We start from the raw sequence: 81,261 nt of genomic DNA, 5'->3' as shown, positions 1-81,261 counted from the left end.
ACACCAGGGGGCAGCAACGGTGGGCGGTGACCCGACGGCCCAGATGCCACCCGGCCCCCGACGGGCCGGGCAACAACAAGGGTCCACCAATGAGCGACGGTCTGCGCCACCCACCCCGCTGCGACCGGAATTTGATCTTGATCGGAAATTGTCGGACCCGGCTGGTATCACTGTCGGCATGGACATCGACAGCCGCCCCGACCCCGACGTCATCGCCGCGCTGCGGGAGGCTCTGCATGCGGACGACCAGGGGGAATCCGCGCTGGGGTGGGCCGGCGTGCATGCCTTCGAGGCGGCGCACGGGGTGACCGTTCCGGAGCCCTATCGGACGTTCGTGGCGGAGGTGTCGGACGGCTCGTTCGCGGGGCCGCCCGACTACGGCCTGGTCGCGCTCGCCGACCTGCCGGACGACTGGGGTGCCGGGCGTCCGGAGCGTGACCTCGCGCGGCCGTTCCCGCTCACGGCGGAGTGGCTGTGGGAGGAGGAAGAGGACGCCGACGAGGATCGCGTCGAGCGGGTGTTCAACGACGGGTCGATCGTGCTCGGCACCGACGGCTGCGGGATGTACTGGCATCTCGTCGTGTCCGGACCGCATCGGGGGCACGTCTGGATGGTGTCCGGGGAGGGCGCCGTGCCGTTCGGGTCCGCGTTCGGCAGGGATACCGGGGAGCCCGGATTCGCGGGATGGGTGCGGCATTGGGCCACCGGCCGGGGGTGGTTCGACGCCTCCTGAGCGCCCTCTCGAAAGGGGACGTCATACGATCGGCGCGGAAACACCTTCGGACATGACGGAAACGGGTGACGATGGAGACGTTGGAGTTCCAAGCGGAGGCGCGCCAGCTGCTGCAGCTGATGGTCCACTCGATCTATTCGAACAAGGACATCTTCCTGCGTGAGCTGATCTCCAATGCGTCCGATGCGCTGGACAAGCTTCGCCTCGCCAAGCTGCAGGACGGCCTGGAAGCGGACACCTCCGACCTGCACATCGAGATCGAGGCGGACCCTGAGGCGCGGACGCTGACGGTTCGTGACAACGGCATCGGCATGACCCGCGAAGAGGTCGTCGATCTGATCGGCACGATCGCCAAGTCCGGCACGGCCGAGCTGCTGACCAAGCTCAAGGAGGCGAAGGAGAGCCCCGAGCTGATCGGCCAGTTCGGCGTCGGCTTCTACTCGACGTTCATGGTGGCCGACAAGGTCACGCTGGTGACGCGCAAGGCCGGGACCGAGGGGCACGGCACGCGCTGGGAGTCGGCGGGCGAGGGCACCTTCACGCTCGAGGACGCCGAGGACGCGCCGGTCGGGACCACGGTGACGCTGCACCTGCGGCCCAAGGACGAGGACGACGCCCTCTACGACTACGCGGACACGTGGAAGATCAAGGAGATCGTCAAGCGGTACTCGGACTTCATCGCGTTCCCGATCAAGTTCGGGGACGAGACGCTCAACTCGATGAAGGCGCTGTGGGCCCGGCCGCGCAGCGAGGTCACCGACGAGGAATACCACCAGTTCTACCGGCACATCAGCCACGACTGGACCGACCCGCTCGAGATCATCAACATGAAGGCGGAGGGCACCTTCGAGTACGAAGCCCTGCTCTTCATCCCGTCCCGGGCGCCGTTCGACCTGTTCCAGCGGGACGCCCGCCGGGGCCTGCAGCTCTATGTGAAGCGCGTCTTCATCATGGACGACAGCAAGGAGCTCATCCCCGACTACCTGCGCTTCGTCAAGGGCGTGGTGGACGCGGCCGACCTGTCGCTGAACATCTCCCGCGAGATCCTGCAGCAGGACCGGCACATCCAGATGATCCGGCGCCGGCTCACCAAGAAGGTGCTCTCCACCATCAAGGACATGATGCGGGAGAACCCGGAGAAGTACGCGACGTTCTGGCGTGAGTTCGGCCGGGCGATCAAGGAGGGCCTGCTCGGCGAGCCCGACAACCACAAGCCGATCCTGGAGATCGCGTCGTTCGCGACGACCGCCGGCGACGAGCCGACCACCCTCGCCGCCTACGTCGAGCGGATGAAGGAGGGCCAGGAGGAGATCTACTTCCTGACCGGGGAGAGCCGCTCGCAGGTGGTCAACTCGCCGCACATGGAGGCGTTCAGCGAGCAGGGCTACGAGGTGCTGATCCTCACCGACCCGGTCGACGAGATCTGGGTCGACGCGGTGACCGAGTTCGACGGCCGGAAACTGCGTTCGATCGCCCGCGGCTCGGTCGACCTGAAGAAGGACGAGCAGGAGAAGGAGCCGGAGGGCGACTTCGGCCCGCTGCTCGGATTCCTCAAGGAGAAGCTGGACGAGCAGGTCAAGGAGGTCCGGCTGTCGCACCGGCTGACCACCTCGGCGGCCTGCCTGGTCAGCGACGCCGACGACATCACGCCGGCGCTGGAGAAGATGTACCGCGCGATGGGCCAGGAGGGGCCGCGGGTCAAGCGGATCCTCGAGCTCAACCCGAACCACCCGCTGGTGGCGGGCCTGCGCGCGTCGCACGAGAGGGACGCTTCGGGTCTCGAGGAAACCGCCGAGCTTCTGTACGGGACGGCGCTGCTCGCCGAGGGTGGCGACCTCGACGACCCGGCCCGGTTCGCGAAGCTGCTGGCGGATCGGCTCGCCCGGACCGTCTAGAGATGTGACAGCCAGGCCCGGGGGCCGGGATGCGCCACGCGTGTCCCGGCCACCCGGATCGCGGAGCGGACCGCGGTCTCCAGGTCGTCGCGGCGGGCCAGGGCCGTGGCGAGGGCGCCGTGGAAGGCGTCGCCGGCTCCCGAGGTGTCCACGGCGTCGACCGGGGGGACCGGGATCTCGCCCCGACCGGAGGCGGTGAACCAGCGCACCGGGCCGGGGCCGTGGGTGATGATCACGGCCGGGGCGGGGATGGCGGCCGCCGTGACGGCGTCGCGCTCGCCGGCGGTCCGGTGCGGGCCGGGTCCGGTCGCGTTCGAAGGGCCGGGGTGGAAGTCGGCCGAGCAGGCCACGACCTCGGCGTACGGGAAGATGTCGGTGAAGACCGGGCGCCGGCTTCCGGCGTCGACCACGAGGCGGTTCGCGGCGCGGGCGGCGGCCACGGCCAGGACCGGGTGATGGCCGTCCACCAGGGTCAGGTCGGCGTCGGGGAGCCCCGCGGCGGGAACGGGGACGGCACGGGTTCCGGCGTTGCGGCTGACGATCGTGCGCTCGCCCGTACCCGCGAGGACCGTGACGGCGGAGACCGGGGGCGGCTCGGTGCTGTCCGGGGCCGCGTCGATCAGGGTGACGCCGTAGGCGGCGAGGTCGGCGCGGATCAGGGCGCCGAGCGGATGGCTGCCCACCGCGCTGAGCAGGACCACCTCGATGCCGGAGGAGGCACCCAGCACGGCGGCCGTGACGGCGGCGTTCGTGGCGGGCCCGCCGGCCGCCACCTCGACCGACTCCGACTGGATCTTCTCGTCGACGCCGGGCAGGCGGTCCACCCGCTGGATGAGGTCGACGGTGGCGAGGCCGACGCACAGGATCCGCACCGCAGCGCCCCGGACGCGTCAGCCGTTGGACAGCTCGACGAAGAACGTGCCGATGTTGCTGAAGATCTCGGCGATGCCGTCGCCGATGCTCCGGGCCACGTCGGCGGCCGGGCCGGGGTTCGTGCCGATCCAGAAGACCAGCAGGAAGAGAAGGATCCAGCCGAGGATCTTCTTCATCGCGCCCTCCGCCTCCAGACATCAGCCACGCAAGATCGTGACACAGGTTCGCAAGCCTGTCCCGTCGGCGCGCCGGGGTTCATCGCGCGAGGGCGTCGCGGGCGGCGGCCAGGATCCGGTCGGACAGGTCGGTGCCGGCCGTCGCGCGGGCCAGGATCAGCGCGCCGACCATGGTGCTGAGGGCGGCCAGGTCCGGTTCGCCCGGCCGGCCGAGGTGGGTGGCGAAGGCTTCGACACCCCTGGCGTACGCCCGGCGCGTCTCGTCGCCGCCGGACGCGTGCGCCACGTCGCCGCCGAAACCCGCGGACGGGCAGCCCGTGCCGGCGTCGTCGCGGTGGCCGGGGGAGAGGTAGGCGTCGAGCAGCCCGCCGCGATCGCCGGGGATCGCCGCCGCCTGATCGGTGAAGGCCCGCGTCACCGCCTCCGCGACCAGCGCGTCCTTCGAGGCGAAGTGCTTGTAGAACCCGCCGTGGGTCAGCCCCGCCTCGGCCATGACGTCGGCGACGCTCACCCCGGCTATGCCGCGCTCGCGGAAGAGCCGGGCCGCCGTCGCGACGATCCGCTCGCGGTTCTGCCTGGCCTGTGCCTGCGATACCCGTCCCATGCCGGCAACTATAGATGAGGTGTGTCATCTATTACCTTGCCGCTCTTAGATGACAGTCATAATCTAAATGGCATGGAACTCACCAGCGCCGTCGCCGTCGTCACCGGAGCCAACCGCGGATTCGGCCGTCACCTCGCCTCCCAGCTGCTCGGCCGCGGCGCCAAGGTCTACGCGGCCGCCCGCGATCCGCGCGGCGCCGGCCTGCCGGGCGCGATCCCGCTCCGGCTCGACGTCACCGACCCGGCGTCCGTGGCCCGGGCCGCCGAGCTCGCCGGCGACGCCACGCTGCTCGTCAACAACGCCGGCGTCTCGGCCGGTCAGCCGCTGATCGGCGGCGAGTTGGAGGGGATCCGGCTCGACATGGAGACCAACTACTTCGGCACGCTCGCGGTCACCCGGCAGTTCGCGCCGGTGATCGAGGCGAACGGCGGGGGAGCGATCCTCAACGTGCTGTCCATCCTGTCCTGGGTGCACCCGGGACCGCTCGGGTCGTACGCGGCGGCCAAGGCGGCGGCGTGGGCGCTCACCGGTGCCACCCGGGAGCTGCTCGAGCCGAAGGGGATCAGCGTGACCGCGCTGCACGTCGCGTACATGGACACCGACATGGCCTCGTCCGTCCCGCCGGAGCAGAAGACCGACCCGGCCGTGGTCGCGAAGCTCGCGCTGGACGCGCTCGAGCGGGGCGACCGCGAGATCCTGGGCGACGACCTGACCCGTCAGGTGAAGGCGGGGCTGTCGAAGTGAGGAGATTGAAAGGCGTCGGGGAGGGGTAACGCCGGTCCATGACGCCCCTTGCCGCCGAGGCCATCACCGATGCCGGTACCGGCCAGCTCATACTCGCGGCGGTGCTCGGCATCGCCGCCGTCGTCCTCCTCATCGCCTGGGCGAAGTGGCATCCGTTCCTGGCGCTGATCACCGGCTCCGGGGTTCTCGGGCTGGTGGCCGGCGCGGCCCCGGGCGCCACCATCGACTCGTTCACCACCGGGCTGGGCAACACGGTCGGCAGCGTGGGCGTGCTGATCGCGCTCGGCTCGATGATCGGGGCGCTGCTGGCCGAGTCCGGCGGCGCCGACGGCATCGTGAACCGGATCGTCAACGGCGTGTCCGGCGCGGCCCTGCCGTGGGCCATGGCCGGCGTCGCGTCGCTGATCGGCCTGCCGCTGTTCTTCGAGGTCGGCGTGGTGCTGCTGGTGCCGATCGTGGTGCTGGTGGTGCAGCGGACCGACATCGGGCTGCTCCGGCTCGGCATCCCGGCCCTGGCCGGCCTGTCCGTGCTGCACGGCCTGGTGCCGCCGCACCCCGGCCCGCTCGTCGCGATCTCCAGCCTGAACGCGGACCTCGGCCTCACCCTGCTCTTCGGCCTCATCTGCGCCATCCCGACGGTGATCGTCGCGGGTCCGATCTTCGGCAACTTCATCGCGAAGCGGATGCCGCTGCCGGCGCCGCCGATCCTGGCGACCGCGGCGGTGGGCGGTGGCGCAGGCCAGAGCGGCGCGGACAAGAGCGGCGCGCCCGACTTCGTCGACCGCACCGACCTCACCAACCCCAGCGACCCCGGCGAGCCCGTCGACGATCAGCTCGGCCGGCGGCGCAACCCCGGCTTCTGGGCCGCGGTCCTCACCGTCCTGCTGCCCGTCGTACTCATGCTCGCTCGTGGCATCGCCGAGATCGTCCTTCCCGAGGGGGATGCCGTCCGCAACGCCTTCGAGGTGATCGGCGAGCCGGTCGTGGCGCTGCTCGCGGGCGTGTTCGTGGCGATGTGGGCGCTCGGCTACCGAGCCGGGTTCGACCGCAAGGAGACCTCGGCGGTGCTGGGCGGCGCGCTGCCCCCGATCGCCGGCATCCTGCTGATCGTGGCGGCCGGCGGTGGCTTCAAGCAGGTCCTCGTGGACGCCGGGGTGGGCAACGTGATCGCCGACGCCGCCACGGACGCCAACATCAACGCGCTGCTGCTCGGCTGGCTCGTGGCGGTCGGCATCCGGGTGGCGACCGGTTCGGCGACCGTCGCGACGATCACCGCGGCCGGCATCGTGGCGCCGCTGGCGACCACCCTCGACTCGCCGACGGTGGCGCTGCTGGCCCTCGCGATCGGCTCCGGCTCGCTGTTCTTCTCGCACGTCAACGACGCCGGGTTCTGGCTGGTCAAGGAATACTTCGGGATGACCGTGGGGCAGACCATCAAGACCTGGTCGGTGATGGAGACGATCATCTCGGTGGTGGGCTTCGCCTGCGTGATGGTGCTGAGTCTGTTCGTGTGAGGGCCGGCTTCCTCGAAGCCGGCCCCCGGGCTCACTTGTTGACGTCGTTGCGCCAGGTCAACGCCTGGCGGAGTTCGGCGAGGTCGGGTTCCGGCCCGCCGACGCCGACGGTGAACAGCCGGGCGCCGAGCTCGTGCAGGCGCTCCCGGCTGTCCGCCTTGTAGGCGACCGACACCTCGATCTCGGACGGGTCGCGGCCCGCCGTCTCGCAGTGCCCGCGCAGCACGCCGAGCTTGTGCTCCAGGGTCTCGGCGTCGGCGAAGCTGTGCCAGATGTCGGCGTGCTTCGCGACCAGGCGCAGCGTCTTCTTCTCGCCGCCGCCGCCGATCAGCACCGGGATCTTCCGGGTGGGCGGCGGGTTGAGCCTGCCCCAGCGGGACTCGATGCGCGGCAGCGACTCGGCGAGGTCGTCGAGGCGGCCGCCGGCGGTGCCGAACTCGTAGCCGTACTCGGTGTAGTCGCGCTCGAACCAGCCCGAGCCGATGCCGAGGATCAGACGCCCGTCGCTGATGTGGTCGACCGTGCGCGCCATGTCGGCGAGCAGTTCGGGGTTGCGGTAGCTGTTGCAGGTGACGAGGGCGCCGATCTCGACGCGCGAGGTGGACTCGGCCCAGGCGGCGAGCATGGTCCAGCACTCGAAGTGCAATCCGTCCGGTTCGCCACTCAAAGGATAGAAATGGTCCCAGTTGAAGAGGACGTCCGCGCCGAGATCCTCGGCCTCCGACGCGACGCGGCGGATGGTGGCGTAGTCCATGTGCTGCGGCTGCAACTGCAGCCCGATCCGAACCGGCCTATCGATCATGCTCCGAGCCTACGTGCAGGTGCCGTCCAGTTCCCGTCCGATGGTCGGGAAGTCGGCGGCGAGGTAGGCCTTCGGATCGGCGGCCTCCGCGCCCCGCTCCAGCGAGGCGGCGATGGTCTCGACCTTGGCGCGCTGGGCGGTGTCGAGGCTCGTCGCGCCGGCCTCCTTCACGTCGGCGGCCATCGCGGCGAAGGTGTCCCGCATCCGGTCCTCGCCGCCGGTGGCCAGCTTCACGGCGCCGTCGGTGAGGATCTTGTAGACCGCCGTGCAGACGTAGGCGGGCCTGCCCGCCGAGGCCGAGGGCACCGGCGCGACGCTGAACGGCGCCGGGATCGAGGCCGGGGTGACGTCCACCTCGCAGGCGCCGAGAGTGATCAGAGCCGCGATCATCGCGGTGGGCACGGCGGTGCGGCGACGCTGCGGCACGACATTCCCCTTCTTCGATCGCTTGGGTACGGGCGGAGCATAGCGCCGCACGCCCGGTCCGCCACTTTCGAGGCGGTAGGCAGTTAGCCCCCAACGTGGCCTATAAGCTGAAAAAAGGTAAATCGGTGGTCCGGCGGGCCATGATCACTGTCGTCGCGACCGTCCTCGTCGCGGCCGGTGGCACCGCGTTCGCCGAGATCGTCTCCTCCGACCCGGTGACCTCACCGTCCTTCAACGGCTCGGTGTACGCGGTCGCCTACCGCGGCGACACCGTCTACGTCGGTGGCAACTTCACCAGCGCCGTGGTGGCCGGCCGGAGCACGCCCCGGACCCGGCTCGCCGCGTTCGACGCCCGTACCGGCGCCCTGCTCGACTGGAAGCCGGCGGCCGACGCCAACGTCCGCGCGCTCGCCGTGGACGGTGACACCGTCTACGCGGCCGGCGACTTCGACAACGTCAACGGCCAGCCGCGCGACGCGGTGGCCGGCATCGGCGCGGTCAGCGGCCTGCTCACCCCGCTCCGGCACACCGTCCTCGGCCAGCCCAACGCGCTCGCGGCCGGCAACGGGCGGCTCTACCTCGGCGGCCGGATCACCGCGGTGGACGGGGTGACCCGCGCCAACCTCGCCGCGTTCGACCTCGCCACCGGGGCCCTCGACGCGTGGGCGCCGACCACCGACGACATGGTCAACGCCCTCGCCGTCACGAGCGACCGGGTGTACGTCGGCGGCCGGTTCCACCGCACCAACAACGTGAGCACCACACTCCGGCTCACCGCCGTCGACCCGGTCAGCGGCGCGCTCGACCGGACGTTCCGGGCCAAGCCGGTGTCGCAGGTGTTCGCGCTGGCCGCGCACCCGGACGGGGTGTTCGCGGCACTCGGCGGGCAGGGCGGGCGGGCGGTCTCCTACACCCGGACCGGGGAGACCCGGTGGACCCGCGTCTTCGACGGCGACGCCCAGGCGATCACGTACCTCGGCGGTGTCGTCTATGTGGGCGGGCACTTCGACAAGGCGTGCACCACCACGAACAACGGCGCCAAGGGCATCTGCACCGACGGCGCCGTGGTGCGCGGCAAGCTCGCCGCCGCCGACCGGGAGGGCAACCTGCTCGCATGGGCGCCGCAGGCCAACGGCGTCGCCGGCACCCGCCAGCTGGCGGCGAGCGCGCCGCTCGGCGCGATCAGCGCGGTCGGCGACTTCACCATCGTCGGCGGCGCGACCCGCAAGCGGTACGCCGAGTTCACCGGCACGTCGGCCCGGGCCTTCGTCGAGTCCCCCACGTCCGCGGAGCCCGCCACGCCGGCGCAGGCGTCCGCGGGGCCCGCCACGCCGGCGCAGGCGTCCGCGGAGCCCGCCACGTCGGCGCGGGCGTTCGTCGAGTCGGCCACCGCGGCGGCCGTCGCGTCTTACAACTTCGACACCACCATCGCGGACGGCACCTTCGACGACGGCTCCGGGCACGGGCACCTGCTCCGGGTGGTCTCCCGGAACGGCGGCGCGCTGAAGCTGGTCCCGCACGGCGCCGGGCAGGCCATGAACTTCCCGGCCAAGTGCGGCGGCGACACCTGCCCGCGGCTGATCCTGCAGGCCGGCGACACCGGCGACCTCAACCCGGGAACCCGCCCGCTGCGCTACGGCGCCGGCGTCCTGCTCTCCCCGGCCGAGACCGGGCGCGGCGAGAACATCCTGCAGAAGGGCTACTCGACCGGCGGCGGCCAGTACAAGCTCCAGGTCGACGGGCTCTCCGGCAAGCCGAGCTGCGGCATCGGCGACAAGGTGGGCACCGTCGTCCACGTGGCCCGCAGCCGTACCTCGGTGGCCGACGGCAACTGGCACACCCTGGAGTGCCGGCGTACCGGCCCCACCCTCGCCATCCTGGTCGACGACCGCCTGGAAGCCAGCGTCGCGGTCCCGGCCGACCTCGCCGTCGAGACCGACCACCCGTTCACGGTCGGCGGCAAGGGCGTCGGCCCGAACAACGACCAGTTCCACGGAACCCTCGACGACCTCTGGGTGCAGATCGGCTAGCCTGCCGCGGATGAGGTACCGCTACGTCGGCCCGGAGCAGGTCAGGCTCGCCGCCGGCACCGGGCCGGGGTCGCCGCTCCCCGCGGGCGGCCCCGGCCCGTACACGTATGTGGTCGATCTCGAAGGCTCGCTGCTGCTGGCTCCCCGGCAGACCGAGCACGTCGCCTGCGCCTCCGGCCGGGACGTGCTCGCGGCGGGAGAGATCTCCTTCGCGCCGGACCCGCGCGGCGGCTGGATGGTGGACGAGGTCAGCAACCAGTCGACCGGGTACTGCCCGCAGCCGTCGTGCTGGCCGGCCGTGGCCGCGGCGCTCGACCGGGCCGGGGTGCGGCATCCGGGCGGGTTCACGGCGGAGTTCGAGTTCCGGCGGTGCCCGGGGTGCGGGACGCTGAACCTGGTCAAGGAGGGCGACCTCACCTGCGCGGTGTGCGAGGGCCCGCTGCCGGAGGAGTGGAACGTCGGTGGCACTTGTTGAGGCCGCCGGTGGTGTGATGCCCCGGCAGCCGGCGCGGACGGCGGCGGGCCGCCGGGGCGGAATGTGTGTGCCGGTCGGAGGTCCGGCACACACAGCTTCGCGCACCGCCGGCGGGCCGGCGGCCTGATTCCGCGGCCGTTGGGGAACGGGGGCACCGCGTGGCGGGATCGGACCGGCGAGGACGGTAGCCGGTCTCCTCGCGGTGACCCGACAGCTCGGAATCGAAGGTCATCGTTGCAGCCATGTTGCGGAAGTGCAACAGCCCCGACGCGTTCCGTTCATCGATGTTGCGCACCCCGGCTCACCCTCGCGCACGGCGGCCATGAGGCGGTCGGGCCGCCCCGTCCGGCCGCAGCGTGTTGCTGTGTCTGCGGCGTGTCAGGAGCGATGTGCTGCAGCCGGCCCGCGCTGGCGACCCCGCGCGGCTGGCCGCCGGGCCGCCGCCAGGCCGCCGGGCCGCTGCCGGGCCACTGGGCCGCCGCCGGGTCGCTGGGCCGCCGCCGGGTCGCTGGGCCGCCGCCGGGTCGCCGGGCCGCCGCCAGGCCGCCGGGCCGCCGCCGGGGCGCCGGGCCGCCGGGTCGCCGGGTCGCCGGGCCGCCGCCGGGCCGGCTGTACGCCAGGGCCCACCTCGCGCCCGAATTGTCGCTCTCCCGTGCAGCCACCGGGAGTGGCTGCACGGGAGGGCTGGGTCGGCGCCCGGAATGTCGCCCTGTGGTACAGCCGGTCAGGGGGTTCGGCGGGGGAGGCGGGTGGCCACCACGGCGCCGACGGCGATGATCGCTGCTCCGGTGAGGACGGCGGGTACCAGGCCGTCGACGAAGTCCTGGTGGCTGGTGAAACCGCCGTGGGTGCTGAAGACGGAGGAGAGGGCTGCCACGCCGGCCGCGACGCCGAACTCGCGGATCGTGTTGTTGGTGCCGGAGGCCACGCCGCGCTGCTGTTCGGAGACGCTGGCCAGGGTCATCGTGCTGATCGGGGCGAAGGTGAGGCCCATGCCGACGCCGGCCAGCGCGAACGCCACGACGAGCTTGCCGTAGGTGACGTCGGTCGTGGTGGCGAGGCCGATCCAGAGGATGCCGGCGGCGAGGAATACCTGGCCCGCGACGATCAGGTTGCGGACGCCGACGCGGGCGCCGAAGATGCCGGCCAGCGGCGCCACCACCATCGGGGCGGCCGTCCACGGCAGGGTGCGCAGACCCGACTCGAGCGGGCTGAGGCCCTGCACCACCTGGAAGAACTGGGCGAGCAGGAAGACCGCGCCGAACGCGCCGGCCGAGAACGTCAGGGTGACGACGTTGACGAGGCTGAACCCGCGCGAGCGGAACAGTGAGAGCGGGAGCATCGGCGTACGGTTGCGGCTCTGCCAGAAGAGGAACCCGGCGATCAGCGCGACGCCCGCACCCAGCATGACCGGCACCCGGCCGGTGGTCCACCCGCGCTCGGGACCGTCGACGACACCCCAGATCAGCAGCAGCATGCCGCTCGCCGAGAGTACGAGGCCGAGCGGGTCGAGGCGGCGCGCGCCGCCGCGGGACTCGTCGAGGACGGTGAGTGCCAGGACCACGGCGACGACGCCGATCGGCACGTTGACCCAGAAGATCCAGTTCCAGGTGAGGCCGTCGACGACGGCGCCGCCGATGACCGGGCCGAGGGCGACGCCCAGGCCGGTGATGCCGCCCCAGATGCCGACCGCCATGGTGCGGAGGCGATCGGGTACGGCCTGAGCGAGCAGCGTCAGGGACAGCGGGGCGATGGCCGCCCCGCCCAGCCCTTGGAGCGCGCGGGTGGCGGTGAGCTGCCACGGCTCGGCGGAGAGCGCCGCGCCGGCGGACGCCAGGGTGAAGATCGCGATGCCGACCAGGAACATCCGCCGCCGCCCGATCCGGTCGCCGAGCGCGGCCGCGGTGAGCAGGAACGCCGCGAACGGCAGCGTGTACGCGTTGACGAACCACTGCAGGTCGGTGATGGAGGCGTTCAGCTCGGTGCGGATGACCGGCAGCGCCGTGCTGACCACCAGGTTGTCGAGCGACACCATGAACGTCGGGATGCCGACGGCCGCCAGCACCAACCCCAAGGAGCGGGTTGCGGGCCGGGCGGGAGCGAGCGTGGACACGTGTTCCCCCTGAAGTTGTTATCCACTGATAACTAAGCACCGTATGCATTGACTGATAACATGTCAACGTGACCCGGACCCGTCTCACCGCTCAGGAACGCCACGTCCAGATCGTGGCGGCCGCCCTCCAGGCGTTCGCCGGGAGCGGATACGCCGGCACGACCACCGATCAGGTGGCGCGGATCGCGGGCGTCTCCCAGCCGTACGTGATCAGGCTCTTCGGCTCGAAGCAGGAGCTCTTCCTGGCGACGACGAGATATGCGGGAGATCGGATCGAACAGAAGTGGCGGGCCGCCGCCCGGGAGGACCCGACCCTGGCCGGGCTCGGCCATGCCTACAAGGATCTGCTGGCCGAGCGGGAGCTGCTGTTCGTGCTGCTGCACGGCTTCGGCGCCGCGGCCGACCCGGTGATCGGCGAGGCGGTGCGGGCCTGTTACGGCAACCTCTACACGGTGGTGCGCGAGCTGACCGGGGCGACCGCGGAGGAGACGCGCGACTTCTTCGCCATGGGGATGCTGATCACCGTGCTCGGCGCCATGCGGGTCCTCGGCCCGGACGCGGTCGATCAGCAGCCGTGGATGGCCGACCTCATGTCGGTCATGCCACCCCCGGATTAGGGCAGCACAGGACTAGTCCATGTTGTGGCGCAGGTAGGCGGGCTCCCGCCAGCCCAGCATCGCCTCGGTCATCCGGATCGCGTCGGCCGCCGCGCGCACGTCGTGCACCCGCATGATCCGGGCGCCGCGCAGGACGCAGAAGACGACGGTGGCGAGGGTTCCGGCGAGCCGCTCCTGCTGCGGGCGGTCCAGGGTCTCGCCGATGAAGTCCTTGTTGCTCAGCGCCGCGAGGGTGGGGTAGCCGATCGCGGTGATCTCCTCGAGCCGGCGGGTGATCTCCAGCGAGTGCAGGGTGTTCTTGTTGAGGTCGTGACCCGGGTCGATGATGATCTGGTCGGGGCGGACGCCGCGGGAGAGCGCGAGCTCCACCTTCGCCCGCAGGAACGCGGCCACCTCGGCGGTGACGTCGCCGTACTCGGGTCGCGGGTGGAGGGTGCGCGGCGCCGCCAGGCTGTGGCAGATCACCAGCTGGGCGTCGGTGCCGGCGACCGCGTCGGCCATCGCCGGGTCGCGCAGGCCGGACGTGTCGTTGACGACCCCGGCGCCCGCGGCGATCACCTCGCGGGCCACCTCGGGGCGGAAGGTGTCGACCGAGACCACGGCGAGGTCGCGGGCCGCCTCGACGACCGGCAGCACCCGGTCCAGCTCCTCGGCGACCGTCACCTCCGGGCCGGGGGCGAACGGCACGCCGCCGATGTCGATCCAGTCGGCGCCGTCGGCGGCCGCCGTCTTCACGGCCTCGGTCGCCTTCTCCAGCGCGAACGTGCGGCCCCGATCGTGGAACGAGTCGGGCGTGCGGTTCACGATCGCCATCACGACGACGCGGCGGGAGAAGTCGTAGGTCCGGCCGCCGATGACGCGCACGCCGCTGGTTTCGCTCACGGTCGCCGACCCTAACAGCCGCGGAGCAACCGGCCCTCGTACCCCTGATCTGGGGTTTTATGGGTATCCGGTTTTGCGCTATTCATCACTAAGGAAACTGAATCGACTGTTGTGGGCGGGGTAGGTAGTTGCGTGGAAGCAAGTGACCCTCTCAACCCCCCTCGGAGGAATGATGAGCGACGTTTCCCCCGGTGGCCGCGTCCCGCCGACGCCCGGTTACGCGGCGCCCGAATACGAGACCACCACCGCATACCCGGTCGTCGAGCCGCGACACGGAGAGCACGAGGAACAGTCGAAGCCGAAACAGGTCGCCCAGCAGGCCCGGGAGTCCGCCGGCAACGCCGCGGCCGACGTCACCGCGACCGCCAAGGAGCAGGCGCAGCGGGTCGGCCAGGAGGCCAAGGCCCAGGCGCGCAGCGTGGCCTCGGAGGTCCGGGGCAAGATCGACGAGCAGGCGCGCACCCAGAACAGCCGCCTCGTCGGCAGCATCCGGGAGACCGCCGACCACCTCGACGAGATGCGCGGCGCCCGGCAGGACTCGCCGGCCGCGGCCGTGGTCGCGCGAGTGGCCGAGGGCGGCCGGCAGTTCGCCGACTACCTGGACCGCAACGGCCCCGACGGCGTGCTGCGCGAGGTCGAGGACTTCGCCCGGCGCCGCCCCGGCGCGTTCCTGGCCACGGCTCTCGCGGCCGGATTCGTGGTGGGCCGGCTCGGCAAGAGCGTGGCGAAGGCGGACGGCACGGCGGGCACCGGGGTGAGTGAGTCGAAGCCCGCGACCGACACCTACAGCACGGCCTACGACGAGACCGTGCCGGTCGTGCCCGCGACGCCGGCCGCCGGATACGCGGACCCGGTCCCGGTCACGCCGGCCACCACCGAGTACCCCGCCACCGAGTACCCCGCCACCGAGTACACCGCGACCGGCACCGGCATCCCGGCCGTCGTCGACGAGACGTACCCGGAGCGGCGGTCATGACGACCCCCTACCGCGACCACGAGACCGACGAGGTCGCCGGCACGTCGATCGGCGAGATCATCGGCAACATCAGCAACGATCTGTCGCAGCTTTTCCGGCAGGAGGTCGAGCTCGCCAAGGCGGAGATCCGCCAGGAGGCGACCAAGGCCGGCAAGGCCGCCGGGATGCTCGGCGGCGCCGGGTTCGCCGGATACCTCGCGGTGCTGCTGCTCAGCTTCGCGATCGTCTTCGGACTCGGCAACGTCATCGACTACGGCTGGGCGTTCCTCATCGTGGGGCTCGTCTGGGCCGTCATCGGCGCCGTCCTCTTCGTGAACGGCCGCAAGAAGCTCAAGACCGTCGACCCGGTGCCGCGCCGCACCGCGGAAACGCTGAAGGAGGACGCCCAATGGCTGAAGAACCCGACCGGCTGAGGCAGGACATCGAGCGTACGCGGGCGTCCCTGACCCGTGACGTCGATCTGCTGGCCGAGAAGACGAGCCCGCGCCAGGTCGCGCGGCGGCGCTGGACCGCGGTTAAGGAGAAGGTCATGGGCACCACGGAGGACACCAGGGGCAAGGTGGGCGAAATGTCCGACAAGGCGAGTGAGCTCTCCGGGCGGGCCGGTGACAAGGCCTCCGAGCTGAGCAGCAAGGCGAGCGACAAGGCGCACGACGCCGCCGGCGCCGTGAAGGCCGCACCCCGCGCGGTCGCGAGCCAGACGCAGGGCAACCCGCTCGCGGCCGGCATCATCGCCTTCGGCGTCGGCCTGCTCAGCGCGTCGCTGATCCCGGTCACCGACGCCGAGAAGCGCGCCGGCCAGCAGCTCAAGGACCACAGCGGCGACCTGACCGACAAGGTCAAGGACGTGGCGAGCGACCTCAAGGACGAGCTGGGCGGCACCGTGCAGCAGGCCGCCGGCGAGATCAAGGAGACCGCTCGCGACGCGGCGCAGACCACCAAGGAGACCGCCGCGTCCGACGCGCGTGACGTCCGCGACGAGACGAAGAACGCGGCCACCGCGTAACGCAGGCACCCTGAAAGGGCGGGCTGGTGAGCACCAGCCCGCCCTTGGTGTTTGTGCAGCCAGATGAGGGGAATCGGCAACCACCATGAAGATCGGTTACAAGCTCGCGGCCGAGGCGTTCGGCCCCAGGGAACTCATCCGCCAGGCGATCCGGGCCGAGCAGGCCGGCTTCGACTTCGTCGAGATCAGCGACCACTACCACCCGTGGCTGGACGTGCAGGGCCACTCGCCGTTCGCCTGGAACGTGCTCAGCGCCATCGCGGTGCAGACCCGCACGCTCGGGCTCGCGACCGGCGTGACCTGCCCGTCGGTGCGGTACCACCCGGCGATCGTGGCGCAGGCCGCGGCCACCCTGCAGATCATCGCGGACGGCCGGTTCACGCTCGGTGTCGGCTCCGGCGAGCGGCTCAACGAGCACGTGGTCGGCCAGGGGTTCGGCAGCGTCCGGGAGCGGCACGAGCGGCTGACCGAGGCGCTCGACATCATCAATCTGCTCTGGCAGGGCGGATATCAATCGTACGAGGGGAAGCACCTGCGCCTCGAGGACGCGCGGGTGTTCGACCTCCCGGAGACCCTGCCGGCGATCGCCGTGGCGGCCGGTGGCAAGGTCGCGGCCGAGCTGGCCGCCACGCACGGCAGCGGGTTGTTCGCGACCGAGCCGCGCAAGGACCTGGTCGAGACGTTCACGGCGGCCGGCGGCACGGGCCCGCGCTACGCCGAGGCGTCGGTCGCGTGGGCGCCCACCGAGGACGAGGCGGTGAAGGAGGCGCACCGGACCACCCGCTGGGCGGTGACCGGCTGGAAGGTGATGTCGGAGCTGCCGAACCCGGTGAACTTCGAGGCGGCCTCGGCCACCGTCACCGAGGACGACGTGCGGCAGAACTTCGTGGTCGGCCCGGACCCGGCCGGCTACCTGGACCGGATCGGCGAGTACCGGGACGCCGGCTTCGACCACATCGTCCTGATGAACTGCGGCCCGGACCCGGACGGCTTCCTGAACTTCTTCGAGAAAGAGCTGCGTGGAAGCCTGTGACCAGCAATGACGTCACGGTGGTGGTGGCCACCCGCAACCGCCGTGACCGGCTCTTCGAGACGCTCCCCGAGCACCAGGCCCCGGTGATCCTCGTCGACAACGCCTCCGACGACGGCGGGCCCGACGAGATCGCCACGGCGTTCCCGGCCGTCGAGGTGGTGCGGCTCGGCGAGAACATCGGCGCGGCGGCCCGCAACGAGGGGGTCCGCCGCGCCGGCACGCCGTACGTGGCGTTCGCCGACGACGACTCGTACTGGTCTCCCGGCTCTCTGGAGCGCGCCGCCGCCCTGATGGACGCGCATCCGCGGCTCGGCCTGCTCTCGGCCCGCGTGCTGATCGGCCCGGAGGGCCGGCTCGACCCGGTCTCGGCGGCCATGGCCGCCGCGCCGATCGGCACGCCCGGGGGCGCGCCGGGGCCCGCGATCCTGGGCTTCCTCTCCTGCGCCGTCGTGGTCCGGCGGGAGGCGTTTCTCGCGGTGGGCGGCTTCGAGCCGCGCCTTTTCGTGTACGGGGAGGAGGCGCTCCTCGCCATGGACATGGCGGCCGCGGGCTGGCAGCTCTGCTACGCGCCGGAGCTGGTGGTGCGCCACTTCCCGCTGCCGGCCGGCCGGAACCGGGGCGCGCGGCGGCGCATCGAGGCCCGCAACCGGATGCTGACCGCCCTGCTCAGGAGGCCGGCCGGCGTCGCGGCGCGCACGATCGCCACCGCGGCGGGGCAGTCGCCGGCCGCTCTCGTGGACGTGGCACGGCACCTTCCGTGGGCGCTTCGTCACCGGCGGCCGCTGCCACCCGAGGTGGAGACGGACCTGGAGAAGCTCAGCGCCGCTTGTTACGCCGGTATTGAACGATCCCGGCGACGACCAGCAGCACGGGCAGGATGAGTCCCCACATCAGATAGCCGTTCATGCCGCCGAGCCTGCCCCGGCGGCACGAACCGCGCCTCACCCCGGACGGGTGAGATCGTCACCAGCCGGCCGGCGGCGCTTCGATGTGGACGGCCTTCATCACCGTCATCTCGTCGAGGAGCTCCGGCCCGTACCCGAAGCCCTGCCCGCTCCCGCGGCGTGGATGCGCGGCACCGCCCGGCGCCCCGCCGAAGACCGCGTTGACCTTCACGGTTCCCGCCGGGAGCTCCCGCCAGGCCTGCTGCGCGTGGCTCATCGAGGCGGTCAGCACGGTCGCGGCCAGCCCGTACGGCGACTCGGCGGCCCGGGCCAGCGCGGTGGCGAACGAGTCGACGACCACCACCGGCGCCACCGGGCCGAACGTCTCCTCGCGCACCACGGCCATGTCGTCGGTGCAGTCGGCGAGCACGGTCGGCGGGTAGAACGCGCCCGGTCCGTCCGGGACCGTGCCGCCGGCGAGCACCCGGGCGCCGTCCCGCACGGCGGCCCCCACCTGCTCGTCGACGCCCTCGCGCAGCCGGGTGTCCACCAGCGGGCCGATCCTCGTGGCCCAGGAAGCCGCCTCGTCGGTGAGCGCCGAGAGGAACGGCTGGGCCACGTCGCGGTGCACGTAGACGCGCTCGACCGCGACGCAGATCTGCCCGGAGTTCGCGAACGCGCCGAGCGCCGCCTGCTGCGCGGCCCACACCGGGTCGACGCCGGAGTCCACGATCAGCGGGTCGCTGCCGCCGTTCTCCAGCAGCGCCTTCGCGCCGGTCCGGGCGCAGGCCGTGGCGATCGCCCGCCCGGTCGCCGTGGACCCGACGTGCGCCACCACGTCGACGTCGCTCGCGGCCAGCGCGGCCCCGACCGGGCCGTCGCCGTTGACCAGACCGAGCACGCCGTCCGGGAAGTGCGGGGCGAGGATCCGGGCGAGCCGGTGACCGGTGGCCGGGGTGCGCTCGCTCGGCTTGTGCACCACGGCGTTGCCGGTGACCAGCGCCGCGCCGAGCAGGCCGCAGGAGACGGCGACCGGGTCGTTCCACGGGGTGATCACGGCGACCACGCCGCGGGGCGCGTACGCCATCAGGTCGATCGCCTCGTCGTTGCCGGCCAGGGCGCGGCCGCGGTGGGTCGGGCCGAGCTCGGCGTACTGCCGGAGGGTGCCGACACCGGCCATGATGGAGTCCCGGGCCTCGTCCACCGGCTTGCCCATCTCGGCCGACATGATCGTGGCGAGCTCGGCGGCGGCGGCCTCGACGGCGTCCGCGGCGGCGTGCAGGGCGGCGGCCCGGGCGGCCGGCGCGGTCCGGGCCCATCCGGCGGCGGCGTCGCGGGCCGCCTTCACGGCGTCGGCGACATCGGCCTCGGAGGAGACCGGCACCCGGGTCACCGGGCTGTCGTCGCGGGGGTCGAGAACGGTCAGGATGCGGTCTGCGGAGCCCGGCGTCCAGGTTCCGGCGATCAATTGCTCGACGTCGTACATGGGCGCGTGTCTTCCCCGTTGCATCGCATAAAAACTTGATGAGCGGCAAATAGTCGCACCTATCAGTGCAGGTGGTGCCGCTTTTCCTCAAAGGACTGATCTTTCGGGGAGAAGTTAGTGATCATGCGAGTAGACGTGTGAATCCCGGGTATCCGCCGCGCTATGCGAGTTCTTGGCGTCAACGCGATCTTCCACGATCCTTCGGCCGCGCTGGTCATCGACGGACGCGTGGTGGCCGCCGCGGAGGAGGAGCGCTTCAGCCGGCGCAAGCACGGCAAGCGGCCGGTCCCGTTCTCCGCCTGGGAGCTTCCGGAGCTCTCCGCGGCCTGGTGCCTCGAGGCGGCCGGCCTCACTCCCGGCGACCTGGACGCGGTCGCCTACTCGTTCGACCCGGCGCTCTGCGGCGACATGTCGGCCAGCGACCCGTGGGACCACATGCGCGTCGACTACGCCCGGCGGGCGCCGCAGTTCCTCGCCACCGCGCTGCCCGGGCTCGACCCGGAGCAGGTCCGGTTCGTGCCGCACCACGTCGCGCACGCGGCGTCGGCCGGCCTGAGCGTCCCCGAGCAGAACGCCGTCCTGGTCCTGGACGGGCGCGGCGAGTCCGCCAGCCACCTGGCCGGGGCGTACCGGGACGGGCAACTGGAGATCTTCAAGAGCCAGGAGCTGCCGCACTCGCTCGGCCTGCTCTACGAGGACCTCACCCGGCACCTCGGCTTCCTGCACTCCAGCGACGAGTACAAGGTGATGGCCCTCGCCTCGTACGGCCGGCCGAAGTTCCTCGGCCTGCTCCGCGAGCTGGTCCACGCCACCGAGGACGGCGGCTTCGTCGTCGAGCGGATCGACTGGGACGCCCTCGCGAAGGCGCGCTCCGCCGACGGCGAGATGACCGAGGCGCACGCCGACCTGGCCTCCAGCGTGCAGGTCCGGCTCGAGGAGGTGCTGCTCGACCTGGCCCGGTGGACGTACCAGGCCTCGGGCGGGCTCAGCACGCTCACGATGGCCGGCGGCACCGCGCTGAACTGCGTCGCGAACGCCCGGATCGCCGCCGAGGGCCCGTTCGAGCGGGTCTGGGTGCAGCCGGCCGCCGGCGACGCGGGCACCGCCCTCGGCGCGGCCCTCGCGATCGGCGCCGAGCACGTCCCGTTCGGCACCGCGGCGCTCGGCCGGGGCTGGAGCGACGACGAGCTGGAGGCCGAGCTGAAGCGCGCCGCCGTGCCGTACACCCGGCCGCAGTCGATCGCCCACGAGGCCGCCACGGTGCTGGCCCGCAACGGCATCGTCGCCTGGTACCAGGGCCGCAGCGAGTACGGCCCGCGCGCCCTCGGCCACCGCTCGCTGCTCGCCCACCCCGGCGACCAGCACACCCAGACCCGGATGAACGACGTGAAGGGCCGCGAGCAGTTCCGGCCGATCGCCCCGATGGTGCGCGCGGAACGGTTCCACGACCTCTTCGAGGGCGTCTTCCCGAGCCCGTACATGCTCTTCGTCCACAAGGTGAAGCCGGACTGGCGGGACCGGATCCCGGCCGTCACGCACGTCGACGGCACCGCCCGGGTGCAGACCGTGCACACCGACACCGAGCCGCTGGTCGCCGAGATGCTCGCCGAGTTCGAGCGGCAGACCGGCCTCCCGGTGGTCGTCAACACGTCCCTCAACACCGCGGGCCGCCCCATGGTGGACACCCCGCGGGAGGCCCTCGAGCTGTTCGGCTCGGCGCCGGTCGACCTGCTCGCGATCGGCCCGTTCGCCGTGCACCGCGCCTCCGTCTTCGGGGAGCGCGCCTGATGGCGGACGTCACCGTCGTCATCCCCACACTCGGCCGGCCGAGCCTGTTCGAGCTGGTGGACGCGCTCCCTCCGATCCCGACCCTGGTCGTCGACGACCGGCCGGATCGGGATGCCCCGCTGAAGCTGCCACCGCACGTGCGCGTCCTGCCCGGGCGGTCGGCCGGTCCGGCGGCCGCGCGCAACACCGGCTGGCGGGCCGCCACCACCGACTGGGTGGTGTTCCTCGACGACGACGTGATGCCCGGCAGTGACTGGGCCACTCGCCTCGACGAGGATCTGCGCGACGCCGGTCCCGACGTCGGGGGAGTGCAGGCCGTGCTCCGCGTGCCGCTGCCGCCGGACCGCCGCCCGACCGACTGGGAGCGCGTCACGGCGGGTCTCGCGGACGGCGAGTGGATCACCGCGGACATGGCCTACCGCCGCGCCGCGCTGCAGGCCACCGGGGGTTTCGACGAGCGTCTCCCGCGCGCTTTCCGCGAGGACGCCGAGCTGGCGCACCGGGTGCGGGGGGCGGGCTGGGTGCTCCGGCGCGGCCTTCGTTCGACAACCCATCCGGTACGGCCGGAGCACCGCTGGATCAGCCTCCGCACCCAGCGGGGCAACGCGGACGACGCCCTGCTGCGCCACCTCTACGGCCCGCGATGGCGCTCGGTCCTCCAGGTCCCACCCGGCCGCCGCCACCGCCACGCCGCGGTCACCGCCGCCGGCGCCACCGCCCTCACCGCCGCCGCTCTCCTCGCCGCCCGCCGCGCCTCCACAGCTCTCCCTGCCGGCCGTCGTGCCTCCACCGCTCTCCGCGCCTCCACCGCTCTCCGCGCCTCCGCCGGACGCCCCGCGGGCCGCGGGGCTCGTGGCCGCCGCACGCTCATGGCCGCCGCCGCGATCGGCGGGCTGGTCTGGGCCGCCGGGACCGCCGAGTTCGCCTGGGCCCGGATCGCTCCCGGCCCGCGCGACCGCCGCGAGGTCACCACGATGCTGCTGACCAGCGCGGCCATCCCGCCGGTGGCGGTGACCCAGTGGGTGCGCGGCTGGCTGCGCTGGCGCGGCGCCGAGCCGATGAGCCCCGTCGCGCGGCGCACCGAGCCGGAACGGGCGGAGGCGCTCCGGTGAGCGGTCCCCTCTCCGACGCGGTGCTCTTCGACGCCGTCCTCTTCGACCGGGACGGCACCCTGGTCGTGGACGTGCCGTACAACGGCGACCCGGAACTGGTCCAGCCGATGCCCGGCGCCCGGGCCGCGCTCGACCGGCTGCGCGCGGCCGGCCTGCGCGTCGGGGTGGTGACCAACCAGTCCGGGCTGGCCCGCGGGCACTTCGACGAGGACCAGATGGCGGCCGTGAACCGCCGGATCGAGGACCTGCTCGGCCCGTTCGACACCTGGCAGATCTGCCCGCACGACGACGTGGCCGGCTGCTGGTGCCGCAAGCCGGCGCCCGGCATGATCGAGGCGGCCGCGGAGGCGCTCGGCACCACGCCGGTGCGCTGCGCCATGGTCGGCGACATCGGCCGGGACATGGACGCGGCCCTCGCCGCCGGCGCGACCGGCTTCCTGGTGCCCACCGACGTCACGCTCCCGGCCGAGGTGGCCGCCGCGCCCCACCGCGCCGCCGACCTGGCCGCCGTCACCGACCTGATCCTCGAGCGCCAGGACCTCCTCACCCCCGCGCCGCGACCCTCCGCGGACGGGCCGGAAAGGACCGGCGCGCCGGGGTCCTCCGAGCGGGCCGGGACGGTTCTCGCGGTGCGGTCCGACTCGGCCGGGGACGTGCTGGTCACCGGGCCGGCCATCCGTGCTCTCGCGGCCGGCGCCGAGCGGGTCGTGCTGCTGTGCGGGCCGCGCGGCCGGGCCGCCGCCGAGCTGCTGCCGGGCGTCGACGAGATCGTCGAGTGGCGGCTGCCGTGGATCGACCCGGAGCCCGGGCCGGTCGACCCGGAGGACGTCCGCGCGCTCACCGAGCGACTGCGCGAGACCGGCGCCGGGGAGGCGGTGGTCTTCACGTCCTTCCACCAGTCGGCGCTGCCGCTCGCACTGCTGCTGCGGATGGCCGGGGTGGGCCGGATCACCGCGATCAGCGAGGACTATCCCGGCTCGCTGCTGGACGTTCGTCACCGCGTACCCGATGATCTGCCCGAACCGGAACGTGCCCGCAGCGTCGCGGCAGCGGCAGGGTTCTCGCTGCCCGGTGGCGACGACGGACGCCTGCACGTAAAAGTCACGAAAAAACCGGAAAAATCGGGTTACCTCGTCGTGCATCCCGGCGCCAGCGTCGAAGCCCGCGCCTGCCCGCCCGAGAACATGCGCCGGATCGTCGCCGCCCTGGTCGAAAGCGGTCACGAGGTCAGAGTCACCGGAGGACCGGGCGAGCGCGAGCTGGCCGCCTACGTCGCGGGGGAGCACGGCATCGACGCCGGACCGACCTCGATGGCCGGCCTCACCGACCTGATCGCCGGCGCGGCGTGCGTGATCGTCGGCAACACCGGCCCGGCGCACCTGGCGGCGGCCACCGGCACCCCGGTGATCAGCCTGTACGCGCCGACCGTCCCGTACGGGCGCTGGGGACCCTACCGGGTGCCCGCCGTGCGGCTCGGCGACCCCGCCGCGGCCTGCCGGGACACCCGGGCGACGCGCTGCCCGGTGCCGGGCCACCCCTGCCTCACGTCGATCGCGCCGGCGGACGTCCTCGACGCGCTGCGCCGGCTCGGCGTGCGGCCGGACTCCTCCGAGCACCCGCATACCGCGCCGGCCGGCCGGCATGCGGTCCTTCAGGGCCAGAAACCCATCAACGAGACCGGCGAGGTGGCCGCGTGAACATCCTGCTCTGGCACGTGCACGGCTCCTGGACGACGTCGTTCGTCCAGGGGAAGCATCGCTACCTGGTCCCGGTGAACGACGACCGGGACGCGTGGGGCCGTGGCCGTGCCCGCACCTTCGACTGGCCGGATTCGGTCGAGGAGCACCCGCTCGAGGACATCAGGGACATCGACGTGGCGATCGCCCAGCGTCCCGAGGAGCTCGACCTGATCCCGCCGCACGTGCCGGTGATCTACGTGGAGCACAACACCCCGAAGGACGGGGACGTCCCGCACAGCAGGCACCCGCTGGCCGACCGGGACGACCTCGTCATCGCGCACGTCACCGACTTCAACGACCTCTTCTGGGACACCGGCGGCACCCGGACCACGGTGATCGACCACGGCATCGTGGAGCCGAAGGCGCGCTGGACCGGTGACCTGGAGCGGCTCGCGATCGTCACGAACGAGCCGGTCCGCCGGGGCCGGGTGACCGGCACCGATCTCTTCGGACGGTTCACGACGGTGGCGCCGGTCGACGTGTTCGGGATGGGCGTGACCGGGCTGGAGGGGGTCACCGTCTTCGACGACCCGCCGCAGCACGAGATGCACGCCGAGGTCGCCCGCCGCCGCGCGTACCTGCACCTCTGCCGCTGGACCTCGCTCGGCCTGAGCCTGATCGAGGCGATGCAGATGGGCATGCCGGTCCTCGCGCTCGCCACCACCGAGGCGGTCGCCGCGGTGCCCCCGGACGCCGGCGTGATCGCCACCCGGGTGGACACCCTCGTCGAGGCCGCGCAGTGGCTGATCGACGAGCCGGACGCGGCGGCCCGGATGGGGGAACGGGCACGACAGGTGGCACTCGCCAAATACGGGCTGGACCGGTTCCTGGCCGACTGGGACCGGCTGCTGGAGGAGGAAACATGCGCATCGCGATGATCTCGGAACACGCGAGCCCGCTGGCGGCGCTCGGCGGGGTCGACGCCGGTGGGCAGAACTCGCACGTCGCCGAGCTCGCCGCCGCGCTCGCCGGTCACGGCCACGAGGTACGCGTCTACACCCGCCGGGACAACCCGGACCTGCCGGTCGTGGTGCCGATGGCGGACGGTGTCGACGTCGTGCACGTGCCGGCCGGGCCGGTCGAGGTGCTCCCGAAGGACGAGCTGCTGCCCTACATGGGGAGGTTCGCCGAGTGGATGGCGGACGACTGGCGGGACCGGTGGCGCCCGGACGTGGCGCACGCGCACTTCTGGATGAGCGGCCTCGCCACCCTCGACGCGGGCCGGGCCTGCGGGGTGCCGGTGCTGCAGACGTTCCACGCGCTCGGCTCGGTGAAGCGGCGCCACCAGGGCGAGGCGGACACCAGCCCGGAGGGGCGCATCTCCTACGAGCGGCACATCGGGCGTACCGCGGACCGGGTGATCGTGCAGTGCCGCGACGAGATCGGTGAGCTGCTGCGCCTCGGGGTGCCGCGCTCGAAGATGGAGCTGGTCCCGTCCGGGGTGAACACCGACCGGTTCTGCTCGCGGGGGCCGGCCGAGCCTCGTACGCCCGGCCTCGCCCGCATCCTCACGGTGGCCCGCCTGGTCGAGCGCAAGGGGATCGAGGACTCGATCCGGGCGCTCGCGGCGGTGCCGGGCGCCGAGCTCGTCGTGGTCGGCGGCCCGCCCGCGGACCGGCTGGACGCCGAGCCGTACGCCCGCCGCCTGCGCGCCCTGGCCGAGCGCTGCCGGGTCGCCGACCGGGTGCGCTTCGCCGGCGCGGTGCCCGCCCACGAGATGCCGCGCTGGTACCGCTCGGCCGACGTGGTCGCGGCGACCCCCTGGTACGAGCCGTTCGGCCTCACCCCGCTCGAGGCGATGGCGTGCGGCGTGCCGGTGGTCGCCACCGCGGTCGGCGGCCTCACCGACACCGTCGTCGACGGGGTGACCGGCGACCTGGTGCAGCCGCGCGATCCGCGAGGGCTGGCCGCCGCGCTGCGCCGCCTGGTCAACGAGGAGGTGCGCCGGTTCGCCTACGCGGCCGCCGCCGAGGACCGGGCCGCCGCCTCCTACTCCTGGCCCCGTATCGCCGAACGCCTGTCCGCCGTCTATTCGTCAGTCGCAGACCTGGAGGTCCTCGCGTGAACCCCCTGGAAGATCATCTGGCCGGCCTCGCGGCGGCGCTCGAGCCGTTCCGGGAGCGGGCCGGCCTTCTCGAGGAGTGGGGCGCCCGGCTCGCCCGCCACCTGGGCCGCGGTGGCCGCCTGCTGGTGGCCGGCAACGGCGGCAGCGCGGCCGAGGCCCAGCACCTCGCCGCCGAACTGGTCGGGCGCCTGCGGGACGAGCGGATGCCGCTCTCCGCGATCGCGCTGACCCCGGACTCCTCGGCGGTCACCGCGATCAGCAACGACTACGGCTTCGAGGAGGTCTTCGCCCGGCAGGTCCGGGCGCACGGCCGCCGCGACGACGTGCTCCTGCTGCTCTCGACGAGCGGCCGCAGCCCGAACCTGGTCGCCGCCGCCGAGGCGGCGCGGGAGATGGGCATGCACACCTGGGCCATGGTCGGCCAGCAGCCGAACCCGCTCGCCGACGCCTGCGACGAGGTCCTGCGCTGCCCCTCCCCGGACAGCCAGGTGGTGCAGGAGCTGCACCTCGTCTCGGTGCACGTGATGTGCGAGTACATCGATCGGCACCTGCTCCCTTTCGTGCGGGCGGGCCGGGAGAAGGAGATGGTCACGGTATGAGACTCGTGATCGTCGGCGACACGCTGCTCGACCGCGACGTCGACGGCAGCGTGCACCGGATCGCGCCCGACGCGCCGGCGCCCGTCCTCGACGAGGAGAGTTCCCGGGAGCGTCCCGGCGGTGCGGGCCTCGCGGCCCTTCTCGCGCTTGATCATGGGTACGAGGTGAGCCTCGTGACCGCCGTCGCGGCGGACGAGGCCGGCGCCCGGCTCACGAAGCTGCTCACCGACGCGGGCGTCGTCGTCTACCCGCTGCCGCTGGCCGGCGCCACCCCGGAGAAGATCCGGATGCGCGCGGCCGGCCAGGTGCTGCTCCGGCTCGACCGGGGAGGCCCGCCCGAGCCGCCCGGCGACGCGCCGATCGCCGTCCTCGACGTGCTGCGCGACGCCGACGCGATCCTGGTCAGCGACTACGGCCGGGGGATGGCCCGGCACCCGGCGCTGCGGGCCGCCCTCGAGGAGGCCAAGGCGCCGGTGGTCTGGGATCCGCACCCGAACGGCCCGCCGCCGGTCCCGAACGTGCGCCTCGTGACCCCGAACGAGGCCGAGGCCCTCCGGCTCTCCGGCGACGCGGGCAAGGGCTCCGGCCTGTCGTCCGCCCAGCGGGCCGGCCATCAGCTGCGGCAGCGCTGGCGGGCCGGCGCGGTCGTGGTGACCCGGGGCGCGCACGGGGCGGTGCTCTGCCACTCCGGGCCAACACCCCTCGTCGTCCCGCCCTCCCGGGTCGGCACCGGCGACACCTGCGGCGCGGGCGACAGCTTCGCGGCCGCCGCGGCGGTGGCACTGGCCGGCGGCGCCCTGGTCTCCGAGGCGGTCCAGCAGGCCGTCGAGGCGGCGAGCGACTACGTGGCTTCCGGCGCACTGGCCGCGCGCGTGCTGACCCCCGGCGCCCGCCCGGCCCTCGCTCGCAGTTCAAGCGGCGGCCGCAGCTCAAGCGACGGCCGCAGCCCAGGCGGCGGCCGCAGCTCAAGCGACGGCCGTAGCTCAAGCGCCGGCTTCACCTCGCCCGACAAAAGCGATAAATCGGGAATGTCGGGTGAGAGGGCGGCGGCGAGCGGGTTCTCGGGCGGCGCCGGGCGTGAGGGCACCTGGGGCACCGGCGACCGCGACTCCGCCGGCGTCGGCGACTCCGCCGGCGTCGGCGCGGGGGAGGCCGGGGAGCTCGTCGGGCGGGTGCGGGCGGCCGGCGGGACCGTGGTGGCCACCGGCGGGTGCTTCGATCTGCTGCACACCGGGCATCTCGCCACGCTGCGGGCCGCGCGCAGCCTCGGCGACTGCCTGATCGTCTGCCTGAACAGCGACGACTCGGTGAGCCGCCTCAAGGGGCCGGATCGCCCGCTGAACAGCCAGGCCGACCGGGCCCGGCTGCTCGCCGCCCTGGACTGCGTGGACGCCGTCGTGATCTTCGACGAGCCGACCCCGGAGCCGGTGCTGGCCTGGCTACGGCCGGACATCTGGGTGAAGGGCGGCGACTACGCCGACGGCGGCCCGGAGCTGCCCGAGGCGGAACTGATGAAGCGCTGGGGCGGCCAGACCGTGATCGTCCCCTATCTCAACGGCCGTTCCACCACGAAGACAATTGCAGCAGCCCGAGCAGGAGGACAGTGAAGTGGACGCAGTCATCGTCACCGGTGGTTCGAGCGGTCTCGGCGCGGCGGTCGTCGACGCCGTGATCAAGGCGGGCGGACGGCCCTTCGTGATCGACAGGCAGGCGCCGAAGGAGGGCGTCGAGTGGATCGAGTGCGACCTCGCCGACACCCGCGCGGCCGAACGTGCCACCCGGGAGCTGATCGAGCGGGCGGGCGGCACGATCGACGGCGTGGTGACCGCGGCCGGCATGGACGTGCCGGGCGCGCTCGCCGACGTGCCGGGGGAGACCTGGGACCGGATCGTCGCGATCGACCTGCTCGCCACGGCCGCGGTGATCCGGGCCGCGCTGCCCGAGCTCAAGCGGTCGCACGGCGGGGTCGTGACGATCTCGTCGACGCTGGGGGTCAAGGCGGTCGGTGACGCGACCGCGTACTGCGCCGCCAAGTTCGGCGTGGTCGGCTTCACCCGGGCGCTCGCCGCCGAGCTGGCCGGCGAGGTCAATGTCACGCTGCTCATCCCGGGCGGGATGCGGACGAAGTTCTTCGACGAGCGCGACGACCGCTACAAGCCCGGCCCGGACGCGATCCTCAACGACCCGGCCAACGTCGCCGCCGCGGTGATGTTCGCGCTCAGCCAGCCCGCCGGCTGCGCGGTCCGTGAGCTGGTCGTGGCGGCCGAGACGGAGACCTCGTACCCGTGATTTTGATCTTGCGCGCTCTCGGCGTGGGAGATCTCGCGACCGCGGCGCCCGCCCTGCGCGGGCTCCGCGGCGCCTTCCCCGGCGAGGATCTCAGCCTGGCCGCGCCCGCGTGGCTCGGGCCGCTGGTGGACGCGATCGGCGGCATCGACCATCTCGTCCCGGCGCGGGAGCTGGAGCCGCTGTCCGGGGCGCCGATGAACCCGCAGATCGCGGTGAATCTGCACGGCTCCGGACCGGAGTCGCACCGCCGGCTGCTGGACCTGGAACCCGGCAAGCTCTGGGCGTTCGCGAATCGTGCGGCCGGGCATCAGGACGGCCCCGGCTGGTTGGACGAGGAGCACGAGGTCCGGCGATGGTGCCGGTTGATGCGCTACTACGGCGTACCCTGCAATGAATTTGATCTTGATCTGAATCGGCCGGACGTGGACGTCGCCGAGGACGTGACGATCATCCACCCGGGAGCCAAATCGACGGCGCGCCGCTGGCCCGCAGAGCGCTACGCGGCCGTCGCCCGGCACTTGCGCTCGGCGGGCCACCGCGTGCTGATCACCGGTTCCGATTCCGAGCAAGAGCTTTGTGTACGGGTGAGCGAACTGGCCGGCCTGGGTCCGGAGGCGGTGCCCCGCACCGGGCTGGCCGAACTGCTGGGCCTCGTCGCGACCGCCCGCCTCGTGATCAGCGGGGACACCGGCATCGCCCACCTGGCGACCGGCTACCGAACGCCCTCGGTGACCCTTTTCGGTCCCGTCTCCCCGGCCCGCTGGGGACCGCCGGCGGATCGGCCATGGCACCGCGCGATCTGGCACGGCACCCGCAGCGAACGCGGCGACCTGCCCGGCCCGGTCCATCCCGCACTGCTGGAGATCTCGGTGGATGAGGTGCTCGCGGCGGGGAATCAAGTGCTGCATGCGGCTGCGTCGAAGTGAACTGAGCAAGCCCGGATTCGGCCGTCGCCGGTCCGGCAAGGGCTTCACCTATCTCGACCGGGACGGCGGCCGGCTCACCTCCGCCGAGGACGTCGAACGGATCAAGGCCCTGGTGATCCCGCCCGCCTGGCAGGACGTCTGGATCTCCCCGGACCCCCGCGGGCACATCCAGGCCACCGGCGTCGACGCGGCCGGGCGCAAGCAGTACCTCTACCACCCGCAGTGGCGGGAGCAGCAGGATCGGGTGAAGTTCGACCACGCGCTGGAGGTGGCGTCCCGGCTGCCCGAGGTCCGGGACCGCCTCCAGGACGACCTGACCGGCGGCGGCCTGTCCCGGGCCCGCGTCCTCGCCGCGATCGTCCGGCTGCTCGACATGGGCATGTTCCGGATCGGCGGCGCCGAGTCGGCGGCCCGCGAGGAGGACCCGTCCTACGGCCTCTCCACGCTGCGCCCCGACCACGTGCGGACGAAGGGCGGCTGCGTGCTGCTGGAGTTCACCGGCAAGTCCGGCGTCGAGCACGCCAAGACCGTCGGCGACGGCGAGGTCTGCGCCGTCCTCCGCGACCTGAAACGCCGCCGCCGCGGCGAGGAGCGCCTCTTCGCCTTCTGGGACCCGAGCCGCCGCACCTGGCGCGAGATCCGCGCCGACGCCATCAACGACTACCTGCGCGAGATCAGCGGCGAACAGATGACGGCGAAGGACTTCCGCACCTGGCACGGCACCGTCAAGGCCGCCGCCGAACTGGCCGCCGCCGGCCCCCAGCCCACCGTGACGAAGCGCCGCAAGGCCGTGGCGCAGGCGCTCCGCGAGGTCGCCGACATGCTCGGCAACACCCCTACGGTGGCCCGCCAGTCCTATGTCGATCCGCGGGTGATCGAGCACTACGAGAAGGGCGTGGTGGCGGATGTGGAGCCGGGGGAGCCGCGCGAGAAGGCGGAGGAGGAGGTGCTGGACCTCCTCGGCGATTCCCCCGACTGACCGGTCAGGGGGTGGGTGGGGTGGGGGCGGCGCCTCGATCGGCCCATCGCCCGCGCCGGCACCGACCGATCGGTTGTGGGTTCGAGTCCCGTCCGGCCCACGGTACTGGCCTGAGGACGGCCTCCAGACCCCCTGTCTGGTGGTCGCGCCCAGGTGGTCCGGTCACGGCCGTGCGGCAGCTCGCCCGCCGCGAATTTGACGGCCAGTCACCGTCGTCAGCCTGCCGAACGGTTCATCAAGGCCAACGCCCCGTCACTCCACAGACCTGACATTGAGCGCCTCGCGCAGTTCGGCAACGACCTGGCCCGGCTCGGCGAGACAGCGCCAGGCCGGCACGCGCCGCACTTCCGTGACTGCGGCGATGATGTCGAGTCGACCCAGGACCCGACGAAGAGCTCGCCCGTCCGGATCACCCTCGGGATCGTCGACGAGTACCGCCAGGGTCTTGTCGCCGAGGCTGAGCGTGAAGTCGACCGGATACCCCGGGAGTGGTGTGCCCCAGCACACGGTCAGCCCGGCGTCGCGCAGTCCGGGGATCAGCTTGTCGACCGGGCGCGGGTTGACGTCGGGGTTGTCGGCCGCTGGTGCTGACGGTGTGGCGAGCGCGGCGAGCAGGCCGCGTTGCGCGGACCACCACGATCTATTGCCCACGACGAACAGCTGGGACTTGGCCCGGGTGATCGCGACGTTCCACAGGTTGGTCTGGTTGACGAGCCAGCCCCGGGTTTGCTCACTGATGCCCTGCGCACCGACCGGCGAGATGACCATGATGTCCCTCTCGCTGCCCTGAAACTTGTGAATGGTCGCGCACAGCAAGTTGTCGCCGAGGCCAGCTTCCTTGAGGTCCCGGTCCAGGGCGCGCTGCTGCTCGGCAAGTGGCGTCACCACACCGATGGAGGCGTCCGGGTACTCCTTCCGTAGTTGCTGCACCTCGCCCACGACTGCCTGCACCTCGTCGAAGTTGCGACCGGACCCGGTGGCGCCGCGGCTGAAACGGCCCGGCACGTCCACCCAGCGGGTGGCCGGTTCGGCCGGTGCGGTCAGCCGGGCCGGGTCGGTGAGTACGACCAGCTGGTTCTGGTAGACGACCTGGTTCGGTGCGTCGATGATCTCCGGGTGGCAGCGGTAGTGCTCGTCGAGCAGGATCGTTTTCCCGGCCGCGGTGGCGAACGCCTCGTACGCCGAATGGCCGCGGTGGGTCAGCCGGCGATTCGTCAGCCACTCGTGCCCCAGCCCGTTGCGCGCCTGTTCGCCCTGGTCGTCAGCGTCGGAGAGTTCCACCACGGGGGCGAGTTGCCGTGGGTCGCCGATGATCAGGGCACGCTTGGCTCGGTAGAGCATGGGGAGGATGGCCGCGGGGGTGCATTGGGCGGCCTCGTCGATGACGACCAGGTCGAACAGTCCGGCATCGGGCCGCAGCCGGCGAGCCGACATCGCGGTGGTCGCCCAGCTGGGAAGCACGGCGAGGATCGCCGGCATGGAGGACCAGCTTTTCCCGTCCGGCTTCGCCATCTCGTCGGCCCGGTTCTGCAGCACGGTCGCGCCGGCGGTGACCCGGGCGGCGATCTGTGCGCGCAGCAGCTGATCGCTGTGCTCGGGTCGGGTGTCTCGTTGCAGAGTTCGTAGCCGCTTCCAGGATTGTCCGGCGGTGCGCGGCAGGGACGCGAGTTGTTGCCGTCGCTCGCGCCAGCACTGCTCTATGACTGCCTGCTCACCGAGGGTGGCGATCGACGCAGGGCCGGACACCCCTCGGGACCGCAGCCGCCAGCGGTACCACCACCCGAACCACCAGCTCCCCAGCGCCCGGTCGGTGAGGTCGACCAGCCGGGTCAAGGAGGCATCGTCAGCGTCGGCCAGCGTGAGGTCCCGCTCGAGGGCGAGGTCGGCGAGATCGCGTTCGAGGAGACGGTGTTTGTCGAGATCGTCGCGCAGTTGGCTGATCTGCTGCGCCGCGAGCCGCAACTCGTTCCATGGGCCGCGAACGTCCGGCATCGGCGGTGACCACGCCTGCAACACATCGGCGAGGTACTGCGGTTCCCGCTGCCGATAATCCTTGTTTCCGGTGCGTAGCACCAATCCGGGACCGATCATGCCGGTGACCCGCTCGACGACCTCGTTGACCGCGCGATTGTTGGTGGAGCCGATAAGCACGCTCTGCCCGGCCGCTGTCGCGGTAGCCAGCAACGCGGTGACCAGTTGGCTCTTGCCGGTGCCGGGCGGCCCCTGTGAAACGGTCAGCGGGCGGCTCATCGCCGCTCGGATGATCTCCTCCTGCGTTTCGTTGACCGGACTCAGCGCCACCGTCAGCGCGGCGCTGTCCGGCTTGTCCTCATCGTCCGCCCCGCTCGACAGGGCACCAAGGGCGGTCGATGCGATCTTTCCCGCGTTCTTGGTGATGTCCCGCAGGTCCTCGATCAGCTGCTGCTCCGGGGACTCCGTGCTGCCGGCGGCGAAGAGCATCCCGGCGTTCTGCGCCCGGTTGATCGGCCCTGCGTTGACCTTTCCAACCAGGTTCTCCGGGTCGAGGGCGGACACCGGCTTCACGCCGAACGTGTTCGCCACCAGGTCGACGGCCTTGGCGAGGGATCCGCGATCGCCGGGCTCGATCAGTTCGGCCACAGCCTGGCGCAGTTCGTCCGCCTCTACCGCCGCCAGCTGGAAGTGGTCGATCAGAGCGGGGCTCGGCTGCGGTGGTGCCGGGTGCGCCGCCCCGTCGTCTCCGACGGTCAAGTCGGCGACGAGCAGAGGCGCCAGACGTACTCGCTGCTTGCCCTTCTGCTGCAAGGCGACGACGGGGTAGCCGTACTGCAGGGAGCGTCCGCTGTCCTCGGCGAGTTTCGCAAGCTGCCGCCCACTCCCCTTCAGCGGGATTGCCCCGGTGGCAGAGAAGATGACTTCCTGGCCTGCGGGCGCGGCGAGGTAGGCATCCCTATCCCCTGGATTCACGAAGAACTGCAGAACGGCCGAACGTTGTAGGCAGCCGACGTAGTAGGTGAGTAACTGCCGCCACCGGTCGGTGTCGAACGGTGCGTCGTCCGGCTCCTCGGTCCGGACGCTCGGCGGCCGCTGCACGCGCTCGCCCGGCCCAGCCACCAGCGGGATGGGGTCGGTGACACCTTCGCTCGACTCGACCGGCTTATCCTGGCGGCGGCGTGCCATCTCGGTCATGGCGTATCGGGAAAGGTCGCTCGCGGTGATCCAGCCGTCCTCGGCGGTCGACTGAGCCGCCCCGCGCAGCCCGGCGAGCAGCACCTCGGTGAACACCGACGGCCGATCCGGGCCCTGAGCCTTGGACGCCTTCAGGTGGTCGCTCGACTGGAGCATGAACGTGCCGCGCTCGCGCTTGAGCCGACGGGGCTCTTGCCGTATGCCGTTGCCGAGCCGGTGACGCGCGGTGAACGAGCCCGAGAAGCAGCAGTCCAGAATGACTACCTTCTGACTGGCCTTGGTGTGGTTGAGCAGATGGCGCAGTCTTCCCTCGACATCGAACGCGGTGGTGTGCAGCAAGGCCGTGTCGGTGTCGATGGTCCCGAAGAACAGCGACTGCCGGTCGTCGTACAGGATGCCGTGGCCGGAGTAGTAGAAAACAGCAAGGTCGCCGGTGCGCCGGGCGCCGTAGAACTCCTCGACGACCTGCATCATGTGCGCGGCCGGCAGATCAAGATGGTGTTCGACGCTGTCGAAGTCACCCTCGGTGTCCAACACCGTTCTCAGCTCTTCGACATCGCGGCGGACGCCGGGCAACGCTGCGAGCTTTGGGTCCGCGGGATACGTTGCGGTGCCCAGCACCAACACGTGCCGACCCATCAGTACGCACGCTCGATCGCGTTCCGAATGATGTCGATCATCTCCGAAGCCTGAGCCTTGGTCGGCTGATCGATCGTGAGCTCGATGTCGCCGACCTTCAGATGCGCCTTGCGACCCCGATTACGGCCGAGGAAGCCCAAAACCAAGTCGACGAGAGCCTGCGCGTAACCGGGATCAGCGGTCGCAACGACCGTCAGCGTCCCCAGCACCACTTCACCGACGCCCTTGCTGCCGGGCTCAGCATCGAGGTCGAGCCGACGAACCTCGCCAAGGTCACTCAGGTCCTCGGCAAGCTCGTCGGTCATCAGGTCGAGGGCGAAATCATCGTCCCCTGGCAGAGACGTAAAGCTGACCTCGACGACGACCTCGGACACCCGTACCTCCCGCTGAGCCACATCACAGCCGCATCCGCAACGCTACGGATAGTAAGAACGGCGAGGATTGATGTGTCGCCTTTCTGGCTGGGCTTCGGATTCGTCCGGCCGATTGCTGCTACGGCTCCTCGGCGGACAGCCGTAGAAGTTCCGTGGCCGCGCGAGTGGTCCTGGCCGTCGGCGCATGCATCGGGCGAGGGCATACAAAGCCTTCCGCACAGAATTCTGTGGTCTGTGAGCGGAGGCATCAGGCGGCGCGGTGATCGAGAGCTCCCGGGGAGCGCCGAACTCCTCGATGAGGCCGGTCAGTGCCTCGCGGAGGTCATCCAACACTGCTTGCTCATGTCGCCCTCGCCGACGACGGGCGCAGTTACCGTGCGAGACTCGCCACGAACCCACCACGGCGCGAGCGGGCGATCGGTCGTGAGATGGCTCTCGGCTCGGCCAATGCGGCGTGATCTGGTGAAACGATCCGGCAGCGGGTCACCGGGAACGACAGCGCGGCGGTTCGCATGGTGCATCGTCCGGTCCACTCGAATCTGCCTGAGGGCGACCCCCAGACCCCACATTGCGGTGGGCGCTCTGGGTGGGCCGGTCCAGAGGGTGGGGCGTTCCTGGCGTGTCTACTTTGGACCCCGCGATGCGGGGTTGCCGCCTGGAAGGGCGGGTAGGCGCTCCTTTGAGACGCTCCGTGGATCCCGATCCGGGGCGTTGATGGTGCGCTGTGCTGGCGGCCGTGCACCGATCTCAGATCGTCGACGAGGGCGGCATGCTGGGTTGACCGCTGTTACTTGTCGATGTAGTGGCCGTGGCAGGCAGCGATTTCCAGATCGCCGCCGCGGACACGGTAGATGAGCCGGTGTTCGTCGTTGATGCGGCGGGACGACCACCCAGAGAGTGGTCCTTTGAGCAGTTCGGGCTTGCCGAGACCGGCTCCGTGTGGATCCCGTTGAACATCGAGGATTAGTTTGCTGATCCGGCGGGCCATCTTCACGTCCCGGCGTAACCATCCGTCGTAGTCATCCCAGGCATGGGGAGTGAAAACGATGCGTAAGCTCACGCCGCTTCCTTGCCAGGTGCCGGAGAGGCGATTTTCGTGTCGAGTGGGTGCTCCTCGAGTAGGCCGGCGTCGGCCTGGGCGATGCTCTCCAGAAGTCGGCGGGCGTTCGAGGCGGAACCGAGAACATGCAGCGTCTCGTTCATGGCGTTCCACTCGTCGAGCGAAACGATGACGACGGCCTTCCCGCCGCCGCGGGGGATGATGCACTCCTCGGCATCATCGATCACGGCGTCCACCACGGCGGCGAGGTTCTTGCGAACATCGCTGATTGTCAGCACCTTCATCGAGGCCCCCACGGGTATAGCGTACTTTTGGACGTACGTCTCATGGTACGTCAGGTTTGCGGATGCCCGTAGAATCTGCAGCTACCGGTTCGAGCGAACAGCTCTTGAACTGATCAAACGTCTCGGCAGTGGATCGCCGGCGACAATGATCGGGCGGTTCGCATGGTGCAACGTCCGGCCCACGTTGATCTTGCATGCGAACCACAGCCGGGTGGTTCGCTGTCGTCGGCTGCCGGCGAAGCGCCGGCGGCGGTTCTCCATCCTGCGCGGGTGTCTTCGCAGCGATACCGAGCGTCGGTGGTGGCGGAGCCGGAACGGCGAGGCGGTGACGCGCGAGGTCGAGCATGGCTGTTCCGACTGGCCGGCGCGCTCGCGAGTGAGGCCGCCGAGCGGGGAGATGGCTGTCTGCCGGCCGCGGGCAGATAGGTTCAGTCCTGGCCGGGACTCGCCGTGGGTAGCCCTGCTGCCTTGGCGCTGTCGAGTAGTCGCCGGTCGTAGGTGACGAAGGCCAGCAACTCCGACCCGGACTCGTTGGTCAGGACCTGTGCGGTGGCGAGATGGATGGCGTCGAGGCTGCGCAGTGTCGGTTCGGCAAAGGCGGCCGCTGTCGCGCGGATCGTGTTGTCGATCTCCAGCCGGAACAGCCGCCCGACTGCGGCCGGTACGCCGACAAGTGCCTGGGGGGCCGACCGGCGCAACGCCCTGGGCACTTCGACCTCCACGAGAGCCGATGAGACGAGGGGTGCATCGCTGTGGGCGTTGAGCCAGGCGACGAGTGCGGCGCTGTGTACCTCCTGGCGGACGAGTTTGACGACGGCGGCGGAGTCGAGATAGATCACCAGCGCTCCTCATCGCGCATCTCGGCGAGTGTTGCGGCGGCGTCGATGTCATCGTCGCCGAACTTCGGTGGCAGAGGAACCGGACCTCCGCCGACAGGGGGAAGTGCCCGTCCTGCGGCTACCAGTCTTGCGAGGGCGGATCGGTCCTCGCCCACCGGCACGAGCCGGGCGACTGGATGCCCTCGGTCCGTGATCTCGACGGTTTCACCGCCGCTGACTCGGGCCAGCACTTGACTGGTGTTCTGGTTCAACTCTCGGACACCGATGCGCTCCATGCGGCAATGGTAGAACGCTATGTTCTACGTCGCCATGGTTCCGACTGTCGGTGGCTCCGGATGGCTGCCACGTCCGGCCCTGTTCGTGCCTGGTCCAGCGGGTGGCTCGGTGCGCCGTGTCGGCGCTCCTGGCGAATGGCCGATGATGGACGGCACCCGGAGATCTTGTCGGAGAGTCAACCCGCGCCGCCATGGTTCGAGGCGCCTGTCTTCGAGCCGGTTCGGCCGTGGCGAGCGGTGGATGTCCGGGACAGCGAGCACGTTCGCGCCGGTCGATGACACGCTGCTGCGCGGTCGACCTTCGCGGGCGCCTGGCAGCGTCAGGCGGCGGTCAGCGTGGTCGCCGGCAAAGAGTGTGGCCGTCGGGGCAGAGGTAGTAATCCACACCTGGGTCCAGACGTGTGCGCGATGTGATGCGGTAGGCGAGGGTGGGGCCACCCGGTGCCAGCACGATGACGTACGGGGCATTGTGGTCCCAGCCGCCGTCGTAGCCGATGAAGACGTCAGTCGCCCGGCATCCGATTTCGCATGCTCTCATCATGGCCATCGAGGTCCGGGATGAGGGTCGCGCTAACCATTTTGTGTACTGGCCGCAGGATTGCGTCTTCCAACGCGCGACGTCGCGAGGCAGCCCGGCATCGGATGACCGGCTCCCACCGCACGGCGGTTCGCATGGTGCCACCTCCGGCCCACCTGCAGAAATACACGGGCTTGGTTCTTGCGAACGTCACTGAGCGTCAGCACCTTCATCGTGGCCCGCCGAAGACGTGGGCCTCGGCGGTGCCGTTGCGCGAGCCGATGCCGTCCGGTGGCCTAACGCTCTGGGCCTGCGCCGGACCGCGGCGAAGACCTGGGCCAGCTCGGCCGCGTCGTCGCCGGCGTGGTGGGTGTGCGGCAAGTCGGTCAGGCCGAGCTCGTGCTTGATCCGCCCTTTGCGGCTCGCCACCCACTCACACCCGGTCGCGCCCATCCAGTAGCTGCGCAGATCCACCCCGGACCCGGTCGAGCCGAAGGGGCTGTGTCCGACGAACCGCACGAAGTACCAGTGCACGAACATCCCGTCCCACACGGCCGGCGCCGCCAGGAACACCGGCCGCCCGATCTTCCGCAGCCCGTTGACCCAGGCGGCGGCCGCCTTCATGGCCTCAGCCGCATCCGGGGCTTCCCGCACCAGCCGCTCCCGGTCGAGCCCGGAGACGGCGAGCGCCTGCGGCACGAACTCCTCGGAGATCGGCCGCAGCTCGGTGTAGAACGTGAGATCCGGTCGTCCGGCGACGGCCATCCCGAGCGACAACATGCTGTACGGCCCGGGAATGGGCCCGTCGGCCTCGACATCGACGGCGACGTAGAGCTCGGGGAGGGCGGTCATCGCCCGAGGCTACAAAGACGCCCCGGTCAGCGAAACGGAGTTACCAGGTCGGTGACCCAGTCGACGGCGGTCGGGGCCTCCTCCGGCGTGCTCGCGTACAGCCCGTTCACGATCAGCCAGATCCGGTCGGCGAAGGAGGGCGGCACCGGGCCCAATTGCCCCACCAGCCGGTCCACCTCGGCGCGGGCCTCGGCCAGATAGGCGCGGGCCACCCTGGCCGGCTCGTCGTCGTCTCCGGGGAACTCGGTGAGGTAGTTGCGGAAGGCGCATCCGCGGTAGCCGGGCCTCCGCACCCAGTCGGCGATCTCGGCGACCAGGGCGATGAGCCGGTCGGGTGGGGTGGTGGCCCAGCGCAGCGCCTCGCCGGCCGACTGGGCGCGTTCGCGGCGCACCAGGTCGAGGTAGGCGGCGGCGAGCCCGGCCTTGCTGGGGAAGTGCCGGTACAGCAGGTTCTTGCCGCACCCGGCCACCTCGACGACCTGCGCCATGCCGACGGCCCGCACGCCGTGCTCGTAGAAGAGCCCGGCGGCGGCCGTCAGGATCGTGTCGCGGGTGCCCGGCGCGGGTGTTCGTGCCATGACGCCCAGTTTAGAAGGATCTAACGGACATAAAGGTCAGAGCTTGACGACCCGATCCACCAGATCCAGGCCTTCCGTACGGTGCGCGAACACCAGCACGGTCCGCCCGGACGCCGCGTCCAGCAGGTCGGCCATCAGGGCCCGCGCGCCCTCCTCGTCGATGCCCTCGGTCGGCTCGTCCAGGATCAGCACGTCCGGGTCGGCGAGCAGGGCCCGCGCGGTCGCGAGCCGGCGACGCTGCCCGCCGGAGACGGTGCTGCCGCCGGTGCCGAGCCAGGTGTCCAGCCCCTCCGGCAGCCCGGCGATCCACCCGCCGAGACCCACCCGCGTCAGGGCCGCGAGGAGCTGGGGGTCGGTTGCGGCGGGTGCCGCGAGACGCAGGTTCTCGCGTACGGTCGACGCGAACACGTGGGCGGTCTCGTCGCCGACGAGGACCGTCCTGCCGCCCTGCTCGAGGGTGCCCTCCCAGGGGTCGAGCAGGCCGCCGAGCACGGCCGCGAGGGTGGACTTGCCCGATCCGGAACGGCCCGTGACCGCCGTCCGCGAACCGGCCGGCAGCGTGAGGTCGAATCCGTCGAGGACCGGGTCGCGGGTGCGGTCCCAGCCGGCGACGAGTCCTCGTACCCTCAAGGAAGCGCAAGCGGGCCGCTCAGGCCGACCCGTCGTGGCGTTGGTGGGTTCCTCGGCGGTCAGCGTGGACACGCGCCGGGCGGCTCCGGCGGCCTGGCGGCGCGCGATCGCCGTTTCCGGCAGCGTCACGACGGTCTCGCCCAGCACGATCATGCCGAGCAGGAACACCGCGCTCCATTCGGCCGGAAGTCCAGCGCCGGCGAGCAGGAGCGCGGTCGCCGTCGCCGCGGCACCCCACCCGAGATGCGCCGCCGCCGAGGCGAGACCCGCCTCGCGCGCCGCGTGCGCCTCCAGCTTCGCGAGGGTCCGGCTGCGATCCATGGGTACGGCGGGAGCCGCCGCCCCGGTGCTGATCTCCTCGATGCCGTCGACGGTCTCCACCACGGCGTCGCGGAGCGCGGCCCGGGCCGTGCCCGTCGCGGCGTCGAGCCGGTTCGCCTGCCAGGCCGCCACCAGCGGCGCGCCCACGCCGGCGACGAGGACGCCGATCGCGAGCGGAATGAGCATGACGGGTGCGACCCCGGCGATCACCAGCCCGGCCACCACGATCGTGGCGGCCGTGGCGAGGGCCGGCAGCCGTCCCCGCAGCAGCCCGTCCACCTGGGCGTCGACGTCGTCCACAAGCTTGGTGAGCAGGTCGCCGCGCCGATGCTCGCGCCGTCCCGGCACGCGCGGGATCAGCTCGGCGTAGACCCGTGCCCGCTGCCGCCCGAGCCGCGCGAACGCCAGATCGTGCGCGACGAGGCGCTCGAGGTAGCGCAGCAGCGGCCGGGCCACGGCACTGCCCCGGACCAGGACCACCGCACCGGAGAGGGTGAGGACGGGCGGCAGCGTCGAGGCGCGGACCAGCAGCCAGGCGGCGGCGCCGGTCAGCAGGATGCCGGCCAGCGTGGCGGCGGCCCCGAGCGCGACGGCGACGGCGGGCCGGCGGAGCAGCCCCCGGGTTTCCGGGGTGTGGTCCAGGTCCTGGGTAGCGGCCCGTTCCTGGGCACGCGGTTGCTGTTCCTGGGCACGGGGCTGCTGTTCCTGGGCACGGGGCTGTTGTTCCTGGGCGCCGAGCCGGGGCTGCTGGATGCCGGGCGGCGCCAGATCGACCACGCGGTCGGCGGCGGCCAGCAGCGCGGGACGGTGCGCCACGACCAGGACGGCGCAGCCCCGGGCGGCGAACTCGGCGAGCCGCTCGATCACCGACCTCTCGGCGGCGGCGTCGAGGTGGGCGGTCGGTTCGTCGAGCAGAAGCGTCACCACGGACCGTCCGCGGGTTCGCGCCGACGCCCGGCCGAGCCCGGTACCGGTGTTCGTCGCCGCCTCGTGCGCGACGGTATCGGCTGCCTCCTCCAGGATGGCGGCCACCGCGTTCTCGGTGACGGCCACGGAGGCGCGGTGCAGCAGGGCGGCCAGCGCGAGCCGCTGCCGCTGCCCGGACGAGATGCCGGCGCCGTGCTCGCTCAGCGGCGTGGCGGCCGTGACCTCGCCGTCCAGGCCGGTGGTCCGCAGCGCCGCCGCGATCGCGGCCGGGGAGGTGCCGGCCGGGAAGACGTCGGCGACCGTGCGAGCGTGCGGGAGAGAGGGACGTTGCGAGAGATAGAAGGTACGCCCGACGGCCAGGGCACCCGACTCCGCCGGATGCAGCCCGGCGAGCACGCGCAGCGCCGTGGTCTTGCCGGCCCCGGAGGGTCCCCGCAGAGCGACCGTCTCGCCGGCCCGGACCGCGAGTTCCGGCAGTACCAGGGCGTCGGTCGCCGCCCCGGGATAGCGGGCCCGGATACCGGCCGCCCGGACCCCCCACCGCCCGGCGGCGAGGGCACCCATCGCCGGCCGGACCGTCCCCGGGCTCGCCGTTCCCCGGTCCGTGGTCGCCGGCTCCTCGCGCGTGGCTGCCGGCTCCTCCCGCGTGGCTGCCGGCTCCTCCCGCGTGGCCGCCGGCTCCTCGCGCGGGGCCGCGCCGGATCGGGGGGTCGTCGTCAGGATCTCGTCGACGTCGGCGATCACCGCTGTGGCGTCGGTGGCGGCGTGGTAGCGGGCTGCCATCTCGCGCAGCGGGCGGTACGCCTCCGGCGCCAGCAGGATCACCAGCAGCGCCGGGGCGAGATCCAGGGAACCGGCGGCTACCCGGAGGCCCACCTCCACGGCGATCAGGCCCACCGAGAGGGTGCCCACGAGGTCCAGCGCCGTGGAGGAGAGGAAGGCCACGCGCAGCACCCGCATGGTGGCCTTCCGATGCTGGTCGGTGAGGTCGGCGATCACCTGGATCTGGCGTTCGGCCCGGCCGAAGACCTTCAGGGTGGCCAGGCCCCGGACCACGTCCAGGAAGTGGCCGGCCAGGCGGGCGTCGGCGGCCCAGCGCTGGTTCGCCCGTGCCTGGGTGGCCCAGCCGATCAGGGCGCCGAGCACCGGGATCAGCGGCAGGGTCAGCAGGGCCACGATCGCCGACATCGGATCGATCGAGGCCATCACGAGGATGACCAGTGGCGGGAGGCTCACGCCGAGGGCCAGCGAGGGAAGATATCCGGAGAACCACGGCTTCAGCGCGTCCAGACCGGTGCCCAGGACGGTGGTGAGCCGGCCCGAGCCGTAGGACGCCACCCACGCGGGGCCGCGCCGCACCACCGTGTCCAGGATGGAGCGGCGGAGCTCGTCGGTCACGCGGGCCGCGGTGCGCCGGGCGGTGACCTGCTCGGCCCAGGCCAGGGCGGCCCGTGCCGTGAAGGCGCCGGCCAGCAGGACGACACCGGTCGTACGGTCGCCGGTGACGATCCAGCAGAGCGCCACCGCGAGGGCGATCGTGGCCGCGGCCTGGCCGGCGCCGATGAGGGTGAGCAGGGCGATGCCGGCGCGGCTGCCCCTGGCGTGCCGCAGCAACCGGGGATCGACCGGCCCCCGAGCCACCCGCCGCTGTCCCGCCGCGCCCACCGTGCCCACCGCGCCGACCGCGCCGACCGCGCCGACCGCGCCGACCGCGCCGACCGCGCCGACCGCGCCGACCGCGCCGACCGCGCCGACCGCGATCTTGGACGCTTCACCACCGTTCGGGGTGGGGAAGCGTTCAAGATCCGCTGGGGGAGAGCCGGAGGGCGAGGCCGGGCGCGAGGCTGACGGGCGCGAGGCTGACGGGGAGGCCGGGGCGGTCATGAGGCGACTCGTTCGCTGGCGATGCGGCGGCGGAAGACCCAGTAGGACCAGGCCTGGTAGGCCAGTACGCCGGGCAGGACGATCACGCCGGCGATGGTGATCAGTTCGAGGGCCTCGGGGCCCGCGGCGGCGCCGGTGCGGGTCAGCGACCACGCGTCGGACAGGGTGCTGCGCAGGACCACGTCGCCGTGGGCCAGGAACACCGCGACCACGGCGGCCGCCACGCCGCCGGCCACCGCCACGAAGGAGGAGGCCTCGCGGGCCCGGCGGGCCAGCACGCCGGCGCCGAAGCTGAGGACGGCGGCCAGGAGGGCGACGCGGGACCCCGTACCGATGCCGGCGATCAAAAGGGCGACCGCCCCGCCGATGCCCGCGTGGCGTGCCAGGTCGCGTGCCCGGCGGCGCACCGGCCCGGTCGTGCGCAGCGAGAGGAAGGTCGCACCCAGCAGGATCGCGGCGAGGAGCGCGCCCAGCGCGCCGAGCCCGGCCGCCGGAGTGAGGAGTGGATCGAGGCTGCGGCCGAGGCCGGTGCCGGTGACCTCGCCGTCGGCGCCGAGTGCGAGGCCGTGCACGAAGACGCCGAGGACGGCGCCCCACAGCAGCACGATGCCCGTCGACGAGACGGAGAGCAGCAGGTCGGCGCGGCGGCGCCAGGTCGGGCCGGAGTGCTTGCCGCGGAACTCCAGCGCGACGCCGCGGACCGCCAGGAGCAGCAGGATCAGCACCATCGGCAGGTAGAGCGCGGAGAGCAGGGCGGCGTACCAGTCCGGGAAGGCCGCGAAGGTCACGCCGATCGCGGCGACCAGCCAGACCTCGTTGCCGTCCCAGAAGGGCCCGACGGTACGGATGACCGCACCGCGCTCGTGTTCGTCCCGGCCGAGCAGCGGGGTGAGCATGCCGACGCCGAAGTCGAAGCCCTCGAGGACGAAGTAGAGCACCCAGGCGAGGACGAGGACCGCGAACCAGAAGGTGATCATGAGGGTCTCCTAGTAGGCCGGAACCGGCTCGGGCGCTGATTCTTCCGAGATGTCGGGGGCGAGCGGCTTGAGCGACAGGTGTACGACCAGGCGCCACCACACCACCGCGAGCAGGCCGTAGACGATCGTGAAGCCGGCCAGCGACGCGATCACCTCGGCGCTGGTGAGGCCGGGCGAGATCCCGTCGGACACCTTCGAGATGCCGAACGCGAGCCACGGCTGCCGCGCCGTCTCGGTGAAGACCCAGCCGAACGTGTTGGCGGCCGCCGGCAGCAGCGGGGCGATCCAGATGACGCGGCGGAACAGCGCCGGCGTGCCCCGGCCCGGCTGGAGCAGGCGGGGGAGGAACCGCACCCGGAACGCGTACGACGACCACAGGTGGAACGCCGCGACGGCCATCGCGAGGATCCCGGCGCCCATCATGAGCCGGAAGGTCCAGAACGCCACCGGGATCATCGGCACGTAGCTGCCCGGCCCGTACTGCGCCACGTACGCGGCCTGAAGGTCGTCGATGCCCTGGACCGTTCCGTCGAACGAGCCGGTGCCGAGGAACGACAGCAGCTTCGGCACCTCGATGCTGAAGAACGGCCGGTCGTGCCCGAGCTCGCCGATCGCGAAGATGGAGAAGGGGGCGCCCGTGGTGGTCTCGTAGAGCGCCTCGGCGGCCGCCATCTTCATCGGCTGCACGGCCGTCATGACCTTGCCGAGGTGGTCGCCGCTGATGACCGTGCCGAGCCCGCCCACGAGCATGGTCCAGGCGCCTGCCCGGGACAGCGTCGTGAACGCCGCGTGCGCCGAGGCGCGCCACACCCCGATGGCGAGCAGCAGGCCGCCGCCGGCCATCGCCGCGCCCGCGATGGTGTGCGGGAAGGCCGCGAGCACCACCTCGTTGGTCAGCAGCTCGGTGAAGCTCGTGAGGTGCGCCCGGCCGGTCTCCGGGTCGAGGGCGTACGCCACCGGGTTCTGCATGAACGAGTTGGCCGCCAGGATGATGTATGCCGACAGCAGCGTGCCCACCGCGACGATCACGATGGTGGCCGCGTGCACCTTCCGGGGCAGCCGATCCCAGCCGAAGTACCAGAGCGCCAGGAATGTGGCCTCCAGGAAGAAGGCGAGCATCCCCTCGATCGCGAGGGTCGGCCCGAAGACGTCGCCGTAGAACCGGGCGAACGCGCTCCAGCCGAGCCCGAACTGGAACTCCTGGACGAGCCCGGTGACGACCCCGACCGCGAAGGTGGCGATCAGCAGCTTGCCCACGAACTTCGTGAGATGAAGGTATTTCTCCGAATCCGTGCGCATCCACGCGAGGTGCAGCCCCGCGGCCGTCGCCGCCAAGGTGATCGACAACGGCACGAACAGGTAGTGGTAGATCGTCACGACCGCGAACTGAAGCCGGGTCAGATCGAGCACGTCCATCTTCAAGTCCCCCTACGACGCTTCGTAGTAGATACTACGACGTGTAGTACGACGCCGTGCAGTAGGATGGGACACATGGCAATGGGGGACCTCGAGCGCGACGTCATGGCGAAACTGTGGGACGCCGGGGAGCCGCTGACCGTCCGCCAGGTCCACGAGCTGCTCAGCCGGGACCGCGACCTGGCGTACACCACGGTCATGACCGTCCTCGACCGCCTCGCGAAGAAGAAGCTGGTCATCCAGCAGAAGGCCGACCGCGCCTACCGCTACGTGCCCGCGCAGACCCGCGAGGAGATGACCGCGGGCGTGATGCTCGACGCGCTCAGCGCCACCCCCGACCGGGACGCGGCGCTCGCCTACTTCATGGGGCAGCTGCCGCCCGAGGCCCTGCAGGCAGCGATCGAAGCAGCCCGCAAGCGGTGACCGCGCTCCTGCTGGGCGCTCTCGGACTGACGCTGTCGCTGGTCGCGCCCGGCATCCTGGCGAAGGCGCGCTGGCCCGACCGCGCGCCGGTCGCCGCCGTCGTGCTCTGGCAGGCCCTCACCCTGACCGCGGTGCTCTGCGCCCTCGGCGTGGTGCTGGCCGCCCCCGAGGAGCTGACCCGCGCCGCCGGCACCCGGCACCCGGAGACCGCGGCCGCGCTGATCTTCTCGCTCGCGGTGGCCGCCACCATCGTGATCCGGCTGCTGATCTCGCTGGCCAAGGTGATGTCCCGGGCCCGCGCCCGCCGCGACCGGCACCGGATGCTCGTCGACCTGCTGGACCGGGTGGAGCGCCGCGAGGAGATCCCCGGCGGCGAGGTGCGGGTCCTCGACGGGGCGCTGCCGATGGCGTACTGCGTGCCCGGCCGGGATCCGCGGGTGGTGCTCAGCGACGCGGTCCTCCAGGTGCTCGACCGGGACCAGGTCGACGCCGTCCTCGATCACGAGCGGGCCCACCTGCGGCACCGGCACGAACTCGTGATGGAGTCGTTCACGGCCTTCTACCAGGCCGTCCCGGGGCCGCTGCGGAGCCGGGCGCCGCTGGACGCCGTACATCTGCTGTTGGAGATGGTGGCGGACGATGCCGCAAGGCGCCGCACCGGGCCCGAGCCGCTGCGGGCCGCGCTGGAGCGGCTCGCCGATGCGATGCCGCTGGCCGAGGAGGCCACGGGGGAGACGCGACGGCGGCGGCTGGCTCGTCTGGACCTCCCGGACAGCACGCCCTTCGCGGTGGCCGCCGGCGTCGCGGCGCTCGGCCTGCTGGTGCTACCGACAGTGATCCTGGTGGTGCCGTGGCTCGCGCGCGCCCTGCACGCCTGGCCATTCTGATCACCCTGGGTAATGGAAATGGTGCGCACGGTTTCGCCACGCGGGCGACCTTTCGTATACCGAACCGAGACCGGTACGGTGGTGCCCGGTCCGGCAGCCCCCCATTCGACCACCCGGCCGATCTGCCGAACCGCCGCCTAATCGCTGAAAAAGCGAGCCGGGGACCCAGGTAGTCCGGGGTGAAGCCGCTCCCCCCGAGCGGCCGGGCAGCTTCCCGCCCGAACCCGTCAGCTAACCCGGTCGGCGGTTGGATGGGAAGAAAGGACAACGCACCGAGGTGAAACGGAAAGGCGTCTTGCGCGGTCTGATCTGCGTGATGGCCGCAGCCGGAATCATTCTCACCGGTCCCGCTGTCGCCCACGCCGAGCCCACGCCGGCAAGCGTCGAGAAGCAGATCGACGAACAGTGGAACAAGCTCGAGCCCGTCATCGAGGAATACAACTCGGTGCACACCAAGCTGAAGAAGCTGCGCAAGCAGCAGTCCTCGCTGGCGAAGACGCTGACGCCGCTGCAGGTGAAGGTGGACGTCGCGATGGCGCAGGTCCGGGGCCTGGCCGTCGACGCGTACATGCAAGGCCCGCCGAACGCGTTCAACGCGATGCTGATGAGCGGTTCCCCGACCGGGCTGACCGAGAAGCTCTCGCTCCTCGACCAGCTCGCTCAGAACCAGACGGCGTCGATCGAGAACGTGGCCAAGCTCCGCGACAAGTACGCCGGGGACAAGGCGACGGTGGACCAGCTCGCGACCGAGATCGCGGCCCGGGACAAGGATCTCGCCAGCAAGAAGAAGGCGATCGAGAAAGAGATCGACAAGCTTCAGAAGGCGCGGATCGCGGCCTACGGCACGGCGGACGTCGACGACGGCCCGCTGCGCACCGGCCCCTGCCCGGTCACCTACACCAACGACAAGGGCGGTCGCGCGGCTCAGAAAGCGTGCGATCTGATCGGCAAGCCCTATGTCTTCGGCTCCAACGGCCCGAACAGTTATGACTGCTCGGGTCTGACGCAGAAGGCATGGGCGTCGGTCGGCGTCTCTCTCGAGCATTACACGAAGGACCAGTACGGTTCGACCAAGTCGGTCAGCCGGGGCGAATTGAAGCCGGGTGACCTCGTCTTCTACTACTCCGACGTGCACCACGTCGCCATCTACATCGGTGGCGGAATGGTGGTGCACGCGCCGCATACGGGCGACCATGTGCGGATGGCGACGATCGACCGCGGTCCCATCGCGGGATATCGCCGGCCGGCGTAGCCGATTCGCCGGAAAGGCCGCTCCGCTCCGTGCGGTGCGGCCTTTTCTTTTGTACGGGGAACACTGTGTGTGACGGTGACCACAGGGCCGTTCCCATCCGGCGACTCGCTCGTGACCGGCAGGGGCATAATCGCCTGTCATGAGCGACGCCTTGATCGAGAGCCTCTCCGCCGCGGTGGAGGCCCGCCCCGACGACCTCCCGCTGCGCCTGCACCTGGCCGAGCTGCTGGTCGCCGCGGGCCGCGGCGCCGAGGCGATCGCACACGCCGCTCAGGTCCTCACCCGGGAGCCCGCCAACCAGGCCGCGCAGCAGTTGATGGCACGAGCTCTCGGAAACCCGCCCGAGCCCGCCTCGCCCGCGCCCGCCTCGCCTCCAGCCGCCCCGCCCGCGCCCGCTCCTGCCGGGTTCGACTGGGCGGCCATGGAGCAGCAGTTCGGCGACGTCGTCCCGCCGCGGTTCACCAGCGACGGCGAGCCCGACCCGGTGCGCGGCCACCAGGACCGGGTCTTCGACGTCGAGCGCTCCACCGTCACCCTGGCCGACGTCGGTGGCATGGCCGACGTGAAGAAGCGCCTCGAGGTCAGCTTCCTCGGCCCGCTGCGCAACCCGAAGCTGCGCTCGCTGTTCGGCAAAAGCCTGCGCGGTGGCCTGCTGCTCTACGGCCCGCCCGGCTGCGGCAAGACGTTCCTGGCCCGCGCCGTCGCGGGGGAGATGGGCGCCGCGTTCATCTCGCTGAGCATCACCGACGTGCTGAACATGTGGATCGGCAGCTCCGAGCGCAACCTGCACGACCTGTTCGAGTCGGCCCGCGGCCACGCGCCGTGCGTGCTGTTCCTCGACGAGATCGACGCGCTCGGCCACAAGCGCAGCCAGTTGCAGTCGTCCATGCGTACCGTGGTGAACCAGCTGCTGACCGAACTGGACGGTGTCGAGGGCGGCAACGACGGCGTCTTCGTGCTGGCGGCCACGAACGCGCCGTGGGATGTCGACGCGGCGCTCCGGCGTCCGGGCCGGCTGGACCGTACCGTGCTGGTGCTGCCACCGGACCGCCCGGCCCGCGCCGCGATTCTGGAATATCACCTGCGGGACCGCCCGGTCGCGGGCATCGACCTGGACGCCGTGGCCGCCGCGACCGAGCACTATTCCGGCGCCGACCTGGCCCACCTCTGCGAGACCGCCGCGGAGTACGCGATGCGCGACTCGATCGCGTCCGGCGAGATCCGCATGATCGGGCAGGCCGACATGCTGGCCGCGGCCCGCGAGGTGCGCCCGTCCACCGACGCCTGGTTCGGCACGGCCCGCAACGTCGCGATGTTCGCGAACGAGAGCGGCGAATACGACGACCTGGCCGCCTACCTGAAGAAGCGCAAGGTTCGGTGACCGCCCCGGCGTACCGGGCGCGCGCCCTCGCCGACGTGGGCCGGCTCGCCGAGGCGGAGAAGGAGGTCCGGGCCGGCCTGATCGAGTCTCCCGCCGACCCGGAGCTGCTCTCCCTGCTCGCCGGCCTGCTGCGCCTGCAGGGGAGGCGCGCCGACGCCCTGGACGCGGCGTCGGCGGCGGTGGCCGCGGACCCGCACCTCCCCGGCGTTCATATCGAGCGTGCCGAATGCCTCATGCTCGACGACGGGGCGGCGGACGACCCGCGGACGGCGGAAGCTCTCCGCGAAGCCGAGGAAGCGGTGCGACTCGATCCGGCGCATGCGCCGGCCCATCGGGTTCTCGCCCGGGTGCTGGCGCTGCGCAAGGATTTCGGCGGGGCGCGCGCCGCTGTCGAGCGGGCCCTGGAACTGCATCCACATTCGGTCACCGACCTGCTGACGCTCGGCGAGATCGAACGTCACGCCGGCAACCGCGGGGCCGCCCGGAAAGCCGTCACCGCCGCGCTCGCCCAGGATCCCGGACATCCGGACGGCCGCTGGCTGATCGCCCTGCTGGATGCCGAGCGGCTGCGCGTCCGCTCCTCCCTGCGCGGCCTGCGTGACCTGGCCGCCGACCATCCGGCCAAGCTCAACAGCGCCGCCCTGGCCTGGCCGGTCCGGGGCCTGCTGGGCGGTCTCCGGCGCGGTCTCGCGGCCGGCGTACCCCTGACCGCCGTCCTCGCCGCCGCCGCCCTGCTCTGGCCGTCCTGGCAGGTCGCCGCCCGCGCGGCCGCCCTCACGGTGGTCATCGTGATGATCGGTTTCGGTCTCCGCGTCCTCATCCCGGCGGGCCTGCTGCCGTGGCGCTGCCTCACCCTGCTGCCGTCGCGACAGCGTCGCGCCGTCCGCGCCGGGTGGGTTGCGGCGGTCGCGACGGTCGCGCTTCTTCTCGGGTACGCCGGGACAGGCCACTGGCTGGCCCTCACCACCGGCTTCGCCGGTCTCGGCGCACTGCTCATGGCGGGCCGTGCCGAACACAGGTAACGGGAATGTTACCGATGCGCGTTACATCACTAAAGGCCGGTTAAATCTTGCACAACACGCAAGTTCGCCGGATGCTTTCCCCCTGCGTTGATCGACGGGGGAGTTGCTGTGACGGTTGCTGAGCGATCCCCGGAGGCGGCCAGGCCGGGACTGTTGTCGGCACTCCGCGAACTCGCCCTGGTGGCGGCGCTGTTCCTGGTCTACAAGGTGGGCCGGGTCGCCGCCGACGGTCACGTCGACGAGGCGTTCCGGAACGCCCGGACGGTCTGGGACGTCGAGCGCCTGCTCCGGCTGCCGAGCGAGCTGACGATCCAGCACTCGCTGCTCGGCTGGCGGACGCTCATCGAGGTGGCGAACACCTACTACGCGTACGTCCACTTCCCGGCCACGGCGGCCTGCCTCATCTGGCTCTACCTCTATCGCCCGGCGCACTACCGCTGGACCCGCAACGTCCTGACCCTGCTGACCGGGACCGCCCTGCTCGTCCACTTCGTGATCCCGCTGGCCCCGCCGCGGATGCTCACCGAGACCGGCATGCTCGACCTGGGCCACCTCTACGGCCCGGCCGTCTACGGCAACCCGCAGACCGACCACCTCTCCAACCAGTACGCCGCCATGCCCTCCCTGCACTTCGGCTGGGCCCTGGTCGTCGCGGTCGCCCTGATGGCGGCGATCGGCGGCCGGCACCGCGCGCTCTGGCTGCTGCACCCGGCGGCGACGCTGCTGGTGATCGTGGCGACCGGCAACCACTACTGGCTCGACGCGATAGCGGCCGCCCTCCTCACGGCCGCCGCCTATGTTCTGCTCCGCCAGCACCGTCCGGCGGAGATCGAGGCGCCGCCCGCCACCACGTCGATCCCCCGGCAGCGCGCCACCCCTCCCGCCGCTCCCTCCCGCTGAATCCCCCCTCCCTCCTTCCCCCTCCCTCCCGATCTTGTTGATTGGGGACGCGCCGTTCCTGCATGGGTCAACAAGATCGCGGGGAAGGCGGGCGATCTTGTTGATGCGCGACGCCCCGTTCCTGGGCGGATCAACAAGATCGGGAGGGAGGCGGGTGCGGCACGAGATTGCGCGGGGGAGGCGGGGGCGGCGCCGGCACTAGACTGCCGCTGTGAGTCTCGAGTGGCCGGACTGCGTCAACGCCCGTGATCTCGGCGGTACCCCGACGCTCGGCGGCGGCGCCATCCGCCCCGGCGCCCTGATCCGTTCGGACAGTCTCGGGCTGCTCACCCCGGCCTCGGTGGCCGCGCTGCGCGAGCTCGGCCTCGCGCTCATCCTGGACCTGCGCTGGCCGCGGGAGTGCGATAAAGATCCGAGCCCGTTCGCCGGCGATCCGGCCTACCGTAACGTGCCGCTGCTCGACGACCCGCTCGGCTATGAGCCGCCCGAGGACACGTACGCGCCGATGCTCGACCACAACGCCGAGCGGATCGGGCGGGCGTTCCGGGTCATCGCGGCGGCGCCGGCCGGCGGGGTGGTCGTGCACTGTCACGGCGGCCGGGATCGGACCGGCGTGGTCGTCGCGCTGCTGCTGGCGCTGGCCGGGGTCGGCGGGGACCTGATCGCCGCCGACTACGCCCGTACGCAGGGGTGTGAAGCCGACGCCATGCGTGCGACGCTGACGCACGCCGACCGCCGCCATGGTGGCGTCGAGGCCTATCTGCGGGAAGCCGGCGTGTCCGGCGAGGAGCTGGCGGCGATCCGGCAGCGGTTGCTGGCTTGAAAAAAGCGAGAATGGCGAGAACAGCGAGAAGAGCGGCTGCGGCAATGAGCAACGGGCCCCGCCATTCCGGCGGGGCCCGTTGCTTCAGATCGGATCAGGCGACCGCGTAGAGCGCCTCCGGCGTGACCGCGCCCGCGAAGACCCGGCCGTCGTCGGTGATCAGGACGGTGAAGAGCGAGCCGCTGAGCAGCCGGCCGCTGCCCCACGTGCCGCTGACCGGCTCCAGCGTGCCGAGCAGGCCCTCGACCATCTGACTGGCGTCGGCGTTGCCGGCCGACTCCCTCTGCGCTTCCTTGGTGATCTCGTCGAGTGAAGCCGGCAGCTTGCCCGTGAAGATCGTCGTCCAGCCCTCGCCGACCACCTTGAAGTCCTCGGGGTTCGTCCCCTCGGCCTCGGCCTGCTTCCGCGCCTCCTTCTCGGCTTCCTTCGCGTGCTGCTCGACCTTGCCGGCGGACGGCGTGACCTGCTCGATCGCGGCGCCGGGCGGCGGGTTGAACGTGAACTGCTGCGCGTCCGGGACGGTGAAGCTGACCTGCTCGAACGCCACCCGCACGGCGGGCTTCGTGGCGTTCGTCGCGTAGACGTCGACCCGCAGCGGGATGTGCTCCACGGCGTCGATCGCGAGCCGGACCTGGCCGACCAGCGAGTTCGTGTCCTTGGGGCTGAGCACCAGCTCGTAGGCGTCCCGGCCGGCCACCTCGGCGGCGCCGGTCGTGGTCACCTTGGTGCTGCCGTCGATCGCCTTGAGTGCGGCGTCGGCGGCGTCCTGCGGCGTGGACGGGACGCTGCTCGGCAGCGCCTCCTTCCGGGCGTCGGTGACGTCCTTGGGGAGCGTCACGTGCGTACCCGTGTTGTCGCTGCTCTTCCAGATCCACACGTCGTTGCCGTTGTGGATGACGTCGGTCTGGCCGTCGGTGCCGAGCAGGGCGAACCGCTGCTTGTCCTCGCCGGCGTACCAGAGACGGGCCGTGTTGCTGCCGGACACCAGGCTGGTGAGCCCGCCGCCCTCGATGTTCTTCAGCAGCCCGGCGACGCCGGGGAGCCCGAGGTCGGTGCTCTGTACGACGGTGCCGGAGAAGCCTTCCGGATTCGCGTTCTGAAGATCGACCAGCAGCTGCTCGGCGGAGCGCTCGGGCAGGGCCGGGTCGGCGCTCGCCACGATTGTCCCGGCCGCCGCGCCGCCCCCGATGACCGCCACCGCGGCGGCCGACGGAACGAGCCAGCGCAACGCCGGCCTTGACCTGAACACGGACACGATGTCCACCTCCCCTTCTCTGTCAACCATGGTGCTCTGCCACCGCTGTGACGAGGCTGAGAAAGCCCCGTAAGGGACGCCCCCTGCTGGTCGGTCGGTTAGCGTGAAATCGGACTTAAAAGGACAAAAGACGAAGGGCTTTCATGGGTACGTATGAAGGGCGCGCGCTGCCACGACCAGAGGAAGACCTGGTGGATCAGGGTTTGATCTTCGACCTCGGGACGATGGCCCGGCGGCGGCAGGTGCTGAGAGCGTTCGGGCTCGGGGCGGTGGCGCTCGGGCTCGGCGCCTGCGGGGACGGCGACGACGACACCCCCTCGGTGGCGACCTCGGAGACGAACACCGTGAGCGAGATCCCGGACGAGACGGCCGGCCCCTACCCCGGCGACGGCTCGAACGGGCCGAACGTGCTGACCGAGAGCGGCGTGGTGCGCAGCGACATCCGGTCCAGCTTCGGCGACTCGACCACCACGGCCGAGGGCGTGCCGATGACGCTCACCCTGGACCTCAAGGACCTGGCGAACGGCGGCGCGGCCTTCGCGGACGTGGCCGTCTACGTCTGGCACTGCGACCGGGCCGGCCGGTACTCGCTCTACTCCGAGGGGATCACGAACGAGAACTACCTGCGCGGCGTGCAGATCGCCGACGGCGCCGGGCGGGTCACCTTCACCAGCATCTTCCCGGCCTGCTACTCCGGCCGGTGGCCGCACGTCCACTTCGAGGTCTACCCGGGCCGGGCCGACATCGCCGACGCCGGGAACGCGATCGCCACCTCGCAGGTGGCATTGCCGAAGGCGGCCTGCGACACGGTCTACGCGACGAGCGGCTACGAGGACTCGATCACCCACCTGGCGCAGGTCTCGCTGGACGGCGACAACGTGTTCGGCGAGGACTCCGGCGCGAGCCAGCTCGCGACGGTGAGCGGGGACGTGACCGCCGGGTTCGCGGTGTCGCTGGTGGTCGGGGTGGACACCACGACGACGCCGACGGGCGGGCAGCTGAGCGGGGACGGTGCGCCGAGCGGGGCGCCGCCCGGTGGTGGGCCCGGCGGCGGGCCCAGTGGTGGCGGGCCCGGGGGAGCGCCGCCGTCCGGTCCCCGGCCGTCGGGGCCGCCGCCCTCCGGTCCCTGACTCGTCACTGTGAGCGTGCTGAGAGGCGCTCACATGTTCTGGCGGCGGCGTGCCAAGGTGTGGGGGTGCGGTTGCTGGTGGTGGAGGACGAGGCCCGGCTCGCTGCCGCGCTGCGGCGGGGCCTGCAGGCCGAGGGGTTCGCGGTCGACGTGGCGAGCGACGGGCAGGACGGCCTCGAGATGGCCCGCCACGGCGGGTACGACGCGATGATCCTGGACGTGATGCTGCCGCGCCTCTCCGGCTACCGGGTGGTGCGGCAGCTGCGCGAGGAACGGCACTGGCTGCCGGTGCTCATGCTGTCCGCGAAGGACGGCGAGTACGACCAGGCCGACGGCCTCGACTGCGGCGCCGACGACTACCTGACGAAGCCCTTCTCGTACGTCGTGCTCCTGGCCCGTCTCCGGGCGCTGCTGCGACGCGGCGCGCAGGCGCGCCCGGTGAACCTCACCTTCGGCGACGTCGAGCTCGATCCGGCCGAGCGCCGCGTCCTGGTCGCCGGCGACGAGGTGACCCTGACGGCGCGCGAGTTCGCGCTCCTCGAATACCTGATGCGCCGGCCCGGCCAGGTCGTCTCCAAGACCGAGCTGCTCGACCACGTCTGGGACGCGTCGATGGAGACCGCCCCGAACGCGGTCGAGGTCTACGTCGGCTACCTGCGCCGCAAGATCGGCCGGGAGCGGCTGGAGACGGTGCGGGGCGCGGGATACCGGCTCTCCCAGGGCAGCAATGCGCCGGCCGGCTGAGCTGAGCCTGCGGGCCCGGCTCCTGCTGGTCTCGGTTGCGGGCCTGGCGCTCGGTCTCGTGGCCGGGGGCGTGCTGCTGGTCGCGGCGCTCGGCTTCGCCCAGAACCGGGCCGTCCAGACCGAGACCCTGGAGACCGCGCGCGGCGTGAAACGCCTGGTGGACCAGGGTTCGCTGACAAACCCGATTCCGGTCACGCCGGGCGTGCAGGTCCAGGTCATCGATGATGAGGGACGGGTACGCGCGGTGTCCGCGACGGCCGACCGCCTCGTACCCATCCTGTATCCCGACGAGATCGGTGACCTGGCGGACGGCGAGGGCATGCGGATCCCCGGCAATCGGATCGGGTTCGACGGCGAGGCGCGCGTCGTGAAGCTCAGCGCCGGGCCACCGACCGACCCGCTGACCGTCCTGGTCGCCCGGTCGACCGATGAGCTGCGGCAGAGCGTACATCTGCTCCGCATCACCCTCCTGATCCTCTTTCCGCTGATCGTGGGGCTGCTCGCGGCGGGGTTGTGGCGGGCCCTCGGGGCCGCTCTGCGCCCGGTCGACGCGCTGCGTGCCGGCGCCGAGGAGATCACCGGCGGATCCCGGGCCGGCCGGCTGCCGGTGCCGGACTCGCGGGACGAGGTGCATCGCCTCGCGGTCACCCTCAACGACATGCTGCACCGGCTCGACGCCGGCCGGGCCCGGCAGCGGGCGTTCGTCGCGGACGCCGCCCACGAGCTGCGCAGCCCGCTCACGAACATGCGCACCGAACTCGAGGTGGCGCAGCACCTGCCGGACGACACCGACTGGCCGGCCCTCTCCGACGACCTGCTCGCCGACGTGCAGCGGCTCTCCCGCCTCGTCGACGACCTGCTCCTGCTGGCCCGCTCGGACGAGGGCGTGCGGGCCACCGGCCGGGGCGTGGAGACGCTCGACCTCGGCGAGCTGGTCGCCCAGACCGCCGAGCGCTACCCGGACATCGAGGTGATCGAGCCGGGCGAGCCGCTGCCGCTGGTGGGGGAGCCGGACGCGCTGGCCCGGGTCGTGGCGAACCTGCTCGACAACGCGGTGCGCCATCGGGCGTCGAAGGTGACGGTCAGCGCCTCCCGCTCCGACGACCACCTGTCGGTGGTGGTGACCGACGACGGCCCGGGCATCCCGGCGGCCGACCGCGACCGGGTCTTCCAGCGCTTCACCCGCCTCGACGACGGCCGGGCCCGCGACGCCGGCGGCTCGGGGCTGGGTCTCGCGATCGTCCGCGAGCTGGTGCGCCGGCACGGCGGGACGGTGACCCTCGGCGACGCCGGCCCGGGCCTGCGGGTCTCGATCCACCTGCCCGCCGGCAGCGGCGCTCCGCCTTTCGATGCGCCTACCCGCCGGTAGCGGCGCTTCTTCCTGAGCTACGCTCCCGGGCTGCAAGGGATCACTCTCGATCGGAGTCCGGCGTGAAGTCTCGGATCTGGCACGGCACGCTGGCGGGCATCGTCCTGGCATCCCTGATCATCCAGCTGACGCTGACCGCGACGGACCCGGCCCCGGACGCCGGCCCGGCCGTCACCCGCTTCGTGAACCTGTTCAGCTACTTCACGATCCAGAGCAACCTGCTACTGCTCGTCGCCGTGACCGGCCTCGCCCTCGACCCGCACCGCGACGGCCGGCTCTGGCGCGTGATCCGCCTGGACGCGCTGCTCGGCATCGTCATCACAGGCATCGTCTACGCCACCATCCTGGCCGGCCAGGTGGAGCTGACCGGCGCCGCCCGGCTGTCCAACTTCGGTTTCCACTACTTCGCGCCGTGGGCCGCCCTGCTCGGCTGGCTCCTCTTCGGCCCGCGCCCGCGCATCGACGGCCGGACGCTCGCGTGGGCCGCGGTCTGGCCCGCCCTGTGGATCGGCTACACCCTGGCCCACGGCGCGGTGACGGACTGGTACCCGTACCCGTTCTCGGACGTCGTCGCATTGGGCTACCCGGCCGTGCTGGTCAACCTGGGCGCGGTCGTCGTGATCGCCGTCGTGATCGGCGCGATCCTGCGGCTGCTGGATCCGCGCCTGCCGGGTGGCTCGCCCGCTGTTCCGGCCGCCGAGACGCCGGCGGTGCCGCAGCCGCGTCCCAGCGCGGACAGCAGCACCGAGGTGGAGACCAGCGCCGACCGTCAGAGGTAGCCGGCGCCAAGCCGAACCTCGAGCAAACCTCACTCGGCGATCCGAGCGAGCGGTTGGTTTCTTCGAGGTGCACGTCCACAACACTGGAACCGTGCCCATCCTCGCGGGCCTCACCTCGGACGCATGGGTCCTCGCTGCACTCTGCCGCTGATCGTCGCGTACCCCGCCGTGGGGCGGTCGGTCTAACATGCGTACGTGATCGACGAACGGCAGCGGGCGACCACGCCATGGCGTCCGGTCGCTGTCCTCGTCGGCGGAGCCGCGATGATTGTCGTAGCGTTGCTCTACCAACCTCAAGGAACAGGTTGGAGGCTCGGTCTTCAGACCTTGTTGACCATGTTCGGAGCCGGACTTCTCGTCGACGGCTTCCGCAGCCTGCGACGAGGGCGAAAGTAAGTATGAAGCCGGAGTTCACGGGCGACGGAGCTGGGCTATCCCACCGGGCTGATCAACCTGGGTGCGGTCGTCGTGATCGGCGCCGTCCTCCGGCTCCTCGACCCGCGCCCGCCGGGGCTTTCGGTCGTCGTTCCATGTTCGGGCTTCGACCCGGGGCTCCGAGGCCCTGACAGTGCCCCCCTCGGCCACTGTCAGGGTTCGATCGGTTCAGCAGTTGACGTTGTAGATCCAGACCGGGTTGTAGATGCGGATGTACTCGTACGGTCTATAGAGCAGACCGCCGTAGAACACCGAGCAGTCGGTGCCGGCGAAGCAGTCGGTGTCCTTCCAGTAGCGCGGCGCGCCGTTGCTGTCCTGGCCGTTGCTGAGCACCGCGTACGGCCCGACGGCGCCGCACGACAGATGGGAGTTGGCGTCCCGGCTCACCATCAGCATGTGCCCGCTGCGGTTGTGCACCTCACCGCAGGCCGGGTAGGTGCAGTCCGTGCCGCTGGGCGCCACGACGTTGCCGCGCTCGCTGCCCGTCACGTCCTTCACGACGAGGTACTTGCCCGGCGGGACGTCGCCGGCGGGCGCTACGGGTGCGGCCGCGGCCGGTGACGCGCCGAGCACGAGTGACACCACGCAGAACAGTGCCCCGAGAACGGCACCGGACATCTTGATCCGAGGATTCCTCACAGAAGTGATTCCTTCCTTTGCGGGGTTCGGCCGGTGTCAGCGTCGGCGCCCGCCCGTCGGCCCGGCAACGGCCCCGGGCATCCCTGGGACGAAGGGATGGAATCCGGGCGCTGACCAGGCACGACGGCACGGTCTGGGACGGCGCCGGGCGGCCTCGGCTAGGCTGCGGGCGTGCTCGCGGTGATCGAAGTCGTCTCGTTCATCGACGCGGCGCCGGTGACGGTTTTCGATCTGGAACTCGACGTCGACGTTCACGCCGGGTCTCTGGCCGGGAGCGGGGAGACCGCGACGACGAGCACGGGCCGGCGGCGGCTCGGTGCCGGTGACGAGGTGACGTTCCGGGCCCGGCATTTCGGGCTGCGCTGGCGGATGACGAGCCGGATCAGCGCGTACGACCCGCCGCATCGGTTCGTCGACGAGCAGACCCGTGGTCCGTTCCGGGCGATGCGTCACGAGCACCTCTTCGAAGGGCTCGGAGCCGGACGCACACGGATGACCGATCGCATGACGATCCGCGCGCCGTTCGGGCCGCTGGGGGCGGTGGTGGCCCGGATCGTGCTCGTGCCGTACCTCGAAAAGCTGCTGACCGCGCGCGCCGCCCACATCAAGCGCCTGGCCGAGAGCGCCTGACCGAGAGCGCCTGGCCGAGGGCGACAGGCTGAGAACGACCCGCCGGAGCGCGGCCAGGCCACCAGGGTGCACCTCGCCGCGGACCCGACGACATCAAGGAGTGGGGATGCGGCCGATGCGGGATCGAGCCGAGGATGCCGGACGGCTCCTGGCTCCAGGTCCAGCACCGCCGCAGGCACGACACGCTGAAACGGCTGACACATGTATCGGGACTTCAGTACTGACACATCTCATGGGACTGAAGAGCGACGTGCGCACCTGGCAGCTCAAGATGAAGGACCGCGGGTGGCGCCTCCGCACCGACGGCGTCTTCGACAAGGACGCCGAACAGGTCTGCGTGCAGTTCCACCGGGAAAGAAACTCGAGGTCGACGGCGTGATCGGCCCGCCGGCATGCATGCCGGCGGGCCGGAACTCAGCGGCCGGTGCGGAGGAGCATGGTGTCCGCGTTGCCGGTGCGGCCGACGACCGTGAAACCGCAGCGTTCGTAGAGGTGGCGGGCGGTGTTGCCGTCCTCGACGCTGAGGCTCAGGCCGGGCAGGCCGCGCTGCCGGGACATGTTGATGAGGGCGGCCATGAGGCACGACGCCACGCCCTGGCCGCGGGCCTCGGGCAGGACGCCGAGGGTCAGCTCGGGGACGTCGGGGGCCACGAAGCCGTAGCCGGCCCGGCCGGCCGGGAGGGCCCGGCCCCAGGCGGCGCCGGCCGGGGCGCCGCCGATCAGGGCGATCAGGCCGACGTCGCCGTCGCCGGGGAAGCCGTCCAGGTAGCGGCGGGCCATCTCGTCGGTGCGGATCCAGTCCGGGGTGAAGCGATCCTCCGACCAGTTGTAGGCCGTCAGCAACACCCGCTCCAGGAACGGCAGATCCCGGGCATCCGCTTCTCGTAAACGCACGCTCACAACGTACCCATGAAGGTCTTCAACGTGGTGACAAGGGATCGATGGTTTGCCATGATTGGGAGCGCTCCCAGCACGTCTGGCCGAATCCCCCATGGGGCCGACGAGAGGTACGACACCATGAGTACGAGAATGAGGAGGGCCGGGCTCGCGTTCATCGCGGCCACGATGGCCCTCGCCGGAGCCGCCTACGGCGTGACGAGGCCCGCGGCGGCCGACGTCGTGGCTCAGCTGAACGGCCCGCAGCTGGTCGCCGACATGGGCGCCGGCTGGAACCTGGGCAACACGCTCGAAGCCAACGTCAACGGCGTCCCGAGCGAGACGGCCTGGGGCAACCCGGTCGTGACACAGGCCTTCATCGACAAGGTGCGGGCCGCCGGATTCAAGACGATCCGGATCCCGGTCTCCTACCTCGGGCACATCGGTGCGGCCCCCGACTACACCGTGAACGCCGCGTGGCTGAACCGGATCAAGGAGGTCGTCGACTACGCGCACGGCCGGGGCCTCTATGTGCTGATCAACATGCACGGCGACGGCTACAAGTCGGTGTCCGGCTCCTGGCTGATCTGCGACGCCGCCTCGCAGACCGCGATCCGGGAGAAGTACCAGAAGGTGTGGCAGCAGGTCGCCACGAAGTTCGCGGGCTACAACGACCACCTGATCTTCGAGTCGATGAACGAGAACTTCGACGGGCAGTACGGCAACCCGACCCAGCCGTGCTACTCGAACATCAACGCCTACAACCAGATCTTCGTGGACACCGTGCGCCGCACCGGAGGGACGAACGCCTCCCGGTGGCTGCTGGTGCCCGGCTGGAACACCAACATCGACTACACGGCCGGCAACTACGGTTTCGTCATCCCGACCGACCAGTACCGGTCCTCGACGATCCCGGCCGGCGAGCAGCGGTTGATGATCTCGGTGCACTACTACGACCCGTGGGACTTCGCGGGCACCGAGGACGGCACGATCACCCAGTGGGGCCCGAACGCCACCAACCCGGCGAAGAAGTCGGTCTGGGGCCAGGAGGACTTCATGGACGGTCAGCTGAAGAAGATGCGCGACACCTTCGTGACGCGCGGGTACCCGGTCTTCGTCGGTGAGTACGGTTCGATCGACAAGACGACGTACGACTCCACGAACAACCGGTACCGGGCGGACTACGCGCGCACCCTGGTGGCCACCGCCAAGAAGTACGGGGCGGCGACCGCGTACTGGGACAACGGCTGGAACGGGCAGCACGGCTTCGGGCTGTTCGATCGGAACTCCGGCGCGGTCACCCAGCAGGGCATCATCGACGCGATCATGAGTGGGATCGGAACGCAGCCGTCCTCGTCGCCGTCCGCCTCGCCGTCCGTCTCGCCGTCCGTCTCCCCGTCAGCGTCGCCGTCGACCGGGACCGGGGCCTGCAAGGTCACCAACGCGGTCAACGCGTGGAACAGCGGCCTGACCAACAGCGTCACGATCGCCAACACCGGCGCCACCGCGATCAACGGCTGGAAGCTGACGTTCACGCTGGCGAGCGGGCAGGCCATCACCTCCGGCTGGAGCGCGACCTACGCGCCTGCGAGCGGGGCGGTGACCGCCACGAACGTGAGCTACAACGGCTCCATCCCGGCGGGCGGCTCGGTCAGCATCGGCTACCAGGCCACGCACACCGGGAACGCGGCGGCTCCCACCGGCTTCACGCTGAACGGCGCCACCTGTAGTTGATATTCAAGGACGCCCGGCCCGCGGGCCGGGCGTCCTCTCCGAACATCACGCGGCGGGGACCAGCACCTCGTCGAGGGCGGTGTCCAGGATCTCCCGGACGTCCGAGACGATGTGCACGGTCAGCGCGTCGAGCACGTCGGCCGGGACGTCGTCGAGGTCGGGCTCGTTGCGCTGCGGCAGGTACACCTCGGTGAGCCCGGCCCGCTGGGCGGCGAGCAGCTTCTGCTTCACGCCGCCGATCGGCAGGACCCGGCCGGTCAGCGACACCTCGCCGGTCATCCCGACGTCGGCGCGCACGCTGCGGCCGAGCAGCAGCGAGACCAGCGCCGTCGTCATCGTGACGCCCGCCGACGGCCCGTCCTTCGGCACCGCGCCGGCCGGCACGTGCAGGTGGATCGGGTGGTCGAGCTGCTCCGGCGAGATGCCGAGCTCGCCGGCGTGCGCCCGGACGTAGGAGAGCGCGATCTGCGCGGACTCCTTCATGACGTCGCCGAGCTGGCCGGTGACGGACAGGCCGCCCTTGTCGCCGGGGAGCAGCGACGCCTCGATGTAGAGCACGTCGCCGCCCATGCCGGTGACCGCCAGGCCGGTGGCCACGCCGGGGACGGCGGTGCGCTCCGCCGAGTCCGGGGTGAACCTCGGCCGTCCGATCAGGTCCTTCAGATCGGCGGCGCCGACGGTGGCGGGCAGCGTGCCGAGGGCGGCCTTGCGCAGCGCCTTGGCGAGGAGGCGTTCGAAGGACCGTACCCCCGCCTCTCGGGTGTAATCGGCGGCGATGAGGCGCAGGGCGTCGTCGGTGACGGTCACCTCGCCAGGGGACAGCGCGGCGCGTTCGATCTGGCGGGGCAGCAGGAAGTCGCGGGCGATGGCGACCTTGTCGTTCTCCGTGTAGCCGTCGATCGTGATGAGCTCCATCCGGTCGAACAGCGCCTGCGGGATCGTCTCCAGGGTGTTCGCGGTCGCGATGAACAGCACGTCCGACAGGTCGAGATCGAGGTCGAGGTAGTGGTCGCGGAACGTGTGGTTCTGCGCCGGGTCCAGCACCTCCAGCAGCGCCGCGGCGGGGTCGCCCCGATAGTCGCTGCCGACCTTGTCCACCTCGTCCAGGAGCACGACCGGGTTCATCGAGCCCGCTTCCCGGACGGCGCGCACGATGCGACCGGGAAGAGCACCGACATACGTACGACGGTGGCCGCGGATCTCGGCCTCGTCGCGGACGCCGCCGAGCGCCACCCGGACGAACTTCCGGCCGAGCGTCCTCGCCACCGACTCGCCGAGCGACGTCTTGCCGACCCCGGGCGGGCCGGCCAGCAGGATCACCGCTCCGGATCCCCGGCCGCCGACGACGGAGAGGCCGCGGGACTCCCGGCGGGCCCGCACGCCCAGGTACTCGACGATCCGCTCCTTGACCTCGTCGAGGCCGTGGTGGTCGGTGTCGAGCACCGCGCGGGCGGCGCCGAGGTCGGTGTTGTCCGTCGTGCGGACGTTCCACGGCAGGTCCAGCACGGTGTCGAGCCAGCTGCGGATCCACCCCGACTCCGGATTCTGGTCGCCCGTCCGCTCCAGTTTGTCCACCTCGCGCAGCGCTGCCTCGCGTACCGGATCAGGCAGCTCCGCGCTCTCCACCCGAGCCCGGTAGTCGTCGTCCTCGCCGGCCTCGCCCTCGCCGAGCTCCTTGCGGATCGCCTTCAACTGCTCGCGGAGCAGGTATTCGCGGTTCCGCTTCTCGACCGATTCCCGGACGTCGTGCTCGATCTTCTCGCTGACCTCGGACTCGGCCAGGAAGTCCCGCGTCCACTCGATCAGCAGCCGCAGCCGCGCCTCGACGTCGGGCGTCTCGAGCAGCTCCCGCTTGCGGTCGTTGGACAGGTAGGGCGCCCATCCCGCGGTGTCGGCCAGGTCGCCGGGGTCGTCGATGGCGCTGACCGAGTCGATGACCTGCCAGGCCTCGCGGCGCTGGAGCACCGAGACGACGAGCTTCTTGTATTCGGCGGCCAGCTCGTCCAGACCCTTGGTGAGCTTGGTCTCGACCGGCTCGGCCTCGACCCAGAGCGCGGCGCCCGGTCCCGTCACACCGCTGCCGATGCGGGCGCGAACACCCGTTCTGAGTACGGCGGCAGGCGTGCCGCCCCGGAACTTGCCGACCTGTTCGACGCTCGCGACCACGCCGTAGGACGCGTACCGGTCCTCCAGCCTCGGGGCGATGAGCAGTTCGGAGCCGGCCGACGTGCGGGCCGCGTCCACGGCGGCCTGGGCCTTCTCATCCAGCTCGACGGGCACCACCATGCCGGGGAGCAGCACGATGTCGTCGAGGAACAGTACGGGGAGTCGTTTGCTGGTCACCGGTACCTCCGAGGAGTTGAGTACAGGCGGCTCAACCTCGGCGGGTCCGCCGATCTTCCCCCGTTCACTCCCAGCGAACATCACCGGCGGTCAGGCCGGCCGGGGTGAGGCGGGCAGCGTGCCCGGAACGGCGCCGGCGCAGGTCGTGCGTCACCACCGAATGCCCGATGCCCCGGCCCGCCGCCCGAGGGCGTTCTCGTTCCCCACACTCCTAGCGCCTCTGCGCCCGGTATCGCCGCAGCAAAGCCGTGATCCGGGCGGGATCGGCGGCGCCGTTGAGCTCTGTCAGCAGGTCGTCCGGGCACACCTCGTAGAGGTCGCCCCACCAGCGGCGACCCCTGTTGTCCCAGACGCGATAGCCGCCTGGGACTCCACGGGCCACGTAGCGCCGCCTGCTCAGGAAGCCGCCAGCACGTCGACGATGAAGCGAAGCGCTCCGGCCGGCTGGCCGCCGGTCGGGTTCTCGCCGTAGGCCTGGTCGGCGGGGATGTCGAGCTGGACCCGGCTGCCCACCTTGACGCCGGCGAGGCCCTTGTCCCAGCCCTGGATCACGTTGCCGGCGCCGACCTGGAAGTCGAACGTCTCGGAGCGGCTCCAGGACGAGTCGAACTCCTCGCCGTCGGCGTAGGTGACGCCCACGTAGTTGACGGTGACGGTCTGGCCGGACTCGACGGCCGGGCCGGTGCCCTCGATCAGGGTGGTCGTCGTGAGTTCGGTGACCTCGCCGCTGCCCGCCTTCGCCTCCGGCTTGGTGGACAGGGCCGGGTCGGCGCCCTCCGGGACGGGCGGGAAGGCAGCGCTCGTCGCCTCGGCGGCGGAAGCGGTGGGGGCGTCGGCCGTGGCGGTGGCGGCCGGGGACGCCGCCGGGGTGGACGACGTCGAGTTGCCGATCCACACGATGAGGCCGACCACGAGGGCGATCACGACCACCGCGGCGCCGGCGACGGTCAGCGCGCGGCGGCGTTTCTCGGCGGCGCGGGCGCGGGCCTTGGCGGCCTTGGCCTCGGCGCGCTTCTCCGCCTTGGTCTTCAAAGGCTTCCCCAAAGACGGGGATCTGCTGGCTACGGGATCAGGCACGGGCCGACAATACGACACGATCCTGTGCGGGGCCGCCCCGAAGATCCGGCAGTACCCTGCTTCGGGTGACCATCGGCAAGGGCGACCTCGCGCCCGACTTCGAACTGCCCGACCAGGACGGCACGCCGCGACGGCTGACCGATCTCCTCGCCGGCGGCCCCGTCGTCCTCTTCTTCTACCCCGGCGCGATGACCAAGGGCTGCACCGCCGAGGCCTGCCACTTCCGCGACCTGTCGGCGGAATACCGGGCGGCCGGCGTGCAGCGGGTGGGCATCAGCAAGGACCCCGTCGAGAAGCAGAAGCAGTTCGCGGAGACCTACACCTTCGACTACCCGCTGCTCTCCGACCCGGACTCGGTGACGATCGCGGCCTACGGCGTTAAGCGCAAGCTGGCGCTCGGCCCGCTCTCCACGAAGCGGATGACCTTCGTGATCGGCACCGACCGGCGGGTCATCGACGTGATCCACAGCGAGCTGGACATGAACCAGCACGCGGCCGAGGCCCTAACGGCCGCAAAAAACGGATAAGTCCGTTTAAATCCGGGAGCGGAACTCGGCGAGACTCAGAACCGCCGCGTTCCGCTCCTCGACCGGGAAGATCGCGATGTCCGCGTCGTCCTCGTCGAGCTGCGGCAGCCACTCCTTCAGGAACACGCCGACCGGGATGCGGATGGCGTGCTCGCCGTCCACGTCGCCCTCGTTCTCCAGCCGGGCCACTGTCGCGAACGGCCAGATCGGCAGCAGGTTGCGGCGCCGGGCGTCCTCGGTGAAGAGGATGTCGCCCTCGTCGCCCCACACCCAGAGCGCGCCCCGGTCGGCGATGGCCTCGAACGTCAGCGCCACCCGGGCCGTCTCGTCGAGCCCGCGCATGCGCTCCGCCTCACGGCGTGGGATGTCGTCCGATGCCACGTGATCTCCTTCTCAGCGAAAACCGCATGATATCGGGCGATGGTGCGCGCGCCGTCGTCCGGTTGCGGCCGATCATGGCGCAAAACCCTCATGGGTACGAGGGAACGAGCACCCTCACGGTCGATGCGGGGTACCGCGCGAGATCAAGATCTGTCAAGATGACCCCCTCCTCAAAGATTGATTGACTCTTCAGGCAACGATTTCGAGTCCGAGTCACGTCTTGTTCTTTGCAGGGCCATGGATGGCGCCGGGACCCCTCGATTGTGAGAGTCATGATTCGACGACGTAGAGTGATCATCGGTGCTGTCGGCGTGGCCGCTGCCGCCACAGCGGCCGGGTGCTCCTCGTCCGGCGGAGGCAAGGCCGCCGGCGGTGGGTCCACCACCTGGGTCGACCCGGTCGCGAACGTCGAGCCCGTCCCCACCGCCGCGCCCGTCCGGCTGACCCTCACCCCGGAGTCCGGGGCCACCGGGGTGTCGCCGATCAAGCCGATCCTGGTGAGCGCCGAGGACGGCACCCTCAAGTCGGTCACCGTCACGGCCGGCAAGACCACGGTCGAGGGCGAGATCCAGTCCGACGGCACCTGGAAGTCGACAGGGGACCTCGCGTACGGCAAGAAGTACAAGGTCACCGTCACGGCCACCGACAGCGCCGGCGCCGAGACGACGAAGGACCACACTTTCAGCACCCTCAAGCCGGAGGCCACCGCGAAGGTGAACTTCCAGGCCAACGCGATGCTGCTGCTCAAGGAAGGCAGCACGTACGGCGTGGGTCAGCCGGTGATCGTCGCGTTCAGCCGCGCCGTCGACAAGAAGGCCGCCGAGAAGGCCATCGAGATCAAGACGTCGCCGTCGGTCGACGGGAAGTTCTACTGGAAGGACGACCGGACCGTGCACTGGCGGCCGGCCAAGTACTGGGCCGCCGGCACCACGATCAAGGTGAGCGTCAACGTCTTCGGCCAGAAGCTGGGCAAGAAGACGTACGGCGGGAAGAACGCCTCGACCAGCTTCAAGATCGGGCGCGAGCTGATCGCGATCAGCGACAACCGCACCCACCTGACGAAGGTCTACATCGACGGCAAGCTCGTCCGCACCATGAAGAGCAGCCTCGGCAAGGGCGGCGGCACCACCGGCGCGAACGGCCAGCACGTCAGCTACTGGACGGCCGGCGGCCCGCACGTGGTGCTCGGCAAGAAGCGCAAGCACACGATGAGCTCGGCCAGCTACGGCGTCACCGACAAGAACGATCCGAACTACTACGTGTCGGAGAACATCGAGTTCTGCACCCGGATCAGCTACTCCGGTGAGTACCTGCACGCGGCGCCGTGGAACGGCTCGCTGGGCCGGGCGAACCTGTCGCACGGGTGCATCAACCTGAGCACCGCCGACGCCAAGTGGGTCTACAACAACTTCCGGGTCGGCGACATCGTCGACGTCAAGAACACCCCGCGCGAGCTGCCGATCTGGAACGGTCTCGGCGACTGGACCGTCTCGTTCGACAAGTACGGGCGCGACGCCTGACCCATCGACGCGCGTAGAGTCGCGCGTGTGGACGGCGGTGGCCGGCGATGACGGTCGTGGTCGGCGTGGACGGCTCGGGGCGTACCCATCGGCTCCGCCACCTCGCCGCGGCCGCGACCGCCCCGATCTGGTGGACGCCCGCCGGCCCCGGCGGCCTGACCGGGCCTGATCCGGCCGATGCTGATCCGACCGGGACCGACCCGGCCGGGACTGATCTGACCGGGCACGGCCTGATCGTCGTCGACGACGCCCACCGCCTCGACCCCGCGTCGCTGAAGCTGCTGGCGGCGGCCGGCCGCGACGGCGTGCCGATGGCGATCGCCCGCCGCCCCACCATCGACCGCCCGGAGCTCGCCGAGCTCGACGAGGTGGCCGCCGCCGGCGGCGTGGAGTTCCTCGCCCCGCTGAGCCCGGATGAGGTGGCCACCCTCGTAGCCACGACGACCGGCCGCCCGGTCTCACCCGAGGTCGCCGCCGCCGTCTTCGAAACCTCGGCCGGAATGCCGCTGATCGCGGTGGCGATCGCAACGGCGACCGCGACACCGCCGCCGGCTCTGCTGGCCCGGGTGCAGCGGCGTTTCGCGCTCCTGGACCCCGCGGTCGTCACGGTCGCGCGCGTCCTCGCCCTCCGCCTCGGCCCGGCCGATCGGGTGCTGGGCGACCGGGTGCTGGGCGATCGGGTGCCGGGTGATCGGATGCTGGACGATCGGGTGCTGGACGATCGGGTGCTGGCCGCCGCGTGCGCGACCGATCCGGCGGGCCTGGCCGCGGCGCTGCGCGTTCTTCGTGACGAGGGCCTGCTGGCGCCCGGCGCCGAACATCTGATCCCGGCGATCGCGGACGCCGTTCTCGCCGAGATGCCGGCGGCCGGCCGGCGGCGCCTGCACGACGCGGTGGCCGGAGCGCTGATCGAGGCGGGCGCCGATCCGGTGCTCGCGGCGAAGCAGCTGAGGGCCGCCGGCGCGACCACCACGACGGCGGCGCGCGTCTATCTCGCGGCGGGGGAGCGGCTGCGCTTCACCGATCCGGAGGCGGCGCTCGGCTGGTTCGACGACGCGGCCGACGCGGGTGCCGATCCGGCCGATCCGGCGCCGGGCCGGGCCGAGGCGAGCGCGCTCCTGGGACTACCCCTCGACCTTCAAGATCAAGACCTCGGGGGTACGCCGGGAGCTCGTCTGCTGCTGGTCACCGGAGCGTCGGCCGCCCACGACGGGAGGGCGGCGAGGGCCGCGGGCCTGCTGGCGTCGGCGCCCGTGCCGGGACCGGCTCTGGCCGTACCCTCGCTGCTCGGAACCGGCAGGGAGCGGGAGGCGCGGCAGTCGGCGGCGACCCCCGCGCCGCTCGCGGTGACCCGGCTCGCCGAGGCCGTCCTCGAAGCGGGCCGCCCGGCCACCGCGTTGCCGCTGCTCATCGAGGCGGCCGAACTCACCGAACGCGCCGCGCCCGCCCTGATCCTCCCCGACACCCCGCACGCGCTGGCCGCCCTCGTAGCGGTCGCCGCCGGCGACGTGTCCTCCGCCGAACACCTGCTCACCCGGGCCCGGACCGCCGTCGTCGGAGGCCCCGCCGCCGACGAGCGCCACCGCCTCCTGCTGGCCTGGGCCAGGATGAGGGCGGGCCGCTACGACACCGCCCTGCATGAGTTGCGCCGTCTGTCCGGAGAAGGCCCGCCGCCTTCAGGCCCGTCGCCTTCAGGCCCGCCGCCCACCGGCCCGCCTCCCACCGGCCCGCCTCCCACCGGCCCGCCTCCCACCGGCCCGCCTCCCACCGGCCCGCCTCCCACCGGCCCGCCTCCCACCGGCTCGCGCGGGTCCGGCTCGCCCGGCTTCGACTCGCCGGGCTGGGGCTCGCCGGCGGGTGTGGAGCCTGCTGGGCGGGATCGGCTGTTGCGGGCGGCGCTGACGGCGGGGATCGCGCGGCGGCGCGGGGACATCGCGGGGCTCCGGGATGCCTGGGGCTCGGCCGAGCCGCTGCTGGCACGCCGGACCGCGGACCTGTGGCATCTCGAAGTGGTCGAGGAACTGGCCGTGGCGGCGGCCCGGCTGCGCAGGCCGGCCCGGGTGGCGCCGGTGCTCGCACTCCTCGACGACATCCTCGCCGCGCTGGGCCGGCCGGTGACCTGGCAGGTGTCGCTGTACTGGCTGCGCCTCCAGACCGCGATCGTGACCGAGGACGTGCCGGCCGCCGAGGAGATCGCCCGCGGCATGACGCGGATGGAGCCGGAGGAGGTCCGGCCCGGGGCGCAGTGCCGGGCGGGGTGGGAGTGGGCTGCGGCGCTGGGTGGGCGGGTGGACGCGGACGCCGTGCTCGCGGCCGTCGACGGGCTGCTGGCGGCGGAGCTGCCGTGGGAGGCGGCGCGGCTGGCCGGGCAGGCGGCGATCCGTACCGGGGACCCGGTCGCGGCGCGGCGGCTGCTGGAGCGGGCCCGGGAGCTGTCCGAGCCGAAGCCGGACGCCACCGGGGCGAGTGGGCTGTCCGAGCGGGAGGTGACGGTGGGCCGGCTCGTGCTCGCCGGGAGCACGCACCGGGAGATCGGGGCGCAGCTCTTCATCGCCCCGAAGACGGTGGAACACCATGTGGCGCGGATCCGGGCGAAGCTCGGCGCGAGCACCCGGGCCGAGCTGCTGGCGATGCTCCGGGAGATGCTCGGCGGCTGATTTGCGTTGGATCTCGGACACGAGGCTAGGGATCCCCCTGCCGGGCCCCTATACCACGGGGAACACCCCGATGCCCCCACCGGGTTGCGGGCCGCACGCTGGTGCCGTGCCCGGATGAAGGAACGGGACACCTGTCGAGCGAGGAGAGCCCCATGACCACCGACGCCACCGACCTGCTCAAGGACTTCATTCTCAACCTGCTGACCGACCGCGAGTTCGCGGCCCGGTACGCGGACGACCCGAACGGCACCCTGACCGCCGAGGGGGTCACCGACGTGGACCTGTCGTCCGTGGACGTTCCCGCGGTCGTCGGCGACGCGGCCGGCGAGCCGGCGGTGCCGGCCGAGGCCCGGTCGGCGCTGAGCACCTACACCGGCGGATCGGGCGGCGGAGGCGGCGCCCCGCCCGCGCACACCTCCGGCACCCAGTCGGTCGAGCAGGTGGTGCAGCACCTCAACTACGTCACCTACGCCACCTACGAGGGCGACGAGACGATCACCCAGAGCCTGGACCTGAGCGTCACGTCGGTCACCGACAACAGCTTCGACCTGGACGTGGACGGCAACGTCTTCGGCGACATCGACGCGAGCAACGTCAGCGCCTCCGGCGACGGCGCGGTGGCCGGCGGGGACGACGTCAACGCCGCGACCGGGGCCGGCGCGGTGGCCGGCGGCGACGACGTCACGGCCGCGACCGGGGACGGCGCGGTCGCGAACACCGGCGACGGCGACGTGAACGCGGCCACCGGGGACTTCTCCACCCTGATCGACGGCGACGTCAACTCGGTCAGCGGCGACGGCGGCCTGCTCGTCGACGGCGACAACTTCGGCCAGGCGAACACCGGCGACGGCGCGGTGCAGGCCGGCGACGACATCTCCGGCGCGGTCAACACCGGCGTCAACACCGGCGTCGTCGGCGAGGCGGACGACGCGGTGATCGGCGACGGCAACCAGACCGCGCAGGTCGACGGCGGCGCCGACGAGTCGGTCTTCAACTTCGGCGACGGCGACGTGGCGAACCTGCCGGACGCCGAGATCGAGGACAGCGCGGTGTCGTTCGGTGGCGGCGACGCCTCCAACGCCTCCGGCATCACGGCCGACGACGGGTCGGCGGTCGCGGTCGGCGGCAACGCGAGCGGCAACAACGAGGACAACGACACGACCGTCACGTCCATCTCCGACGACGACGTCACGACGGTGTCCGACGACGACACGACCATCAGCGACGACGACACCACCGTCTCCGACGACGACACCAGCATCACCGACATCGACACCACGTCGACGACGGTGAGCTCGGACGACGACACGATCGAGAGCGGCGACGACACCACCGTGGTCGGCGCCTGAATCCGGAGCGCCCGGGGCCACGGCCCCGGCCGCGGGACCGGCGAGGACGGGAGGAGCCGTGGCAGAGGCCGCGAAGGCGATCGCCGTGGTCGACCTGGGACTGCGCGCCTGCGAGGCGTACGACCGCCCCGACACGGCGGCCCGGCTGACCGCGCTGAGGACCGCGCTGGCCGACCCGGTGTCGCACGTGGTCGTGGCCGGCGAGTTCAAGCAGGGCAAGAGCTCGCTGGTCAACGCGCTGGTCGGGGCGGCCGTGTGCACCGTCGACGACGACCTGGCCACCGCCGTGCCGACCTATGTGCGGCACGGCGGCAAGCCCGAGGCGGCGCTGCTGTTCGGGCCGGACCGCCGCGAGCCGATCCCGGTCGCCGACGTCCGCGAGCACGTCCTGGAGAACAGCGGCGCCGCCGAACGGCCGACCGGCGTGGAGATCCGGATTCCCCGGAAACTCCTGGCCGGCGGCCTGGTCCTGGTGGACACGCCCGGAGTCGGCGGGCTGAACTCGCCGCACGCCGCCGCGAGCCTGTCCGCCGTGGCGATGGCCGACGCGGTCGTCTTCGTGACCGGCGCCGCACAGGAGCTGACCCGCAGCGAGGCCGACTTCCTGCAGCGGGCCCGCGCGCTCTGCCCGGTGATCGTCTGCGTGCTCACCAAGACCGACTTCTACCCGGCCTGGCGCCGGATCCGGGAACTCGACGAGCAGCACCTGGACCGGCACTGCCCGATGCCGCTGCTGCCCGTGTCGTCGACGCTGCGGTCCCGGGCCGTCAGGACCAACGACACCGCTCTGAACGCCGAGTCCGGGTTCACCGACCTGGTCGGGTTCCTCACCGGCCGGATCGGCGGCTCCGCCGTGGACCGGCTCGCCGGCGAGGCCGCCGCCGAGGTGGCCGCACTCTGCGACCAGCTCGACGCGCACTTCCAGGCCGAACGTGAGGTCCTCGCCGACCCGGAGGCGGCCGCCCGGATCGTCCGCGAGCTCACCGCCGTGAAGGAGCGGGTCGAGGCCCTGAAGAGCGCCGCCGCCCGGTGGAACCAGACGCTCGGCGACGGGGTCGCCGACCTGACCTCGGACGTCGACCACGACCTGCGGTCCCGGGTCCGGGTGGTGATCGCCGAGGCGGATCTGGCGATCGACGCCGCCGACCCGGCCGACACCTGGCCGGAGATGGAGGCGTGGTTGCAGTCCCGGATGGCCTCCGAGCTGCTGGGCAACTACGAGCTGCTGCGCCGCCGGGCCGGGGAGCTCGGCATGCGGGTCGGCGACCACTTCCACGAGGCGTCGACCATGCTGTGGCGCCGGCCCGCGGTGACCGATCCGACGCCGCTCGCCAGCGTCGCCGACTTCCAGCACAAGATCGACCTGCAGCGGATGCGGCTCACGAAACAGGCGATGGTGGCGCTCAAGAGCGCGTACGGCGGCGCGCTGATGTTCATCATCCTGGGCAGCCTGGTCGGCGTCTCGCTCGGCCCGATCGGCATCGGCATCGGCCTGGTGATGGGTCACCGCGGCCTGCGCGACGAGAAGAAACGGCAGCTCCAGCGCCGCCGCGGGGAGGCCCGCAACGCGATCCGCCGCTACTGCGACGAGGTCAGCTTCGTGGCCGGCAAGGACTCCCGGGACACCCTGCGCCGGGTGCAGCGGCAGCTCCGCGACCACTACAGCGGCCTCGCCGAGGAGCTCAACCGGGCCAACGCCCTGGCCCTGGCCGGCGCCTCGGACGCGGCGAAGCGCACCCAGCAGGACCGCGACCGGCGGCTCAAGGACGTCGACGCCGAGCTGGCCCGGGTGAACCGGCTCCGGCAGCAGGCAGCGTCGGTGAACCCATGACCCTCGTCGAGAGCACCCGCGCCGTCCTCGGGCAGGCGATCGCCGTCTACCGGGGCACCGCCGACGCCGCCGTGCTGGCCGGCGTCCGCGACCGGCTGGACGCGCCGCTGCGGGTCGCCGTGGCCGGCCGGGTCAAGGCCGGCAAGTCGACGCTGCTCAACGCCCTGGTGGGGGAGCGGCTGGCGCCGACCGACGCGGGCGAGTGCACCCGGATCGTCACCTGGTACCGGGACGGTCCCGGCTACGAGGTGCGGGCCACCCCGAAGGACGGGCCGGACCGGGTGCTGCGGTTCACCCGGGACGACGGCGCCATCGAGGTCGACCTGGGCGGGCTGGACAGCGCCGCCGTCGAGCGGCTCACCGTGACCTGGCCGTCGCGGGCGCTGAGCACCCTGACCCTGATCGACACGCCGGGCATCGGCTCGCTGTCCGACCAGACCGCCCGGCGCACCTGGGACCTGCTCGTCCCGGACGACGAGGAGACCCCCGCCGACGCGGTCGTCTACCTGCTGCGGCACCTGCATCCGGGCGACGCCGAGTTCCTGCGGGCCTTCCACGACACCGAGGTGTCCCGGCCCAGCCCGGTGAACGCGATCGGCGTGCTGTCCCGGGCCGACGAGATCGGCGCCGGGCGGCTCGACTCGATGGCGTCGGCGCGCCGGATCGCCGGCCGGCTGGGCGGGGACACCACCGTGCGGCGGCTGGTGCAGTCCGTCGTACCCGTGGCGGGTCTTCTCGCCGAGACCGCGGTGACCCTGACCGAGACCGAGGTGGCCTGGCTGCGCCGGGTCGCCGGGCTGCCGGTCAAACCGGCCGAGGAGCTGCTGCTCTCCGCCGACCGCTTCGTGAACACCATGCCGGAGCTGGGACTGACGTCGATCGAGCGGGAGGCGCTGCTGGCCCGGTTCGGCCTCTTCGGGGTACGTCTGACCAGCACGCTGCTGCGCCGGGAGGTGGCCACCACGGCGACCGGGCTGGCGAGGGAGCTCGCCGAGCGCAGCGGCCTGACCCGGCTCCGGGAGATCGTCGGATCGCTGTTCCTGGAACGCCGGGACGTGCTCAAGAGCCGGTCGGCGCTGCTCGCGGTGGCCGAGCTGACCCGGTCCCGCCCGCGGCCGGGCGGCGAGGCGGTGTCCGCCGCGGTCGAGGAGATCATGGCGTCCGCGCACCCGTTCAACGAGCTGCGGGTGCTGTCCAGCCTGCGGGCCGGCTGGATCACCGGGAAGCCGGAGGCGATCGCCGACCTGGAACGCCTGATCGGCGGCTCGGGCAACGCCGTCAGCGACCGGCTGCGCCTGCCACCGGACGCGCCGGCCGCCGAGCAGTCCGCCACCGCCCTGGAGGCGCTGGCGCGCTGGCAGCGGCGGGCCGAGAACCCGCTGACCTCGTACGAGATGACGGTGGCCGCCCGGGTGGCGGTGCGGTCCTGCGAGGGGATGCTGGCCGGACTGGAGCGGCGGCGATGAGCGCCCTAGGCGAGCGGATCGGGATCGCCGGGCCAATCCTCGAGCGGGCCGTCGTCGGTCGTGTCAGCGGGGATCTCGTCGAGGGCCAGCGGGTCGGCCGGCAGGTCGAAGCCGAACACGTCGTCGTCCGCGGTGACGCCGGCCTCCTCCGGTTCCTCCTCGCCCGCCCCGTCGTCGTGTTCCGCCGCGGGCCACGGCTCGGCCCCCGTACCGAAGCTCAGATCTTGCATCTCGGCCTCGTCCGGGATCCCGGCGGGAACCGTCGCCAGGAGATCCTGCCAGTCCGGCGGATCGGCGGCGGTGTCGTGCGCGCCGACCACCGAGTGCGCGCCCACGAACGGCGCCAGATGCTCGGCCACCTCGGCCGGCGCGGTGTCCGCGTAACTGACCACCGCCTCGGCGATCAGATCGTCCGGCAGATCCCGCAGCAGACCGCCCGGCTCACCGGAGGGGTCGGCGAACTCGTCGCGGAGGGGGCGGGCGGCATCCATGCATCCACCTTATGAGCGGCGGGGGCCCGCACGTCCCGGGGAAAACCCCCGCCCCGCCCCCCAACACACGATTCGGAGCGACCGGCGATGTACGCACTAGGCCTCGACCTCGGCACCACCTACACCGCAGCCGCGACCTGGCGCGACGGGCACGCCGAGATCGTCCCGCTGGGCAGCCGGAGCGCCGTCGTCCCGTCGGTGGTGCTGCTCCGCGCCGACGAGACGTTCCTGACCGGGGAGGCGGCGAGCCGGCGCGGGCTGACCGAGCCGCACCGGGTGGCCCGCGAGTTCAAGCGCCGGATGGGCGACACCACGCCGATCCTGCTCGGCGGCGTGCCGCAGTCGGCCGAGGCGCTCGCCGCCCGGATGCTGCACGCCGCGGCCGGCCAGGTCTACGACCGGGAGGGCGGTGTCCCGGCGGCGACGTGCGTGTCGTACCCGGCGAACTGGGGTCCCTACAAGATCGACCTGATGCGCCAGGCGGTGCGGATGGCCGGCCTCGGCGGACCGGTCGCCTACACCACCGAGCCGGAGGCCGTCGCCGCCGGATACGCCCGGCAGCAGCGCCTCGAGACCGGCGCCGTCGTCGCCGTCTACGACCTGGGCGGCGGCACCTTCGACGCGGCGGTGCTGCGCAAGACCGCCGCCGGGTTCGACATCCTCGGCCGTCCGGAGGGCATCGAGCGGCTCGGCGGCATCGACTTCGACGCCGCGGTCTTCCACCACGTGCAGCAGGCGCTCGGCGGCCGGCTCGCCGACCTCGACGAGGACGACTCCTCGGTGATCGCCGCGGTGGGCCGGCTGCGCGAGGAGTGCGTGACGGCGAAGGAGGCGCTCTCCTCGGACACCGACACGACCATCCCGGTGCTGCTGCCCGGCTTCGCCACCGAGGTACGCCTGACGCGCTCGGAGTTCGAGGCGATGGTGCGACCGGCCCTGTACGGCTCGGTCGAGGCCCTCAAACGTGCCGTCGCCTCGGCCGGCTGCGGCGTCGACGACCTGCACGCGATCCTGCTGGCCGGCGGCTCCTCCCGGATGCCGATCGTGGCGCAGATGGTGGCCGCGGAGTTCGGCCGGCCGGTCGCCGTGGACGCGCATCCCAAGCACGCGGTGGCGCTCGGGGCGGCGTGGCTCGCGAGCGGGGCGCAGCCGGCGCCCGTGGGTCCGGTGTCGGGCCGTGCCACGCCGGCGCAGCGCCGCCCGGCGCCCGGTCCGCGCCGTCCGGGGTCGTCGCCGCCTTCCTCGCCGCCTTCCTCGTCGCCGCCGCTGTCGCCTTCCTCGACGCCGTCGCCGTCGCCGTCGCCGTCGTCTGCGTCTGCGTCTGTGTCTCCGTCTTCGGCCTCGGCCAGGGCGGCGGTGGCCGGGTCGGCGCCGGTCGGTGATCGGCGCACCACGGTCTTCCCTGCGTCGGCGACGCCTCCCGAACCGGTCACGTCCAAGGTGGGGCAAATGCCCGCCGCCCGGCCGCCTGAGCGGCCATCGCAGTCCCCGCCGGCCGAGCGGGCAGCGCGCTCCTCGCAGGCCGAGCCGACCGAGAGGCTGCCCTCCGATGCCCGCCGAGCAAGCGCCGGGGCCCGCCAAGGAAGCGCCGACTCCCGCCGAGCGAGCGCCGGGGCCGGCCGGGCGAGCGCCAAGGTCCGCCGGGCGAGTGGCGGACGTGCGCCGTCGCGGCGGCGGTGGGTGCCGGCCGGCGCGGCGATCGCGCTGGTGGTGGGGCTGGTGGCGGCCGGGCTGGCCTATGCCGGCTCCCGCCGCGACGATCCGGCCGGCCAGCTGACCGGCGCGGGGGCGGGCGCCTCCGCGGCGCCGGGCACGAACGCCGCCGCGCCCGCCGACGAGGTCTGCACCGACCGGATCAGGAGCAATCCGCGCTGGGTCTGCCTCACCTCCGCGGTGATCGCGGACGGCACGCTCACGATCGACTACGACGTCGACTTCGGGGGGTCGGATCCGGACGTCAGCGGCGGCTATCACCTGCACATCTACGGCGGTGACGGCACCTATCCGGCCGACCACGACATGGGTTCGCACGCGCCGAAAAGCGAGAGAGGAGATTGGTACGTCGAGGACGCCCGCCCCTCGGTCCTGGACACCGGGAGCGACCGTTTCCGGACGGCGATCGGCGACGCGCCGAAGGTCTGCGCCCGGATCGCGCTGGCCGGGCACGGCCTGGTCCAGGACACCGGGGGCACCTACCGGACCGGCAACTGCGTGCCGATCGTCAGGGAGTGACGGCGCAGGACTCCGGGACGGTCAGCGACTCGACGAGCCGGGTCGCCGCGGAGGTGTGCTTCGCGTACGCCTTCGGGTAGGCCGACACCTGCACGGCCTGGGCGGCCTCGGTGAGCTTCATGGCCTGCCAGCCGTCGACCGTCAGCAGCTTGTCGTAGAACTTGCCGGTCTGGTACGCCGGGTCGCGCAGCTGCGCGGGCGTGCCCCACCCCTGGCTCGGCCGCTGCTGGAACAGCCCGATCGAGTCCCGGTCGCCGCCGCGCAGGTTGCGCAGGCCGGACTCCTGCATCGCGGTGGCGACCGCGATGACCAGCGCCTGCTCCGGCACTCCCCGCTCGGCGCCGACGGCCACGATGATCCGCGCGTTCTCGATCTGCGCCCCGGTCCAGCGGCCCGATGCCGCCGGCGCCGAGGCGGCCGGGGCGGGGACGCAGCCGGCGTCGGCACGCACCAGCGGGCTGATGAGGAAGCCGGCGAGGATCGCCACGGCCAGAACGAAGATCGCACGCACGACGGCGAAGGGTACAGGCCCGTCGATGTCCGGGGCGGGCAGGGCCGTTCTTCACGTACCTCGCGGTCCTGGATCGATCCTGGACCGCGAGGACCCGGGTCGATGCAGGTGTCAGCGGGCGACGACGACCCTCGCGGCCGGCCGGGTGGCCTGGACGCGGCTGCGGCGGGTGAATCCGGGTGAGCCGGGCGGGGCCGGCCGGGTGCGGGCGACGATGACGTCGTCGTCGGCCCGATTGCCGGGTTTCGTCCGGTTCACCACGCGGCGCAGGCCCGGGTGCCGGGTCTCCCAGGCCTCCCGCACCCGCGACGGGAGGTGCAGATCCCGCCAGACCCGCCGCAGCGTCACCGGGTTGATCAGGTCTTCGACCTCGCCGCAGTCCGCCGCCTCGCAGAGCACCTGCTCGTAGGCGTGACGCAACTGGGCGGGGTCGTCGAGCTCGTAGCGCCTGCGGCTGGGATGCCCGGCCGCCATGTGATGCGGCACCTCGAGCACGCCGAGGCTGTTCCCGTGCAGGTTCTCGATCCGATCGGGTACGGCGGGGGCCCGGCTCGCGGCGCTGCGGTTCTTGCGGCCGTCACGGGCGGCGACGTAAGGCATGCCCACCAGGCTAGGACTCCGGCGGCCCTCGTTCACCGAAAATCGGTGGCGGTGAGGTCGTGACCGGCGCAACCTGGAATGCGACAGATCCCCAGCGCCGAGGAGAACGACGATGCGAGCAGCTTCCACGCTCCGGACCCTTTTCCGTCCCACCGTGGAGACCTGCTTTGGCATTGTTGAACCTCGGGATCGTCGCCCATGTTGACGCCGGCAAGACCAGCCTGACCGAGCGCCTGCTCTTCGAGGCGGGCGCGGTCGCCGCGCCGGGAAGCGTCGACGACGGCACGACCCGTACCGATTCGATGGATCTCGAACGCCGGCGCGGCATCACCATCCGCGCGGCCGTCACCTCGATCGGCCTCGGCGACCTGACCGTCAACCTGCTGGACACGCCCGGCCACCCCGACTTCATCGCGGAGGTGGAGCGTTCCCTCGCGGTGCTCGACGCCGCGGTGCTCGTGGTGTCCGGTGTGGAGGGCGTGCAGCCGCAGACCGTCGCGATCTGGCGTGCCCTGCGCCGGATCGGCGTGCCGACCGTGCTGTTCGTCAACAAGGTCGACCGCGGCGGCGCCGACGTCGGCCGCGTGGTCGCCCAGATCAGCCGCCGCCTCACCGCCCGCCCGGTGGTGCTGAGCACGGTGACCGGCCAGGGCCGCGCCGACGCCCGGGTCCGCGCCGTCTCCCTCGACGCCGAACCGGTGGTCGAGGCGGTCGCCGAGGCCGACGACGCGCTGGCCGCCCGGTGGCTCGCCGACGAGCCGATCCGGGCCCGGGACGTCCGCCGCGCCATCCGCCGTGCCGTGCGCGGCAACGTGCTGACCCCGGTCGCCTTCGGCTCGGCCATCACCGGCGCGGGTGTCCCGCAGCTGCGCCACCTCCTGGCCGACCTGCTGCCCCGGGCCGGAACGCCGCCGCAAGAACCGGCCGTGGCGCGGCAGGGGAAACCGGCCGTGGCGCGGCCGGGGGAGCCGGCCGTGGCGCCGCCGCGCGAACCGGTCGTGGGCACGGTCTTCGCCGTCGACCGGGACGGGCACGGGCGCCGCGCCTGGCTGCGGCTGTGGTCCGGCCGGCTCCGCGTGCGCGACCGCGTCCGGCTGGGCGGCGGGCGGCCGCAGACGGTCACCGAGATCGCGGTGAGCGAGCCCGGCGGCGTCCTGGTGCGGCCGTTCGCGTCGGCCGGGCAGATCGTCGCGGTGCGCGGGCTGCCGGCCCGGATCGGGCAGCACGTCGGCGACCCGCCGCGGCGGCACCTCTACCGCTTCCCGCCGCCGACCCGGCAGGCCCTCGTCGAGCCGGTCGACCCGGCCCAGCGGCTGGCGCTGTTCGCCGGGCTGACCGAGCTCGCCGACGAGGACCCCCTGGTGGACCTGCGGCTCGACGAGCACCAGGGGCAGGCCGTCATCCGGCTGCACGGCGAGGTGCAGAAGGAGGTGATCGCCGCGCTGCTGGAGGAGCGCTACGGGGTCCGGGTCCGCTTCTCCGGGACGCTGACCGCGTGCATCGAGCGGGTCGCCGGTACGGGCGCGGTCGAGGACCGGATCCGGGAGCGGGGCAATCCCTACCTCGCCGGCATCGGCCTGCGCGTCGAGGCCGCACCGGCCGGCCACGGCGTCACGTTCCATCCCGGCATCGAGCCGGGCCGGCTGATCCCGGCGTTCATCGCGGCCACCGAGGAGGGGGTGCGGGCGGCGCTGCGGCAGGGCCGGCACGGCTGGCCGGTCACCGACGGGGTGGTCACCATGACGTCCTCGCAGTACCAGCCGCGGCAGAGCAGACCGCACCAGAAGTTCGACAAGTCGATCTCCAGTGTGGCCGCCGACTTCCGGAACCTCGCCCAGGTCGTGGTGACCGCGGCGCTGCGCGAGGCCGGCACCCGGGTGTGCCAGCCGTTCGAGCGGTTCGACGTGAACGTGCCGCAGCACCTGGCCGACGCCGTGACGGCGCTGCTCGGCCGGACCGGCGCGGTCATCCACGAGGCCGACACGGCGGGCGGGTACCTCGAGGTGGCGGGCACGCTGCCGTCGTCCCGGGTGCCCGAGGTCGTCGCCGCCCTGCCGGACCTCACCGGCGGCGAGGCCGTCCTCACGGCGCGGTTCGACCACTACGCGCCGATCACCGGCGAGGACCCGCCCGTCCTGCGCCGGCGCGGCCCCGACCCGGCCGACCGCGAGCAGTGGTTCCGGGAAGTCCCGCGGTGAGGCTCAGGAGGCGTAGCGCTTCTCGGCGCGCGCCCGCGCCTTCGCCGCCTCGACCTCCCGGTCCTTCGGCGGCGCGCTGGTGACCAGCCCGGCCAGCAGCTCGGCGGTGGCGGCCCGGACGGCCGCCACCGCCCGGTCGAACACCTCCTGGTTCGCCTGCGACGGCCGGGTCGAACCGGCGATCTTCCGGACATACTGCAGCGCTGCGGCGTGGATCTCGTCCTCGGTCGCGGGCGGCTCGAAGTTGTGAAGCTGGTGAATGCTCCGGCACATGTCGTCTCCCCCTGAAGATC

At 72.0% G+C, this 81,261-nt stretch carries 75 protein-coding genes and 1 riboswitch; of the genes, 45 read left to right on the top strand and 30 right to left on the bottom strand.

Translation table 11 applies throughout. The annotated features are described in order from the left end of the window. Positions 1-178: 178 nt before the first annotated feature. Positions 179-733 (top strand): SMI1/KNR4 family protein, encoded by a 555-nt coding sequence (locus AB0G10_RS39060; protein ID WP_360934067.1) that lies wholly within the window; start codon positions 179-181, stop codon positions 731-733. A gap of 65 nt (positions 734-798) precedes the next feature. Beyond that, positions 799-2,628, top strand: a complete 1,830-nt coding sequence (gene htpG / locus AB0G10_RS39055; protein ID WP_360934065.1) for a molecular chaperone HtpG — start codon at positions 799-801, stop codon at positions 2,626-2,628. Here htpG and AB0G10_RS39050 read toward each other — a convergent pair. The 3 genes from AB0G10_RS39050 to AB0G10_RS39040 all read right to left on the bottom strand — a co-directional run bounded on the left by AB0G10_RS39050 (position 2,625) and on the right by AB0G10_RS39040 (position 4,281). After that, the gene (locus AB0G10_RS39050; RefSeq protein WP_360934062.1) at positions 2,625-3,500 is read right to left on the bottom strand and encodes a PfkB family carbohydrate kinase; all 876 of its coding nucleotides are present in this window, start codon (positions 3,498-3,500) and stop codon (positions 2,625-2,627) included. The two genes, htpG and AB0G10_RS39050, sit on opposite strands and share 4 nt — an antisense overlap. An 18-nt stretch (positions 3,501-3,518) precedes the next feature. Beyond that, positions 3,519-3,677, bottom strand: a complete 159-nt coding sequence (locus tag AB0G10_RS39045) for a hypothetical protein (RefSeq protein WP_360934059.1) — start codon at positions 3,675-3,677, stop codon at positions 3,519-3,521. 79 nt (positions 3,678-3,756) lie between these two features. Then, entirely contained in the window at positions 3,757-4,281 is a 525-nt protein-coding gene (locus AB0G10_RS39040) for a TetR family transcriptional regulator (protein WP_360934056.1), read from the bottom strand. A gap of 72 nt (positions 4,282-4,353) precedes the next feature. Here AB0G10_RS39040 and AB0G10_RS39035 point away from each other — a divergent pair, with 72 nt between their 5' ends. Together AB0G10_RS39035 and AB0G10_RS39030 are read left to right on the top strand one after the other, a co-directional pair. Further along, positions 4,354-5,025: an SDR family oxidoreductase gene (locus AB0G10_RS39035; RefSeq protein WP_360934054.1), complete on the top strand. Its 672-nt coding sequence runs from the start codon at positions 4,354-4,356 to the stop codon at positions 5,023-5,025. A gap of 38 nt (positions 5,026-5,063) precedes the next feature. Continuing rightward, a complete protein-coding gene (locus tag AB0G10_RS39030; RefSeq protein ID WP_360934051.1) occupies positions 5,064-6,539 on the top strand; it encodes an SLC13 family permease in 1,476 nt (491 codons plus the stop codon). Between the two features lie 31 nt (positions 6,540-6,570). Here AB0G10_RS39030 and AB0G10_RS39025 read toward each other — a convergent pair whose 3' ends face one another. After that, complete coding sequence (locus AB0G10_RS39025; RefSeq protein ID WP_360934049.1) at positions 6,571-7,341, bottom strand: LLM class F420-dependent oxidoreductase; 771 nt, start codon at positions 7,339-7,341, stop codon at positions 6,571-6,573. A gap of 9 nt (positions 7,342-7,350) precedes the next feature. After that, on the bottom strand, positions 7,351-7,767 hold the full coding sequence (locus AB0G10_RS39020) for a hypothetical protein (RefSeq protein ID WP_360934046.1): 417 nt from the start codon (positions 7,765-7,767) through the stop codon (positions 7,351-7,353). A gap of 95 nt (positions 7,768-7,862) precedes the next feature. Between AB0G10_RS39020 and AB0G10_RS39015 the strand changes: the two genes are divergently transcribed. Both AB0G10_RS39015 and AB0G10_RS39010 read left to right on the top strand, forming a co-directional pair. After that, positions 7,863-9,797, top strand: a complete 1,935-nt coding sequence (locus tag AB0G10_RS39015; protein WP_360934043.1) for a LamG domain-containing protein — start codon at positions 7,863-7,865, stop codon at positions 9,795-9,797. A gap of 10 nt (positions 9,798-9,807) precedes the next feature. Continuing rightward, positions 9,808-10,272 (top strand): hypothetical protein, encoded by a 465-nt coding sequence (locus AB0G10_RS39010; protein WP_360934041.1) that lies wholly within the window; start codon positions 9,808-9,810, stop codon positions 10,270-10,272. 724 nt (positions 10,273-10,996) lie between these two features. Here AB0G10_RS39010 and AB0G10_RS39005 read toward each other — a convergent pair. After that, positions 10,997-12,385, bottom strand: coding sequence for an MFS transporter (locus AB0G10_RS39005; protein WP_360934038.1), 1,389 nt, complete (start codon positions 12,383-12,385; stop codon positions 10,997-10,999). Positions 12,386-12,453: 68 nt separating this feature from the next. Here AB0G10_RS39005 and AB0G10_RS39000 point away from each other — a divergent pair, with 68 nt between their 5' ends. Beyond that, entirely contained in the window at positions 12,454-13,002 is a 549-nt protein-coding gene (locus AB0G10_RS39000) for a TetR/AcrR family transcriptional regulator (protein WP_360934035.1), read from the top strand. Between the two features lie 12 nt (positions 13,003-13,014). Here AB0G10_RS39000 and folP read toward each other — a convergent pair whose 3' ends face one another. Continuing rightward, positions 13,015-13,884 carry a dihydropteroate synthase gene (folP, locus tag AB0G10_RS38995; protein ID WP_360934032.1) on the bottom strand — a complete coding sequence of 290 codons (870 nt, stop codon included), beginning with the start codon at positions 13,882-13,884 and terminating at the stop codon, positions 13,015-13,017. Positions 13,885-14,056: 172 nt separating this feature from the next. On the opposite strand from folP, the gene AB0G10_RS38990 reads away from it, so the two are divergent. From AB0G10_RS38990 to AB0G10_RS38970, 5 genes are all read left to right on the top strand, one after another. Beyond that, positions 14,057-14,860, top strand: a complete 804-nt coding sequence (locus tag AB0G10_RS38990; protein ID WP_360934029.1) for a hypothetical protein — start codon at positions 14,057-14,059, stop codon at positions 14,858-14,860. Continuing rightward, positions 14,857-15,273: a phage holin family protein gene (locus AB0G10_RS38985; RefSeq protein ID WP_360934026.1), complete on the top strand. Its 417-nt coding sequence runs from the start codon at positions 14,857-14,859 to the stop codon at positions 15,271-15,273. Before AB0G10_RS38990 ends, AB0G10_RS38985 begins: the two co-directional genes overlap by 4 nt. Continuing rightward, positions 15,249-15,866: a DUF3618 domain-containing protein gene (locus AB0G10_RS38980; RefSeq protein WP_360934023.1), complete on the top strand. Its 618-nt coding sequence runs from the start codon at positions 15,249-15,251 to the stop codon at positions 15,864-15,866. Before AB0G10_RS38985 ends, AB0G10_RS38980 begins: the two co-directional genes overlap by 25 nt. Before the next feature lie 85 nt (positions 15,867-15,951). Continuing rightward, positions 15,952-16,899: a TIGR03557 family F420-dependent LLM class oxidoreductase gene (locus AB0G10_RS38975; RefSeq protein ID WP_360934020.1), complete on the top strand. Its 948-nt coding sequence runs from the start codon at positions 15,952-15,954 to the stop codon at positions 16,897-16,899. Continuing rightward, positions 16,896-17,780 (top strand): glycosyltransferase, encoded by an 885-nt coding sequence (locus tag AB0G10_RS38970; RefSeq protein WP_360934017.1) that lies wholly within the window; start codon positions 16,896-16,898, stop codon positions 17,778-17,780. Before AB0G10_RS38975 ends, AB0G10_RS38970 begins: the two co-directional genes overlap by 4 nt. An 82-nt stretch (positions 17,781-17,862) precedes the next feature. Here the strand turns inward: AB0G10_RS38970 and AB0G10_RS38965 are convergent, their stop codons facing one another. Beyond that, positions 17,863-19,269, bottom strand: coding sequence for an aldehyde dehydrogenase family protein (locus tag AB0G10_RS38965; RefSeq protein ID WP_360934014.1), 1,407 nt, complete (start codon positions 19,267-19,269; stop codon positions 17,863-17,865). 162 nt (positions 19,270-19,431) lie between these two features. On the opposite strand from AB0G10_RS38965, the gene AB0G10_RS38960 reads away from it, so the two are divergent. Genes AB0G10_RS38960 through AB0G10_RS38915 form a run of 10 tightly spaced genes read left to right on the top strand, consistent with a single transcriptional unit; the run spans position 19,432 to position 30,766 of the window. Continuing rightward, positions 19,432-21,057 (top strand): carbamoyltransferase C-terminal domain-containing protein, encoded by a 1,626-nt coding sequence (locus AB0G10_RS38960; RefSeq protein WP_360934011.1) that lies wholly within the window; start codon positions 19,432-19,434, stop codon positions 21,055-21,057. Beyond that, the gene (locus AB0G10_RS38955; protein WP_360934008.1) at positions 21,057-22,169 is read left to right on the top strand and encodes a glycosyltransferase; all 1,113 of its coding nucleotides are present in this window, start codon (positions 21,057-21,059) and stop codon (positions 22,167-22,169) included. The genes AB0G10_RS38960 and AB0G10_RS38955 overlap by 1 nt, the downstream gene beginning before the upstream one ends. After that, positions 22,166-23,866, top strand: coding sequence for an HAD-IIIA family hydrolase (locus tag AB0G10_RS38950; RefSeq protein ID WP_360934005.1), 1,701 nt, complete (start codon positions 22,166-22,168; stop codon positions 23,864-23,866). The genes AB0G10_RS38955 and AB0G10_RS38950 overlap by 4 nt, the downstream gene beginning before the upstream one ends. Further along, positions 23,863-24,786 carry a glycosyltransferase gene (locus AB0G10_RS38945; RefSeq protein ID WP_360934002.1) on the top strand — a complete coding sequence of 308 codons (924 nt, stop codon included), beginning with the start codon at positions 23,863-23,865 and terminating at the stop codon, positions 24,784-24,786. The genes AB0G10_RS38950 and AB0G10_RS38945 overlap by 4 nt, the downstream gene beginning before the upstream one ends. After that, positions 24,771-25,973 carry a glycosyltransferase gene (locus AB0G10_RS38940; RefSeq protein WP_360933999.1) on the top strand — a complete coding sequence of 401 codons (1,203 nt, stop codon included), beginning with the start codon at positions 24,771-24,773 and terminating at the stop codon, positions 25,971-25,973. The genes AB0G10_RS38945 and AB0G10_RS38940 overlap by 16 nt, the downstream gene beginning before the upstream one ends. Beyond that, positions 25,970-26,572 carry an SIS domain-containing protein gene (locus tag AB0G10_RS38935; RefSeq protein WP_360933994.1) on the top strand — a complete coding sequence of 201 codons (603 nt, stop codon included), beginning with the start codon at positions 25,970-25,972 and terminating at the stop codon, positions 26,570-26,572. The genes AB0G10_RS38940 and AB0G10_RS38935 overlap by 4 nt, the downstream gene beginning before the upstream one ends. After that, positions 26,569-28,179, top strand: a complete 1,611-nt coding sequence (locus tag AB0G10_RS38930; protein WP_360933991.1) for a PfkB family carbohydrate kinase — start codon at positions 26,569-26,571, stop codon at positions 28,177-28,179. The genes AB0G10_RS38935 and AB0G10_RS38930 overlap by 4 nt, the downstream gene beginning before the upstream one ends. Position 28,180: 1 nt before the next feature. Next, positions 28,181-28,861 carry an SDR family oxidoreductase gene (locus AB0G10_RS38925; protein WP_360933989.1) on the top strand — a complete coding sequence of 227 codons (681 nt, stop codon included), beginning with the start codon at positions 28,181-28,183 and terminating at the stop codon, positions 28,859-28,861. Continuing rightward, a complete protein-coding gene (locus AB0G10_RS38920; protein ID WP_360933986.1) occupies positions 28,858-29,787 on the top strand; it encodes a glycosyltransferase family 9 protein in 930 nt (309 codons plus the stop codon). Before AB0G10_RS38925 ends, AB0G10_RS38920 begins: the two co-directional genes overlap by 4 nt. Beyond that, positions 29,768-30,766 carry a DNA topoisomerase IB gene (locus AB0G10_RS38915; RefSeq protein ID WP_360933984.1) on the top strand — a complete coding sequence of 333 codons (999 nt, stop codon included), beginning with the start codon at positions 29,768-29,770 and terminating at the stop codon, positions 30,764-30,766. The genes AB0G10_RS38920 and AB0G10_RS38915 overlap by 20 nt, the downstream gene beginning before the upstream one ends. A 252-nt stretch (positions 30,767-31,018) precedes the next feature. Here the strand turns inward: AB0G10_RS38915 and AB0G10_RS38910 are convergent, their stop codons facing one another. The 11 genes from AB0G10_RS38910 to AB0G10_RS38860 all read right to left on the bottom strand — a co-directional run bounded on the left by AB0G10_RS38910 (position 31,019) and on the right by AB0G10_RS38860 (position 45,507). Beyond that, complete coding sequence (locus AB0G10_RS38910; protein ID WP_360933981.1) at positions 31,019-34,573, bottom strand: AAA domain-containing protein; 3,555 nt, start codon at positions 34,571-34,573, stop codon at positions 31,019-31,021. Next, on the bottom strand, positions 34,573-34,947 hold the full coding sequence (locus AB0G10_RS38905; protein ID WP_360933978.1) for a hypothetical protein: 375 nt from the start codon (positions 34,945-34,947) through the stop codon (positions 34,573-34,575). Before AB0G10_RS38905 ends, AB0G10_RS38910 begins: the two co-directional genes overlap by 1 nt. A gap of 787 nt (positions 34,948-35,734) precedes the next feature. Then, the gene (locus AB0G10_RS38900; protein WP_360933975.1) at positions 35,735-36,007 is read right to left on the bottom strand and encodes a Txe/YoeB family addiction module toxin; all 273 of its coding nucleotides are present in this window, start codon (positions 36,005-36,007) and stop codon (positions 35,735-35,737) included. Further along, positions 36,004-36,303, bottom strand: a complete 300-nt coding sequence (locus tag AB0G10_RS38895; protein ID WP_360933972.1) for a type II toxin-antitoxin system prevent-host-death family antitoxin — start codon at positions 36,301-36,303, stop codon at positions 36,004-36,006. The genes AB0G10_RS38900 and AB0G10_RS38895 overlap by 4 nt, the downstream gene beginning before the upstream one ends. Before the next feature lie 416 nt (positions 36,304-36,719). Next, entirely contained in the window at positions 36,720-37,130 is a 411-nt protein-coding gene (locus AB0G10_RS38890; RefSeq protein WP_360933969.1) for a type II toxin-antitoxin system VapC family toxin, read from the bottom strand. Continuing rightward, a complete protein-coding gene (locus AB0G10_RS38885) occupies positions 37,127-37,405 on the bottom strand; it encodes a type II toxin-antitoxin system prevent-host-death family antitoxin (RefSeq protein WP_360933966.1) in 279 nt (92 codons plus the stop codon). The genes AB0G10_RS38890 and AB0G10_RS38885 overlap by 4 nt, the downstream gene beginning before the upstream one ends. A 727-nt stretch (positions 37,406-38,132) precedes the next feature. Next, positions 38,133-38,774: an exonuclease gene (locus tag AB0G10_RS38880; protein ID WP_360933963.1), complete on the bottom strand. Its 642-nt coding sequence runs from the start codon at positions 38,772-38,774 to the stop codon at positions 38,133-38,135. 26 nt (positions 38,775-38,800) lie between these two features. After that, positions 38,801-39,352, bottom strand: a complete 552-nt coding sequence (locus AB0G10_RS38875) for a TetR/AcrR family transcriptional regulator (RefSeq protein ID WP_360933960.1) — start codon at positions 39,350-39,352, stop codon at positions 38,801-38,803. Positions 39,353-39,388: 36 nt separating this feature from the next. Continuing rightward, a complete protein-coding gene (cydC, locus tag AB0G10_RS38870) occupies positions 39,389-43,114 on the bottom strand; it encodes a thiol reductant ABC exporter subunit CydC (protein WP_360933957.1) in 3,726 nt (1,241 codons plus the stop codon). Continuing rightward, positions 43,111-44,091, bottom strand: a complete 981-nt coding sequence (gene cydB, locus AB0G10_RS38865) for a cytochrome d ubiquinol oxidase subunit II (protein WP_360933954.1) — start codon at positions 44,089-44,091, stop codon at positions 43,111-43,113. Before cydB ends, cydC begins: the two co-directional genes overlap by 4 nt. A 9-nt stretch (positions 44,092-44,100) precedes the next feature. Further along, on the bottom strand, positions 44,101-45,507 hold the full coding sequence (locus AB0G10_RS38860; RefSeq protein ID WP_360933951.1) for a cytochrome ubiquinol oxidase subunit I: 1,407 nt from the start codon (positions 45,505-45,507) through the stop codon (positions 44,101-44,103). Between the two features lie 75 nt (positions 45,508-45,582). Between AB0G10_RS38860 and AB0G10_RS38855 the strand changes: the two genes are divergently transcribed. The 7 genes from AB0G10_RS38855 (at position 45,583) to AB0G10_RS38825 (ending at position 52,195) form a co-directional block, all read left to right on the top strand. Beyond that, positions 45,583-45,930 carry a BlaI/MecI/CopY family transcriptional regulator gene (locus tag AB0G10_RS38855; RefSeq protein ID WP_360933948.1) on the top strand — a complete coding sequence of 116 codons (348 nt, stop codon included), beginning with the start codon at positions 45,583-45,585 and terminating at the stop codon, positions 45,928-45,930. Further along, positions 45,927-46,817 (top strand): M56 family metallopeptidase, encoded by an 891-nt coding sequence (locus AB0G10_RS38850; protein ID WP_360933946.1) that lies wholly within the window; start codon positions 45,927-45,929, stop codon positions 46,815-46,817. Before AB0G10_RS38855 ends, AB0G10_RS38850 begins: the two co-directional genes overlap by 4 nt. A gap of 124 nt (positions 46,818-46,941) precedes the next feature. Continuing rightward, positions 46,942-47,078: riboswitch (cyclic di-AMP (ydaO/yuaA leader) on the top strand. A 34-nt stretch (positions 47,079-47,112) separates the two neighbouring features. Then, complete coding sequence (locus AB0G10_RS38845) at positions 47,113-48,069, top strand: NlpC/P60 family protein (RefSeq protein WP_360933944.1); 957 nt, start codon at positions 47,113-47,115, stop codon at positions 48,067-48,069. Between the two features lie 139 nt (positions 48,070-48,208). Next, a complete protein-coding gene (locus AB0G10_RS38840) occupies positions 48,209-49,450 on the top strand; it encodes an AAA family ATPase (RefSeq protein WP_360933941.1) in 1,242 nt (413 codons plus the stop codon). Continuing rightward, positions 49,447-50,472, top strand: coding sequence for a tetratricopeptide repeat protein (locus AB0G10_RS38835; RefSeq protein WP_360933938.1), 1,026 nt, complete (start codon positions 49,447-49,449; stop codon positions 50,470-50,472). The genes AB0G10_RS38840 and AB0G10_RS38835 overlap by 4 nt, the downstream gene beginning before the upstream one ends. A 108-nt stretch (positions 50,473-50,580) precedes the next feature. Then, positions 50,581-51,372 carry a phosphatase PAP2 family protein gene (locus tag AB0G10_RS38830; protein WP_360933935.1) on the top strand — a complete coding sequence of 264 codons (792 nt, stop codon included), beginning with the start codon at positions 50,581-50,583 and terminating at the stop codon, positions 51,370-51,372. A 211-nt stretch (positions 51,373-51,583) separates the two neighbouring features. Next, positions 51,584-52,195, top strand: coding sequence for a tyrosine-protein phosphatase (locus AB0G10_RS38825; RefSeq protein WP_360933932.1), 612 nt, complete (start codon positions 51,584-51,586; stop codon positions 52,193-52,195). Between the two features lie 94 nt (positions 52,196-52,289). Here the strand turns inward: AB0G10_RS38825 and AB0G10_RS38820 are convergent, their stop codons facing one another. Continuing rightward, a complete protein-coding gene (locus tag AB0G10_RS38820; RefSeq protein ID WP_360933929.1) occupies positions 52,290-53,450 on the bottom strand; it encodes a hypothetical protein in 1,161 nt (386 codons plus the stop codon). A 191-nt stretch (positions 53,451-53,641) separates the two neighbouring features. On the opposite strand from AB0G10_RS38820, the gene AB0G10_RS38815 reads away from it, so the two are divergent. The 5 genes from AB0G10_RS38815 (at position 53,642) to AB0G10_RS38795 (ending at position 57,867) form a co-directional block, all read left to right on the top strand. After that, positions 53,642-54,580, top strand: coding sequence for a 3,4-dioxygenase subunit beta (locus AB0G10_RS38815; RefSeq protein WP_360933926.1), 939 nt, complete (start codon positions 53,642-53,644; stop codon positions 54,578-54,580). Positions 54,581-54,645: 65 nt separating this feature from the next. Further along, positions 54,646-55,323, top strand: a complete 678-nt coding sequence (locus AB0G10_RS38810) for a response regulator transcription factor (RefSeq protein WP_360933923.1) — start codon at positions 54,646-54,648, stop codon at positions 55,321-55,323. A 22-nt stretch (positions 55,324-55,345) separates the two neighbouring features. Beyond that, on the top strand, positions 55,346-56,692 hold the full coding sequence (locus tag AB0G10_RS38805; RefSeq protein ID WP_360934087.1) for an ATP-binding protein: 1,347 nt from the start codon (positions 55,346-55,348) through the stop codon (positions 56,690-56,692). Between the two features lie 62 nt (positions 56,693-56,754). Beyond that, entirely contained in the window at positions 56,755-57,471 is a 717-nt protein-coding gene (locus tag AB0G10_RS38800; RefSeq protein ID WP_360933920.1) for a Pr6Pr family membrane protein, read from the top strand. A gap of 195 nt (positions 57,472-57,666) precedes the next feature. Further along, on the top strand, positions 57,667-57,867 hold the full coding sequence (locus tag AB0G10_RS38795) for a hypothetical protein (protein ID WP_360933917.1): 201 nt from the start codon (positions 57,667-57,669) through the stop codon (positions 57,865-57,867). Positions 57,868-58,074: 207 nt separating this feature from the next. Here the strand turns inward: AB0G10_RS38795 and AB0G10_RS38790 are convergent, their stop codons facing one another. Beyond that, a complete protein-coding gene (locus AB0G10_RS38790; protein WP_360933914.1) occupies positions 58,075-58,524 on the bottom strand; it encodes a hypothetical protein in 450 nt (149 codons plus the stop codon). Positions 58,525-58,716: 192 nt separating this feature from the next. On the opposite strand from AB0G10_RS38790, the gene AB0G10_RS38785 reads away from it, so the two are divergent. Both AB0G10_RS38785 and AB0G10_RS38780 read left to right on the top strand, forming a co-directional pair. After that, the gene (locus tag AB0G10_RS38785) at positions 58,717-59,175 is read left to right on the top strand and encodes an SRPBCC family protein (protein WP_360933911.1); all 459 of its coding nucleotides are present in this window, start codon (positions 58,717-58,719) and stop codon (positions 59,173-59,175) included. Between the two features lie 232 nt (positions 59,176-59,407). Continuing rightward, positions 59,408-59,554, top strand: coding sequence for a hypothetical protein (locus AB0G10_RS38780; RefSeq protein ID WP_360933908.1), 147 nt, complete (start codon positions 59,408-59,410; stop codon positions 59,552-59,554). A gap of 35 nt (positions 59,555-59,589) precedes the next feature. On the opposite strand, the gene AB0G10_RS38775 is transcribed toward AB0G10_RS38780, so the two are convergent. Next, positions 59,590-60,069 carry a GNAT family N-acetyltransferase gene (locus AB0G10_RS38775; protein WP_360933905.1) on the bottom strand — a complete coding sequence of 160 codons (480 nt, stop codon included), beginning with the start codon at positions 60,067-60,069 and terminating at the stop codon, positions 59,590-59,592. A gap of 123 nt (positions 60,070-60,192) precedes the next feature. Between AB0G10_RS38775 and AB0G10_RS38770 the strand changes: the two genes are divergently transcribed. Then, on the top strand, positions 60,193-61,785 hold the full coding sequence (locus tag AB0G10_RS38770) for a cellulase family glycosylhydrolase (protein WP_360933902.1): 1,593 nt from the start codon (positions 60,193-60,195) through the stop codon (positions 61,783-61,785). A 45-nt stretch (positions 61,786-61,830) separates the two neighbouring features. Here the strand turns inward: AB0G10_RS38770 and lon are convergent, their stop codons facing one another. The 3 genes from lon to AB0G10_RS38755 form a co-directional block, all read right to left on the bottom strand. Next, positions 61,831-64,209: an endopeptidase La gene (lon, locus tag AB0G10_RS38765; RefSeq protein ID WP_360933899.1), complete on the bottom strand. Its 2,379-nt coding sequence runs from the start codon at positions 64,207-64,209 to the stop codon at positions 61,831-61,833. A gap of 130 nt (positions 64,210-64,339) precedes the next feature. Continuing rightward, positions 64,340-64,510 carry a hypothetical protein gene (locus AB0G10_RS38760; RefSeq protein WP_360933896.1) on the bottom strand — a complete coding sequence of 57 codons (171 nt, stop codon included), beginning with the start codon at positions 64,508-64,510 and terminating at the stop codon, positions 64,340-64,342. 14 nt (positions 64,511-64,524) lie between these two features. Further along, positions 64,525-65,160, bottom strand: a complete 636-nt coding sequence (locus tag AB0G10_RS38755) for an FKBP-type peptidyl-prolyl cis-trans isomerase (RefSeq protein WP_360933893.1) — start codon at positions 65,158-65,160, stop codon at positions 64,525-64,527. 110 nt (positions 65,161-65,270) lie between these two features. Between AB0G10_RS38755 and AB0G10_RS38750 the strand changes: the two genes are divergently transcribed. Then, entirely contained in the window at positions 65,271-65,732 is a 462-nt protein-coding gene (locus tag AB0G10_RS38750; RefSeq protein WP_360933890.1) for a peroxiredoxin, read from the top strand. Positions 65,733-65,738: 6 nt separating this feature from the next. Here the strand turns inward: AB0G10_RS38750 and AB0G10_RS38745 are convergent, their stop codons facing one another. Continuing rightward, positions 65,739-66,113 carry a DUF2750 domain-containing protein gene (locus AB0G10_RS38745; protein WP_360933887.1) on the bottom strand — a complete coding sequence of 125 codons (375 nt, stop codon included), beginning with the start codon at positions 66,111-66,113 and terminating at the stop codon, positions 65,739-65,741. Between the two features lie 290 nt (positions 66,114-66,403). Here AB0G10_RS38745 and AB0G10_RS38740 point away from each other — a divergent pair, with 290 nt between their 5' ends. The 5 genes from AB0G10_RS38740 (at position 66,404) to AB0G10_RS38720 (ending at position 74,936) form a co-directional block, all read left to right on the top strand. Further along, positions 66,404-67,633 (top strand): Ig-like domain-containing protein, encoded by a 1,230-nt coding sequence (locus AB0G10_RS38740; protein ID WP_360933884.1) that lies wholly within the window; start codon positions 66,404-66,406, stop codon positions 67,631-67,633. A 47-nt stretch (positions 67,634-67,680) separates the two neighbouring features. Then, a complete protein-coding gene (locus AB0G10_RS38735) occupies positions 67,681-70,290 on the top strand; it encodes a LuxR C-terminal-related transcriptional regulator (protein WP_360933881.1) in 2,610 nt (869 codons plus the stop codon). A 152-nt stretch (positions 70,291-70,442) separates the two neighbouring features. After that, positions 70,443-71,639 carry a hypothetical protein gene (locus tag AB0G10_RS38730; protein ID WP_360933878.1) on the top strand — a complete coding sequence of 399 codons (1,197 nt, stop codon included), beginning with the start codon at positions 70,443-70,445 and terminating at the stop codon, positions 71,637-71,639. 58 nt (positions 71,640-71,697) lie between these two features. Further along, positions 71,698-73,470: a dynamin family protein gene (locus AB0G10_RS38725; protein WP_360933875.1), complete on the top strand. Its 1,773-nt coding sequence runs from the start codon at positions 71,698-71,700 to the stop codon at positions 73,468-73,470. Further along, entirely contained in the window at positions 73,467-74,936 is a 1,470-nt protein-coding gene (locus AB0G10_RS38720; protein ID WP_360933872.1) for a dynamin family protein, read from the top strand. The genes AB0G10_RS38725 and AB0G10_RS38720 overlap by 4 nt, the downstream gene beginning before the upstream one ends. A gap of 5 nt (positions 74,937-74,941) precedes the next feature. Here the strand turns inward: AB0G10_RS38720 and AB0G10_RS38715 are convergent, their stop codons facing one another. Beyond that, the gene (locus AB0G10_RS38715; RefSeq protein ID WP_360933869.1) at positions 74,942-75,427 is read right to left on the bottom strand and encodes a hypothetical protein; all 486 of its coding nucleotides are present in this window, start codon (positions 75,425-75,427) and stop codon (positions 74,942-74,944) included. 87 nt (positions 75,428-75,514) lie between these two features. On the opposite strand from AB0G10_RS38715, the gene AB0G10_RS38710 reads away from it, so the two are divergent. After that, complete coding sequence (locus AB0G10_RS38710) at positions 75,515-77,659, top strand: Hsp70 family protein (protein WP_360933866.1); 2,145 nt, start codon at positions 75,515-75,517, stop codon at positions 77,657-77,659. Here AB0G10_RS38710 and AB0G10_RS38705 read toward each other — a convergent pair. Continuing rightward, on the bottom strand, positions 77,649-78,170 hold the full coding sequence (locus AB0G10_RS38705; protein ID WP_360933863.1) for a peptidase M23: 522 nt from the start codon (positions 78,168-78,170) through the stop codon (positions 77,649-77,651). The genes AB0G10_RS38710 and AB0G10_RS38705 overlap by 11 nt on opposite strands. 111 nt (positions 78,171-78,281) lie before the next feature. Next, positions 78,282-78,770, bottom strand: a complete 489-nt coding sequence (locus AB0G10_RS38700) for a hypothetical protein (RefSeq protein ID WP_360933860.1) — start codon at positions 78,768-78,770, stop codon at positions 78,282-78,284. 167 nt (positions 78,771-78,937) lie between these two features. Here AB0G10_RS38700 and AB0G10_RS38695 point away from each other — a divergent pair, with 167 nt between their 5' ends. Next, positions 78,938-80,968: a translation factor GTPase family protein gene (locus AB0G10_RS38695; protein WP_360933857.1), complete on the top strand. Its 2,031-nt coding sequence runs from the start codon at positions 78,938-78,940 to the stop codon at positions 80,966-80,968. 3 nt (positions 80,969-80,971) lie between these two features. Here AB0G10_RS38695 and AB0G10_RS38690 read toward each other — a convergent pair whose 3' ends face one another. Beyond that, positions 80,972-81,241 (bottom strand): DUF2277 domain-containing protein, encoded by a 270-nt coding sequence (locus tag AB0G10_RS38690; RefSeq protein ID WP_360933854.1) that lies wholly within the window; start codon positions 81,239-81,241, stop codon positions 80,972-80,974. Between the last annotated feature and the right edge of the window lie 20 nt (positions 81,242-81,261).

It is taken from the genome of Actinoplanes sp. NPDC023714 (genome assembly GCF_040639855.1).
Classification (GTDB): Bacteria; Actinomycetota; Actinomycetes; order Mycobacteriales; family Micromonosporaceae; genus Actinoplanes.
Note: the sequence above shows the minus strand (reverse complement) of the source record. Positions and strands in the feature narration are given on the sequence as shown.

Excerpts from the sequence above, each read along its gene's own strand:
- AB0G10_RS39060 (WP_360934067.1), top strand. The coding sequence starts at position 179 with ATGGACATCGACAGCCGCCCCGACCCCGACGTCATCGCCGCGCTGCGG.
- AB0G10_RS39045 (WP_360934059.1), bottom strand. The coding sequence starts at position 3,677 with ATGAAGAAGATCCTCGGCTGGATCCTTCTCTTCCTGCTGGTCTTCTGG.
- AB0G10_RS39040 (WP_360934056.1), bottom strand. The coding sequence starts at position 4,281 with ATGGGACGGGTATCGCAGGCACAGGCCAGGCAGAACCGCGAGCGGATC.
- AB0G10_RS39035 (WP_360934054.1), top strand. The coding sequence starts at position 4,354 with ATGGAACTCACCAGCGCCGTCGCCGTCGTCACCGGAGCCAACCGCGGA.
- AB0G10_RS39030 (WP_360934051.1), top strand. The coding sequence starts at position 5,064 with ATGACGCCCCTTGCCGCCGAGGCCATCACCGATGCCGGTACCGGCCAG.
- AB0G10_RS39025 (WP_360934049.1), bottom strand. The coding sequence starts at position 7,341 with ATGATCGATAGGCCGGTTCGGATCGGGCTGCAGTTGCAGCCGCAGCAC.
- AB0G10_RS39010 (WP_360934041.1), top strand. The coding sequence starts at position 9,808 with ATGAGGTACCGCTACGTCGGCCCGGAGCAGGTCAGGCTCGCCGCCGGC.
- AB0G10_RS38990 (WP_360934029.1), top strand. The coding sequence starts at position 14,057 with ATGAGCGACGTTTCCCCCGGTGGCCGCGTCCCGCCGACGCCCGGTTAC.
- AB0G10_RS38985 (WP_360934026.1), top strand. The coding sequence starts at position 14,857 with ATGACGACCCCCTACCGCGACCACGAGACCGACGAGGTCGCCGGCACG.
- AB0G10_RS38980 (WP_360934023.1), top strand. The coding sequence starts at position 15,249 with ATGGCTGAAGAACCCGACCGGCTGAGGCAGGACATCGAGCGTACGCGG.
- AB0G10_RS38975 (WP_360934020.1), top strand. The coding sequence starts at position 15,952 with ATGAAGATCGGTTACAAGCTCGCGGCCGAGGCGTTCGGCCCCAGGGAA.
- AB0G10_RS38965 (WP_360934014.1), bottom strand. The coding sequence starts at position 19,269 with ATGTACGACGTCGAGCAATTGATCGCCGGAACCTGGACGCCGGGCTCC.
- AB0G10_RS38960 (WP_360934011.1), top strand. The coding sequence starts at position 19,432 with ATGCGAGTTCTTGGCGTCAACGCGATCTTCCACGATCCTTCGGCCGCG.
- AB0G10_RS38955 (WP_360934008.1), top strand. The coding sequence starts at position 21,057 with ATGGCGGACGTCACCGTCGTCATCCCCACACTCGGCCGGCCGAGCCTG.
- AB0G10_RS38940 (WP_360933999.1), top strand. The coding sequence starts at position 24,771 with ATGCGCATCGCGATGATCTCGGAACACGCGAGCCCGCTGGCGGCGCTC.
- AB0G10_RS38930 (WP_360933991.1), top strand. The coding sequence starts at position 26,569 with ATGAGACTCGTGATCGTCGGCGACACGCTGCTCGACCGCGACGTCGAC.
- AB0G10_RS38915 (WP_360933984.1), top strand. The coding sequence starts at position 29,768 with ATGCGGCTGCGTCGAAGTGAACTGAGCAAGCCCGGATTCGGCCGTCGC.
- AB0G10_RS38910 (WP_360933981.1), bottom strand. The coding sequence starts at position 34,573 with ATGGGTCGGCACGTGTTGGTGCTGGGCACCGCAACGTATCCCGCGGAC.
- AB0G10_RS38885 (WP_360933966.1), bottom strand. The coding sequence starts at position 37,405 with ATGGAGCGCATCGGTGTCCGAGAGTTGAACCAGAACACCAGTCAAGTG.
- AB0G10_RS38880 (WP_360933963.1), bottom strand. The coding sequence starts at position 38,774 with ATGACCGCCCTCCCCGAGCTCTACGTCGCCGTCGATGTCGAGGCCGAC.
- AB0G10_RS38875 (WP_360933960.1), bottom strand. The coding sequence starts at position 39,352 with ATGGCACGAACACCCGCGCCGGGCACCCGCGACACGATCCTGACGGCC.
- cydC (WP_360933957.1), bottom strand. The coding sequence starts at position 43,114 with ATGACCGCCCCGGCCTCCCCGTCAGCCTCGCGCCCGTCAGCCTCGCGC.
- cydB (WP_360933954.1), bottom strand. The coding sequence starts at position 44,091 with ATGATCACCTTCTGGTTCGCGGTCCTCGTCCTCGCCTGGGTGCTCTAC.
- AB0G10_RS38860 (WP_360933951.1), bottom strand. The coding sequence starts at position 45,507 with ATGGACGTGCTCGATCTGACCCGGCTTCAGTTCGCGGTCGTGACGATC.
- AB0G10_RS38855 (WP_360933948.1), top strand. The coding sequence starts at position 45,583 with ATGGCAATGGGGGACCTCGAGCGCGACGTCATGGCGAAACTGTGGGAC.
- AB0G10_RS38840 (WP_360933941.1), top strand. The coding sequence starts at position 48,209 with ATGAGCGACGCCTTGATCGAGAGCCTCTCCGCCGCGGTGGAGGCCCGC.
- AB0G10_RS38790 (WP_360933914.1), bottom strand. The coding sequence starts at position 58,524 with ATGTCCGGTGCCGTTCTCGGGGCACTGTTCTGCGTGGTGTCACTCGTG.
- AB0G10_RS38780 (WP_360933908.1), top strand. The coding sequence starts at position 59,408 with ATGGGACTGAAGAGCGACGTGCGCACCTGGCAGCTCAAGATGAAGGAC.
- AB0G10_RS38770 (WP_360933902.1), top strand. The coding sequence starts at position 60,193 with ATGAGTACGAGAATGAGGAGGGCCGGGCTCGCGTTCATCGCGGCCACG.
- lon (WP_360933899.1), bottom strand. The coding sequence starts at position 64,209 with ATGTTCGCTGGGAGTGAACGGGGGAAGATCGGCGGACCCGCCGAGGTT.
- AB0G10_RS38735 (WP_360933881.1), top strand. The coding sequence starts at position 67,681 with ATGACGGTCGTGGTCGGCGTGGACGGCTCGGGGCGTACCCATCGGCTC.
- AB0G10_RS38730 (WP_360933878.1), top strand. The coding sequence starts at position 70,443 with ATGACCACCGACGCCACCGACCTGCTCAAGGACTTCATTCTCAACCTG.
- AB0G10_RS38720 (WP_360933872.1), top strand. The coding sequence starts at position 73,467 with ATGACCCTCGTCGAGAGCACCCGCGCCGTCCTCGGGCAGGCGATCGCC.
- AB0G10_RS38715 (WP_360933869.1), bottom strand. The coding sequence starts at position 75,427 with ATGGATGCCGCCCGCCCCCTCCGCGACGAGTTCGCCGACCCCTCCGGT.
- AB0G10_RS38710 (WP_360933866.1), top strand. The coding sequence starts at position 75,515 with ATGTACGCACTAGGCCTCGACCTCGGCACCACCTACACCGCAGCCGCG.
- AB0G10_RS38700 (WP_360933860.1), bottom strand. The coding sequence starts at position 78,770 with ATGCCTTACGTCGCCGCCCGTGACGGCCGCAAGAACCGCAGCGCCGCG.
- AB0G10_RS38690 (WP_360933854.1), bottom strand. The coding sequence starts at position 81,241 with ATGTGCCGGAGCATTCACCAGCTTCACAACTTCGAGCCGCCCGCGACC.